Origin of the sequence: Paracoccus aeridis (assembly GCF_004923205.2) — a bacterium.
GTDB classification, from domain to species: domain Bacteria; phylum Pseudomonadota; class Alphaproteobacteria; order Rhodobacterales; family Rhodobacteraceae; genus Paracoccus; species Paracoccus aeridis.
In genome coordinates this window covers 386,981-471,027 of the sequence record NZ_SELD02000018.1, presented here as the reverse complement: position 1 = coordinate 471,027, position 84,047 = coordinate 386,981, and the positions used below count along the sequence as shown (strand labels likewise).

Here is an 84,047-nt window from a genome sequence, read left to right as displayed (position 1 = left end):
CGGGGGCCGAAGCGGGGCCGGGGGCCGAAGCGGGGCCGGGGGCCGAAGCGGGGTCGGGGGCCGAAGCGGGGCCGGGGGCCGAAGCAGGGTCAGGGGCCGGGGCTGGGCCGGAAGATGCGGCTGGGCCGGGGGCCGGGGCGGCGGGCCCGGCAGCTGTCACTCGGCCACCTCGATCGGGTTGCCGTCGGCGTCCATCGTCGCCTCGAACCCCAGCGTGCGGGGGTCGAAGTCGTAATGCGCGCCGCAGAACTGGCAGTCGGCGGTCACGCGGCCCTCGGCCGTGGTCATGTGGGCGATGTCCTTGGCCGAATAGATCGCAAGCGTCCCGCGCACCCGGTCGGCCGAGCACGAGCAGCCGAACTCGACCCGCTGCGGGTCGAACACGCGCGGCGTTTCCTCGTGGAACAGGCGCAGCAGCAGGTCCGTCGGCGCGACGGTCGGCCCGATCAGCTCGATCTCCTCGACCGTGGACAGCAGGTGGTTGGCGCGGTTCCAGTCCTCGGATTCGGCGCCCTGCAGGATGTCGGCGGCCTCGATCAGCCCGCCCTCGCCACTGCCGCCCGCCTCCCCCACGGCCACCGGCTGCGCCGGCAGGGTCTGCAGCATCACGCCCCCCGCGCGCCAGCGCGCCGCGCCGTCGCCCGGCAGCCGGTTCTCGCCATAGGCCAGCGCGAAGCTGGTCGGCAGCTGCTCGGACTGCGCGAAATACGTCCCCGCGCAGGCCGAGAGCGAGCCCGAGGCCAGCGGCGTGATCCCCTGGTAGGGCAGGCTGCCCGCGCCCTGGTCGATCAGGACGGCGAAATACCCCTCGCCGATCTGGTCGAAGGGGGGCCGGTCGTCCAGCCGGTCGGCGTCGAAGCTGGCCCAGGCGCGCACGCGCGCGGGCTCGCCCTCGGCCGCGGGGGCGAAGTAGTCGGCGGCGATGGTGCGGATCGCGCCCTTGCCGCGCACCTGCAGGCTGAGCTTCCAGCGCAGCTTCACGGTCGGCCCGATCAGGGCCGCGAGCAGCGCGACCTCGGCAACCAGGGCCGCGACGGGCGCGGGGTAGTCGTGGCGCGAGAGGATGTGTTCCAGCACCCCGTCCAGCCGCGCGACGCGGCCGCGCACGCCGGAGCGGTCGAGCTGGAACGGCAGGACGGTGTCGTCCCAGGCGATCTGGTTGATGTCGGTCATGGTGGCCCTTCGGAAAGCTTGCCGCCGCGCGGGCGGGCGTCGGGGGCAATATAGGGGCAGCGCGCCGCGTTCCCAAGACGAGCCGCGGCGCCCGTTCTCCGTGGCTGGCGGGGCGGGCGCAGGGTTCGCGGGCGGCCATGCGATGCCCGGCCCGGTTTGCTCGAAGGGGAGGGGGACGCGCCCGCCCGTGGGCCCGCGTTCTTGTGGAGTTCTGATGCGCTCGGCCGCGGAAGCATGCGCCCAGCCCGGTTTCCTGCGACAGGGCCGCAAGCCGCCGGCTTGTCGGTGGCCCGCGGCCCGCCGGCCCATCCGGCCCCTCAGCCCACCCAGCCCGTCAGGTTCTCGGCCACGAGGTCCGTCAGCATCGCGATATGCGCGTCGTCGTCGTTCAGGCAGGGAACATATGTGAACCGCTTGCCGCCCGCTTCCTCGAAGGCGTGGCGGATCTCGCCGTTGATCTCCTCCAGCGTCTCGATGCAGTCGGTGGCGAAGGCGGGGGAGATCACGGCGATGTCGGTGATGCCGTCGCGGGCCAGCGCCGCGACGTGCTCGACCGTGTAGGGCTTCAGCCATTCCTCGCGCCCGAACACCGACTGGAACGAGGTGTCGATGGCGTCCTCGGCCCAGCCCAGCCGGTCGCGCAGAAGCCGCGTCGTCTTCTGGCACTGGCAGTGGTAGGGATCGCCCTGCATCAGGTAGCGCCGGGGCATCCCGTGATAGCTGCACACCAGCTTCTGCGGCCGGTGCCCGTCCAGCGTCCGTTCCACCGACTGCGCCAGCGCGTCGATGTAGCCGGGGCGTTCGAAGTACTCCGCCACCGTGCGGACAGCGGGCTGGCGGAACTGCTTCATCAGGGCGCGGAAGAGCTGGTCGTTGGCGGTCGCCGTCGTGGCCCCCGCGTATTGCGGATACAGCGGCAGGAACACGATCCGGTCGCAGCCCGCCCTGACCATCCGCGTCAGCACGCTTTCGGTCGAGGGATTGCCGTAGCGCATGCAGAAATCGACCATCACCCGGTCGCCCCAGCGCGCCGCGCAGGCATCCGCCAGCTTGCCCACCTGCTTCTTCGTCAACGTCAGCAGCGGGCTTTCGTTCGCCTCGTTGTTCCAGATCGAGCGGTAGTTCGCGCCCGAGGTGAAGGGCCGCTTCGCCAGGATGACGGTCTGCAGCAGCGGCTGCCACTTCCAGTCGGGGATGTCGATGACGCGCTTGTCCGACAGGAATTCGTTGAGATAGCGCCGCATCGACCAGTAGTCGTGCCCGTCGGGCGTCCCGAGGTTCGCCACCAGCACGCCGACACGCCCGTGCGGCACCGCCGGGTGGCCGGGCGGCGCGTGGGGCGGGGTCGAGGGATCGGCGCTCAGGTCTTTCGGCATCGTCTGTCGTCCTCTGGCGGGCTCATGTCTGGCAGGCTCGTGTCTGGCAGGCTCGTGTCGGGCGGACTCGTGTCTGGCGGGCTCGTGTCTGGCAGGCTCGGAACTGGCGGCGTCGTGTCTGGCGGCGTCAGGGTTGGCGGGGTCATTGCTGGCGGGGCTTCAGCGCGTCCGCCAGCGACATCGCCGCGCTGCCGGGGCGAAGCGGCTTCTGCTGGTTCTCGGCCGGCGCCCACCCCGTCAGCGCCACCAGGTCGAAACCGACCCGCACCCGCCCCGGTTCCTGCGGATCGGCGGCGGTGCCGGCCAGGATCTCGGCCGCGCGCAGGAACACGTCGCGGCGCGCGAACCGGCGCGGGCGAAGCGCGAGCGCGTTCCCCTCGCCCATCGCGCGCAGGTCGGCGGCAAGGTGGAACAGGTCGCGATAGCTCACCGCCTGCGTCATCTGGTCCGCCACTGTGAGCGCCAGCCCGGCCCGGCCGAGCAGCGCGCCGAGGTCGCGGATCTCGCCGAACGGCAGGACGCGGGGAGAGGCGCCGCCGGTGATCTCCACCTCGGCCCGCGCCAGCGCGTCGCGCAGCGGGGCCAGGGTCTGGCCGCCGGGCAGGATGGCCAGAAACAGCCCGTCGGGGCGCAGGGCGCGGGCGGACTGCACGATCTGACCCACGGGATCGTCGGCCCAGTGCAGCGCCATGGCGTGGATCACGAGGTCCAGCGTGCCGGGGGCGAGGTCCAGCACGGGATCGTCGGGAACGACGCGGGCCCGCGGGAACGCCGCGCGCCACGGCGCGGGCATCCCGGTGACGACGGCCACGTCCGTAAACGTCCTGTTAATATCCAGGAGCCTATCCTGCACCTCGTCCAGCGCGATGCGGTGCAGCCAGTCCTCGGGCGTGCGGTCCCCGGTCGGACGGGCGGCGCGCGCGCGCTGGCGGACCAGCGCCGGGCGGTCCGTCAGGCGCGGGGCCGGCGGGGTTGCGGGCGGGGGTGCCTGCGCCGGGACAAGGGAAGGGGGGGTGTCCATGGGTCTGCAATCTAGGTCGCTTCTGGCGGCGATGAAAGCCGGGCTGCGGATCATCTATCCGTGCCAGTGCCTGTGCTGCGGCGAGACGGTGGATGCCGACGATGCGCTGTGCCCGGCATGCTGGCGGGCGGCCGACTTCGTCTCGGGCCCGGCCTGCGGGCGCTGCGGCGCGACGCTGCCGGGCGACGGCGAGGGGGCGGGCGAAAGCGTTGGGGGCCCCGCGGACCTCGCCTGCGACGACTGCCTGCGGATCCCGCGGCCGTGGGTCGCGGGACGCGCGGCGCTGACCTATGCGGGAACGGGGCGGACGCTCGCGCTGGCGCTGAAGCACGCGGACCGGCCCGACCTCGGCCCCGCGCTGGGCCGGTGGCTTGCCCGCGCGGCGGCGCCGCTGGTGGCGCCCGGCATGCTGGTCGTGCCGGTGCCGGTCCATTTCCGGCGGCTGCTCAAGCGGAAATACAACCAGGCCGAACTGCTGTCGACGCAGGTGGCGCGGGTCCATGGGCTGGACCATGCGCCCCGCGCGCTGCGCCGCGACCGGGCCACGCCCGCGCAGGACCACCGCACCGTCGCGGACCGCTTCGCGAACCTTGCGGGCGCGATGTCGGTGCCCGCGCGCCACGCGGGCGCGCTGGCGGGGCGGCCGGTGCTGCTCGTCGACGACGTGATGACGTCGGGCGCGACCCTCGCCGCCGCGGCCGAGGCGCTGCTGGCGGCGGGAAGCGGCCCGGTGTCGGTCGCGGTGCTGTGCCGCGCGGTGAAGGAGGTCTGATGGCGCAGCGATATCGTGACGGTCCTGCAGCGGGGCCCGCGCGAACGCGCGTCCGCGGAACGACTCCAGAACCATCGGGCCCAGAACCATCAGGCCCGCGCCCGCGTTCCGGGCTGCGTGCCCGTTTCATGGTCGCGCGGCCGATTCCGCCCGTGCCGCACTCGCCCGCCGCGCGTCCCTATTATTTATGTGTCCACGCCCTGCTTTCATTTTTTCCTTCAAGCGAACATCTTTCCCCCATGCTGCGCGTCTCCGACACCATCACGATCCAGGACTGGGAGCTTTCGGAAAGCTTCGTCCGCGCCCAGGGTCCGGGCGGGCAGAACGTGAACAAGGTGTCCTCCGCCGTGGAACTGCGGTTCGAGGCCGAGCGCTCGCCGAGCCTGCCCGACCCGGTCAAGCGGCGCCTGCGGACCCTCGCCGGGCGGCGCTGGACGTCGGAAGGGGCGATCGTCCTTCAGGTGCAGGACACCCGCAGCCAGGCGCGCAACCGGGAAATCGCGCGCGAACGGCTGGCCGATCTGGTGCGCGAGGCGCTGGTGGCGCCCCGCAAGCGCATCGCCACCCGGCCCACGCTGGGCAGCCAGCGCCGCAGGCTGGCTGCGAAGGCCACGCGCGGGGTCGTCAAGTCGCTGCGCGGCCGCGTCGAGGCAGAGGAATGAGCCCGCGCCGGATCATCAAGGCGGTCGCCGCCGCGCTGGGGGTGGCGCTGGGGTCGGCGCCGCCGCGGATGCAGGTGGGCGCGCTCTGCCGCGACAGGGCGACGGGGCGGGTGCTGCTGATCACCAGCCGCGGCACCGGGCGCTGGATCATCCCCAAGGGCTGGCCGATGCCCGGCCGCAGCCTGGCCGAGGCCGCGCTGCAGGAAGCGTGGGAGGAGGCCGGCGTCCGCGGCGTTCCCGGCGCGGGGGAAATCGGCCGCTTCGGCTACGACAAGGAACAGGACGCGGGCTTCGCGGTCCCGGTCGAGGTGCGGGTCTTCCCGGTCTGGGTCGCGGAACTGTCCGGCGACTTCCCCGAGGCCGCCGAGCGCACCCGCCGGTGGTTCGACCCGGCGCACGCCGCCACCCTGGTGTCCGAGCCGCGCCTGCGGCAGATCCTGCGCCGCCTCTCCGATGACGAGGGCGGCCCCGACGGCGGCCCCGAGGCGGCTGCCGTCCCGGAAGCGGACGGGGCAACCGGCACGGACCCCGACCGAGGCCCCGGCCCTGCTTCCGGCCCCGGCTCGGCCTTTGCCCCGGGCCCAGCCTCCCGCTCCGCCCTGGCTCCCGGTGCGAGCTTAGCTGCCACCGTTGACGCGGCCCCCACTGGCGGGCCCCCGGCTGGCCGGGAGCCCGCCGCCAGCCCAGACTTGGCTGCCAGCCCGGTCCCTGCCGCCGATCCAGCCTCCGCCGCCAGCCCGGCGTCCGCTGCTGGCCCTTATCCTGCGGCCGGCCTGGCTCGCGCCGCCAGCCCGGACCTCGCGTCTGGCGACGACGCCGCACCCGCGCGGGCCGCCCGCTGGCCCCGGGTCGCCACGGCGCCCGCCGGTGCGACCGGACAGCCGCCCGGATGCGGCGACCAGCGCAACCGCGCCCATGCGCCGGATTGCGCACGGCGCGACGGCGCCGAACGGGCCGGGTCTCTGGCCGGGTCGCTGGCCTCGTGCCTGACCGCGTCACTGGCCCCGCCGCTGGCCGATCCTCGGGCTGAACTGCACGCCCGGGCGCGGATCAGGGCGCAGACGGGTGTGCATACGAAAACGCAGGCGGCAGCGCAGTCGGCCGCGCAGACGGGGGCGCGGAGCGCCCTTTGACACCATGACCCGCATCCCCGGCGTGGCGCGATGACGCTTCGCATCCGCGAACTGCGGACCCTCGACAAGGACCTCGAACGGCTGTCGGCCGCCGAACGGGCGGGCGTGCAGAGCCTGCGCCCGCTGGTGCGGATCGGCGTCGCGGTGCTGTTCGTGGCGATCATGGTGGTGGCCGCGTCGGCGGTGGCGTCGGGCTTCGGGTCGGGGCTGGCCTCGGACCAGCGCGCGGCGGTCGCGACCATCGCCGCGGGCGTGGCGCTGGCGGCCTATCTCGCGCTCACGATCGGCGCCAACGACGTCAGCAACGCCCTGAGCCCCGCTGTGGGCTCGGGCGCGATCGGGCTGCGCGCGGGCCTCGCGCTGGTCGCGGTGGCCGAGATCGCGGGCGCGGTGCTGGCGGGCGACCGCGTCAGCACGACGCTGAGCGCGGGGATCGTCAATTCGGCGCAGCTCCTGGCCGACGGGCAGGCCGCGCCGGCGATGCTGGCCGCGCTGCTCGCGGCGGCCCTGTGGATCAACCTGGCCACCCTGGCCGGCGCGCCCGTGTCCACCACCCATTCGATCGTGGGCGGGTTCGCGGGGGCGGGCCTGGCGGTCTACGGGCTGTCGGCGGTCAATTGGCTCGGCCTCGCGGCGATCGCGTCGGGCTGGATCGTGTCCCCGCTGGCGGCGGGGCTGGTGTCGGCGGGGCTGCTCGCGGTGGTGCGGTCGCGGATCGACCGCGACCCCGACCCGCGCGCGGCGGCGCGGCGCTGGCTGCCGGCGATGGTCGCGGTCGTGACCGCGGTAGGCGCGGGCATGCTGGTCGGCGGCCCGCTTGGGCAGCCGCCGGTCGTCGCCGTGACCCTGATGGCGCTGATCGGCGCGGCGGTGCGGGCCGCGGCACTGCAGCATCTCGACCGCCGCCTCGCCGCAGCGGGGGGCGAGAGGCCGCAGCAGCGCGACCTGTTCGCCCTGCCGCTGGTGCTGGGCGCGGTGCTGATGGCCTTCGCCCACGGCGCCAACGACGCCAGCAACGTGACCGCCCCGCTGGGGCTGATCCTCGCCGCCGCGAACCAGCGGACCGGGCTTGCGGCCGGGGTCGCCGCGCCCGACCTGTCGCTGGTCGCCACGCTGGCGGCGGGCGGGGGCCTGGCGCTGGGCGCGCTTCTGTTCGGCTGGCGGCTGGTCGTCATGGTCGGCAGCCGCATCACCCGGCTGAACCCGGTGCGGGCGTTCTGCGTGTCGCTGGGCACCGCGGGCGTCGTGCTGGCCGCATCGTGGCTGGGGCTGCCCGTGTCCACCACCCACGTCGCGGTGGGCGGAGTCTTCGGCGTCGGCTTCTACCGGGAATGGGAGGATCGGCGCCGCAAGCGCGACCGCAAGGCCCTGCCGGTCGAGGAGACGCGCCGGCGCACCCTGGTGCGGCGCGCGCATGTGCGCCGGATCCTGCTCGCCTGGGCGATCACGCTGCCCGCGTCGGCGGCGCTGGCGGCGCTGTTCGGGACGATGATGCGCTGAGGCGCTTCCAGGCCGCGCCGGAGCGCCCGCCTTGACACGCCCGCCTTCAGAACGCCTTGAACGTCATCGTGGTCTGGGTGCGGCAGATGTCGGGAATGTCGAACAGCCGGTCGTTCAGGTAGCGGCCCACGTCCTGGTCCTCGGGGACGTAGACCTTGGCCAGCAGGTCGAAGTCGCCCGAGGTGGAGTAGAGCTCGCTCGCGACCTCGCGCTGGTAGATCTCGTCGGCGACCGCGTAGGTCTTGCCGGGGGTGCAGCGGATCTGGACGAAGACGGGACGCATCGGACACCTGTTCGCAGCAGCGGGGATCGTCGGAGCCTAGCGCGCGCCGCCCGGCGCGGCCAGAGCCTCGCGCCGCCGGGCGCGGCCTTGACCTCGCGCGCCCGGCGCGGCCTCGACCTCGCGCCCCCAAACGGACCCGCTGGCGCCGGTCGTGCCGCGCCGATGTTGCACCGCCCCGCCATCCGCCGTAAGCCGTCGGCATGACCGCACGGAACGCCCGCACCCGCAGCCTGCGACGCTGACCCGCAGATGGCCCTGACCGCGCCATTCCCGCCCGCGTGCCCGCCTTCCGCCGTTCGTCCTGCCCCATCCCCACCGCCCCTGTGGGCGACCAGACCGCAAAGGACCGACCCATGATCGACGCCGTCCTGCCGACCTACAACCGCGCGCCCCTTGCGTTCGAACGGGGCGAGGGGGCCTGGGCCATCACCGCGGACGGCACCCGATACCTGGACCTGGGCGCGGGGATCGCGGTCAACTCGCTCGGCCACGCGAACCCGGACCTCGTGCAGGCGCTGACGGAACAGGCGGGGCGGATCTGGCACACCTCGAACGTCTACCAGATCCCGCAGCAGCAGGCGTTGGCGGAACGGCTGGTCGCCGCGACCTTCGCCGACACGGTGTTCGTCACCAACTCGGGAACCGAGGCGGCGGAGCTGGCGATCAAGATGGTCCGCAAGTACTGGGACCACGCGGGCGAGCCCGACCGGATCGAGATCGTCACCTTCGCGGGCGCGTTCCACGGCCGTTCCACCGGCGCGATCGCGGCGGCGGGATCCGAGAAGATGACCAAGGGCTTCGGGCCGCTGATGCCGGGCTTCCACCAGGTCCCGTGGGACGACGCCGGGGCGCTGCGCGAGGCCGTGACCGACCGCACCGCCGCGATCATGGTCGAGCCCCTGCAGGGCGAGGGCGGCATCCGCCCGCTGTCGGATGCGACGCTGCGCCTGATGGGCGAGCTGCGCGACCGCACCGGCTGCCTGATCGTATTCGACGAGGTGCAGTCGGGCGTGGGCCGGACCGGCAAGCTGTTCGCGCATGAATGGGCGGGCGTCACGCCGGACATCATGATGGTCGCCAAGGGCATCGGCGGCGGCTTCCCCCTGGGCGCGGTGCTTGCGACGCAGAAGGCCGCCGCCGGCATGACCGTGGGCAGCCACGGGTCCACCTACGGCGGCAACCCGCTGGCCTGCGCGGTCGGCTGCAAGGTCATGGACATCATCGCCGACGACGCCTTCCTGGCCGAGGTCAACCGCAAGGGCGGGCTGATGCGCCAGAAGCTGGAAGGGCTGGTCGCGGGCCACCCCGACATCTTCGAGGCGGTGCGCGGGCAGGGGCTGATGCTGGGGCTGAAATGCAGGGTCGCGCCCGCGGACGTGGTCAACGCGGGCTACGACGAGCGCGTCCTCACCGTGGGCGCGGCCGACAACGTCGTCCGCCTGCTGCCGCCGCTGACCATCACCGACGACGAGATCGCCGAGGCGGTGGCCCGGCTCGACCGCGCCGCCGCCCGGCTGGAAGCCTGAGCGCAAGGGGGACGCGACATGACGACCCTGATCCTCGACACCGACGGCGGCGTGGACGACGCGCAGGCGCTGCTGATGCTGCTGGAAAACGGCCGCGTCCCCGACGCGATCACGACCGTGTTCGGGAACGTGCCGCTGGCGCAGGCGACCGACAACATCCTTGCCGTGCTGGCCGTGGCGGGGGCCGACGTGCCGGTCCACGCCGGGGCCGACCGGCCGCTGGTGCAGCCGCCGGTCCACGCCCAGTACATCCACGGCGACGACGGCCTGGGCGGCGCGCCGCGGCCCGCGGTCTCGGCGCAGCCCGCCGGGCACGACGCGGCCGGCTTCATCTGCGGCGCGGCGCGCGACGCGGCCGGGCAGGGGACGGCGGTCGATCTTCTGATGATCGGGCCGCTCACGAACCTCGCGCTGGCGCTGCACCGCGACCCGGGCATCGTCCGGGGCATCGGCCGGGTCACGATCATGGGCGGCACGCTGAACGGGCGCGGCAACACCACGCCCGCGGCCGAGTTCAACATCTACGCCGACCCCGAAGCGGCGGCGGTCGTGTTCCGCGCGGAGCTCGCGATCACGCTGGTCCCGTGGGAACCCTGCACCACCCACTTCATCGAGGGCGCAGCGCTGGACGAGCTGCTGGACCGGATCCCCGCGGGCAGCGTGCGCGACTTCGGCAAGGCGCTGGCCGACCATTCGCGCCGCACGCACCTTGCCTACGAAGGGCAGAGCGACGTGATGAAATACGTCGACACGCTCGCCGCGGCGGTCGTGATCGACCCGTCCATCGTGACCGGCAGGATCGCGGCCAGCGTCGACGTGGCGCTTTCGCCCGGGATCACGCGGGGGATGACGGTCGTCGATCCCTCGGGCCGGCTCGGCACGCCGAAGGCGGACGTGGTGGAACGCGCGGACGGCGCGGCGATCGACGCGATCTACCGCCGCTCGCTCGGCGGCTGAGGCGCGGCGCGGTGCCGTGCCTTTTTGCCGCAACGTCCGCGCGACAAACGAAAAAACACCGCGCCCGCCCCGGAACCGGGAGCGGGCGCCGGTGATTGGGGTCTGGTGCGGTCCGCCCAAGCGCGTCGCGCGGCAGGCCCGCCGGTCGATCCGGTCGGCCGCCCCGAAATCCCGGGCGGCCCGCGCCCAGCGTTTCCGATCTTCAAGCCGCCTCCATCTTCAAGCATCCCGTCCCACAATCCCGGTGCCAGCGTGATCCCACCTCTTCCGACCACCCGCGACGATACCGGCCAGCCGGCGCGGGAACCCGATCTCGTCAAGCTTGCCGCGACGCTGGTCATCGCGACGATCATCGTCGCGGCGCTGTACCTGGGGCAGGTCGTCCTGATCCCGCTGGCGGTCGCGTTCCTCATCAGCTTCGTGCTGGGGCCGCTGGTGAGCTGGCTCGCCCGACACCGGATCCCCCGCGTGGGCGGGGTGGCGCTGGCGATGCTGCTGGTGCTGGCGGTCCTCGGCGGGCTCGGCATGCTCGTCGCCATGCAGGTCACGACGCTGAGCCAGGAGCTGCCGACCTACCAGTCCACGATCCGGGCCAAGATCGAAAGCCTGGGCGCGCAGATGGAGGGGCCGGGGGTGTTCACCGGCGTCCTCGAGACGTTCGACACCGTCCAGCAGGAAGTGGCCGAGGTCGTGGGCGGCGGCGCCGACAGCGTGGACGCGCTGGAACGCGTGCGCGTGGTCCCCGAGCCGGTGTCGCCCTTCGCCACCGCGATCCAGTGGCTGACGCCGCTGCTGGCCCCGGTCGCGACCTTCGGCATCGTGCTGGTGTTCGTGGTGCTGATCCTCCTCGACACCGGCGACCTGCGCGACCGTCTTCTGCGGATGCTGGGGGGCAACCTGTTCCGGTCCACCGACGCGCTGGAGGAGGCGGGCAAGCGCATCTCCAAGTACCTGCTGATGCAGCTGACCGTGAACGTGACCTACGGCATCCCGATGGCGCTGGGGCTGTACCTGATCGGCGTGCCGGGCTGGATTCTGTGGGGGACGCTGGCCGCGGTCATGCGCTTCATCCCCTATGTCGGGCCGATCCTGTCGGCGGTGTTCCCGCTGAGCCTGGCCTTCGCGGTCGATCCCGGCTGGGAGATGGTGATCTACACCGCCGCGCTGATCCTGGTGCTGGAACTGGTGTCCAACAACATCGTCGAGCCGCTGCTCTACGGCACCAGCACCGGGCTGTCGGCGCTGTCGCTGATCGCCGCCGCAACCTTCTGGACCGCGATCTGGGGCCCGATGGGCCTGGTCCTGTCCACGCCCCTGACCGTGTGCCTGCTGGTCGTCGGGCGCTACATCCCGCAGCTGTCGGTGCTGGAAACGCTGCTCGGGTCCAGTCCCGCTCTCAGTCGGCAGACGCGGATCTACCAGCGCCTGATCGCGGCCGATCCCGACGACGCGCTCGACATCGCGGAAGAGGCGATCGAGGAAGGCTCGGTCACCGAGTTCTACAGCGACGAGGGCATGGACGTGCTGCGGCAGGCCAGCGCCGACTACATCAACAACGCCCGGGCCGAGCACCGGCTGCGGTTTTCCAGCGGCATGGACGAGCTGCTGGAAGAGCTGCGCGAGGAGTATCCGGACGAGATCCCGGCCGACGCCCCGCCGCGCGTCGCCTGCATCGCCGGCAAGTGGGAAATCGACCGGCAGGCCTGCGAGATGCTGTCCCACAGCCTGCGGCTGGCGGGGATCGCCGCGACCGAGCGGGGCGCCGGGACCATCACCTCGCGCCGGGTGGACGCGCTGGAGCTTGCGGGGGTTGAGGTCGTGCTTCTCAGCTTCTTCAGCAGCGAGCCGGACACCGCCGCCCGCAGCCTGACCCGGCGCATCCGCGCGCGCTGGCCGCAGGTGAAGATCGTGCTGGGACTATGGAACGTGCCGCTCGAGGAGCTGACGGCCGCGCGCCGCGAATCGCTGGGCGCGGACGCGATCACCGCCTCGATCGAGGAGGCGGTGCAGCGGGTGACGCTGATGGTGAGCCGCGAATCGGCCAAGGCGATCCAGGTCGTGCAGGACCCGCAGGCGGCCGCGACCCGGGACGAGGTGCTGCGCGGCGTGTCGCTGTCCGACCCGGACCTGCGCGAAGACCTCGACGACATCGCCAAGCGGGCCGCGGACGTGTTCGACATGGAAATGGCGGCCGTCCTCGCGATCGAGGCGCAGCACGAGCTGATCGTGGGCGCGAGCCGCGACCTGCCGGGCGCGCGGACGAGCGACGGGCGCGACCTGGTCCTGCTGCCGCACGGGGCGCCGATCGCGTCGCAGCTGCTGGACGACGGGACGCCGTGGATGGTGCCCGACATCGAGCGCGAGCCGACGCTGGCCGAGAACGCGGTCCTGCGGACATGGGCGGTGCGGTCGCTGGCCGCGGCCCCGCTGCGGCAGTCGGACGGGGTGATCCTCGGCGCGCTGTGCCTGATGCACGACGAGATCCGCGAGCTCGACGACGACGAGCTGCGGCTGCTGGAGACGCTGGCGGCAGAGGCGGCCGAGCGGCTGACGGGCGAGGTTCCCGCGCCGGTCAGCACCATCCCGCCCGAGCCGCCCTCGGCGCTGACCGGGCAGAAGGTGCCGAACTAGCCCGCGGCAGGCGGCCCGGCTTCGGCCGGCAGGTCGCGGGCCCAGGGCGGGTCGGCGCCCTGCCGGCCCACGGTCGCGGCGGCCACCTTGATCCCGTGTCGCACGGCCCGCGCGAGCGTTTCCGGCGCGGCATGGGCCGGGTCGTCCAGCGCGCCCGCGGCTTGCAGCGCCGCCAGCACGCCCGCGTTGAAGCTGTCGCCCGCGCCGATGGTGTCGACGACCTCGACCGGCAAGGCGGGCTCGTACAGGGGCGCGGCACCGGCGCGCAGCAGCGCGGCGCCGTCGCCGCCCTGCGTGTGCAGGACCAGCGCGCCCGTGCGATCGGCCAGCGCCCGGGCCGCGGCTTCGGGGCGCATGCCGGGCGACAGCCAGTCCAGATCGTCCGACGACAGCTTGACGATCGCCGCCACCGCGAGCAGCCGGTCCAGCCGCGCCCGCAGCGCCTCAGGGTCGTCGATCAGGCCGGGGCGCAGGTTCGGGTCGATCATCACGGTCAGCCCGGCGCGCGCGGCATCCGTCGCCAGCGTCTCGATGGCGGTCGCGGCGGGCTCGATCGCCAGGCTGATGCCGCCGATGAACAGCGCGCGGGCCGCGGCGGGAAGCGGCTGCGGCGTCAGCGCGGTGGCGGTCGTGCCGACGAGATGGAAGACGTAGGTGGCGTTGCCGTCCGACAGCGTGACTTCGGCCGACGCGGTCGGCAGGTCCGTCGCGGGGCAGGGGCCGGTGTCCACCCCGGCGCCGTCCAGAAGCGCGCGCAGCCGCCGCCCGTGGTCGTCGGTGGACAGCGGCCACAGATAGGCCACGTCGGCGCCCAGCCGCCCCAGCCCCAGCGCCGTGTTGAAGACCGCGCCGCCCGGCAGCGCCAGCCGCGACCCGTCGGCCTGCGGCACCACGTCCACCAGCGATTCCCCCGCGCACAGGATCATCCGACACTCCCACGATGTTCAGGGGCGGAGCTTTGCGCCCGTTCCTCTTCGGCCGCAAGACGGCGGATGTGGGCGGCGAAGTCGGGGTCCTCGCCCGGCAGCAGCGACGGCAGGCTTTCGCGGTAGTCGTCGCGGCGGACCCATTCGCGCATGAAATCCTCCCACGAGAGCCAGCGGCGCAGCTTCTTGCCTGTCAGGCCGTCCTCGTAGGTGAGCAGGTAGGCCCGTTCGAACAGCGAGGTCAGGATCTCGAACATCGCGCGCATCCGGTCCTGCTGTTCCTCGGTCAGGCCGCGCGTGCTGTCGGGCGAGCGCAGCCTGAGGTCCGGATTGTCGAGCGCGAGCTTGAGGAAGTCGGTGTAGGCGGCGGCGAGAAGCTCGTTCACCTCCTCCTCCTCGACCTCGCGCGCCTTGCGCCGGTCCGCGACGTAGACGAAAATCGCGAAGGGCAGGCCCAGCGTCGTGACGACGGCGCTGAGAAGTTCCCAGATCTCCTTCAGGTCCAAGCCCGCGGCTCCGGCGGGGCGCGGGGGGCGGTGGCCAGCGCCAGCGCGGCCGGGGTGTCCGTTTCCGCCGCGCCGATGCGGATGTAGCCCTGGTCCTCGGCCAGGAGCGTCGCCAGCCCGAACAGGATCAGCGCGGCGATGACGGCCAGCGCGATCTTCCAGACCGACCACGGCCGGTCGCCGTGGACCCGGCCGGACTGGCCGTTCACGACGAAGCGGTAGCTCTTGCCGTTGTACTTGTAGGCCGCGGACCAGATCGGCAGGAGAACGTGCTTGAACGTCTCGGCCGAGTGGCGCGTCTGCATCTGGCTGATCTGCTGCACGTCGCCGCCGATGTCGCGGCGCACGTCGCGGGCGATCACGGCCTCCATCTCCTGGTGGGCGATGGCGCGGCCCTGGGCGAGCGGGACGGTGTAGCCTTCGGCCGACAGCCCGGCGAGGTATTCGGGCCGGTAGGGCACGAGGTCGGACAGGTCCCACGGCGTCAGCGCGTCGGTGAAGCGGCGCGGCAGCGAGGTCGTGGCCAGCACCAGCACGTCGTTGAAGGATCGCGCGACCTGGCCCGCGGCCGGGAACCAGCGCGTGCGCTGGACCTGCTGCGCCACGCGCTGCATGCGGCCGTTGACCTGCTGCGTGACGTAGACCGTCTCGTAGTAGAACTCTCCCCGCTGGCCGGTATAGGCGGTGCGGGTGTCGGCGTCGAAGGTCCAGAACGGCGAATAGATCCCCGTCATCCGCCGCCCGCGCCGGGCATAGGCGGTCAGCCCGTTGGGCGCGAACCACAGGCTTTTCAGCCAGTCCTCCAGCGCGGCGCGGGCCTGCTGTTCGGACAGCGCGAAGGGCAGCACGCCCTGCGGCTTGATCTGCCGCGTGGTGCCGGTGTCGGTGACCACCGGGGTCGCGCAGAAGGGGCAGCGGCCGGAATGGGTGTCTGAGCCCACCTCGATCTTGGCGCCGCAGTTGGGGCAGCTGAGCGTGCGGATCGTTTCCGCAAGCTCGCTGCCCGCGTCGAGGATCAGGCCGCGTTCCAGCGGGATTTCCTGAAGCGCCGGGGCCTTGTGGCTCGCGTCCCATTGCAGCGCGCGGCCCGTGGCGGGATCGCGCAGCAGGGCGTCGTCGCCCCACGGCCCGCCCGACGCCTGCCGTCCCGGCGCGCGCGCCGCGCCGGGCGAGATCGACTGCCGGTGCCCGCAATAGGGGCAGACGAGCATGTTCTGCCCCGGCGCGAACTGCAGCGAGGCGCCGCAGTTCTCGCACGGATAGCGGAACTCTGAAGGGGGCGTCGGCATGGACCAGGGCTGCCGGGGTCAGGCCGCGGGAGGCTTCGGCGGCGTTTGCGGCAGGGGCGGGGGCAGCATGGTGAAAAGCTGCGCCAGCGCCGGCACCTCGTCGGCGGGAAGCCAGCCGTCCTGCCCCGGCGCCCAGACCAGCGTGTCGCGGGTGAAGCGGCCCTCGTTCATCATGCGGCCGAGGTCGCTGCGCCCGAACGGCCCCTGCGCCGCGCCATCGACCGCGATGTGCCAGACGGGGTCGGTGGTGGTGGACTGGGGCGCGATCATGCCGGGTGCAGGGGGCGGCTGCGTGTGCGGCGACGGCTGCGCGTGCGACACCGCCGGACCCCACGGCCCCTGCACGTAGCCCGCCTGCCGCGCGCCCATCGCCATGCCGAGCCCCGCGCCCAGACCCGCCCCCAGCCCCGCGCCCATGCCGCCGGGGTTGTTCGAGGCGTTCAGCATCGCCTCGGCCTGCGCGTACTGGCTGAAGCGGCCAAGGTCGCCCACGATTCCCATCGAGGTGCGCTTGTCGAGCATCTTTTCCACCTCTTGCGGCAGGCTGATGTTCTCGATGTAGAACTCGGGGATCGACAGGCCGTACTGCGAGATCGCGGGCGCGATCGCGTCGGCGATCAGCTTGCCGAGGTCCTGCGTGTTCGCGGCCATGTCGAGGACGGGGATGCTGGACGCGGCGAGGACGCGCGCGACCTCCTGCACCATGATGTTGCGGAGCTGATAGGAAATCTCGTCGCTGGTGAACTCTCCGTCCGTGCCGACGATTTCCGCGAGGAAACGGCCCGGGTCGGTCACGCGCATCGTGTACGTGCCGAAGGCGCGGATGCGGACGGGGCCGAATTCCGGGTCGCGCGCGATCACCGGGTTGCGGGTGCCCCATTTCTGGTCGGTGAAGCGGGTCGTGTTGACGAAGTAGATTTCCGACTTGAAGGGCGAACGGAACCCGTGGTGCCAGTGCTGGAGCCGGGTCAGCACCGGCATGTTGTTGGTTTCCAGCAGGTAAAGCCCCGGGCCGAACACGTCGGCAAGCTGGCCTTCGTGGACGAACACCGCCGCCTGTCCTTCGCGGACCGTCAGCTTGGCGCCGTACTTGATGGCGTTGCCCCGCGTCTCGAACCGCCACACCAGCGTGTCGCGGGTGTCGTCGGTCCATTCGATCACGTCGATGAATTCGCCGGTGAGAAAGTCCATGATGGCCATGATGTTCTCCGTCAGCTTGAGGATGGCAGCTTGAGGGTGGCAGCCTGAAGGTGGGTGCTGGAAGGGTCGGGCGTCAGCTGTTCCCGCCCAGAAGCTCGGTTGCGATGGTCTGGACGATCGGGCGCGCCTCGGCCTCGCGCATGCCGGGCGTCAGGCGCGGATCGTAGAGGATCCGCAGCAGCAGCTCGTCGTGGCGGGTGAGAAGCGCGTATTCCTCGTCGTCGTTGAAGATCGAGGGGCGGGCCGCGGGGCTGTCGTTGGCAAGGCCCATGCCCTGGGCCAGTTCCTCGTGCACGCAGGACTGGAACATGCGGTGCGGCAGCTCGGACCGGATCACGGCGACCGCGCGGCTGTAGACGGGCGAGCTGCCGGCGGAATAGGCGAAGACGGTGCAGAAGTTCTGCGGCCGCATGTCCACGACGGCCTGCACGTCGGTTGCGGGAATGCCGGGGACGAGCTGCGACAGGCGCGGGCCGACGGCGGCGCGGTCGTCCTCGGACACGACGAGGACGACGAAGTTCCCGCCCGACCCGGTCAGCGAGACGGGGTGCCCGGTAACGGCCGAGAGCCTTGCCGCGAAGGCCGCGATGTCGGCGCGGTGGCGCACGCGGCTGCCCGCGTCGACCGACGGGCCGAACTCGACCTGCATCCGCACCGGGGCGGCCCAGCGCCGCAGGGGCGCGTCGTGGACGCCGCGGACCAGCGCCGCGCCGTTGCGTTCGTATTCGTCCCGCAGCGCGATGGCCACGAAATCGTCGGTGAGCGCGGCGACGGTGATCGGCCCCGCGGATGACCCGTCATCGCGCTTCATCCGGCCTTTCGCGATCAGCGCGTCCTGCGTCCCGGCGAGATAGTCGCGCATGGTGGCGCTGGCAGGGCTGGGCTCGCGCGCGGCGCGTTCCTGCGCAAGCCGCGCCTCTTCCGCGCGCTCGCGGCGCAGCGCGGCCTGGCGCACGGATTCAGGCGCGCCGGACGGGCGCGGGACCACGGCTTCCTGCGGTGCGTCGGCAGGGGCGGGCCGGGGGTCGCCGGCGGGCGCGCAGGCGGCGAGGGCTGCCACCAGTCCCAGTGCCGCGACCCGCAGGCCCGCACGCCCGAACGGGCCCGCGAATGAGCCGCCCGCGAACGCGCCGCGCCCGAGCGGGCCCCGCGCGCAGGTGCTGCGGCAGAAGCGGGGTCCGGGCGGGGGAAGCTGCGCGGTCACGGTCGGGCGGGCCGGTTCAGCGGGCGCCGGCCGGGGCCGCGCCCATCGTCTGCGGCGCCTGCTGGCGGGCGCGGGACGCGGCGAGGGTATCGCGCAGCTCGATTTCCATCTTCTGGAGATCCTGCTCGGCGGCGGCGCGGCGGGCCTTGCCCTCGTCCGCGATCCGCAGGCTGTCCTCGATCGTCGCCACCAGCTCGGCGTTCGCAGTGCGGACGGATTCGATGTCGAAGACGCCGCGTTCCATTTCCGTGCGGATGCGGACGTTCGCCTCGCGCAGGTTCTTCGCGTTCGCGGTCAGCAGGTCGTTGGTCAGGTCGGTCGCCTGCCGCACCGCACCCGCCGCCTGCGCGCCGCGCTGGATCGTGACCGCCTGCGCGAGCTGCGTTTCCCACAGCGGCACGGTGTTCACGAGGGTCGAGCTGATCTTCGTGACCAGCGACTTGTCGTTTTCCTGCACCAGCCGGATCGAGGGCAGCGACTGCATCGTCACCTGCCGCGTCAGCCGCAGGTCGTGGACGCGCCGCTCGAGGTCGTCGCGCATGGCGCGGAGGTCGCGCAGTTCCTGCGCCTCCATCACGTCGCCGTCGGCCTTGCTGGCCGCGACCTCGGCTTCCTTGGCGGGGATGTCCTTCTCGTCCAGCTCGCGCAGCTTCGCCTCGCCCGCGGCGATGTAGAGCGCGAGTTCGTCGTAGAAGTCGAGCGTGCGTTCATACAGCACGTCGAGCGACTTGATGTCCTTGAGCAGCTGGTGCTGGTGCGCGTCGAGATCGACGGTGATGCGGTCGATCTGGCCCTGCACCTCTTCGTAGTTCGCCACGAACTTGGCGAACGGCGCGGCGCGGCCGGTCAGCTTTTCCCACCACGACCGTTCCCGGCGCACATCGAGTTCGTTGACCGAGAAGCCGCGGATCGTGGTCACGATGTCGCGCAGGCTTTCGCCCGCCGGGCCCACGTCCTTGTTCTTGACGTCGGCCAGCATCTGCTGGCTGATTTCCTGCAGCCCCGCCTGCGCCCGCGACCCGAAATGCACGACCGAGGTGGTGTCGGTCAGGTCGATCTCGTCCATGCGGCGGCGGATCTCGTCGGCGACCGGGGCGTCGGCCTGCGCGAGCGCCACCACCTCGCCCTGCGGTTCGGGCAGCACAAGCGAGGTGACGTTGCGAAGCTCGTCCAGGGTCGCTTCGGCCCGGCGCTGGGTTTCGTTGGTCATCGGCGCTTTCCCCATCTGTTCGGGCTGACAGGCCCCTGCGGGCCGGATCATCCGGCCTATCGTCCGCGCAATCAACCGGACGCGGCCACTTAAGTTCCGGTTCTTCCGGGCTTTCGTCGCCGCGGCCGCGTGCCTGTCTGCAGGTGTCCGGGAGCGGCCGCGAACCGGCTTGCCCGCCGGGCGGGCGGCGTTGCACCCTGAAAGGGGCGCGTGTATGGATCGCGCCGGTCAAAGACGGGAAGGAGCCGCGATGCGCAGGGTCGTCGTCACGGGACTGGGAATGGTCACTCCGCTTGCCAGCGGGGTCGAGGAAACCTGGAAGCGGCTTCTGGACGGGCAGTCGGGCGCAGGCCCCATCACTCGCTTCGATCCGGCCGAGGTGGTCACGAAATACGCCTGCGAGATCCCCTTCGGGGACGGCAGCGACGGCAGCTTCAACCCAGACGACTGGATGGAGCCGAAGGACCGCCGCAAGGTGGACGACTTCATCCTGTACGGGATGGCCGCAGCCGTGCAGGCGGTGCGGGACGCGGGCTGGGAAGACCCCTCCGAGGAGGAGAAGCTGCGGACCGGCGTCATGATCGGGTCGGGGATCGGCGGGCTCACCTCGATCGCGGAAACGGCGGTGCTGATCAAGGAACGCGGGCCGAAGCGGGTGTCGCCGTTCTTCATTCCCGGCTCGCTCATCAACCTCGTCAGCGGGCAGGTGTCGATCCGGTTCGGCTTCAAGGGTCCGAACCACGCGGTCGTCACGGCCTGTTCCACCGGCGCCCACGCCATCGGCGACGCGGCCCGGCTGATCGCCTTCGGCGACGCCGACGTGATGGTCGCGGGCGGGGCCGAGGCGCCGATCTCGGAAATCGGGATCGCCGGGTTCAACGCCTGCAAGGCGCTGTCCACCAAGCGCGACAACGATCCGAAATCCGCGAGCCGCCCGTGGGATGCCGACCGCGACGGCTTCGTGATGGGCGAGGGCGCCGGGGTGGTCGTCCTCGAGGAATACGAGCACGCGAAGGCGCGGGGCGCGAAGATCCATGCCGAGGTGCTGGGCTATGCGCTGTCGGGCGACGCCTATCACATCACCGCCCCCAGCGAGGACGGCGACGGCGGTTTCCGCTCGATGAGCGCCGCGCTGGAGCGCGCGAAGCTCGCGCCGGCGGACATCGACTACATCAACGCGCACGGCACCTCGACCATGGCCGACACGATCGAGCTTGGCGCGGTCGAGCGGCTGCTGGGCGATGCGGCGTCCGGCGTCACCATGTCGTCCACCAAGTCGTCGATCGGGCACCTGCTGGGCGCGGCCGGCGCGGTCGAGGCGATCTTCTGCATCCTCGCGATCCGCGACCAGATCGCGCCGCCGACGATCAACCTGGACAATCCCGCCCGCGAGACGCCGGTGGACCTGGCCGCCAACGCCGCCGTCCGGCGGCAGATCGACGTGGCGCTGTCCAACAGCTTCGGGTTCGGCGGCACCAACGCGAGCCTGATCGTGGGACGCGTCGCCGGATGATCTGGCGCGGCATCGCCTCGACCTTCCTGACGCTGCTGGTCGTCATCCTGATCGGCATGGCGATCATGGTCGCGTGGGGGCGCGCGCAATACACGAACCCCGGCCCCAGCGCCGCGGCGCAGTGCGTGACCGTGGCCCAGGGGGCGAGCCTGAACGCCGTGTCCCAGCAGCTTCTGGAACAGGGCGTGGTGTCCAGCGCCTATATCCTGCGGACGGGCGCGGACTACGAAGGCAAGGCGAACCAGCTGAAGTTCGGCAGCTACCTGGTGCCGCCGAACGCCAGCATGCAGCAGGTCGTGAGGACCCTGACCGAGGGCGGGCCGTCCACCTGCGGGGCCGAGGTCGTGTTCCGCGTGGGCGTGCGCGGCAACAGCGTCGTGCTGCGCGACCTGGACCCGGCGAGCGGCCGCTACGAGGACCGCGCGAGCTACGACCCGGCGACGGGGCAGGAGCCCGTGCAGATCGCGCAGGCGACCGCCCAGCCCGGCGCGCGGCTGCGGGTGGCGGTGGCCGAGGGCGTGACGAGCTGGCAGATCATCGAGGGGCTGAAGGCCGCTCCGTTCATGGCCGGCGAGGCGGGCGCGGTGCCGCCCGAGGGATCGCTCGCCCCGGACACCTACGAGGTCGAGAAGGGCGCCGACCGCGGCGCGCTCGTCGCGCGGATGCGCGCGTCCCAAGCCGAGCGGCTGGCGCGCGCATGGGAGGCGCGGCCCTTCGGACTGCCCTACGAGACCCCCGAGGAGGCGCTGATCATGGCGTCGATCGTGGAAAAGGAAACCGGCATCCCGTCCGAGCGGCGCGTGGTGGCCAGCGTCTTCGTCAACCGCCTGCGCGACGGGATGCGGCTGCAGACGGATCCCACCGTGATCTACGGCGTGACCGAGGGGCGCGGCATCCTTGACCGCGGCCTGCGCCGGTCGGAACTGCAGCGGCGGACGCCCTACAACACCTACGTGATCGAGGGGCTGCCGCCGACGCCGATCGCGAACCCCGGCCTTGCCGCGATCGAGGCCGCGCTGAACCCCGAGGAGACGGACTACCTGTTCTTCGTGGCCGACGGATCGGGCGGCCACGCCTTTGCCCGGACCCTGCAGGAGCACGAGGCCAACGTCGCCCGCTGGCGCGAGATTGAGGCGCAGCAGGGGGCGGCGGCGGAGTCCGCCGTGCAGACGGCGGACTAAGCGGGGATCGAGCGGGGGCTGGCGCGAGGCGTCTGTCACCGTCGGCGACTCAGCATCAGGGTGAGGCGGTCGCGCGAGACAATGCTTCCGGGTCCGCTGAAGTCGCACCGTGACGCGCCTGCCCGCCCTTCGGCTGGCGCGGCCGTCCGGAGCGGTGGCTCCGTGGCACGGTCCGGGACCGGGTTTGAAGGCCGTTCCGGTGGCAGGCCCGACCTGAGTCAACGAGCTGCACGGCGTGTGTGTGTGCCGTGTCCGTTCCTTGCGGTCGAGCGGATGCCGGTCACCTTTGGTGCTTCGATTTCCTGCAGGTCCGCGCACCTCAACCAATCCCGTTCGAGTGCCAACGTCGGAGAACCGCGTGCCCGCTTTCCCAAGGAGGGACTGGTCGGAGCCACGTTGCCCGTCGGTAGGGGCTGATCTTCCGTCGGGCCTTCGATGTTCCCGCCGGTCCGCCCAAAGCGCACCGGGACGCGCCCGCCCGCCTCCTGGCGGGCGCGTTCGCGCCCACCCGGGCGGACGCGTCTCTCCGGAGTGCTGGCGTTGACGCACCGCTCGGAAACGGGCTTGTGGCCCGTTGCCTTCAGCAGAACCGCCCTGACAGATCGTTTGCCGATTGTTTCGCATGGCTTCTTCCTGGTCCTTCGATGCACCCGCCGGTCCGCCCGAAGCGTCCCTCCGGGCTGCTGGCTTTGGCGCACCGGTTGGAATCGGGCTTGTGGACCGTTCCTTCAGCAGCGCCGGTGCAAGGGACGTGCGGAGGGGCTGGAATCGTGTGGTGTTGCGGCTGGTGCGGCGGGTGTTGCGCCTTGTAACCGGTTGACCAATATTAGTAATTCGTATTTCTCACCGGCCCCCGTCCGCGTTGCGGATTGACTTTGCGAACGGTCGGATGTAGAACAAACACATGCTGGGAGAGGTGGGCAAGCGGCCGGGGCGACAAGCCTGACGGGCCGCTTTTTCGTTTCTCTGCTCGTGCGGACAGGCACACGAGGGGCAGGGCAGACATACATGGATATGACGTTCGATCCGGGGCCGGTGGCGCCGGAAGGTCCGTTCCCGGCCGGTACCGCGAGCGGTGCCGCGGCCGAGGCGCGGAGGTCCGTGCTCGACCTGTGGGAGGGGCTTTTCCACAGCTATGCCGACGACCTGGAAAAGGCGCGGCAGAAGGTCGAGGCGGGCGAGTTCGATCAGGTGAAGGACAGCCGGCAGCTGGCGCGCGACCTGCGCGCGGCGGCGCATCTGGTGCTGGAGGAAAGGGGAAAGCTTGACAAGCTTCGCAGAGAGATATCCCGCGACATCGGCGGGGATGCCGGGGGCGGAACGCTCGACCTTGCCGCCGCACGAGATGAGATCGGGCGCCGCCTGGCTTGCCTGCGCCGGGCCGGAGGAGGTTGACGCGTTCCTCGCCGGCCTGACCGAGAACGCGCTGGCCAGCCTGCCGTGGCTGTTCGAGTTCTGGGCCCTGCCGCACCAGTTGCCGCCCGGCGGCGACTGGAAGTCGTGGGTGATCATGGGCGGGCGCGGCGCGGGCAAGACCCGCGCCGGGTCCGAGTGGGTGCGGGCGCAGGTCGAGGGGGCGACTCCGCTCGGCCCGGGCCGCGCCCGCCGCGTGGCGCTGGTGGCCGAGACGTTCGACCAGGGGCGCGACGTGATGGTGATGGGGGATTCGGGGATCCTCGCCTGCTCGCCCCCCGACCGCCGCCCGGTGTGGGAGGCAGGGCGGCGCAGGCTCGTCTGGCCGAACGGCGCGACGGCGACGGTGTTTTCGGCGCACGAGCCGGAGGCGCTGCGGGGGCCGCAGTTCGACGCGGCATGGGCGGACGAGCTCGCCAAGTGGAAGAAGGCGGAGGAGACCTGGGACATGCTGCAGTTCGCGCTGCGGCTGGGCCGCCACCCGCAGCAGGTCGTCACGACGACGCCGCGCAACGTCGGCGTCCTGAAGGCGATCCTGCGGAACGCGTCGACGGTCGTGACGCATGCCCCCACCGATGCGAACCGGGCCTATCTGGCAGAGAGCTTTCTCGCCGAGGTCGAGGCGCGCTATGCGGGCACGCGGCTCGGCCGGCAGGAGCTGGAGGGGGTGCTGCTGGACGACGTGGAAGGGGCGCTGTGGGCGACCGCCGCGATCGAGGCGGGGCGCGTCGATGCGGCGCCGAAGCTGGACCGGATCGTGGTCGCGGTGGACCCGTCGGTGACGGGGGGTGCCGCCAGCGACGAGTGCGGGATCATCGTCGCGGGCGTTGTCTGCGACGGGCCGCCGCAGGAGTGGCGGGCCTACGTGCTCGAGGATGTGTCGGTCCGGGGCGGGCCGCTTGACTGGGCGCGCGCCGCCATCGCCGCGATGGAGCGGCACGGGGCCGAGCGGCTGGTCGCCGAGGTGAACCAGGGCGGCGACCTGGTGGAAAGCGTGATCCGGCAGGTGGACCCGCTGGTGCCGTTCCGCAGCCTGCGGGCCGGGCGCGGCAAGGGGCTGCGGGCGGAACCCGTCGCCGCCCTGTACGAGCAGGGCCGGGTGCGGCACCTGCGGGGCCTCGGCACGCTCGAGGACCAGATGTGCCGGATGACGGTCAGGGGGTTCGAGGGGCGGGGGTCGCCGGACCGGCTGGATGCGCTGGTCTGGGCGATCCACGAGCTGATGATCGAGCCGGCGGGGCAGTACCGGCGGCCGCAGGTGCGGAGGCTGTAGCCGCCGCAAGCCGGGGCGCTGCCCCGGACCCCGGGATACTTGCAGACAGAAGATGCGCTCGTCCGGCCCAACGGTCGCGGGTGCGGGACGGGAAGGGGCGGCCTCGCGGGGCGGCCCCTTTTTCATGGCAGACGAGGAGAGGCGCATGGCAGGGCGGTGGTTCGGACGCGGGAACGGGCAGGCGGATGCCGCCGCCCCCGCGCAGGTCGAGACGAAGGCGAGCGCGACCGGGCGGGTGGTGGCGCTCGCCTCGGGCGCGGGGCGGGTGGTGTGGTCGCCCCGCGACGTGGGGAGCCTGACGCGGGCGGGGTTCACCGGCAACCCGGTCGGGTTCCGCGCGGTGAAGCTGGTGGCGGAAGCCGCCGCCGCGGTGCCGCTGGTGTGCCAGGATGCGAAGCGCCGCTATGACGTGCACCCGGTCCTGGACCTGCTGCGGCGGCCCAACCCGGGGCAGGGCCGGGCGGAGCTGTTCGAGTCGCTGTTCGGGCAGCTGCTTCTGTCGGGGAACGGGTATCTGGAGGCGGTGTCGGCCGAGGGGGCGGAGCTTCCGGTCGAACTGCACGTGCTGCGGTCGGACCGGGTCAGCATCGTGCCGGGCGCGGATGGCTGGCCGGTGGCCTACGACTATGCGCTGGGCGGGCGGAAGCACCGGTTCGACATGACCGGGTCGCCCGATCCGATCTGCCACGTCCGCAGCTTCCATCCGCTCGACGATCACTACGGGCTGTCGCCGATGCAGGCGGCGGCGGTCGCGATCGACGTGCACAACAGTGCGAGCGCGTGGTCCAAGGCGCTTCTGGACAACGCCGCGCGGCCTTCGGGGGCGATCGTCTACAAGGGGGCGGACGGGCAGGGGCTGTTGAGCCCCGACCAGTACGACCGGCTCGTCTGCGAGATGGAGATGCATCACCAGGGCGCGCGCAACGCGGGCCGCCCGATGCTGCTGGAGGGCGGGCTCGACTGGAAGCCGATGGGATTCTCGCCCTCGGACATGGAGTTCCAGGAGACCAAGACGGCCGCCGCGCGCGAGATCGCGCAGGCGTTCGGGGTGCCGCCGATGCTGATCGGGATCCCCGGGGACGCGACCTACGCCAACTATGCCGAGGCGCATCGGGCGTTCTATCGCCTGACCGTCCTGCCGCTGGTCAGCCGGGTCGCGGCCGGGGTCGCGTGGTGGCTGTCGGAGCATCTGGGGGCCGAGGTGGACCTGAAGCCCGACCTCGACCAGATCCCGGCGCTGGCGGCGGAGCGCGACCAGCACTGGGCGCGGGTGGGGGCCGCCGACTTCCTCACGCAGGGCGAGAAGCGGGCGGCGCTGGGGCTGCCGCCGCTGTCCGGCGACGCCGCTGCGGGCGGCTGAGATGGAGGGGTCGAGGTTCGGGAAGGAGCCGTTCGACTGGCACGACCAGCGCTTCGCCACGCAGGAGCGGATCATGGCGCTGCAGTTCGGGCAGGTGGACCGGCGGCTGGAGCGGATCGAGTCGCTGATCGAGGGGCTGGAGAAGCGGCTGTGGATGACCGTCTACGGCGTGGTGGCCGTGATCCTGACGCAGGCGGTCCAGTCGATCCTGCAATTTGGGCCGAAAGGGGGCTGAAGGCGCATGAGAATGGACGAGTTGGGGCTTGAGGTGAAGTTCGCGGGCGGCGCGCCGGTGCTGACCACGACCGACGCCGGGACCGTGATCGAGGGCTATGCGAGCCTGTTCGGGCTGGCGGACCAGGGCGGCGACAAGGTGATGCCGGGCGCCTATGCGGCGAGCCTGTCGAAGCTTGCCGGGCGCGGCGACAAGGTGCGGATGCTGTGGCAGCACGATCCGATGCGCCCGATCGGGGTCTGGGACGAGATCCGCGAGGATGCGCGCGGGCTGTGGGTCCGGGGGCGGCTGCTGTCCGAGGTCGCGCAGGCGCGCGAGGCCGCGGCGCTGGTCCAGGCGGGCGCGATCGACGGGCTGTCGATCGGCTATCGCACCGTCAGGGCCGAGCGCAGCCCGGAAGGGCACCGGCTGCTGACCGAGGTCGAGCTGTGGGAGGTGTCGCTGGTGACGTTCCCCATGCTGCCCGAGGCGAAGGTCGGGCGGAAGTCCGGGGACCGCGACGAGGCGGCCGCGGCGGAAGAAGCCGCCGACGGGGCGGCAGAGTTTTCGGCCGCCTTGCGCGACGCTGCCCGCGCGCTCAGGGGCGCGTGATCTGACCGACATCCGGCCCTGACCGCGACGCGGGGCGGGCCGCAAGGGGATCCGGCGAGGGGAGGACCTTCGCCGGCTGCGGGCGGCTGCGCCGGAGAGCGCGGGCCGCCGACACCGAGGAAGGAGAGGACCGGGATGACCGACGGAAACGCTGCGGAGGGGACGGTGCCCACGGGGACCGGCGCGCCCGCCGGGGTGAAGGGCGCGATGGCCGAGTTCGTGGGCGAACTGACCCGCTTTCGCGAGACGATCGAGACGAAACTGCAAGCACAGGAAAACCGCATGACCATGCTGGACCGCAAGACCGCCATCCGGGGCCGCGCGCCCCTGTCCTCGGCCGCCGAGACCGAGGCGCCGCACCAGAAGGCGTTCGCCGCCTATCTGCGCCAGGGCGACGATTCCGCGCTGCGCGGCCTTGTCCTGGAGGAAAAGGGCATCACCGTCGCCACCGACGGCGGCTTCCTCGCCGCGCCGCAGATCTCGGCCGACGTGCAGGACGCGCTGCGCAACGGCGGCTCGCTTCGCGCGCTCGCCACGGTGGTCCAGGTCGATTCGCCGTCCTACGAGGTGCTGGTCGACAAGGCCGACATGGGCAGCGGCTGGTCGGGCGAGGGCGCCGTGGTCGAGACCGACGCGCCGCGCGTGGACCGGGTGTCGATCCCGCTGCACGAGCTGTCGGCGATGCCGAAGGTCAGCCAGCGCCTGCTGGACGACGCGGCCTTCGACCTGGAAGGCTGGCTCGCTGCCCGCATCGCGGAACGCTTCGCGCGCGCCGAGGCCTCGGCTTTCCTGAACGGCGATGGCGTGGACAAGCCCAAGGGTCTGCTCACCTACCCGACCGTCCATTACAAGACCGCGACCGAGATGCAGATCGGGCGCGTCAACACCGGCAACGCGCTTACGCTCGGCTCCGACCCGGCGGGGCTGCTGATCGAGATGACATACGCGCTGGGCGCGCCCTATCGGGCCAACGCCGCGTTCGTCATGAACTCGCGCATCGCGATGGAGATCCGCAAGCTGCGCGACACGGAAGGCCGCTTCATCTGGGCGGATTCGCTCGCTGCCGGGCAGCCCGCGCGCCTGCTCGGCTATCCGGTCGTGATCTGCGAGGACATGCACGACTTCGGGTCCGCGAAGGTCGGCGTCGCCTTCGGTGACTTCGCCGCCGCCTATACGATCGCCGAGCGTCCCGAGCTGCGCGTCCTGCGCGACCCGTTCTCGGCCAAGCCGCACGTCCTGTTCTACGCGACCAAGCGCGTGGGCGGCGGCCTGACCGATCCGCGCGCGGTCAAGTTCCTCGTCTTCGGCTGATCCACGGCCGGAGCGGGGGGCGCGCATGGGTGCTTGCCGTGGCGGCACAGCACTGTCCGCACGCGCTGTGGCAGGCGCGCAGGCGCGCCCCCCGTCTTTGATGCCGCCGATCGGATGAAACGCAAGGAACGGGAGGTTTCAGGATGATGCTTGTCGAGGAAGCGGCGCCCGACGCGGGCGCGCTGCCCGTGGCCGCGCTGCGCGGTTACCTGCGGCTGGCGACGGGGTTCGAGATGGCGACCGACGCCGCCGAGGACGCCGCGCTGGCGGGGTTCCTGCGCGCCGCCATCGCCACGATCGAGGCCCGCACCGGCAAGGTGCTGCTGCGCCGCGCGTTCCGCCTGCGGCTGGAGGAATGGCGCGACCCCGCCCGCCAGCCGCTGCCGCTGGCGCCGGTCGCGTCGGTCGAGGCGGTGGAGGTCACGGACGCGGCCGGGCGGGTCACCGCGACCGGGCCGGATGCCTGGCGGCTGGTTCCCGACGCGCAGCGGCCGGCGCTGGTGCCTTCGGGCGGGTGGCTGCCCTCGATCCCGGTCAACGGGTTCGTCACGGTCCGCTTCACCGCGGGCTTCGGCGAGACCTGGGCCGGGGTGCCCGCGGACCTGGCGCAGGCCGCGATCATGCTGGCCGCCCGCTACCACGAGGATCGGGGCGATCCGCAGCAAAGCGCGGCGGTGCCGTTCGCGGTCGGCGCGCTGCTCGACCGCTGGCGGCAGGTCCGCACGCTGGCGGGTCGCGGGGGGCGGGCATGAGCGTGCCCTTGCTCCTGGAAGCCCCGCGGCGGGTCGGCGACGGGCTGGGCGGCTACGTCGTCCGCTGGGCGGTGCTGGGGCGGATCTTCGCCACCATGCAGGGCGGGTCCGGCCGTATCGGACAGGGCGAGGTCGGGCCCGAAAGCGTGGTCGGCTGGAAGATCACCGTGCGCGGCGCGCCCGAGGGCGATCCGCGCCGCCCCGCGCCGGGGCAGCGCTTCCGCATGGGCGCGCGGCTGTTCCCCATCGACGCCGTGGCCGAGGCGGACCCGTCGGGGCGCTGGCTGGTCTGCACCGCAAGAGAGGAGAGGCAGGCATGAGCTATCAAGCATCCGCCGCGCTGCAGGGCGCGGTCTACCAGGCGCTGCGGGAGGACGAGGCGCTGGGCGAGCTGGTCGGCGACGCGATCTACGACGCGATGCCGGTCAGCGCACCCAGTGGCGTCTACGTGGCGCTCGGCCCCGAGGACGTGAGCGACGCGGGCGACATGACCGCGCCCGCCGCCCGGCATGACTTCGTAATCTCGGTCCTGTCGGGGGCCGACGAGGGCGGCGGCGGCTTCGCGGGCGTGAAGGCCGCCGCGGCTGCCGTGACGGCGGCGCTGGAACAGGCGGCGCTGGAACTGGACCGGGGGCATGTCGCGGGGCTGTGGTTCCTGCGCGGGCGCGCCCGGCGCGCGGATGGCGGGGCCGGGCGGCGGGTGGACATGACGTTCCGCGCCGCCGTCGACCTTGCCGCGAAACATTTGTGAGGAGACGGGAAGATGGCGGTGCAGAACGGGCGTGACCTGCTCATCAAGATGGACATGGCCGGCGACGGCACGTTCCAGACTATCGCGGGGCTGCGCGCCACGCGGCTGGGCTTCAACGCGCAGAGCGTGGACGTCACGAGCCTTGAAAGCCAGGGCGGCTGGCGCGAGCTGCTGGCGGGCGCGGGGGTGCGGTCGGCCTCGATCTCCGGTTCCGGGGTGTTCCGGGACGAGGGGACGGACGGGCGCGCCCGGCAGGTGTTCTTTGACGGCGAGGTGCCGCGGTTCCAGGTCGTGATCCCGCATTTCGGCGTCGTCGAGGGGCGATTCCAGATCACGGGGCTGGAATATTCGGGCAGCTACAACGGCGAGGCCACCTACGAGATGACGATGGCCAGCGCAGGCGCGCTGACCTTCGTCGCGCTGTGAGGGCGCGGGAGGTGGCGAACCCCCATGCGGGCGAAGTCGCCGTCTGGATCGACGGGCGGCGGCACGCGGCCAAGCTGACGCTGGGGGCGCTTGCCGCGCTGGAGGCCGAAATGAAGGCCGACAGCCTGGTGGCGCTGATCGGGCGCTTCGAGGGGGGCGCTTTCTCGGCATCCGACGTGATCGCGGTGCTGGTCGCGGGGCTGCGCGCCGGAGGCTGGCAGGGCGAGGCGGAGGATCTGATGACCGCCGACCTGCGCGGCGGCCCGATGGAGGGCGCGCGCGCCGCGGCGGAGCTGCTGGCGCGGGCGTTCGCGGGGCCGGCGTGAGCGAGGCTGCCGGGCAGGGTGCTGGTCAGGCCTCCGCGCAGGGGCTCGACTGGCCGGGGCTGATGCGCGCGGGGATGGTGTGGCTGCGGCTCACCCCGTCCCAGTTCTGGGCGCTGACCCCGGCCGAACTGGCGCTGATGTTGGGGATCGAGCCGGGCGGGGGCGCGCAGGCGATGACGCGCGGGCGGCTCGCCGATCTTGCGGCGAAGTTCCCGGATTGAGGGCGCACACGACAACGGGCCGGCGGCGACGCCGGCCCTTCGATTTCAGGAGGGCGGGATGGCCGACAAGGATGGGTTCGACCGGCTGGGCGACGAGTTCGACCAGGCCGGCCGCATGACGGCGACCTTCGAGCGCGAGCTGAGCCGCCTGCAGGCGACGATGGGCGACACCGGGCGCGAGATCGGGTCGCTGACCACGGGCTTCGGGTCGGGGCTGCGGCGGGCGTTCGACGGCGTCGTGTTCGACGGGATGCGGCTGCAGGACGCGCTGAAGGGGATCGCGCGCAACATGGCCGACGCGGTGTTCGCCGTCGCCATGCGGCCCGTGCAGGGCGCGGTCGCGGGGGCGATGGCGCAGGCGGTGGGCGGCGCGATCGGTTCGGCGCAGCCCTTCGCGCAGGGCGGCGCGTTCTCGCAGGGGCGCGTCACGGCCTTCGCGCGTGGCGGGGTCGTGACCGATCCGACCTACTTTCCGATGCGGGGCGCCACCGGCCTCATGGGCGAGGCGGGGCCGGAGGCGATCATGCCGCTGCGGCGCGGCGCGGACGGGCGGCTTGGTGTCGCAGCACCCGGCGGGGGCGGGCGGGCGGTCAACGTCACCGTCAACGTGACCACGCCCGACGTCGCGGGCTTCCAGCGCAGCCACAGCCAGATCGCCGCGCAGATGAGCCGCGCGCTGGCGCGGGGGGAAAGGAACAGCTGATGGCGTTTCACGAGACCAGATTTCCCGCCAACCTGTCCTTCGGATCGGTGGGCGGCCCCGAGCGGCGGACCGAGATCGTCGCGCTGACGAACGGGTATGAGGAACGGAACTCTCCGTGGGCGCATTCGCGCCGGCGCTATGACGCGGGGCTGGGGCTGCGGAGCCTAGACGACGTGGCGGCGCTGATCGCGTTCTACGAGGCGCGCGCGGGCCAGCTGCACGGGTTCCGCTGGAAGGACTGGGCCGACTTCAAGAGCTGCGCCCCGAGCGCGGCGCCGGCGCTGGATGACCAGCCGATCGGCGCGGGCGACGGGGTGACGCGCAGCTTTGCGCTGCGCAAGCTCTACCGATCCGGTCCCGCCGACTACTGGCGACCGATCGCGAAGCCGGTGGTGGGGACGGTGCTGGTGGGGATCGGCGGGGACGCGCAGGTGGAGGGGGTGCATTACGCCGTGAACCTTGCGACCGGGGTCGTGACGTTTGCGGATGCCCCCGGCCCGGGCGCGCCGATCACCGCCGGGTTCGAGTTCGACGTGCCGGTGCGGTTCGACACGGACCGGATTGCGGTGTCAGTCGCCTCGTTCCAAGCGGGCGACCTGCCGCAGGTGCCGGTGATCGAGGTGCGGCTGTGAGCGGCGCCGTCGAAGGGGGCGCCACGACGACGCTCGCGCGCGCATGGGCCGTCACGCGGGCCGACGGGGTGGTGCTGGGTTTCACCGACCACGACGCCGTGCTGCGGTTCGAGGGGATCGCGTTCCGCCCCGATGGCGGGCTGACGGCGCGGGCGGTCGTGCAGGGCCTCGGCCTGTCGGTGGACAACACCGAGGCGCAGGGGATCCTGTCGGACGACGCGATCACGGAGACGGACCTCCGCGCGGGCCGGTGGGACGCGGCCGACGTGCGGCTGTGGGAGGTGGACTGGCAGGACACCGCCAACCGGCGCCTGCTGTTCCGCGGCGCGCTGGGCGAGGTCACGCGCGCCGACGGCGCGTTCCGGGCCGAGCTGCGCGGGCTGTCCGAGGCGCTGAACGTGCCCCTCGGCCGGGTCTATCACCCGCGATGCGCGGCAAGGCTGGGCGACGGGCGCTGCAAGGCGGACCTGGCCCGTCCCGGCTACCGGGTCGAGACGGTGGTGGCGTCGGTCAGGGACGGCGTGCGCTTCACGCTGCCGGACGTGCAGGGCTACGACCAGGGCTGGTTCGAGGGCGGGACGCTGACGGTGCTGGACGGCGCGGCGCACGGGCTGGAAGGCGCGATCAAGCAGGACCGGCAGGAGGGGCCGATGCGGCTGATCGAGCTGTGGGCCGCGACGGGTCTGGTGCCCGCGCCGGGCGCCCGGGTGCGACTGACCGCCGGGTGCGACAAGCGGCCCGCGACCTGCCGGCTGAAGTTCCAGAACTTCCTGAACTTCCGGGGCTTCCCGCATCTGCCGCCCGAGGACTGGCTGATCTCGCCGCAGAACGGCGGTGCGCGGTGAGCGCGCGGGTCGTGGCTGCGGCCCGGGGCTGGATCGGGACGCCCTACGTCCACCAGGCGTCGGTGCGGGGGGCGGGGGCGGACTGTCTCGGCCTGGTCCGCGGGGTCTGGCGCGAGATCCTCGGGGAGGAGCCGGAGGTGCCGCCGCCCTACACCGCCGACTGGGGCGAGACGGGGCGGGAGGAGCTGCTGATGGCGGCGGGCCTGCGGCACATGGCGCAGGTGACGGGCGGGTGGGCGGAGGGGCAGGTGCTGCTGTTCCGCATGCGCGAGGGCGCTGTGGCCAAGCACCTGGGGATCCTGTCGCAGGCCGGCGAGGATGCGCGGTTCGTCCATGCCTACGACCGCCACGGCGTCGTCGAGAGCCCGCTTTCCGCGCCGTGGCGGGCGCGGGTGGCGGCGCGGTTCGCGATTCCGGGCGCGTGAGAACCGGGTCGCCCATGGGGGCGGCCGATGCAGTTTGACCTGAAGGGGGAAGGCGATGGCGACCATTCTGCTGGCGGCGGCGGGCGCCTCGATCGGGGCGGGGTTCGGGGGCACCGTCCTCGGCCTGTCGGGCGCCGTGATCGGCCGCGCCGTGGGCGCGACGCTGGGCCGCGTCATCGACGAGCGCCTGCTGGGCGCGGGCACCCGTCCCGTGGAGACCGGGCGGATCGACCGGCTGCGCCTGCAGACCGCGGGCGAGGGCACCGCGATCGCCCGGGTCTGGGGGCAGATGCGCGTGCCCGGCCACGTGATCTGGGCCGCGCCGGTGACGGAGGTGACGCGCAGCTCGGGCGGCGGCAAGGGCTCAGGACCGCGGGTGAACGAGGTGAGCTATCGCCTCAGCCTGGCGGTGGCGCTGTGCGAGGGGCCGATCCTCGGCGTGGGGCGGGTCTGGGCTGACGGCGAGGAGGTCGCGGCGGACGAGCTGAACATGCGCGTCTATCGCGGCGGCGAGGCGCAGCTGCCCGATCCCTTCATCGTCGCGCACGAAGGCGAGGACGCACCCGCCTATCGCGGCGTCGCCTATGTCGTGCTGGAGGAACTCGGCCTTGAACGCTGGGGCAACCGGGTCCCGCAGCTGAGCTTCGAGGTGACGCGGGCCGCCGAAGCGGAAAGCGGGCTTTCCCGCGACGTGCAGGCCGTGGCGATGATCCCGGGCACGGGCGAATATTCGCTGGCGACATCCCAGGTGAGCCACGACCTGGGCCTGGGCGAGACGAAGATCGTCAACCGCAACACCGCCGCGGGCGGCACCGACCTGCAGGTGTCGCTGGGGGCGCTGGGGCGCGAGCTGCCCAAGGTGGGCTCGGTCTCGCTGGTGGTGTCGTGGTTCGGGGACGACCTGCGCGCGGGGCATTGCACCGTGCGCCCGAAGGTCGAGCAGAAGGAGAGCGACGGGGCCGAGATGCCGTGGAGCGCGGGCGGGATCGACCGCGCGCGCGCAGGCGGGGTCGCGCGCGTGAACGGGCGGCCGATCTATGGCGGGACGCCGTCCGACGGCTCGGTCGTCGAGGCGCTGCGCGCGATCGCGGCAAGCGGGCGGAAGGCGGTGTTCTACCCGTTCATCCTGATGGAGCAGCTCAAGGGCAACGGCCGCCCCGACCCGCTGACCGGCAAGGGCGAGCAGGCGGTCATGCCATGGCGCGGCCGCATCACCTGCGAGGCGGGAAACGTCCTCACCGCGCGCGCCGAGGCCGAGGTCGCGGCGTTCTTCGGGACCGCGGCCCGGGGTGACTTCGCGATCCGCGACGGCAAGGTGGTCTATTCGGGGCCGGACGCGTGGTCCTATCGCCGCTTCATCCTGCACTACGCGCATCTGTGCGCGCTGGCGGGAGGGATCGACGCGTTCCTGATCGGGTCCGAGATGATCGGCCTGACGCAGATCCGCGGTGCGGGCGGCAGCTACCCGGCCGTCGCCGCGCTGAGGGCGCTGGCGGCCGACGTGCGCGCCATCCTGGGACCCGGCGTGAAGCTGGGCTACGCCGCCGACTGGAGCGAGTATTTCGGCCACCATCCGGGCAACGGCGAGGTGCGGTTCCACCTCGATCCGCTCTGGGCCGATCCGAACATCGACTTCGTGGGGATCGACAACTACCTGCCCCTTTCGGACTGGCGCGACGGCGAATCGCACCTCGACGCCCGGTTCGGGCGGATCGACGATCCCGCCTATCTGCGCGGCAACGTCTGCGGGGGCGAGTATTTCGACTGGTACTACGAAAGCGACCTGCACCGCGAGCACCAGCGCCGCACGCCGATCACGGACGGGCTGGGGGAGCCGTGGATCTGGCGCTGCAAGGACATCCGCGGCTGGTGGGGGAACCCGCATCACGAGCGGATCGGCGGCGTGCGGCAGGCGAAGCCGACCGCCTGGGTGCCGGGGTCGAAGCCGGTGTGGTTCACGGAATACGGCTGCGCGGCCCTGGACAAGGGCACGAACCAGCCCAACAAGTTCCTGGATGCGATGAGCTCGGAATCCATGCTGCCGTATTACTCGGACGGGCGGCGGGACGACGGGTTGCAGGCGGCCTATGTGCGGGCGGTCAACGACTACTGGTCGGATCCGGCGAACAACCCGGCGATGGCGGGCGGCGGCCGGATGGTGGACATGGCGCGCGCGCATGTCTGGGCCTGGGATGCGCGGCCCTATCCCGCCTATCCCGCGCGGGGCGACCTGTGGTCGGACGGGCCCGCGTGGGAGCGGGGCCACTGGCTCAACGGCCGGGCGGGCGCGATGCCGCTGGCGGCGCTGGTCGCCGCGATCTGCCGCGAGGCGGGGGTGCGGGCGTTCGACACCTCGGCGCTGTCGGGGATCGTGCGCGGCTACGCGCTTCAGGGCGGGCAGACGGGTCGGGCGGCGTTGCAGCCGCTGATGCTGGCCTACGGGTTCGACGCGGCCGAACGCGACGGCGTGCTGCGGTTTGCCATGCGGGGCGCGCGCGTGACCGCGACGATCGGCAGCGGCGACCTGGCCGAAGCCGACGGGCTCGGCGGGGTGGAGATCACACGCGCCCCTGCGCCTGAACTGGTGGGCCGGGTGCGGCTGAGCCATGTCGCGGCGGGCGGCGACCATGCCGCCGCGACGGCCGAGGCGACGCTGCCAGGGCAGCACCAGGCCACCGTGTCGGACAGCGAGGTGCCGCTGGTGCTGACGCGCGGCGAGGGGCTGGACGTGGCCGAGCGCTGGCTGGCCGAATCCGGCGTGGCGCGGGACCGGCTACGGCTGGCCTTGCCGCCGTCGAGGGCGCAGCTTGGCCCCGGCGACGTGATCGCGCTGGGCGACGGGCCGGGGATCGGGCAGCGCTGGCGGATCGACCGGGTCGAGCGCGCGGGCGCGCTGGTCATCGACGCGGTGCGGGTGGAGCCCGGGGTCTATCGCCCCGCCGTCCGCCCGCCCGAGGCCGAGACTGCGCGCCGGTTCCACCCGCCGGTGCCGGTCTGGCCCATGTTCCTCGACCTGCCGCTGCTGCGCGGGGACGAGGTGGCGCACGCGCCGTGGCTTGCCGCGACCGCGACGCCTTGGCCGGGGGCGGTTTCGGCCTGGGTCTCGACCGAGGAAGGCGGCGGCTACGCGCCGAACGTCAACCTTTCCGTGCCCGCGATCATGGGCGTGACGCTGTCGCCCCTGGCGGGGGCGCGGGCGGGCGAGTGGGATCGCGGCCCGGCGCTGCGGATCAGGCTGAAGGGCGGGGCGCTGAAGTCGATCCCGGATGCAACGCTCATGGCCGGGGGAAACCTGCTGGCGATCGGGAACGGGACGCCCGACGGATGGGAGCTGCTGCAGTTCGCGAACGCGGCGCCGATCTCGCCCGGCGTGTGGGAAATCTCGCGCCGCCTTCGCGGCCAGGCCGGGACGGACGCGGTGATGCCGGAGGTGTGGCCGGCGGGCAGCGTGGTCGTGGTGGTGGACGAGGCGCTGCGGCAGGTGGTGCTGCCGCCCACCGCGCGCGGGCAGATGCGGCACTGGCGGATCGGCCCGGCCACGCGCCCGCCCGAGGACCCGAGCTATCGCCACATCGGCCACGCCTTCGCGGGCGCGGGGCTCAGGCCGCTGTCGCCCTGCCACCTGCGGGTGGCGGGCACGCGGCTGTCGTGGATCCGGCGCACCCGGATCGGCGGCGATGGCTGGGACGGGGTGGACGTGCCGCTGGGCGAGGCGGCGGAACGCTACCTCGTCCGGCTCATGCGGAACGGGTCGGTGCTGTGGCAGGAGGTCGTGGGAACGCCCGCCTGCACGGTACCGGCCGCGGCCTGGGCGGCTGCGCTTCAGGGCGGAAGCTTCGCGGCGGAGGTCGCGCAGCTGTCGGACGAGTACGGGCCCGGCCCGTTTGCAAGGAGGACGATCAATGCCTGACCAGAACACCGCCCGGCTGGGGCTGCCGCTGCTGCAGCCCGCGCAGGCGCAGAAGCATGTCACCGTCAACGACGCGCTCGTCCGGCTGGACGGGCTCGTGAACCTCGCGCTGGAGAGCGTGTCGCGCACGACCCCCCCGGCCGCGGGGTTCGAGGGGCTGAGCTGGGGCGTTCCCGCCAATGCCGTCAACGAGTGGGCCGACCGCGCCGGCATGGTCGCGACCGGGGCCAACGGCGGCTGGGTGTTCACGGTGCCCCGGATGGGCCAGCAGGCGTTCGTGCGCGACCGCGGTGTCAACGCCGTCCACGACGGTGCGGCGTGGGTGCTTGGGGCGTTGTCGCTGGGGCTTGCGGGCAGCGCCCTGATCGCGGGGATGGCCGAGGGCGAGGTCGTGACCGCAAGCGGCGCGACGGTGGAGAGCACGCTCTACATCCCGGCGCGGGCCATGGTGATCGGCTGCACCGCGCGCGTGGTCGAGCCGATCACGGGGACGCTGCAATCCTGGAGCTTGGGGACCGACGGTGCGCTGGACCGCTTCGGGAAGGACCTGGGCAAGGCACAGGGCAGCTGGGCGCGCGGGATCCTGTCGCAGCCGATGACCTACTGGAGCGCGGCGCCCCTGAAGCTCACGGCGGCGGGCGGGGTGTTTTCCGGCGGGCGCGTGCGGCTTGCGGCGCACTGGCTGGACCTGAAGCTGCCCAACTGAGAATGGCCGGGTGCGGGTCTTTCGATCCGCGCCCGGAAACCTTAAGTAGGGGACCTGCGCAGGTGAGAGGTTCCCCATGGACGGATCGGTTGTCGAGGTCGTGACGCTGGACGACGACCGCGCGTCGAAGGACACGGCCCTGACCCGCGAGGCGCTGTGGTCCCGGATCCGGGCCGAGGCGGCGGGCGTGGTCCAGAACGAGCCGCTGCTTGGGTCGCTGATCCACGCAGGCCTGCTGCACCACGAGACGTTCCAGGCCGCGCTCGCCTATCGCTTCTCGCTCAAGCTCGCGTCCAACGAGATGAGCGAGCAGATCCTGCGCGAGATTGCGGACCACGCCCATGCGCGCGAGCCGGCGCTCGCGGCGGCAGGGCAGGCGGACCTGGTGGCGGTGTTCCAGCGCGACCCGGCGTGTCACCGGCTGATGCAGCCGATGCTGTTCTTCAAGGGGTTTCAGGCGCTTCAGGCCTACCGGATCGCGCACTGGCTGTGGGACAACGGCCGGCGTGACATGGCGTATTTCGTGCAGATGCGCTGCTCGGAGGTGTTCGGCGTGGACATCCATCCGGGCGCCCGGATCGGGACCGGGGTGATGATCGACCACGCCCATTCGATCGTGATCGGGGAGACCGCGGTGGTCGGCAACGACGTGTCGATGCTGCATTCCGTGACGCTGGGCGGCACCGGCAAGGAAGACGGCGACCGCCATCCCAAGATCGAGGACGGGGTGATGATCGGCGCGGGCGCGAAGGTCCTGGGCAACATCCGGGTGGGCCACCACAGCCGCATCGCAGCTGGGTCGGTCGTCCTGTCGGACGTGCCGTGCTGCAAGACCGTCGCGGGGGTGCCCGCGCGGGTCGTGGGCGACGCGGGCTGCGACATGCCGTCGACGTCGATGGACCAGCTGCTGAAGGACTGAGACTGACGGACTAGGCCGCCGGCATTGCGGCCCAGCGTTCGGCGTCGCGCCCGGCGAGGTCGGAGAGGTGGGCGAGGCCCGCATCCTCGGCCATCCGGTCCAGCTCGCGTGCGATGCGCGGCGCGAGCGACAGGCCCTGGTAGATCAGCGCCGAATAGATCTGCACGGCGGTCGCGCCTGCGGCGATCTTGTCCCACGCCTGCTGCGGGCTGCCGATGCCGCCGACGCCGATGATCGGCAGGCGGCCCCTGGTCAGCAGGTGGAGTCTGGCCAGCACCCGGGTCGAGCGGTCGAACAGCGGCGCGCCGGACAGGCCGCCGGTTTCCGTCGCGTGCGCGTCGGTCAGCCCGGCCCGCGACAGGGTGGTGTTGGTGGCGATCAGGCCATCGACGCCGCTGTCGAGCACGACGGCCGCCAGTTCCGTGAGCGCGGTGTCGTCCATGTCGGGGGCGATCTTGACGAACACGGGCGGCCGCGCGCCCGCACCTTCCCGCGCGGCGATCACGCCCGAGAGGAGCGCGGCGAGCGCCTGCGCGCCCTGCAGGTCGCGCAGCTTCTCGGTGTTGGGGGAGCTGACGTTGACGGTCAGGAAATCGGCGAACGGCGCGCAGGCGCGCGTCACCTCGGCGAAGTCGGCGGCGCGGTCGGCGCTGTCCTTGTTGGCGCCGATGTTGAGGCCCACGGGCACGTCGCCGCGCCTGCGGGCGGAAAGCCGGTCCCGGATCGCGCCGGCGCCTTCGTTGTTGAAGCCGAAGCGGTTGATGATGGCGCGGTCGGCGGACAGCCGGAACAGGCGCGGCTGCGGGTTGCCGGGCTGGGGGCGCGGGGTGGCGGCGCCCACCTCGACGAAGCCGAAGCCGGCGCGGGTCAGCGCGTCCACCGCGCGCGCGTTCTTGTCATAGCCCGCGGCGAGGCCCACGGGGTTGGGCAGGTCCAGCCCCGCGAGGGTCGTGCGAAGGCGCGGCGAGGTGACTGGCGCGCCGGGCAGCGGCACCAGCCCGCGTGCGAGGAGCGTCAGCGACAGGTCGTGCGCGCGCTCGGGCGGCAGGCGGTGGAGGGCAGCGACCCCCAGGCGTTCGACCGGGTTCATGCGAGCGGTCCGGTGTCGTGGGTGCCGTCGGCGTCAAGCGCCACGGGTCGGTCGAAGCGTACGTCGGACAGCCGCAGCACGCGGTAGAGATGGGGAAAGAGCGCGCCCCCGCGGGACGGCTCCCACCGGAGGGCGTCGCCCAACGCATCGGCATCGCACGCGATGAGGTGCAGGCCGGCTTCGCCCGCAAAGTGGCGGCGCAGCGTTTCGGGCAGTTGCGGCGCGGTGGAGAAGTGGACGAAGCCGTCGGCCACGTCCACCGGCGCGCCGGCGCTTTCGCCGTGCGCGCGCAGCTGGGCCCATTCCCCGGCCCGCAGGATCTTGTAGATCATCATGGCGCGGTTGTGCGGCGCATCGCCGGGGTGGTCAAGCGCGCGGCGGTCCCGACTGTCACAATGGGGATGCGGCGGCTATGGTAGGGGGTGTCCTTCCAGGCCAGTCCGACAGGAGCCATCATGTCCCGCACCATGTCCCCGATCGTCCGCATGTCCCTTCGCACGATGTCGTGCAGCGCCGCCGCGCTTGCGCTGTCGGCGGGGCTCGCCCATGCCGAGTTCAGGCTGCACGTCCTTCACACCAACGATTTCCACAGCCGCGTCGAGCCGGTCAACAAGTACGACAGCACCTGCGACGCGGAGACCCAGGCGAAGAACGAGTGCTTCGGCGGCTCGGCCCGGCTCGCGACCGCGATCGCCCGGGTCCGCGCGGAGGCGGAGGCGAAGGGCGAGCCGGTGATCCTGCTGGATGCGGGCGACCAGTATCAGGGATCGCTGTTCTATTCGACCTACAAGGGCAAGGATACGGTCGAGCTGATGGGCCGCCTCGGCTACGATGCGATGACGGTCGGCAACCACGAATTCGACGACGGCCCCGAGGGGCTGGCCGTGTTGCTGGACGGGGTCGACTTCCCGGTCGTGTCGACCAACATCGACGTGTCGCAGTCGAACGTGCTGAAGGGCAAGCTGCCGAAGACCGCGGTGCTGGACGCGGGCGGCGAGAAGATCGGGATCGTCGGCCTCACCACGACCGAGACGACGCAGATCGCCTCGCCCGGCCCTTCGGTCGTCTTCCAGGACGAGGCAGAAAGCCTGGCCGCCGCCGCGGCCGACCTGGCCGCGCAGGGGGTGAACAAGATCATCGCCCTGACGCACGTGGGTTATGACCGCGACCAGGAAATGGCCAGGGTCGCGGGTGTCGACGCGGTCGTCGGCGGGCACACGCATACCTATCTGAAGACCGGGGACGAGGATGCGGCGGGCGACTATCCGACGATGGTCGCGGGCGAGGGCGGGGCGCAGGTGCCGGTCGTGCAGGCGGGGACCGCCGGGCGCTATCTCGGCCATCTCGTGCTGACCTTCGACGACGCCGGCAACGTCACCGCAGCCGAGGGCGAGCCGATCCTGCTGGATGCGAGCATCCCCGAGGACGAGGGCGTGAAGGCGCGCGTGGCGGAGCTCGCGAAGCCGCTCGAGGAGCTGCGCCAGCGGCAGGTCGCGCAGCTTGCCGTGCCCATCGGCGCCGACCGCGACCAGTGCCGCGCGCGCGAGTGCGAGATGGGCAGCGTCGTCGCCGACGCCATGCTGGAACGGGTTCGCAACCAGGGCGTCACCATCGCGATCCAGAACGGCGGCGGGCTGCGCGCCGCGATCGATGCGGGTCCGGTGACCATGGGCGAGGTGATCAGCGTCCTGCCGTTCCAGAACACGCTCGCCACCTTCCGACTGCCCGGTGCGGACGTGGTCGCCGCGCTGGAAAACGGCGCGAGCCAGTACGAGGAAGGCGCGGGGCGCTTTGCCCAGGTCGCGGGGCTGAAGTACACCGTCGATCCGGCCGCCGCGGAGGGCAGCCGGATTTCCGACGTGATGGTGCGTGACGGCGACGGATGGGTGCCGATCGACCCCGCCGCGACCTACGGCGTCGTGTCGAACAACTACATGCGCAACGGTGGAGACGGCTACACCGCCTTCGCGACGAAGGCGACCGACGTCTACGACTTCGGTCCCGATCTCGCCGACGTGCTGGCCGAGTATCTCGCCGCCAAGGGCCCGGAGTTCGCGCCCGCGCTGGACGGGCGCATCACGGTGCGCTGACCGCCGGACAGGTCGCTGGTCGGGGGCTCAGCCCTCGATCAGCGCGACGTTCTTGCGGGCGTGATGGCGGCCGAGCTTGCGGCCGGTGCGCCCGCTCACGACGGGGCGGGCGGGCGGATCGCGCGGGACGCCGGTTTCGGCGAGTTCGGGGAACAGGCGCATGATCTCGCGCCGGGCGCCGCTGTCCAGCGACTTCATCGCCTCCGGCCCGGCATAGAGCGATTCCGTCCAGGCGCCGTTCGACTGGACCAGCTCGTGCCCATCGAACAGCATGTGCCAATAGGTGACGCTCGATCCGTCGCGCACCACCTTGATCCCCTCGATGTCGGTCAGGTGCTTGGCTGCGACCAGCACCTGCCATTCGCCGCTGAGCTTGCGGGTCAGGTCGGACTGGACCAGCACCCGGTGCTGCGGCGACACGGTCAGGTCGGTTTCCGGCAGCCCCTTCCCCAGCGCGCCGGCCCGGATGCGGATCGGGCGAAGCGCGGGGTTCAGGTCGAGCGCCGCCGCGTCCAGCGTCTTCGACCCGATCCAGCGGATCCGGCGCATCCCGTTGTCGCGGGTGCAGACGAGGTCGTCGCGCTCCAGCGTCTCGATCCGGCGATCGCCGCTGTCGCAGGCGATCAGCGTGCCGGTGGTGAAGCAGGGCACGTTGTCCTCGCCCAGGACGGCGGGGCTGTGGCTGTAGGGCCGAAAGGCTTCGCCGCCCATGACCCAGCCGTCCTTTCGCCAGGTGTATTCCGCGTTCGGGTCGAACACCGGCAAGGTGGTGTTGCCCTCGGCGTCGGTTTGCGGCACGGCAAAGACGAACACCGAGCTGAGATCGCCCAGCTGCACCGATGTCGGGTAGATGCCGTCGAACGTGATCCGGCAGGGCACCGTCAGCATGAACATGTTGCCCGTCTTCTGTCCCTCGGGACCCAGCTGTTCGAAGATGCCGCCGTCGAACAGGCTGATCCGCAGACCTGCCGGGTAAAGCGTACCGCCCAGCATCGTGTCCTGCGCGAGCGACTGCGTCGGATCGTCGGCGTAGGATTCGGGAAGCACCAGATGGTGGTCCAGTGTCTCGAAGTAGTCGTCCTCGTCCGCGATCGCGGTCTTGGTCACCGTCGCGTCGCTGGCCAGGAAACTGCTGCGGTAGAACGGCGTGAGCGACGGCGCGCCTATATCGCGGCCGACGGGCCCCGGCTCGGGGAAGGTCAGGGTGGTGATGTACTGTATGCCGCCGGCCATTGTGCCTGTCCCCTGCTCTGGCCATTCCGGCCGCTTTCCGCGGGAAACTGGGGCGGTCTGGTTAACAAGTCGTTAACGCGTCGAAGTGCGGCCAGATTTTTCCCGGCCTTGTGGCTGGGTTTCCGCGCTCCGGCCGCTGGCGAGCCGGGCCACGGCGGCGGCCACGGCCCGGTCGCGGTCCGTTTCCGGCCCGTTCGCACCCGGGCGATAGCGCAGGCGGAACGCGGCCAGCCGCGTCGCCGCATCGACCTGCGGGTAACCGATCCGGTCGAGACTGTCCCCAAGCGGCGGCGGCTCGGGCGCGTCGTCCGCTTCCACGGGCCACAGCGCCAGGCCGGCGCGGGCGAGCCGGCGCCAGTCGAAGCGCGGGCCGGGGTCGATCTTGCGGCCCGGCGCCATGTCGGAATGGCCGATCACCCCCTCGGGCCCGATGTTCCAGCGATCCATGATCCCCGGCAGCAGCCGCTCCAGCCCCGCCATCTGCGCGGCGGGAAACGGGCGGTCGCCGGGGTTCACGATCTCGATGCCGATGGAGTGGGAGTTCACGTCGCCCCGCCCGCGCCACGATCCGGCACCCGCGTGCCACGCGCGCCGATCCTCGGCCACCAGCGCCTCGGCGGTGCCGTCCTCCAGCAGAAGCCAGTGCGCCGAGACCTCGGCCGCCGGGTCGCACAGCCGCGCGCGGGCAGAGGCGGCGTCCGCCATGCCGGTATAATGCAGGACGATCAGGTCAGGCCGCTGTGTTCCCCGACGCTCTCCGTGGTTCGGGGAAGGCCACGTCAATTTGCGGCGGAGCGGTAGCGCGCCGGATCCCAGCCGCAGACGAAGCCGTCACCGTCGGGGTCGAGCCCCAGCGGATCGACTGCCGGGCCGCCCTGGGCGAGGAACGCGGCCTGCGCGGCGGCAGGGTCGGGGTATGCGGCGCAGGACTGCGGGCTGGCATCTACGGCGCCGTAGCCCACCGGGCGGGCGTAGACGCGGGTGCCGGGGGTCTGCGTGTTGGCGCGGGCATAGGCGTCCAGCGTGGGCGCGGACCGGACCACGGCGACGGGTGCCGCGGCCACCGGGGCCACCGCGACCGTGCCCGGACCCCTCATCACCGGCGTGACTGCCACGGGCGTCACCACCACGGCCTTGCCCGCCACGGCCTTCCCGTTCGCGACCGGCGCCGTCGCCAGGACCGGCTCGGTTGGGTAGGGGTCGATCGCGGGCGCGCCCGCCGGGCGGCGGACCTTCGCGAGCGTCGCCTCGGGCACCGGGCGCAGCGAGTGGCCCGCGATCTGCTCGGGCGTGGGCGCCTTCACCGGCAGCGTGACGGGGACGATCCGCGGCGGTTCCCCGCGCCGTCCCATCAGCGCGCTTTCCCGCGTCCGCAGATAGTCGCCATAGGGGGTCGCGTTGGCGCGGTAGTTCGGGTTCCAGCCGCTGTTCTCGCCGCAGGCGGCCAGCACGAGGACGGGGACCAGGGCCGGGATCAGGATCGTTCGACGCATCACTCTCTCCTCGCGCTCGGGGCGCAGCTCGGGGTTCAGCCTACCACCAGCGTTTCGGTTTCGCAGAGAACCCGGCCGCCTTTTCCAGCACCGCGCCGTGGTTCAGAAGGTTGCCCTCGTCCCACGGGCGGCCGATCAGCTGCAGGCCCAGCGGCAGGCCCTGGCTGTTCAGCCCGACCGGCACCGACAGGCCCGGCAGCCCGGCGAGGTTCACCGTCACGGTGAACACGTCGTTGAGATACATCTCGACCGGGTCCGCGTCCTGCATCGAGCCCAGCGGGAACGCGGCCGAGGGCGTCGTGGGCGTCAGGATCGTGTCGATGCCGCCCGCGAACGCCTCGTCGAAGTCGCGCTTGATCAGCGCGCGGACCTTGCGCGCGAGGTTGTAGTAGGCGTCATAGAAGCCCGCCGACAGCACGTAGGTGCCGATCATCACGCGGCGCTGCACCTCGGGGCCGAAGCCCTCGGCGCGGGTGCGTTCGTACATCTCGGTCACGCCGTCGCCCGCGTGCAGCGCGGCGCGGCGGCCGTAGCGCACCCCGTCGTAGCGGGCGAGGTTCGAGGACGCCTCGGCCGGGGCGATCACGTAATAGGCGGGCAGCGCGTATTTCGTGTGCGGCAAGCTGATGTCGACGATCTCGGCGCCCGCGTCGCGCAGCATCTCGGCGCCCTGCTTCCACAGCGCGTCGATTTCGGGCGACATGCCGTCCATCCGGTATTCGCGCGGGATGCCGATGCGCCTGCCCCGGATGTCGCCGGTCAGCGCCGCCTCGTAGTCGGGCACCGGCCGGTCGGCCGAGGTCGAATCCTTCGGATCGACGGACGCCATCGCGCCCAGCATGATCGCCGCGTCGCGGACCGTCCGCGTCATCGGCCCGGCCTGGTCGAGCGAGGATGCGAACGCGATCGTCCCCCAGCGCGACACCCGGCCGTAGGTCGGCTTCAGCCCGACGATGCCGGTGAAGGCGGCGGGCTGGCGGATCGAGCCGCCGGTGTCGGTGCCGGTCGCGGCAAGGCACAGGTCGGCGGCCACGGCGGCGGCAGACCCGCCCGACGATCCGCCGGGCGTGAGCGGCGCGTCGCCGGACTTCCACGGGTTCACGGCGTTCCCGTAGACGCTGGTCTCGTTCGACGAGCCCATCGCGAACTCGTCCATGTTAAGCTTGCCCAGCATCACCGCGCCGGCGTCGAACAGGTTCTGCGTCACGGTGGATTCGTATTCGGGCAGGAACCCTTCGAGGATCCGCGACGCCGCCTGCGAGGCCACGCCCCGCGTGCAGAACAGGTCCTTGATCCCGACCGGGATCCCGCACATGGACGGCGCGTCGCCCGCGCGCAGGCGCTGGTCCGCGGCCTCGGCCTGCGCCAGCGCGATGTCGGGGGTGTGGTGGACGAAGGCGTTCAGCGGCGACCCCGCGTCGATCGCCGACAGGCAGGCGTGGGTCAGGTCGGTCGCGGTCACGTCGCCCGCGCGCAGGCGGTCGCGCGCCTCGGCGATGGTCAGCTGCTGCAGGCTCATTCCACCACCTTCGGCACGGCAAAGAACCCCTCGCGCGCGTCCGGGGCGTTGCGCAGGATGCGGATCTGCATGTCGCCGTCGGTGACGACATCCTCGCGCCGCTTCAGGCGCATCGGCTCGACGCCCGTCATCGGCTCGACGCCCGTCACGTCGACCTCGTTCAGCTGCTCCATGAAATGCAGGATGCCGTTCAGCTCGGCGGCAAGCGCCGGCAGCGCCTCGTCCTGAACCGCGATCCGCGCCAGATGCGCGACCTTGCGGGCCTCGGAGGGGTCAATCGACATTCGGTTTTCCTTTCGCTTGGCCCGCGTTTACCGTCCGGTGCGACACCCTGCAAGCCGCTGGCCCGACTGGAAGCGGCGCGGCCCGGACCCGGAAGGAGCGAACGATGAAACTTGTCTGGCTCGGCCACGGAAGCTGGCGCATCGAGATCGAGCGCGCGGTGATCCTGATCGACCCGTGGCTGGACGGGAACCCGTCGATGCCCGAGGACCGCCACGACGAGGCCGTTGCGGGCGCGACCCACATCCTCGTCACCCACGGCCATTTCGACCACACCGGGGACGTGCCGCGGCTTTCGAAGAAGCTGGGCGTACCGGTGTTCGGGATCTTCGACCTGATGACGTGGTGGACGAACAGCGAAGGGATCGAAGCCACCGGCTTCAACCGGGGCGGGACGGTCGACCTGAACGGCGCGAAGGTGACGATGGTCGCCGCCAGCCACTCCTCCTCGTCCGAGGGGCGGCACGGCCAGCCGGTCTATACGGGCGCCGAGGCGGGCTACATGATCGCGGGCGAGGGGCACGTCATTTATTTCAGCGGCGACACCGACATCATGGCCGACATGGACTGGATGGGCGACCTGCACCGGCCCGACATCGGGATCCTGAGCGCGGGCGGCCACTTCACCATGGACATGGCCCGCGCGGCCTACGCGGCAAAACGCTATTTCGACTTCAGGACCGTGATCCCGAGCCATTACCGCAGCTTCCCGATGCTCGCGGCCGACGCGGGGCCCCTGCGCGACGGCCTCCCGGGTGTTGAGGTGATCGAGCCCGAGCTGCTGCGAGCGATCGAGATCGGGCCCCGGGCATGACCGGGGCGAGGCTGCTGCCGGGCGGTCCCGACCCCGACCTGGCCGAGGTCGACGCCGCCTGCCACTGCGGCGCGGTGCGGCTGCGGCTGCGGCTGTCGGACGGGCTGCGCACGGCGCGGCGCTGCGACTGTTCCTTCTGCCGGATGCGCGGCGCGGTCGCGGTCAGCGCGCCCCTGGACGGGATCACGATCGTCGCGGGTGCGGAGCAGCTGGCCGAATACCGCTTCAACACCCGGACGGCGGTGCATCACTTCTGCAGGGTCTGCGGCATCTACACCCACCACCAGCGCCGCTCGAACCCGGACGAATACGGCGTCAACGTGGCGATCCTGAAGGACGTGAGCCCGTTCGACTTTGCCGAGATCCCGGTCGGGAACGGCCGCTGCCACCCGTCGGACGGGGGCGGCGGGCAGGCGGGGACGCTGACCTACCGGCCGGCGCCGGCGTGACATCCGACGGCGCGGATGCTCTCGCGCCACGGCTCACGCGCGGGCGATCGCGTTTGCGCGCCCTGCCATGATGCGACAGCGTATGCGCGGGCGGAGTAGTGCAAGTCCGGCGTGCACGGGCCCGTATCTCGGCCGCTGTGCGGGCAGGATGCGGCGCCCGTCCGCGCGACCCTGACGGGCCGCTCAGCCGCGACCCTGATCCGCCGCGAAGATCGCCCCCAGCCGCGCGGCCTCCTCGGCCAGCCCGTAGGGCGGGTTGATGACGAACATCCCCGATCCCACCATCCCGTGCCCGGCCTTCGCCGGCGGGAACCGCACCTCGGACGACAGCGCCTGCGGGTGCGCCGCGGCCAGCGCGCGCACCATCGCCGCCTGCCGCTCGTCGGTCAGGATCGGGTACCACAGCGCGATCACGCCGACGTTCCACTTGCGCGCCAGCTTGCCGATGATGGCGGGAATGCGGTCGTAGTCGGCCTTCACCTCGTAGCTCGGGTCGATCAGCAGCATTCCGCGCCGCGGCGTGGGCGGCAGAAGGGCGTTCGCCATCTCGAACCCGTCCTGCCGGTGCAGGTGGGCAAAGCCCGCGACCCCGGCCAGCGCCGCGTGTTCCCGCGGGTGCAGTTCCGCGAGATGCGCGACGTCGCCCGGCCGCAGGAAATGCGCGGCGATCAGCGGCGATCCGGGATAGGCCGCCGCGCCATGCCGGGTCCGTACCGCGTCCAGCGCGCCCAGCAGGGGATGACCGTGCGGCAGCCAGCCGCGATCCAGCGCGCGGACGATTCCGGCCCCGGCCTCTCCCGTCCGCAGCGCCTCGGGGGCGTGCAGGTCGTAAAGGCCGCGGCCCGCGTGCGTCTCGACATAGGTGAGGGGCTTGTCCTTGGACGCCAGCCGCTCCAGCGCGACTGCCAGCAGCGCGTGCTTGTGCAGGTCCGCCGCGTTCCCGGCATGATAGCTGTGCTGGTAGGACAACATCCGCGACGCATAGCGCGCCGGGCAAGGCGAAGGGAAGCCGGGGAAAAGAAGCGGCGGCGCCAGGAGGGGGAGGAGGAGAGGCGCCGCCGCACAACGCTGGCCCAGGGAGGAGGAGGGGCCGCGTATGGGGTGCGATGACGGCCGGGGAGGAGATGGCCGGCATCGCTGACGATGACCCCGGGGAGGAGGAGGGGCCGTCGTATTCCGTTTCCCGCCGCGAAGGGCGGGAGGGAAGGCGGCGGCCCTGGGAGGAGGAGCGGGCCGCCGCCTGATCCGCGTCGATCCGGGGAGGAGGATCGGATCGTCGCGTATGGAGTTGGCGGCATCCCCGAGGAGGGAGGAGGGGATGCCGCCCGAGCCTGAACCCCCAGGGAGGAGGAAAGGGGCCAGGTAACCTGTCGGCCCTTCCGGGCCCCGCCCGCCCTTCCGTCTGCTGACATCCGGCGCGTTCGTCTTGGGCAATAGATGAGCCATTTGCTGCAGGTGCACAATGGCGGAAAACGCCTACGAGCCATGCGCTGTGTGCATGGAACAAGTTCCCGCATTACGTGTGATGACGCTTCATCAGGGGCTTGGTAACAGATCCGCGACTGGTCAAAGCAGCGTCTCGGCGGCCAGCCATGCTTTTGACGCAACGTCCAGACCCCGATCGCCCCGCTTTACGTGACGTTTCCCGCCTGCGATGCTGCGATGCAACTCCGTTCAACTCAGAGGCACCCGATGACCACCCAGGACAGGATCATGGAATCGCTCGCGACGGTTCCGGTGCCCGGCGGCGGAAATCTCGTTTCGGCCGACCTGGTCCGGGCCCTGCAGGTATCCGGCGACGGCGTCGTCCGATTCGTGATCGAGGCGTCCGACCCCCAGCTCGCCCGCGCGCTGGAGCCCGCCCGCGCGCAGGCCGAGGCGCTGCTGAAGGCGCTGCCCGGCGTCACCTCGGTCCAGATCGTCACCACCGCGCCCGCCGGCCGCACCGCGGCGGTCGCCGCGCAAAGCGGCGGGGCGGGTTCCGGCGCAGTTCCCGGGGCGGGTTCCGGGGCGCCCGCGCCCAACCTCAGGATCGGTCGACATCCGACGCCGCAGGCGGGGCCGCTCGCGATCCCCGGCGTCGACCGGATCATCGCGATCGGGTCCGGCAAGGGCGGGGTCGGCAAGTCCACCCTCACCACGAATCTCGCCGTGGCGCTCGCCCGCGCGGGGCGGCGCGTGGGCGTCCTTGACGCCGACATCTACGGCCCCAGCCAGCCCCGCATGCTGGGCGTGACCGCGCGCCCGACGAGCGCAGGCGACCGGATCCAGCCGGTGCGCGCGCACGGGCTGGCCATGATGTCGCTGGGCCTGATGATGAAGGAAGGCGAGGCGGTGGTCTGGCGCGGGCCGATGCTGATGGGCGCGCTGCAGCAGATGCTGAACCAGGTGGACTGGGGCGACCTGGACGTGCTGCTGGTCGACCTGCCGCCCGGCACCGGCGACGTGCAGCTGAGCCTGTGCCAGAAGGCGCAGGTGACGGGCGCGATCATCGTTTCCACCCCGCAGGACGTGGCGCTGATCGATGCCCGGCGCGCGATCGACATGTTCGACAAGCTGCGGACCCCGGTGCTGGGACTGGTCGAAAACATGTCCGTCTATGTCTGCCGCAACTGCGGGCACGAGGAACACCTGTTCGGCCACGGCGGCGTCGCGGCCGAGGCGCAGGCGCGCGGCCTGCCGTTCCTGGGCGAGATCCCGCTGGATCTTTCGGTGCGGACGGGCGGGGACGAGGGCCGCCCCGTCGCCGCGACCGGCGGGCCGGTGGCCGACGCCTATGCCCGCCTGGCCGAGCGGCTGGTCGCCGGCGGGATGGGCTGAGCGACCGATCCCGCGACGGAAAGGGACGCCTGCCTGGACCTGCGCTGCGGCTGGGAAAAGGTGGGAACGGGGCAGGGAATCCGAATCAAGGCGGCGTGATGACCCGTGAGGAGCGTTCGCGCCAGCCGGGCCGTTCCGTGATCCTCATGCTCCAACCTTCCCACCATCGGCACCTTTCCGCGCTTTCGGGAAAAGGTGGGACTATTCTGCCACATATTTCCGCTCCACAATATCTAGTGGGCAGCTTCCGCGCTGAGCCTACAACTTCCGCTGGCATCACCGGGGCGTGATGATGTTCTTGCGACGTTCTCGCGCGCGCTCTTGCCGACGTCCGCTGACGCCCCGAACAAACCCGTTGCTTCCCATGAAATCCCATGCCATCCCTTTCCTCACGGAAGGCGGATCAAGGGGCGCCCAAGACCCCACGCCAAGGCAGGCTTCATACAGGCAGCCGTTCTTCCGAAAAACGACCCGGTCGCGTGCGAGCAGCATCTTCCCCAGATGGCGCGACGAACCGGGCGATCCCCGAAACTTCGGGGCCCAGAGATGGGAACGAGGGCGGCGGATCGGGCAGTGGCAGCGGCCCGATCCGCCCTTTCCCGTTTCGGGCGACCGGAACGGGCGGACAGTGGAAGGACGCGGGCTTGGCGCGCAGGTTCAGAGGCTCGGAAGAGGTCAAGGTCGACGCCAAGGGGCGCGTCTCGATCCCGGCCAAGTTCCGCCGCGTCTTCGAAAGCTGCGACCCGGACTGGGAAACCGGCAAGCGCCCGCAGCTCGTGATCGTCTACGGCCGGGCGGACTGGCGCCATCTCGAACTCTACACCCTGGAAGCGATCGAGGAGATCGACGCCCAGATCGACCAGATGCAGCGCGGCAGCCCCGAGCGCCGGCTGCTCGAATCCATCATGCACGGCGCGGCCGAGGAAGCCGAGATCGACCCCGACGGGCGTCTCGTCCTGCCGCAGAAGCTGCGCGAGAAGGTCGGCCTGGACGACCGCGCCTTCTTCGTGGCCGCCGGCGACTACCTCAAGGTCTGGCGCCCCGAAACCTACGACGAGGCCGAGGGCGACGCGGTCGAGGCGCTGGTCGCGGAACTGGGCGAAGGCTTCGACCCGCGTTCCCTGCTGCCGCCGCTCGCCCCGGCCCGCCGTCCCGAATCGAGGGCCGACGACTGATGCCCGGCGCGGCACCCCATGTGCCGGTGCTGCTCGGTCCGTTGCTCGCGGCCGTGGCGCCCGTGCGCGGCACCTGGGTCGACGGCACCTTCGGCGCGGGCGGCTATGCGCGCGGCCTGCTGGACGCGGGCGCGGACCGCGTGATCGGCATCGACCGCGATCCTTCGGTCTTCGCCATGGCACGGGCCTGGGCGGGCGATCACGGCGACCGGCTGCGCCTGGTCGAGGGCACGTTTTCCGATCTCGACACCCTTGCGGGCGGTCCGGTGGACGGCGTGGTGCTGGACCTCGGCGTCAGCTCGATGCAGCTCGACCAGCCCGAGCGCGGCTTTTCCTTCCTGCGCGACGGGCCGCTCGACATGCGGATGGGCGGCGGCGGGCCGTCGGCGGCGGATCTTCTGAACACCGCCGACGAGGGCCGCATCGCCGACGTGCTGTACCACTACGGCGAGGAACGCGCGGCCCGGCGTATCGCCCGCGCCATCGTCAGGGCGCGCCCGCTGACCCGCACCGCGCAGCTGGCCGACGTGGTCCAGTCCTGCCTGCCGCGCCCGAAACCGGGGCAGAGCCACCCGGCGACCCGCGCCTTCCAGGCGATCCGGATCTGGGTCAACGACGAGTTCGGCCAGCTTGTCGCGGGCCTTGCCGCCGCCGAACGGGCGCTGGTGCCGGGCGGCAGGCTCGCGGTCGTCAGCTTCCATTCGCTCGAGGACCGGATCGTCAAGCGCTTCATGCAGGGCCGCGCCAACGCGGCGGGCGGCGGCAGCCGCCACGCGCCCGAGACGCCGCAGGACGCACCCGCCTTCACGCTGCCCTTCCGCCGCGCCATCGGCGCGGACGAGGCCGAGCTTGCCGCGAACCCCCGCGCCCGCTCGGCCTACCTGCGCGTCGCCGTCCGCACCGACGCAGCCCCGGGCCAGGCCGACGACCGCACGCTGGGCCTGCCACAACTGCCGGGGGGCGGCTGATGCGCGCGCTGCTGTACGTGATGACCGTGGTCGCGGTGATGGGCCTCGCCTTCTGGGCCTATCGCGAGAACTACCGCACCCAGGCCGCCATCGACGAGATGAACGGGATCCAGAACGAGATCGCGGGCCTGCGCGAGCAGCTGGGTGTCCTGCGCGCGGAATGGGCCTATCTGAACCGGCCCGAGCGGCTGCGCGACCTCGTGGACCTGAACTTCGAACGGCTGCAACTGGTCCCGGTGCAGTCGGGCCAGTTCGTGGACGTGGCGCACGTCGACTACCCGAAGCTGCGCGAATTCCAGGGCCCCCCGGCGCCCGACGCCTTCACCGACCCGCAGCCCGGGTTGCAGCCCGGCGCTGCCGCATCCGCGCCGGGGACAGCCGCCGGCACCGCCATCGCCCGCCCCGCATCCCGCCCCGCCGAAAGGGAGACTCAGCCGTGATCCGCACCCCACTGCGCCCGCTGGCCCGCATCCTCCGCGCCCGCGAGGCGGGCGAGAACCCCGACGACATCGAGGCCGAGAACCGCGCCCGCCGCCATGCCGAGATCCAGGACAGGACCCGCAAGCGCGCGTCCTTCCGGCTGTGGCTGATGACCTTTGCCTTCACCGCCGCCTTTGGCGCCGTGGGGATGCGGATGGGCGCGCTCGCGTCCTCGGACCCCAGCGAGCCGCGCGCGCAGACGACGGGCGCGCGCATCATCTCGCAGCGCGCCGACATCGTGGACCGGCGCGGGCGGGTGCTGGCGACGAACCTGTCCACCCACGCGCTTTATGCCCACCCCCACCAGATGGTGGACCCGCGCCGGGCCGCGACCGAGCTGGCCGAGATCTTTCCCGACCTCGACGAGAAGCAGCTGACCAGGGACTTCACCGGCAAGCGCACCTTCGTCTGGATCAAGAAGAAGCTGTCGCCCGAACAGATGCAGGCCGTCCATGACATCGGCGAGCCGGGCCTGCTGTTCGGCCCGCGCGAGATGCGGCTTTACCCGAACGGCCAGCTGGCGAGCCACATCCTCGGCGGCTCGACCTTCGGGGCCGAGGGCGTGAGCAGCGCCGAGGTGCTGGGCATGGCGGGCGTCGAAAAGGCGTTCGACAACTGGCTGCGCGATCCCGCCAACGCGGGCGCGCCGCTCACCCTGTCCATCGACCTGACCGCGCAGGCGGCGATGGAGGAGGTGCTGTCGAACGGCATGCGCGTCATGAACGCCAAGGGCGCGGCCGGCGTGCTGATGGAGGTCGCGACCGGCGAGGTCCTCGCCATGGCGAGCCTGCCCGACTTCGACCCCAACGACCGCCCCCGCCCCGCGCTGAAGGGCGATCCGTCCGACAGCCCGCTGTTCAACCGCGCGGTGCAGGGCCAGTACGAGCTCGGGTCCACCTTCAAGCTGTTCCCGGTCGCGCAGGCGATCGACGAGAAGCTCATCAACCCCAACACGATGATCAACGCGAACTCGCCGATGAAGATCGGCAAGTACCTGATCCACGATTTCCACAACTATGGCGGCAGCCTGTCGGTGGCGGACATCCTGGCCAAGTCCTCGAACGTGGGCACGGTGCGGATCGCGCAGATGCTGGGACCGGAGCGGCAGCAGAAGTTCCTGAAGGACCTCGGCTTCTTCGAGGCGACGCAGATCGAGATGACCGAGGCGCCGACCGGCAAGCCGCTGGTGCCGCAGCGCTGGCCCGCGGTGACGGCGGCGACCGTCGCCTTCGGCCACGGCCTTGCGGCGAGCCCGCTGCACCTGGCCGCCGCCTACGCCACGATCGCGAATGACGGCCACCGCGTCCGCCCGACGCTGGTCCACCGCCGCGACCATCCGCAGGGCGAACGGGTGCTGTCGGAACCCGCCGCCCGGACCGCGCGCGGCCTGCTGCGCGGCGTCGTCACCCGCGGCACCGCGCGGGCGGCCGAGGTCGAAGGCTACGACGTGGCCGGCAAGACGGGGACCGCCGACAAGCCGCGCCCGGGTGGCGGCTACTACGACAGCAAGGTCATCTCGAACTTCGCGAGCATGTTCCCGGTGGATAACCCGAAATACGTTCTGGTCGTGACGCTGGACGAACCCTCGGTCACGAACGCGGGCGGGGCCACGGCGCGCACGGCGGGGCAGACGGCGGCCCCGGTCGCGGCCGAGATGGTGCGCCGCCTCGCCCCCATCGTGGGCCTGCGGCCTCATGCCGACGCGGACCTGCCGGTGATTGAAAACCGGACCCCGGCTGATCTAAAGGTCGCGACCAACTGAAGAGGTGACGGTCCGGCGAACGGACGGGCGTGCGGACCGAAGGGACGAGGTGACGGGTGACGGTGACGGGTGACGGCAAGCTTCTGTCCGCGCTGGGTTTGCGGGCAAGGGACGGGCGCGACCCGACCATCACCGGCCTTTCGGTCGACAGCCGCACCGTGCGGGACGGCCACCTGTTCGCCGCGCTGCCCGGATCGGCCACCCACGGGGGCGAGTTCATCCGGTATGCCCTGCGCCAAGGCGCCGGAGCGATCCTGACCGACCGCCGCGGCGCGCAGATCGCCGCCGCCGAGCTTGCCGCGTCCGGCGCCGCCGTGGTGGTGGCCGAGGACCCGCGCGCCGCGCTCGCCGGGGCCGCCGCGCTGTGGTTCGCGGCCCAGCCCGAAACGGTCGTCGCCGTCACCGGCACGTCCGGCAAGACCTCGGTCGCGACCTTCACCCGCCAGATCTGGCAGGCGCTCGGGCACAAGGCGATCAGTCTCGGCACGATGGGGGTCGAGGGCGACCATACCGCCAAGCTCGCCCACACCACGCCCGAGCCGGTGACGCTGCACCGCGTGCTGGCCGAAGCGGCGGCGGCGGGCGTCACCCACGCCGCGATGGAGGCGTCGTCCCACGGCTTGGACCAGCGCCGGCTGGACGGGGTGCGGGTGCGCGCGGGGGCCTTCACGAACTTCAGCCAGGACCATCTCGACTATCACGAGGGCTTCGACGAATACTTCGCGGCCAAGGCGCTGCTGTTCGACCGCATCCTCCAGCCGGGCGACACCGCCGTCATCAACATCGACAGCGACCGCGGCCAGCAGATGGCCGAGATCGCGGTGGACGGCGACCTGCGCCTGACGGCCGTGGGCCACGACGAGGCCTGCGACCTGCGCATCCTCGGCCAGCGCTACGACGCGACGGGCCAGGACCTGCGCTTTTCCATGGACGGGCGCACGCATCTGGTGCGCCTGAACCTGATCGGCGGCTTCCAGGCGGAAAACGTGCTGGCGGCGGCGGGGCTCTGCATCGCCTCGGGCGACGCGCCGGACCGGGTGCTAGCGGCGCTGCCGGGCCTGACCACCGTGCGCGGCCGGATGGAGCTTGCGGCGGTGCGCGAGAACGGCGCGGCGGTGTTCGTGGACTACGCGCACAAGCCCGGCGCGGTGGTCGCGGCGCTGCAGTCGCTGCGCCCGCACGTCATGGGGCGGATCATCGTCGTGCTGGGCGCGGGAGGCGACCGCGACCGCGGCAAGCGCCCGCTCATGGGGGAAGCCGCGCGTCAGTTCGCGGACGTGGTCTACATCACCGACGACAACCCCCGGACCGAGGATCCGGCCGCGATCCGGGCCGAGGTCATGGCCGGTGCGGGCCCCGACGCGACCGAGGTCGCCGACCGGGCCGAGGCGATCCTGCGCGCCGTCGACGCGCTGCAGCCCGGCGACGCGCTGCTGATCGCGGGCAAGGGCCACGAGACCGGGCAGATCGTCGGCAGCGACGTGTTCCCCTTCGACGACGCCGAACAGGCGTCGGTTGCCGTGGCGGCGCTGGACGGCCGGATATGACGCTCTGGACCTCTGCCGACGCGGCCGGCGCGACCGGCGGACGGGCGACGACCGGCTGGGCCGCGACCGGCATTTCGATCGACACCCGCACGATCCGGCCGGGCGACCTGTTCGTCGCCCTGAAGGACGCCCGCGACGGCCACGACTTCGTGGCGCAGGCGCTCGACAAGGGTGCCGCCGCCGCGCTCGTCAGCCGGGTGCCCGAGGGCGTGTCGGGCGACGCGCCTCTGCTGATCGTCCCCGACGTGCTGCCCGCGCTCGAGGCGCTGGGCCGTGCGGGCCGGGCGCGCACGGGCGCGCGGGTGCTGGCGATCACCGGCAGCGTCGGCAAGACATCGACCAAGGACATGGCGGCCGCCGCGCTGTCGGGGCAGGGCCGGGTCCACGCCGCGGAAGCCAGCCTCAACAACCACTGGGGCGTCCCCCTGACGCTGGCGCGGATGCCGCGGGACACCGACTTCGCTATCCTCGAACTCGGCATGAACCATCCCGGCGAGATCGCGCCGCTTTCCCGCATGGCCCGCCCCCACGTCGCCATGATCACGACCGTCGCCCCCGCCCACATGGAGGCGTTCGGCAGCCTCGAAGGCATCGCGCGCGAGAAGGGGGCGATCGTGGAAGGTCTCGCCCCCGCCGGCCACGCGATCCTTCCCGAGGATCTGACCGTCACCCCGATCCTGCGCGACGCGGCGGACGCCGCGGCGGCGATCGTCGTCGGCTTCGGCCGGGACGGCGCGGCCAGGCCGCTGAGATCCGACGTTACCGCCGACGGCACCACGCAGGTCCGTGCCCGCATCCTGGGCGAGACGGTCGACTTCACGCTGGCGAGCGCGGGCGCGCATTTCGTGATGAACGCCGTGGGCGTGCTGGCGGCGCTCTCGGCGCTGGGCGCCGACGTCAGGCAGGCCGCCGCCGACCTGTCCCGCTGGCAGCCCTACAAGGGCCGCGGCGGGGTGGAACGGGTGGGCGGCATCACCATCCTGGACGACAGCTACAACGCGAACCCCGCCAGCCTCGCCGCGGGGCTGGACACGCTGGCCCGGCTCCACGGCCGCAAGGTCGCGATCCTGGGCGACATGCTGGAACTCGGCGCCGACGAGAACCGCCTGCACGCCGATATCGCCGGCCATCCCGCGCTGCAGGGCGTTGCGCTGGTCCACGCCTGCGGTCCGCGGATGCGCCACCTGATGGACGCGCTGCCCGAGACGAAGCGCGGCATCTGGACAGAGACGGCGGCCGAGTTGTGCGCCCGCGCGGACGCGCTGGCGCGGGACGGCGACGTCGTGTTCGTGAAGGGCTCCAAGGGCTCGCAGGTCGCGCGCGTGGTTGACGCGATCCGCGAAAGCCGTCAGACGCGCGCGCCTGGACAAGACACGGGCAACCCGGACGACCCGCGACCGCCCGCTCCGAAAGGTTGAACCCGCATGCTCTACTGGCTCACGAACCTGTCGCCGGAAGGTGCCGGCGGCATCTTCAACCTGTTCCGCTACATCACCTTCCGCGCGGGTGCGGCGTTCTTCACGGCGCTGGTGTTCGGCTTCATCTTCGGGCGCCCGCTCATCAACTGGCTGCGCGTCAAGCAGAAGAAGGGCCAGCCCCTGCGCGAGATCGGCCCCGACCACGTCCACAAGGGCGGCACCCCCACGATGGGCGGGATCCTGATCCTGTCGTCGCTGGCGATCTCGACCCTGCTGTGGGCGCGGCTCGACAACGTCTATGTCTGGATCGTGCTGCTGGTGACGGCGGCCTTCGCCGCGATCGGGTTCGCGGACGACTATGCCAAGGTGAAGAAATACACCCATGCGGGCGTGTCGGGCCGGGTCCGCATGGCGCTGGGGCTGGCGGTCGGCATCGCGGCCGCGATCGCGGTCGCGCAGGCGAACCCGCCGGCGCTGTCGGGGCAGCTGGCGCTGCCCTTCGTCAAGAACGCGCTGATCGACCTGGGGCTGTTCTTCATCCCCTTCGCGATGCTGGTGATCGTGGGGGCGGCGAACGCGGTGAACCTGACCGACGGGCTGGACGGGCTGGCGATCGGCCCGGTGATGATCGCGGCCGGCACCTTCGGCGTGATCGCCTATCTCGTCGGCAACAAGGTCTTCGCGGACTATCTCGGCGTCCACTTCGTTCCCGGAACTGGCGAGCTTCTGGTCTTCGTGTCGGCGCTGATCGGCGGGGGCCTGGGGTTCCTGTGGTACAACGCCCCGCCCGCGGCGGTGTTCATGGGCGACACCGGCTCGCTCGCGCTGGGCGGCGCGCTGGGGGCAATCGCGATCTGCGTCAAGCACGAGGTGGTGCTGGCGATCGTCGGCGGCCTTTTCGTGGTCGAGGCGCTGAGCGTCATCATCCAGGTCGCCTATTTCAAGCGGACCGGCAAGCGCGTGTTCCTGATGGCCCCGATCCACCACCACTTCGAGAAGAAGGGCTGGGCCGAGCCGCAGATCGTGATCCGCTTCTGGATCATAGCGCTGGTGCTGGCGCTGATCGGGTTGTCGACGCTGAAGCTGAGGTGAGGGCGTGAAGATCCACAGCACGCCGAACCTTCCCAGCCGGGACTTCGACGTGACGGAAGCGTTCTACGCGCGGCTGGGCTTCGCGACAGGGTGGCGCGACGAGGGATGGATGATCCTCAGGCGCGGGGACGCGGTCATCGAGTTCTTCCCGCATCCCCATCTGCGACCTGAGGAAAGCTGGTTCAGCGCCTGCCTGCGGACCGATGATCTGGACGCGCTGCATGCGGAGTTCGCGGAACTGCGCCTGCCCGGCGCCGGCATCCCGCGCCTTCAATCCGGCATTCAGCTGGTGACTGACGAGCTTCGCATGTTCGCCGTCATCGACCCGGACGGCAGCCTGATCCGTTGCCTGGGTGCCTGATCGGCGGCGCGCCGGCCGAGGCGTTCCTGCGCGACCCTCACCCCCTTTCCCCGATGTGGTAATCGCCCCGGCCGTTTTGCTACACCACGCCGACTCGGCCACGCGCCGCACAGACAGGAGCCGCCCATGATCCCCGTCCAAGGCGTCACCGGCCAGACCATCGCCGTCCTCGGGCTCGGCCGCTCGGGCCGGGCCACCGCCGCCGCGCTGGTTGCAGGCGGCGCGGACGTCGTCGCCTGGGACGACAGCGCCGACACCCGCGCCGCCGCCGAGGCCGAGGGGCTGGCGCTCGTCGACCTGACCCGCGACCGGGGGTGGGAGCAGCGGATCGACGCGCTCGTCACCTCGCCGGGGATCCCGCATCTCTACCCCGCGCCGCACCCGGCCATCGCGCAGGCCTGCGCGCGGGGCGTGCCGGTGGACAACGACATCGGCCTGTTCTTCCGCAGCTTCGCGACCTCGGGGTGGGAGGAGTTCGACACGCCGCCGCGCGTGATCTGCGTCACCGGGTCGAACGGGAAGTCCACCACCACCGCGCTGATCCACCACATCCTCACCGAGGCCGGGCGGCGCTCGCAGATGGGCGGGAACATCGGCACCGGCGTCCTGTCGCTGGACCCGCCGCAGGACGGCGAGGTCGTCGTGCTGGAACTGTCGTCCTACCAGACCGACCTCGCCCGCGCGCTCACGCCCGACGTGGCGGTGTTCACGAACCTTTCCCCCGACCACCTCGACCGGCACGGCGGCATGGGCGGGTATTTCGCGGCCAAGCGGCGGCTGTTTTCGGAAGGGGGGCCGGACCGCTGCGTGATCGGCGTGGACGAGGCCGAGGGGCGGTATCTTGCCGGGCAGATGGCGCAGTCGCCGCAGGACGACCGGGTGATCCGCATTTCGGTGGACGAGAAGCTGGAACGCTTCGGCTGGTCGGTGTTCGCGCGGAAGGGCTTTCTTTCCGAATACCGCAAGGGGCGGCAGGTCGCGTCCATCGACCTGCGCGGCGTCCGGGGGCTGCCGGGCGCGCACAACCATCAGAACGCCTGCGCGGCCTATGCCGCGACCCGCGCGGTGGGCGTCGCCCCGCGCGAGATCGAGGCGGCGTTCGCCAGCTTCGCGGGCCTGCCGCACCGCAGCCAGACGGTGGCCGAGATCGGCGGCGTGGCGTTCGTCAACGACAGCAAGGCCACCAACGCCGACGCCGCCGAAAAGGCGCTGCTGGCCTTCGACAACATCCGCTGGATCGCGGGCGGCATGGGGAAGGAAGGCGGGATCGCCGCGCTGGCGCCGCTGTTTTCCCGCGTGAAGAAGGCCTACCTGATCGGCCATTCGGCCCGCGATTTCGCCTTGCAACTGTCGGGGACCCCGCACGAGGTCGTGGACACGATGGACGCCGCCGTGGCCCGCGCAGCCGCCGAGGCCGAGCCGGGCGACACGGTCCTGCTGACCCCGGCGGCGGCCAGCTTCGACCAGTATCCGAACTTCGAGAAACGCGGCGAACACTTCGCGGCGCTGGTGGCGGCGCTGAAGTAGCGCGGCCGGCCGACGCGCGGCGGGGACGGGGTCGCCCCGTCGCCTCCGGCGGGGATGTTCCGGACAGGAGATCGTGTTCGAGGCAGGCACCCGCCGCGGCGTCATCACGCAATCTATGATAGCCTCGCGGGGCCAACCGCGCTATCTTCGCCGCAGACCCGGAAAACGGGCGCAAGGCAGAGGCAGTGACGGCGGTGCTCCCATGACCGAGATGGTCTTCGGCTCGACGCGTGTGCGTTCGGGCGATCCGATTCTTCCACGCTGGTGGCGCACGCTCGACAAGTGGACGCTGGCCTGCGTGGTCGGGCTGTTCGCGATCGGGATCCTGCTGGGGCTCGCCGCGTCCGTGCCGCTGGCCGAGAAGAACGGGCTGCCGCGCTTCTACTATGTCAACCGGCAGGGAATCTTCGGCGGCGTCGCGCTGGTCGTGATGCTGGTGATCTCGATGATGTCGCCGCGGCAGGTGCGAAGGCTCGGGGTGGTGATCTTCGCCGTCGCGTTCCTGACCGTGGTGGCGCTGCCGGTGATCGGCACCGACTTCGGCAAGGGCGCGACGCGGTGGCTGAGCCTCGGGTTCACCTCGATCCAGCCGTCCGAGTTCCTCAAGCCCGGCTTCGTGGCGCTGGTCGCGTGGTTCATGGCCGCGAGCCAGGAGGTGGGCGGACCCCCCGGCAAGTCGCTTGCGGCGGCGACCACCTTCGCCGTGGTCCTGATGCTCGCGCTGCAACCCGACTTCGGGCAGGCCTCGCTGGTGCTGTTTTCCTGGGGCGTGATGTATTTCGTCGCCGGCGCGCCGCTGGTGTATCTTCTGGCCGCCGCGGGCGTGGCCGGGGCAGGGGGCATGTTCGCCTATGCCAATTCCGAGCACTTCGCGCGCCGGATCAACGGCTTCCTGTCGCCCGAGATCGATCCGCGCACGCAGATCGGCTACGCCACCAACGCCATCCAGGAGGGCGGCTTCTTCGGCGTCGGCGTGGGCGAGGGGTCGGTCAAGTGGTCGCTTCCCGACGCGCATACCGACTTCATCATCGCGGTCGCGGCCGAGGAATACGGCTTCATCATGGTGCTGGCGATCATCCTTCTTTACGCGACCGTCGTCGCCCGGTCGCTGGTGCGGCTGACGGGCGAGCGCGATCCCTTCGCGCGGATCGCGGGCACGGGCCTTGCCTGCGCCTTCGGGGTGCAGGCGCTGATCAACATGGGCGTCGCGGTCCGACTGCTGCCCGCCAAGGGAATGACGCTGCCGTTCGTGAGCTATGGCGGCTCGTCCATCGTCGCCTCGGCCATCGCCATGGGGATGCTGCTGGCGCTGACCCGGACCCGGCCGCAGGGCAACATCGCCGACGTGCTGGGGCGCGCGGGACGGTGAACGAGGACGAGGTGAACGAGGACGAGGTGAACGGGGGCCAGGTGAACGGGGGCGGAGCCAGCGGGGGCCGGGTGAACGGGGGCGGAAAGCTCGCGCTGATCGCCGCGGGCGGCACGGGCGGGCACATGTTCCCCGCGCAGGCGCTGGCGGAACGGCTGCTGGCCGGCGGATGGCGGGTGAAGCTGTCCACCGACGACCGGGGCGCGCGCTACGCCGGCGGCTTTCCGGCCGAGGTCGCGCGCGAGATCGTGCCGTCGGCCACGACCGCGCGGGGCGGCATCGCGGGCAGGTTCGCCGCGCCGTTCCGGATCGGCGCGGGCGTGACGCGCGCGCTCGCCGACCTGCGGAAGGACCGTCCCGCGATCGTCGTGGGCTTCGGCGGCTATCCCACGATCCCCGCGATGGGGGCGGCGCTCACCCTGCGGATCCCGCGCATGATCCATGAACAGAACGGCGTCATGGGCCGGGTGAACCGCCTGTTCGCCGCACGGGTCGACAAGGTCGCCTGCGGCACGTGGCCCACCGTCCTGCCGGACGGCGTCGACGCGGTCCATGTCGGAAACCCCGTGCGGCAGGCCATCCTCGACCGCGCCGCCGCGCCCTACGCGGCCCCCGACGACGGACCGCTGCGGCTGCTGGTGATCGGCGGCAGCCAGGGCGCGCGCGTGCTGTCCCGGACCGTCCCCGCGGCCGTCGCCGAACTGCCCCCCGACATCCGCGCCCGCCTGCAGGTAAGCCACCAGGCGCGGGCCGAGGACGTGGCCGACGTCTCGGCCGCCTACGCCGCCGCAGGGGCCGCGGCCGAGGTGCAGCCGTTCTTTTCCGACGTGCCCGAGCGCATGGCCGGCTGCCAGGTCGTCGTCAGCCGCGCCGGCGCGTCGTCGCTGGCCGAGATCACCGTCATCGGCCGCCCCGCGATCCTGATCCCCTTCGCGGCCGCGACCGGGGACCACCAGTCCGCGAACGCGCGCGCGCTGGCCGAATCGGACGCCGCGGTCGTGCTGCCCGAATCGGTGCTGGACATTTCCAGCCTGACGCGCGACCTCAACGCGATCCTCACCGACGCCGCCCGCGCAAGCCGCATGGCGTCCGCCGCCCTGTCGATGGGCCGCCCCGACGCGGCGGCCCGCCTTTACGACCTCGTCACGGAAATCAGCTCATGAACGCAGCCACCAAGCTTCCGGGGGAACTCGGCCCCATCCACTTCGTCGGGATCGGCGGCATCGGCATGTCGGGCATCGCCGAGGTGCTGATGACGCTGGGCTACGACGTGCAGGGGTCGGACGCGAAGCGGTCGAAGATCACCGACCGGCTGGAGAAGCTGGGCGCGCGCGTGTTCGAAGGCCAGCGGGCCGAGAACATCGGCGAGGCCGGCGTGGTCGTCATTTCCACCGCGATCAAGAAGGGCAACCCGGAACTGGAGGAGGCGCGGCTGCGCGGCCTGCCCGTGGTGCGCCGGGCCGAGATGCTGGCGGAACTGATGCGTCTCAAGTCCAACATCGCCATCGCCGGGACGCACGGAAAGACGACGACCACGACGATGGTGGCGACGCTTCTGGACGCGGGCGGGTTCGACCCGACCGTCATCAACGGCGGTGTCATCCACGCCTACGGGTCCAACGCGCGCGCCGGCGCGGGAGAGTGGATGGTGGTCGAGGCCGACGAATCGGACGGCAGCTTCAACCGCCTGCCCGCGACCATCGCCATCGTCACCAACATCGACCCCGAGCACATGGACCACTGGGGCAGCTTCGACCGGCTGCGGCAGGGATTCCTGGACTTCGCGTCGGGGATCCCCTTCTACGGCCTGGCCGTCTGCTGCACCGACGACCCCGAGGTGCAGGCGCTGGTCGGCAAGCTGACCGACCGCCGCGTCGTGACCTTCGGCTTCAACGCGCAGGCCGACGTGCGCGCGGTGAACCTGCGCTACGAGAACGGCACCTCGTGCTTCGACGTGGCCTTGCAGGCGGAACGCGGCGACGACGGGATCGTGCCGGTGATCGAGGGCTGCACCCTGCCGATGCCGGGCGACCACAATGTTTCCAACGCGCTGTCGGCCGTCGCCGTTGCCCGCCATCTCGGGATGAAGAAGGATGAGATCCGGGCGGCGCTTGCCAGGTTTGGCGGGGTCGGGCGGCGGTTCACCAAGGTGGCGGAAATCGACGGCGTGACCATCATCGACGATTACGGCCATCATCCGGTGGAAATCGCCGCCGTGCTGAAGGCGGCCCGGCAGGCCACCAGGGGCCGCGTCATCGCCGTTCACCAGCCGCACCGCTTCTCGCGGCTCGCGAACCTCTTCGACGACTTCTGCACCTGCTTCAACGAGGCCGACGTGGTCGCCATCGCCGATGTCTATTCCGCGGGCGAGGAACCGATCCCGGGCGCCAGCCGCGACGACCTGGTGCAGGGGCTGATCGCCCACGGGCACCGCCACGCCCGTGCGCTTCTGGACGAACCCGAACTGGCGCGGCTGGTGCGCGAGCAGGCGCGGCCGGGCGACATGGTCGTCTGCCTCGGCGCGGGCACGATCTCGTCCTGGGCCAACGCGCTGCCCGAGCGGCTGCAGGTCAGGGCGGCATGAGCGACGTCCACCCCCAGCTCTGCGTCGGCGCCGCGCTGCTGTGGGTGGTGGCGGCGCTTGTGACCGTGCGGATGCGGTCCGACCGGCGGGGCGCCGCGCTGTGGTGCCTGACCTTCGCCGGGGTGCCGCTTCTGGGCTGGCTCACGCTCTGCTGGGGCCCGACCGCGGGTCTCGCGGTGTTCCTGCTGGGCGGGGCGATCCTCGCCGGCCCCCTGCGGCGGCTCGACGACACCTGATCCCCGCGCCTTGCCGCGGCCGGATGCCCGTCCGCCCCGTCCTTGACCCTTTCCCGTCTGCGCGGTTGCAAGCATCCGCGCGCTCCACTACGGGCTTCCGCCCGAAGGAGACCTGCCATGACCGACCTTCCCGCCGTGCGCGGCACGCTGACTTCGGGGCGCCCTCTGGCCGATCTGACCTGGCTCAGGGTGGGCGGCCCGGCGGACTGGCTGTTCCAGCCCGCCGACCTCGACGACCTGTCATCCTTCCTGCGCGACCTCGATCCGCGGATCGAGGTGTTTCCGATGGGCGTGGGGTCGAACCTGATCGTGCGCGACGGCGGCATCCGCGGGGTGGTGGTGCGGCTGGGCCGCGGCTTCAACGAGATTTCGGTCGACGGCGACCGGGTCACGGCGGGGGCGGGGGCGCTCGGCGCCCACGTCGCCCGCCGCGCGGCCGAGGCGGGGGTGGACCTGACCTTCCTGCGGACCATTCCCGGCAGCGTCGGCGGCGCGGTGCGGATGAACGCCGGCTGCTACGGCACCTACGTCGCGGACGCGCTGTGCGAGGTTCAGGCCGTGGCCCGCGACGGCGCCGTGCTGACGCTGACGCCGGGCGATCTGGACTTCGCCTATCGCTCGACCTCGCTGCCCGAGGGCTGGGTGCTGACCCGCGCGACCTTCAGCGGCCCCGCGGGCGACCCGGCCGGGCTTGCGGCGCGGATGGACGACCAGCTCGCCCGCCGCGACGCGACCCAGCCCACGAAGGACCGCACCGCCGGATCGACCTTCCGCAACCCGGCGGGTTACAGCTCGACCGGGCGCGACGACGACACGCACGACCTGAAGGCGTGGAAGCTGATCGAGGACGCGGGCCTGCGCGGCCATCGCCTCGGCGGCGCGCAGATGAGCGAGAAGCACCCGAACTTCCTCATCAACACCGGCACGGCAACGGCGGCAGACCTGGAAAGCCTGGGCGAGCTGGTCCGCGCGCGCGTGCGCGAGACGACGGGGCGCCAGCTGACCTGGGAGGTGATCCGGGTGGGCGAGGGGTAGGGGTGTCGGCGTCGTCGCAACCGCTCGCAAGTTAGCGAGTTGTTCAGTCGTGCCGTGTATGCGAGAGTCGTTATCCGGCGAGGGGACATCCGCATGCGTCTTTCAATCGTGGTTGACGTCCAGTACGATCCGGACGCCGAGGTGTGGGTGGGGACCAGCAACGACGTTCGCGGCCTGGTGGTCGAGGGCGAAGACCTCGACGCACTGGCGAAGAACGTGCTGTCTGCCGTTCCGGCATTGATCGAATTGAACGGGCTGCCGAAGCGGCGGTTCGCCTGGCTGGCGTCTTTGCTGGGTCGCAGGTTCGACAGTTCGAGGGTCGAGCTCGATATCCGACAGCACGCTGTGCTGAGTGCGCACGGCTCCCTCTGCTGAATGGCCGGCTTCTATCGTGAACTGATCTCGATGCTTGAGAGGGCAGGTTGCAAGTTCGTCCGCGAAGGCAGTGGCGATCACGAGATCTGGTACAGCCCCAGAACCAGAATCCACTTCACGGTGGATAAAGGAACCAAGTCGAGGCACACGGCCAACGGTATCCTGAAGCAGGCCGGCCTGAAGAAAGCTTTCTGACCCCCCGCCCGCGCCGACCCGCGCAAACCCGTAAAACCGGGCCGGTCGCGCACAAAGCCCCTTCCCGCATCCCGGCTTTCCCCCTATCATCCCCTTCATAACGCGCCGCAAACGGCGCAGCGGGGTCTTCAAGGCTCATACACAGGCATCCGGGCCAACCGGGGCTGAACGAGGCGAAAACGTGGCGGGCGAGTCGAGCAGGACGGCCCACACCGTGGCAGTCCTGATGGGCGGACCCTCGGCCGAGCGCGAGGTTTCGCTGTCGTCGGGGCGCGAGTGCGCGCAGGCGCTGCGGGTGGCGGGCTACCAGGTTGTCGAGATCATTCTCGATGCGGATCAGGGCGCGACCCTGCCCGCGCGGCTGGCCGACGCGCGCGCCGACGTCGTCTTCAACGCATTGCACGGGAAGATGGGCGAGGACGGGCGCGTCCAGGGGCTGATGGACTGGCTGGGCGTGCGCTACACGCATTCCGGCGTGCTGGCCTCGGCGCTCGCGATGGACAAGACCCGCGCCAAGCAGGTGTTCCGCGACGCAGGGCTTCCGGTCGTGGAAAGCCGCATCGCCTGCGCCGCCGAGGTCCGCGCGCGCCACGTCATGCCTGCCCCCTACGTGGTCAAGCCAAACGACGAGGGGTCGTCCGTCGGCGTCTACATCGTGCGCGAGGACAACAACGGCCCGCCGCAGCTGTCCGACGACATGCCCGGCCACGTGATGGTGGAAGCCTACGCGCCGGGCCGCGAGCTCACGACCGCCGTGCTGGGCGACCGCGCGCTCGGCGTGACCGAGATCATCACCGAGGGCTGGTACGACTACGACGCGAAGTATCGCGCCGGCGGGTCGCGCCATGTCGTCCCGGCCGCGATCCCGGACGAGATCGCGGCGGCCTGCCTCGATTACGCCGTCCGCGCCCACCGGGCCTTGGGGTGCCGCGGCCTCAGCCGGACCGACTTCCGCTGGGACGATGCGCGCGGGCTGGCGGGGCTGGTCCTGCTGGAAACCAACACCCAGCCCGGCATGACGCCGACCTCGCTGGCGCCCGAACAGGCGGCGCAGGCGGGCATGGATTTCCCGGCGCTCTGCCGCTGGATCGTGGAGGACGCGCTGTGCAGCACCTGACCCGCGACAGCCAGCGCCAGGCCATGCTGGGCCGGCCCGCGCCCGCCCGCGCCCCCGGCGGCCGCCCGCAGCCGCAGGCCCGGCCCGCGCGCCGCGACCCGGCGCCGTCACGGCTGGCCTACCGGCTGAACCGGATCTGGCTCACCCCGCTCTATCGCCGCGTGCTGCGGCTGGGCGTCCCCGCCTTCGCGCTGGCGATGGTCGTCGGGCTCTACCTGTCGGACGAAACCCGCCGGGCCGAGATCAGCGGCAGCGTCACCGCGATGGTCGAGAAGGTGCAGACCCGCGACGAGTTCATGGTGCACGCGATGAAGATCGAGGGCGCCTCGCCGGTGGTCGACAAGGGCCTGCGGGCGATGCTGCCGGTGACGCTGCCCGCATCGAGCTTCGACATCGACCTCGAGGCGCTCAGGGCGTCGGTCATGAACCTCGACGCGGTCGAGAAGGTCGAGCTGCGGATCGAGCCCGGCGGTGTCCTGTCGGCGGTCGTGACCGAGCGCACGCCCGCGATCCTGTGGCGCCACGCGCGGGGGATCGAGCTTCTGGACGCGACCGGCCACCGCGTCGCATCCGCCACCTCGCGCGACGTGCGCCCGGACCTGCCGATGATCACGGGCGAGGGCGCGAACGCCAACACGGCCGAGGCGCTGGCCCTGATCGAGGCGGCCGGGCCGATCCTTCCGCGCGTGCGCGGGCTCGAGCGCATGGGCGCGCGGCGCTGGGACCTGGTGCTCGACCGCGGCCAGCGGATCATGCTTCCCGAGGACCGGGCCGTGCAGGCGCTGGAACACGCGATCGCGCTGGACCGCACGCAGACGCTGCTGTCGCGGGACGTGGCGGTCGTGGACCTGCGCAACGGCGACCGGCCGATCGTGCGGATCGGGATGACCGCGCAGAACACGCTGCGGCGCGCGCGGGGCGAGCCCGAGATCGGGCCGGACGGAAAGATCATCGAACCGGACGACGGCAAGACCGCCGCGAAGCCGGGCAAGACGACCGCGGCGGCCAAGTCCTCGAAGAAGGGCTGAGCGGCGGAAGGCAGACGGCAGGCGACGGAAGACAGGCAACGGACAGGCAGGGGGCGCGAGCAGGGCGATGGGCGATCTTTACCAGGTGCAGCGGGCGATGCGGCAGATGCGCCGGGCGGCGCTGGCGCGCGGCGTCATGGCGGTGCTGGACATCGGCACCTCCAAGATGTCGTGCATCGTCCTGCAGTTCGACGGACCCGGCCAGTTCCGCGAGGAGGACGGCGTGGGCCCGATGGCGGGGCAGTCGAACTTCCGCGTGATCGGCGCGGCGACGACCCAGTCGCGCGGCATGCGCTACGGCGAGATCGAGACGATGGCCGAGACCGAGCGCGCGGTCCGCACGGTCGTGTCGTCGGCCCAGAAGCGGGCGGGGGTGCGCGTGGATCACGTCATCGCCTGCCTGTCCGGCGCGCGCCCCTCGTCCTACGGGCTGGCGGGCGAGGTGTCGCTCGACAGCGGCAAGTGCACCGAACATGACATCGGCGCGGTGCTGGCGGCGTGCGACGTCCCCGATTTCGGGCGCGGGCGCGAGGTGCTGCACGCGCAGCCGGTGAACTTCGCGGTCGACGGGCGCTCGGGGCTGTCGGACCCGCGCGACCACGTCGGCAACCGGCTGGCGGTCGACGTCCACGCGCTGACGATCGACGGGGATGCCGCCGGCAACCTCGTCCACTGCATCCGGCGCTGCGACCTGGAACTGGCCGGGGTCGCGTCGGCCGCCTATGTCGCGGGGCGCGCGGCGCTGGTCGAGGACGAACAGGAACTCGGCAGCGCCTGCATCGACATGGGCGGCGGCATCACCGGCGTCTCGATCTTCGTGCGCAAGCACATGATCTTCGCCGACGCGGTGCGGATGGGGGGCGAGCTCGTCACCCAGGACATCGCCCGCGGCCTGCGCGTGTCCACGCAGATGGCCGAGTGGCTCAAGACCCGCCACGGCGGGATCGAGGCGACGGGGCGCGACGACCGCGAGATGATCCAGGTGGACGGCGGCACCGGCGCCGACGCGGGCGACTGGGACCACGACCGCCGCGCCGTCAGCCGCGCCGACCTGATCGGCATCATGCGCCCCCGGGTCGAGGAGATCCTGGACGAGGTGCGCGCCGTCCTCGACGCCGCCGGCTTCGACTGCATGCCCAGCCGCCAGATCGTCCTGACCGGCGGCGGCAGCCAGATCCCGGGGCTGGAGACGCTGGCCGCCCGGATCCTGGGCCAGAACGTACGGATCGGGCGGCCGCTGAGGATCCAGGGGCTGGCGCAGAACATGACCACGCCGGGACACGCGGCGACGGTGGGGCTCGCGCTGTTCGCGGCGCACCCGCAGGACGAATGGTGGGACTTCGACATGCCCGTCAGCAGCCACGGCGCGCGCAGCGTCCGGCGCGTGGCGCGCTGGTTCCGCAACCACTGGTGACTTCTCGTGGGGGCCGCCGAGGCCGTTTCCACCAGATGATGGGGCGTGGGCAACATACCGCCGACGGTCGCGGGCGCACACGCCATATTTTGTGGATAAACCCCGTTTCAAGGTGACGCTGGGCGAGAATCGGACTACGATTAACCTTGAGAGCGGAATTCGACCGGGCGCCCAGACCCGGCGGCAGCGGAAAGGGCAGCGGGGATGTCACTGAACCTGATGATGAACGACGATGACGAGCTGAGGCCGCGGATCACCGTCTTCGGCGTCGGCGGCGCGGGCGGCAATGCGGTCAACAACATGATCGAGAAGCAGCTCGACGGCGTCACCTTCGTGGTCGCCAACACCGACGCGCAGGCGCTGGCGCAAAGCCGGTCCGAATCGCGCGTGCAGCTGGGGCCCAAGGTCACCGAGGGCCTGGGCGCGGGCGCGAAGCCGTCGATCGGTGCGAAGGCCGCCGAGGAGACGATCGAGGACATCGTCGACCACCTGATGGGCGCGCACATGTGCTTCATCACCGCGGGCATGGGCGGCGGCACCGGCACCGGCGCCGCCCCGATCATCGCCCAGGCCGCGCGCGAGATGGGCATCCTGACCGTCGGCGTCGTGACAAAGCCGTTCCAGTTCGAAGGCTCGAAGCGGATGCGGCAGGCCGACGAGGGCGTCGAGGCGCTGCAGAAGGTCGTGGACACGCTCATCATCATCCCGAACCAGAACCTGTTCCGGCTCGCGAACGAGAAGACGACCTTCACCGAAGCCTTCGCGATGGCCGATGACGTGCTCTACCAGGGCGTGAAGGGCGTGACCGACCTGATGGTCCGCCCGGGCCTCATCAACCTCGACTTCGCCGACGTGCGCGCGGTGATGGACGAGATGGGCAAGGCGATGATGGGCACGGGCGAGGGCACCGGCGACAACCGCGCCGTCGAGGCCGCCGAGAAGGCGATCGCGAACCCGCTGCTGGACGAGATCAGCCTCAACGGCGCCAAGGGCGTGCTGATCAACATCACCGGCGGCTACGACCTCACCCTGTTCGAGATGGACGAGGCGGCCGAAAAGATCCGCGAGAAGGTCGATCCGGACGCCAACATCATCGTGGGCTCCACGCTGGATCCGTCGATGGAAGGCGCAGTCCGCGTGTCGGTCGTCGCGACCGGGATCGACATGGCCAAGGCCGAGGCGGCAAACCCGCGCCGCGGCCTGCGCGAGCCGCTGACCCAGACGCCGCCAATCGCCCACAAGGTCGCGATCGACGACGAGCCCGTCCCCGCGCGCCGCAGCCCGATCGTGTCCGAGCAGGCCCCGGTCCGCCGCGAGCCGGCAGCCGACGCCGACCACGACATGCCCGCGCCGGCCTACAGCCCGCGCGAGGCCGAGGCCCGGACCGAAAGCCGGTCTGAGCCCCGCGCCGATCACCGTCCCGATCTGCGGCCCGATCTGCGGCCCGAGCCGCGCCTGGCGGACCGCCTGAACGAACCGGCCGGTGGCTTCACCGCGCCGACCCGCGCGGCGGGCGGCCAGCGCCCGGAAGCGCAGGACCGGCTGGCCGGCATCCTCGCCCGCGCCGAAAAGGCCCGCGCCGAGAAAGGCGCCGCGACCCAGCGTCCCGCCGGCCAGCGCCCCGCGGCCGAGCCGCAGCCCGAACCCGCGCGCGGCCCGTCCCGGATCGCCGGCCTGGGCCGGATGCTCGAGCGGATGACGAACCACGCCGACACGACGCCCGCGGCGCGCGCAAGCTCGGGTTCGATCGCCGAGCGCGTGAGCGACCGGATGAACCGCGCCCGTCCCGCGGATGCCGACTTCGACGACCTCGCCTCGCCCGACTCGGCCGAGGACAACGTCGAGATCCCGGCCTTCCTGCGCCGCCAGGCAAACTGAACGCCCGCTCACGGACGCTGGCGCCGGATCACCGATCCGGCACCGCCCAGCCCTTCGCAAGGCCGCCTTCGGGCGGCCTTTCACTTGTCCTGCAGGCCATTGACCTTGCAAGGGTCCTTGGTTGCTCGTCCCCGGCCCGCGTATGTTTCACCCCGTTACAATTCGTTAATTGTTGCAAGGCCTTTGCTGTCCTACTTCAGGTCCCAGACCGGCACGCAGATCGGTCGTGACAGACTTGGGAATGACTGAAATGCAGACGACACTTGCCAGAGCGGTGGAATTCAAGGGCGTGGGGCTTCACTCCGGCGCGCCCGCGCGCATGGCGCTGCGTCCCGCCCCGGCAGGCCACGGCATCGTGTTCGTCCGCACCGACCTTCCCGCCTCGCAGCCCATCCCGGCGCTGTGGAACGCGGTCGTGCCGTCGCAGCTCTGCACGCTGCTGAAGGGTGCGGACGGCGCCACCGTCTCGACCATCGAGCACATCATGGCGGCGCTTGCCGGCACCGGCGTCCACAACGCCCGGATCGAGCTTGACGGCCCCGAGGTCCCGATCCTCGACGGCTCGTCTGCGGCGTTCGTGTCGGGCATCCTGGGCGCGGGCTTGGCCGAACAGGCCGCCCCCCTCCGTGCCATCCGCGTCCTCAAGCCCGTCGAGGTGCGCGAGGGCGAGGCCTATGCCCGCCTCGTTCCCGCCGACCACCTCGAGATGGAATTCGCGATCGACTTCACCGACGCGGCGATCGGCGCGCAGAAGAAGCGCCTCGACCTCGCCAACGGCGCCTTCGTGCGCGAGCTGATGGACAGCCGCACCTTCTGCCGCCGCGCCGACGTCGAGACGATGCAGTCGAACGGCCTCGCGCTCGGCGGGACCTACTTCAACGCGGTCGTCTTCGACGGCGACCGGGTTCTGTCGCCGGGCGGCCTGCGCCACGTGGACGAGCCGGTGCGCCACAAGATGCTGGACGCGGTGGGCGACCTCGCGCTGGCGGGCGCGCCGCTGCTCGCGCGCTACGTCGGCAACCGCGCGGGCCACGGCATGACGAACCGCCTGCTGCGGGCGCTGTTCGCGGACCCCGATGCGTGGCAATGGACCGACTGCACCCCCGATCTTCAGGGGCGACTTCCGGGGGCCGGCGTGACCGCGCACGCGGCCCCCGCCCAGGCCCGGGCCGCAGTCGCCTGACACGCCCCATCGTGCCGGCGGCGACCACACGGCAGCAGCGGCCCCGTCCCGCGCCGCAGCGGCGGGGCCGTCATGCGTCTGTGCGGATTGCCAAAAAGGTGACCCGTTTGCGCTTTTGCGCCCCCTTGGTATGTGTGCTAGGGACAGCCGAGCCGCGCGATGGGTCGGCGGCGGCGGACGCTCAGTGACAGGCAGGATCGGTATGGCAGGCTTGAAATCGGCAGCCCGGCGCGGTGCCCTGATCCTGACGGTGGCAACGCTGGTCGCCTGCGGCAACGGCTCCCGCCCGGCCACCGGCGCGCGCCCCCCGGTCGAGAACTTCACCGCCGAGCAGATCTACAAGCGCGGCGAATACGAGCTGGAAAACACCCGCAACCCGGAAAGCGCGATCTACTACTTCAGCGAGATCGAGCGGCTGTATCCCTATTCAGAATGGGCCAAGCGCGCGCTCATCATGCAGGCCTTCAGCCATCACCGCGCCCGGCAATACGAAGAGGCGCGCGGCGCCGCCCAGCGGTTCATCGACACTTACCCTGGCGACCAGGACGAGGCCTATGCCAAGTACCTGCTGGCGCTCAGCTACTACGACCAGATCGACGAGGTCGGCCGCGACCAGGGTCTGACCTTCCAGGCGCTGCAGGGCCTGCGCGACGTGATCGAGACCTATCCCGACAGCGAATACGCCCGCTCGTCGATCCTCAAGTTCGACCTCGCCTTCGACCATCTCGCGGCGAAGGAAATGGAGATCGGGCGCTACTATCTCAAGCGCGGGAACCACACCGCGGCCGTCAACCGCTTCCGCGTCGTGGTCGAGGACTACCAGACCACCACCCACACGCCCGAGGCGCTGATGCGGCTGGTGGAAGCGTATCTCGCGCTCGGCCTCACCGACGAGGCGCAGACCGCCGGTGCGATCCTGGGCCACAACTTCCAGTCCTCGCCCTTCTACCAGGATGCCTATGCGCAGCTGCGGGGTCGCGGCCTGACCGCCACGCCGGAAGGGAACAACTGGCTCACGGCGGTCTATCGGCAGGTCGTGCAGGGCAGGTGGCTCTAGGCCGCGGCATCGCCCGCGCGCCTGACGTGATCGGGGGCATCTGACATGCTGCGCGCGATGGACATCCGCGACATGCTGCTGATCGACCGGCTGTCGCTGGAATTCGCGCCGGGGCTGAACGTGCTGACCGGCGAGACCGGGGCGGGCAAGTCGATCCTGCTGGACTGCCTCGGGTTCGTCCTGGGCTGGCGCGGCCGGGCCGAACTGGTCCGCGCGGGCGCCGTGCAGGGCGAGGTCACGGCGGTGTTCGACCTGCCCCCCGGACACCCCGCGCGCGGGGTGCTGGCCGATGCCGGGATCGAGGCCGGGGACGAGCTGATCCTGCGCCGCGTCAACGCCGCCGACGGCCGCAAGACCGGCTGGGTCAACGACCGCCGCGTGTCGGGCGAGGTGCTGCGGGCGCTGTCGGACAGCCTGGTGGAACTTCACGGCCAGCACGACGACCGCGGCCTGCTGAACCCGCGCGGCCACCGCGCGCTGCTGGACGCCTTTGCCGGGCTGGACCTTGCGCCGGTGCGCGAGGCGTGGACCGCCCGCCGCCGCGCCGCCGCCGCCCTGGCCGAGGCGGAAGCCGCGCTCGAGGCTGCGCGCAAGGAAGAAGATTTCCTGCGCCACGCCGTGGCCGAACTGGAAAAGCTTGCACCCGAGGCCGGCGAGGACGTGAAGCTGGATACCGAGCGCCGGCAGATGCAGGCGGCGGAGCGGATCCGCTCGGACGTGCAGCGGGCGCTGCAGATCCTGTCGGGCGAGGGCGCCGAGGGCGCGATGGTCGAGGCGGTGCGCTGGCTCGAGGGCGCGGCCGGGACGGCCGAGGGGCGGCTGGACGAGCCGCTCGAGGCGCTGGGGCGCGCGATCGTCGAACTGGCCGAGGCGACCGGCGGGATCGAGGATGCGCTGTCGGCGATGTCCTACGACCCCGCCACGCTGGAGGCGACCGAGGAGCGGCTGTTCGCGCTGCGCGCGCTCGCCCGCAAGCACGACGTGCTGCCCGACGACCTGGCGACGCTGGCGGACGACCTGTCGGGGCGGCTCGCCGCGCTCGACGCGGGCGAGGCGCGGATGGACGGACTGGCCCGCGCGGTCCGCGACGCCGATGCCGCCTATGACGCCGCCGCCAGCGCCGTGACGGCGGCGCGGGTCGAAGCGGCGGGGCGGCTGGACCAGTCCATGGCCGCGGAGCTTGCGCCCCTGAAGATGGAGCGGGCCGTGTTCGAGACCCGCGTGAGCGCCGGCGAGCCCGGCCCCGAGGGGCGCGACGCCGTGGCCTTCACCGTCGCCACCAACCCCGGCGCGCCCGCGGGGCCGCTGGACCGGATCGCGTCGGGGGGCGAGCTGTCGCGGTTCCTGCTGGCGCTCAAGGTCAGCCTGGCGCGCGGCAGCGACACGCTGGTGATGATCTTCGACGAGATCGACCGCGGCGTCGGCGGCGCGACCGCGGACGCTGTGGGGCGGCGGCTGGCGCGGCTGGCGGAAGGCGCGCAGGTGCTTGTCGTCACCCACTCGCCGCAGGTCGCGGCGCTGGGAAGCCGGCATTTCCGGGTGGCGAAGTCTGTAGTGGACGGGATGACGACCTCGCGCGTCGAGGAACTGCCGCAGGGCGAGCGGGTCGAGGAACTGGCGCGGATGCTGGCGGGCGAACAGGTGACGCCCGCCGCCCGCGACGCCGCGCGGTCGCTGCTGGGGCAGGGGTAGGCGGCAGGGACAGCGGCGGGCCGAAACCCGCCCGCGCGCCTTTTTAAGTCCGCGCCGCGCCTGCGCTCTCTTTGAGCCCGCGTTGCGCCGACGTGCGCTCTCAGCCCGAGCCGCGCCCGCGCCCGTCAGCCCACGCCGCGCCCGCGTGCCCTTTCAGCCCGCGTTGCGCCCGCGCGCGGCAAGGCGCGGCAGCATCGCCGAGAAATCGCGCCCGCGCCCGTCCTCGGTTTCCACGAAGCGGGCGTAAAGCTCGGTCGCGAGCCGGCCCATCGGCGTGTCGGCATCCGCCGACTCGGCCGCCTGCTGCGACAGCCGCAGGTCCTTCAGCATCAGCTCGGCCGCGAAGCCCGGGCGATAGTCGTTGTCGGCGGGCGACTTCGGCCCCACCCCCGGCACCGGGCAGTAGGCGTTGGTGGACCACGACGAGCCCGACGAGGTCGACACCACGTCGAACAGCTTCTGCGCATCAAGATCCAGCTTCTGCGCCAGCGCGAAAGCCTCGCAGGTGGCGACCATGGTCGCGCCCAGGATCATGTTGTTGCAGATCTTCGCTGCCTGACCCGCCCCCGCCTCGCCGCAATGGACCGCCTTCTGGCCCATGATCTCGAACAGCGGCCGCACCGTCGCGAACGCGTCGTCGCTGCCCCCCGCCATGAAGGTCAGCGTCCCCGCCGCAGCGCCGCCGATCCCGCCCGACACGGGCGCATCCAGCGACCCCAGCCCCGCCGCCGCGGCCTGCGCCGCCACGTCGCGCGCGCTGTCCACGTCGACGGTCGAACAGTCGCACAGCACCGCGCCCGGCTTCATCGCCGGGATGACCTGCGCCGCGACCGACTTCAATATCTGTCCGTTCGGCAGCATGGTGATCACCACGTCCGCGCCCGCCGCCGCCTCGGCCGCGCCGGTCGCGGGGGCCACGCCTTCCACGTCCGCCGCCGCCGGGTCGAAGCCCAGCACCTCGTGCCCCGCCGCCGCGAGGTTGCGCGCCATCGGCGCCCCCATGTTCCCCAGCCCGATGAAGCCGATCTTCATGCCCGATCCTCCCATTCCAGTTCGTCGTCGCCCAGGGGCGCCAGCATCGCCTCGACCGCCGCCGGTCCCGCGTCGGCCGCCCAGACCGGCGTCCGGTCCTTGTCGATGATCTGCGCCCGCACTCCTTCTAGGAAATCCGACTGCGCCGTCGCGCGCCGGGTGAAGCGGTACTCGCGGCTCAGCGCGTCCTGCATCCGCTGGTCGCCCCGCGCCGCCCGCACCATGGCGAGCGTCGCCGCCATCGACAGGGGGGAGTTCCGGCGCAGCGGCTTCAGCGCGCCCTCGTCGCCCTGCTGTTCGAGGCTTGCCACGATCTCCTCGACGCTGCGCCCGCCGAAGGCGGACAGGTCGCGGTCGGCCAGCGTCGACGCGGGCGCGGGGCGGCCCTTCAGTTGCGCCACGTCGCCGGTGTCGGCCAGCATTTCCCTGGCGGCGTCCCATTCGGCCTCGGGCAGGTAGATGTCGGCGAATCCGGCGTGGATCGCGTCGCCCGCGTCCATCCGCGCGCCGGTCAGGCCCAGGTATTCCCCGATCCGCCCGGGCGCGCGGGACAGGAGCCACGTCCCGCCCACGTCGGGGATCAGCCCGATCCCCGATTCGGGCATCGCCACCTGCGTCGTGTCGCCCACCACCCGGTGCCCGGCGTGGCCGCCCACGCCCACGCCGCCGCCCATGACGAAGCCCTGCATGAAGGCGACGATCGGCTTTTCGTAATCCGCGACGGCCGCGTTCATGCGGTATTCGTCGGCGAAGAAATCCTGCCCCACGGCATGATCGCCCGCGCGCCCGGCGTGATAGACCGCCGCGATGTCGCCCCCGGCGCAGAAGGCGCGGTCGCCCTCGGCGTCGATGATGACCAGCGCGACGTCGGGATCGCCCCGCCAGTCGTCGAGCGCGCGGTGGATTGCCACCGCCATCTCGTGCGTCAGCGCGTTCAGCGCCTGCGGGCGTGTTAAGGTGATCCGGCCCGCGCGCCGGTCCTTGCGGATGGACAGGTCGTTCATGCCTGCCCCCGCTCGGACAGAAGCGCGCGGCTGACGATCAGGCGCATGATCTCGTTGGTGCCTTCCAGGATCTGGTGCACGCGCAGGTCGCGCACGATCTTCTCGACCCCGAAATCGGCGAGGTAGCCGTAGCCGCCGTGCAGCTGCAGGCAGTCGTTCGCCACCTCGAAGCTGCGGTCGGTGACGTAGAGCTTGGCCATCGCGCAGAACTTGGTGGCGTCCGGCGCCTTCCGGTCCAGCTTCCACGCCGCCTGGCGCAGGAAGACGCGCGCCGATTGCAGCGCGGTTTCCAGTTCCGCGAGCTTGAACTGCAGCGCCTGGAACTGGTCGAGAGTCTTCCCGAAGGCGCGCCGCTCGCCCATGTAGGCCACGGTCCGGTCCAGCGCCGCCTGCGCGCCGCCGAGCGCGCTTGCCGCGATGTTCAGCCGCCCGCCGTCGAGCCCGGCCATGGCGTAGCTGAAGCCGCGCCCTTCCTCGCCGATCAGGTTCTCGGCCGGCACGTCGCAGTCGTCGAACTGGACCTCGCTCGTCGGCTGCGCCCGCCATCCCATCTTGTCCTCGAGCGCGCCGAACGACAGCCCCCTAGCCCCGTTCTCGACCACCACGGTGGAAATGCCCTTCGGCCCGTCCTCGCCCGTCCGGACCATGCAGACATAGGCGTCGGAATAGCTGCCGCCCGAGATGAAGGCCTTGGTCCCGTTCAGGCGCCAGCCCTCGTTCGTGCGGGCGGCGCGGGTCCGCAGGGCGGCGGCGTCCGACCCGCTGCCGGGTTCGGTCAGGCAGTAGGAGAACACCTTTTCCATGCTGCACAGGTCGGGCAGCCAGCGGGCCTTGTCCTCGGGCTTGCCGAACTTGTCGATCATCCCGCCGCACATGTTGTGGATCGACAGGAACGCGCCGACCGCCGGGTCGGCCATCGCCAGCGCCTCGAACACCAACGTCGCGTCAAGGCGCGTGAGGCCCGACCCGCCATAGTCCTCGGACACGTAAAGGCCGCCGAAGCCCAGCTGCGCGATCCGCGGCCACAGCTCCTTTGGGATCGTGCCCGCGCGTTCCCAGTCGCGCGAATGGGGGACGATATGCTCGGCCCCGAAATCGCGGGCCATGTCGAAGATGGCCTGCTGTTCCTCGGTCAGTGCGAAATCCATGTCCCCTCCACGATGCGTCCCGCCCGGGCTTACCGGCTAGCGGGACAGTGTTGCACAACTATTGCAATCTGCGGCTGCCGTGCCAGCAATGCCGCGACCGGGCCGCGAGCGGGCCGCCCGGGCGCGTCTGATGAAAACCGACAACGAAACAAGAACAGGAACCTGACCATGCGTATCGAGGGCGCCTCTCCGGCGCTGTACAACGAAGATCTCGCACCAGCCGAGGACAGGCGCTGGGGCGCCTTTTCCATCTTCAACGTCTGGACCTCGGACGTGCATTCGCTGTGGGGCTATTACCTGGCCGCCAGCCTGTTCCTGCTGTGCGGGAACTTCGTGAACTTCGTTCTGGCGATCGGGCCGGGTCGCTGGTCATCTACTGGCTGATGACGCTGGTGGGCGTGGCGGGGGTCAGGACAGGCGTGCCGTTCCCGGTGCTGGCGCGGTCGTCCTTCGGCACGTTCGGCGCGAACATCCCGGCGCTGGTGCGGGGCCTCGTGGCCTGCTTCTGGTACGGCGCCCAGACGGCGGCAGCCTCGGGGGCGCTGGTGGCGCTGATGATCCGCTGGCCCGGGATGCTCGAGTTCCACAAGTCGAGCCACATGCTCGGCCACTCGACGCTCGAGGTGATCTGCTATGTCCTCGTCTGGTCGGCGCAGCTGCTGATCATCCAGCGCGGAATGGAAACGGTGCGCAGGTTCCAGGACTGGGCCGGCCCGGCGGTCTGGCTGATGATGCTGATCCTGGCGATCTATCTGGTCGTGAAATCGTTGCGCTTCAGCTTCGGCTCGGAGATCCCGCAGGACGTGCTGATCGCGGCGACCCGCGATGCGGGGATCACCACGCCGCCCGGCAGCCTGCCGACGCTGATGGCGGTGGCGGCGACCTGGATCACGTATTTCGCCGCGCTGTACCTGAATTTCTGCGACTTCTCGCGCTACGCCACGTCCGAACGGGCGCTGCGGGTGGGCAACATCTGGGGCCTGCCGGTCAACCTGCTGGCCTTCTGCCTGGTCGCGGGCGTCACCACCACGGCGGCGTTCCACGTCTATGGCGAGGTGCTGCTGCACCCCGACCAGATCAGCGCCAAGTTCGACAGCTGGTTCCTGGCGCTGCTGGCGGCGCTGACCTTCGTAGTGGCGACGCTGGGGATCAACGTGGTGGCGAACTTCGTTTCGGCGGCGTTCGACTTTTCCAACGCGGCGCCGCGCCGCATCGACTTCAAGCGCGGCGGGCTGATCGCCGCGGCCATCGCGCTGGTCCTGTATCCGTGGGCGCCGTGGGACACCGGGGCGGCGCGGTTCGTCAACTTCATCGGCTCGACCATGGGTCCGATCTTCGGGATCATGATGGTGGACTACTACCTGATCCGCCGCACCCGGCTGAACGTGGCCGACCTCTACCGCGAGAACGGCGAGTTTCGGTTCGGCAGCGGCTTTCACGGCAAGGCCTTCCTGGCGCTGTTCGTGGGCATGGTGTTCTCGTCCATCCTGCCGACCTTCACCAGCGTCCTGCCGGCGTGGTGGGGCACCTATGGCTGGTTCTTCGGCGTGCTGATCGGCGGCGCCAGCTACTGGATGATGCGGCGCGGGGACGCGGTGTGACGCGGGCGGGGGCGGGGGCGGCGCGGACCGCCCCCGTCTTCCTTTCCCTGGGCTGTCCCGGGGTCCGGGGCCCGAAGCCCAGGGACCGGCAGGTCGGTCAGTCCATCGCCTTGAAGTTGAAGGCCGCCCCTTCCTTGATCCCCGAAGGCCACCGGCTCGTCACCGTCTTGGTGCGGGTGTAGAAGCGGAAGGCGTCGGGGCCGTGCTGGTTCAGGTCGCCGAAGCCCGACTTCTTCCAGCCGCCGAAGGTGAAATACGCCAGCGGCACCGGGATCGGCACGTTGATCCCGATCATGCCCACGTTCACGCGGCTGGCGAAGTCGCGGGCGGTGTCGCCGTCGCGGGTGAACATCGCGATGCCGTTGCCGTATTCGTGGTCCATCGCCAGCTTCAGCGCCTCTTCGTAGGACGCGGCGCGGACGGTGGACAGGACCGGGCCGAAGATTTCCGTGCGGTAGATGTCCATGTCGGGCGTGACGCGGTCGAACAGGTGGGGGCCGACGAAGAACCCGTCCTCGTAGCCCTGCAGGCTGAAGTCGCGGCCGTCGACGACCAGCTCCGCCCCCTGCGCGACGCCGGTTTCCACCAGCCGCAGGATGTTTTCCTTCGCGGCCTTGGTCACCACCGGGCCGTAATCCACGTCGTTGCCCGCGGTCCAGGGGCCGACCTTCAGCTTCTCGATCCGCGGCACCAGCTTCTCGATCAGGCGGTCGGCGGTCTCCTCGCCCACGGGAACGGCGACCGACACGGCCATGCAGCGTTCGCCCGCGGCGCCGTAGCCTGCGCCCACCAGCGCGTCGGCGGCCTGGTCGAGGTCGGCGTCCGGCATGATGATCATGTGGTTCTTGGCGCCGCCGAAGCACTGGGCGCGCTTGCCGGTCTGGGCCGCGCGTTCATAGATGTACTGCGCGATCGGGGTCGATCCGACGAAGCCGACGGCCTGGATCACGTCGCTGTCCAAGAGCGCGTCGACCGCTTCCTTGTCGCCGTGGATGACCTGCAGGACGCCGTCGGGCAGGCCCGCTTCCTTGAACAGCTCGGCGATCATGTTCGGCACGGTCGGGTCGCGCTCGGACGGCTTCAGGATCACCGCGTTTCCGGACGCGAGCGCGGGTCCGAGCTTCCACAGCGGGATCATCGCGGGAAAGTTGAAGGGCGTGATGGCGGCCACGACGCCCAGCGGCTGGCGCATGGAATACATGTCGATGCCGGGGCCGGCGCCGTCGATGAACTCGCCCTTCAGCTGGTGCGGCGCGCCGATGGCGAACTCGATCACCTCCAGCCCGCGCTGGATGTCGCCCTTGGCGTCGGGGAAGGTCTTGCCGTGTTCGGACGACAGCATCTCGGCCATCCGGTCCATGTCGCGGTTCAGAAGGTCGACCATCTTCATCATCACGCGCGCGCGGCGCTGCGGGTTGGTGGCGCCCCACTTCACCTGCGCCTCGGCCGCGCTTGCGATCGCGGCGTCGATTTCGGCGCGGGTGGCGAGATCGACCTTGGCCTGCACCTCGCCGGTGGCCGGGTTGTAGACGTCGGCGGTGCGGCCCGACGTGCCGGGCGTGAGCTTGCCGTCGATCCAGTGGTGAATGGCGCGCATGGCGACCCCCTTCCTGTCTGCGGTTTCGCGCGCATCATGGCCTTGCGGAACTGCCGGGGTAAAGCGACGATCCGGCAAAAGCGTTTTGCACGATTGCAGGGGGCCGAGAGGCGAAGCATGGACTGGGACGACCTGCGCGTGTTCCTTGCCGTGGCGCGGACGGAAAGCCTGTCGCGGGCCGGCGCGCGTCTCGGCATGAACGCATCCACCGTCGGTCGGCGGATCGCGCGGCTCGAAGGCGGGCTGGGCCGGGTCCTGTTCGCCAAGACGCCGCAGGGCTATGCGCTGACGCCCGAGGGGCAGCGCCTCGTGCCCCCGGCCGAGGCGGCCGAGCGCGCGGCGCAGGAGGCGGGCGAGGCGCTGGCGCAGCCCGGCGCGCTGACCGGGCAACTCAGGATCGGCGCGCCCGACGGCTGCGCGAACTACCTGCTGCCGCAGGTCGCGGCGGGGCTGTGCCGCGACCATCCGGGGCTCGAGGTGCAGATCGTCGCGCTGCCCCGCGTCTTCAACCTGACCCGGCGCGAGGCGGACATGGCGATCGCCGTCAGCCCGCCGCAGACGGGGCGCGCGGTGGTGCAGAAGATCACCGACTACCGCCTGCACCTTGCCGCGCACCGCGACTATCTCGCCCGGCACCCGCCGATCGCGCGGCGCGCGGACCTGCGCGGGCACCGGATGATCGGCTACATCGCCGACATGATCTTCGACCGCGAGCTCGACTACCTCGCCGAGACGGGGGCCGAGGGGGCGGCGCTGACCTCGAACTCGGTCAGCGTGCAGATGCAGGCGATCCGCGCGGGCGGGGGGATCGGGATCGTCCACGATTTCGCGATCCGCTTCGCGCCCGGTGTCCGGCGGGTCCTGGCGGGCGAGGTGTCGCTCAGCCGCGCGTTCTGGCTGATCCGCCACGCCGACGACAAGCGGTCCGGCCGCCTGACCCGCCTGACCGAGGAGGTCACGACCGCCGTCCGCCGCGAGGTCGCGCGGCTGGAGGGCGAGGTCGCCCGGTCCGAAGGCGTGGAAGGCCGGGCGCAGGGGACTTGACGCAGGGAAAACTCGCGTCAAGCTGAAAGGCAGCCGCCTTTCCGGCTGCGACAAGGGAAGACCGCCATGATCGTCAAGCAGATTCTCGCGATGAAGTCCGGCCCGGATCACGTCGAGACGGTATCGCCGGGCGATCCCGTCTCGCGCGCGGTCGAGGTGATGGCGCAGCGCAGGATCGGGGCGGTGGTCGTGACGACCGACGGGGTCACGCCCGAAGGGATCCTGTCGGAACGCGACATCGTGCGCGAACTTGCCCGCGGCGGCGACCCGATGGCGCGCCCGGTCGGCGAGTTGATGACGCGCAAGGTCGCGACCTGCGTCTGCGCCGACGACGCGCTGGCGGTGCTGGAACGCATGACCGAGGGACGCTTCCGCCACCTGCCGGTGGTCGATGCGGACGGCCGCATGGTCGGCGTCGTGTCGATCGGCGACGCGGTCTCGGCCCGGCTGAAGGAACTCGCGTCGGAAAAGGAAGC

At 71.6% G+C, this 84,047-nt stretch carries 81 protein-coding genes (1 of these 81 cut by a window edge); 59 read left to right on the top strand and 22 right to left on the bottom strand.

Features of this window, described 5'->3' with window-relative positions; translation table 11 throughout:
* Positions 1-156 precede the first annotated feature (156 nt).
* From hslO to ELI80_RS09000, 3 genes are all read right to left on the bottom strand, one after another.
* Positions 157-1,173, bottom strand: a complete 1,017-nt coding sequence (gene hslO / locus ELI80_RS09010) for an Hsp33 family molecular chaperone HslO (protein WP_136650745.1) — start codon at positions 1,171-1,173, stop codon at positions 157-159.
* 317 nt (positions 1,174-1,490) lie between these two features.
* On the bottom strand, positions 1,491-2,549 hold the full coding sequence (hemH, locus tag ELI80_RS09005) for a ferrochelatase (protein WP_136650744.1): 1,059 nt from the start codon (positions 2,547-2,549) through the stop codon (positions 1,491-1,493).
* Between the two features lie 142 nt (positions 2,550-2,691).
* Positions 2,692-3,570 (bottom strand): class I SAM-dependent methyltransferase, encoded by an 879-nt coding sequence (locus ELI80_RS09000; RefSeq protein ID WP_136650743.1) that lies wholly within the window; start codon positions 3,568-3,570, stop codon positions 2,692-2,694.
* Between ELI80_RS09000 and ELI80_RS08995 the strand changes: the two genes are divergently transcribed.
* From ELI80_RS08995 to ELI80_RS08980, 4 genes are all read left to right on the top strand, one after another.
* A complete protein-coding gene (locus ELI80_RS08995) occupies positions 3,569-4,342 on the top strand; it encodes a double zinc ribbon domain-containing protein (protein WP_236641396.1) in 774 nt (257 codons plus the stop codon). The two genes, ELI80_RS09000 and ELI80_RS08995, sit on opposite strands and share 2 nt — an antisense overlap.
* Before the next feature lie 239 nt (positions 4,343-4,581).
* Complete coding sequence (gene arfB, locus ELI80_RS08990) at positions 4,582-5,004, top strand: alternative ribosome rescue aminoacyl-tRNA hydrolase ArfB (RefSeq protein WP_136650742.1); 423 nt, start codon at positions 4,582-4,584, stop codon at positions 5,002-5,004.
* A complete protein-coding gene (locus tag ELI80_RS16565) occupies positions 5,001-6,137 on the top strand; it encodes an NUDIX domain-containing protein (RefSeq protein WP_328592243.1) in 1,137 nt (378 codons plus the stop codon). Before arfB ends, ELI80_RS16565 begins: the two co-directional genes overlap by 4 nt.
* A gap of 30 nt (positions 6,138-6,167) precedes the next feature.
* Positions 6,168-7,637, top strand: coding sequence for an inorganic phosphate transporter (locus ELI80_RS08980; protein ID WP_136650741.1), 1,470 nt, complete (start codon positions 6,168-6,170; stop codon positions 7,635-7,637).
* Between the two features lie 46 nt (positions 7,638-7,683).
* Here ELI80_RS08980 and ELI80_RS08975 read toward each other — a convergent pair whose 3' ends face one another.
* Entirely contained in the window at positions 7,684-7,920 is a 237-nt protein-coding gene (locus ELI80_RS08975) for an Lrp/AsnC ligand binding domain-containing protein (protein WP_136650740.1), read from the bottom strand.
* A 353-nt stretch (positions 7,921-8,273) separates the two neighbouring features.
* Between ELI80_RS08975 and ELI80_RS08970 the strand changes: the two genes are divergently transcribed.
* The 3 genes from ELI80_RS08970 (at position 8,274) to ELI80_RS08960 (ending at position 13,034) form a co-directional block, all read left to right on the top strand.
* Positions 8,274-9,446, top strand: coding sequence for an aspartate aminotransferase family protein (locus ELI80_RS08970; protein ID WP_136650739.1), 1,173 nt, complete (start codon positions 8,274-8,276; stop codon positions 9,444-9,446).
* Positions 9,447-9,464: 18 nt separating this feature from the next.
* Positions 9,465-10,403, top strand: coding sequence for a nucleoside hydrolase (locus tag ELI80_RS08965; protein WP_136650738.1), 939 nt, complete (start codon positions 9,465-9,467; stop codon positions 10,401-10,403).
* A 252-nt stretch (positions 10,404-10,655) separates the two neighbouring features.
* Positions 10,656-13,034, top strand: a complete 2,379-nt coding sequence (locus ELI80_RS08960) for an AI-2E family transporter (RefSeq protein WP_161596444.1) — start codon at positions 10,656-10,658, stop codon at positions 13,032-13,034.
* Here ELI80_RS08960 and ELI80_RS08955 read toward each other — a convergent pair.
* From ELI80_RS08955 to ELI80_RS08930, 6 genes are all read right to left on the bottom strand, one after another.
* Positions 13,031-13,960 (bottom strand): carbohydrate kinase family protein, encoded by a 930-nt coding sequence (locus ELI80_RS08955; protein ID WP_136650736.1) that lies wholly within the window; start codon positions 13,958-13,960, stop codon positions 13,031-13,033. The genes ELI80_RS08960 and ELI80_RS08955 overlap by 4 nt on opposite strands.
* Positions 13,957-14,466 carry a hypothetical protein gene (locus ELI80_RS08950; protein ID WP_136650735.1) on the bottom strand — a complete coding sequence of 170 codons (510 nt, stop codon included), beginning with the start codon at positions 14,464-14,466 and terminating at the stop codon, positions 13,957-13,959. Before ELI80_RS08950 ends, ELI80_RS08955 begins: the two co-directional genes overlap by 4 nt.
* The gene (locus ELI80_RS08945; RefSeq protein WP_136650734.1) at positions 14,457-15,755 is read right to left on the bottom strand and encodes a TFIIB-type zinc ribbon-containing protein; all 1,299 of its coding nucleotides are present in this window, start codon (positions 15,753-15,755) and stop codon (positions 14,457-14,459) included. Before ELI80_RS08945 ends, ELI80_RS08950 begins: the two co-directional genes overlap by 10 nt.
* Positions 15,756-15,773: 18 nt before the next feature.
* On the bottom strand, positions 15,774-16,955 hold the full coding sequence (locus ELI80_RS08940; RefSeq protein ID WP_136650733.1) for an SPFH domain-containing protein: 1,182 nt from the start codon (positions 16,953-16,955) through the stop codon (positions 15,774-15,776).
* A 73-nt stretch (positions 16,956-17,028) separates the two neighbouring features.
* Positions 17,029-18,015, bottom strand: coding sequence for a DUF2927 domain-containing protein (locus ELI80_RS08935; RefSeq protein ID WP_236641395.1), 987 nt, complete (start codon positions 18,013-18,015; stop codon positions 17,029-17,031).
* A 160-nt stretch (positions 18,016-18,175) separates the two neighbouring features.
* Positions 18,176-19,369 carry a toxic anion resistance protein gene (locus ELI80_RS08930; protein ID WP_136650732.1) on the bottom strand — a complete coding sequence of 398 codons (1,194 nt, stop codon included), beginning with the start codon at positions 19,367-19,369 and terminating at the stop codon, positions 18,176-18,178.
* Positions 19,370-19,619: 250 nt separating this feature from the next.
* Here ELI80_RS08930 and fabF point away from each other — a divergent pair, with 250 nt between their 5' ends.
* The 21 genes from fabF to cysE all read left to right on the top strand — a co-directional run bounded on the left by fabF (position 19,620) and on the right by cysE (position 38,862).
* Positions 19,620-20,882 carry a beta-ketoacyl-ACP synthase II gene (gene fabF, locus ELI80_RS08925; protein WP_136650731.1) on the top strand — a complete coding sequence of 421 codons (1,263 nt, stop codon included), beginning with the start codon at positions 19,620-19,622 and terminating at the stop codon, positions 20,880-20,882.
* A complete protein-coding gene (mltG, locus tag ELI80_RS08920) occupies positions 20,882-22,063 on the top strand; it encodes an endolytic transglycosylase MltG (RefSeq protein ID WP_201740593.1) in 1,182 nt (393 codons plus the stop codon). The genes fabF and mltG overlap by 1 nt, the downstream gene beginning before the upstream one ends.
* A gap of 1,008 nt (positions 22,064-23,071) precedes the next feature.
* Positions 23,072-23,458 carry a permease gene (locus ELI80_RS08915; RefSeq protein ID WP_136650729.1) on the top strand — a complete coding sequence of 129 codons (387 nt, stop codon included), beginning with the start codon at positions 23,072-23,074 and terminating at the stop codon, positions 23,456-23,458.
* Entirely contained in the window at positions 23,409-24,749 is a 1,341-nt protein-coding gene (locus ELI80_RS08910) for a DNA-packaging protein (protein WP_136650728.1), read from the top strand. Before ELI80_RS08915 ends, ELI80_RS08910 begins: the two co-directional genes overlap by 50 nt.
* Before the next feature lie 145 nt (positions 24,750-24,894).
* On the top strand, positions 24,895-26,109 hold the full coding sequence (locus ELI80_RS08905; protein WP_136650727.1) for a phage portal protein: 1,215 nt from the start codon (positions 24,895-24,897) through the stop codon (positions 26,107-26,109).
* Between the two features lies 1 nt (position 26,110).
* The gene (locus tag ELI80_RS08900) at positions 26,111-26,344 is read left to right on the top strand and encodes a GTA head formation protein, RCAP_rcc01685 family (RefSeq protein WP_131673916.1); all 234 of its coding nucleotides are present in this window, start codon (positions 26,111-26,113) and stop codon (positions 26,342-26,344) included.
* A 6-nt stretch (positions 26,345-26,350) separates the two neighbouring features.
* Positions 26,351-26,935, top strand: coding sequence for an HK97 family phage prohead protease (locus ELI80_RS08895; protein WP_136650726.1), 585 nt, complete (start codon positions 26,351-26,353; stop codon positions 26,933-26,935).
* 135 nt (positions 26,936-27,070) lie between these two features.
* On the top strand, positions 27,071-28,246 hold the full coding sequence (locus ELI80_RS08890; protein WP_201740589.1) for a phage major capsid protein: 1,176 nt from the start codon (positions 27,071-27,073) through the stop codon (positions 28,244-28,246).
* A 143-nt stretch (positions 28,247-28,389) separates the two neighbouring features.
* A complete protein-coding gene (locus ELI80_RS08885; protein WP_136650725.1) occupies positions 28,390-28,998 on the top strand; it encodes a head-tail connector protein in 609 nt (202 codons plus the stop codon).
* Positions 28,995-29,318: a head-tail adaptor protein gene (locus ELI80_RS08880; protein ID WP_136650724.1), complete on the top strand. Its 324-nt coding sequence runs from the start codon at positions 28,995-28,997 to the stop codon at positions 29,316-29,318. Before ELI80_RS08885 ends, ELI80_RS08880 begins: the two co-directional genes overlap by 4 nt.
* Positions 29,315-29,749 carry a DUF3168 domain-containing protein gene (locus ELI80_RS08875; protein ID WP_136650723.1) on the top strand — a complete coding sequence of 145 codons (435 nt, stop codon included), beginning with the start codon at positions 29,315-29,317 and terminating at the stop codon, positions 29,747-29,749. Before ELI80_RS08880 ends, ELI80_RS08875 begins: the two co-directional genes overlap by 4 nt.
* A gap of 12 nt (positions 29,750-29,761) precedes the next feature.
* Entirely contained in the window at positions 29,762-30,175 is a 414-nt protein-coding gene (locus tag ELI80_RS08870) for a phage major tail protein, TP901-1 family (protein WP_131673910.1), read from the top strand.
* Between the two features lie 11 nt (positions 30,176-30,186).
* Positions 30,187-30,501 carry a gene transfer agent family protein gene (locus ELI80_RS08865; RefSeq protein WP_136650722.1) on the top strand — a complete coding sequence of 105 codons (315 nt, stop codon included), beginning with the start codon at positions 30,187-30,189 and terminating at the stop codon, positions 30,499-30,501.
* Complete coding sequence (locus tag ELI80_RS08860; RefSeq protein ID WP_268939860.1) at positions 30,498-30,722, top strand: rcc01693 family protein; 225 nt, start codon at positions 30,498-30,500, stop codon at positions 30,720-30,722. The genes ELI80_RS08865 and ELI80_RS08860 overlap by 4 nt, the downstream gene beginning before the upstream one ends.
* A gap of 58 nt (positions 30,723-30,780) precedes the next feature.
* Complete coding sequence (locus ELI80_RS08855; protein WP_136650721.1) at positions 30,781-31,425, top strand: RcGTA-type gene transfer agent tail tape measure protein; 645 nt, start codon at positions 30,781-30,783, stop codon at positions 31,423-31,425.
* On the top strand, positions 31,425-32,057 hold the full coding sequence (locus tag ELI80_RS08850; protein ID WP_136650720.1) for a DUF2460 domain-containing protein: 633 nt from the start codon (positions 31,425-31,427) through the stop codon (positions 32,055-32,057). Before ELI80_RS08855 ends, ELI80_RS08850 begins: the two co-directional genes overlap by 1 nt.
* Positions 32,054-32,902 (top strand): phage/gene transfer agent baseplate hub protein, encoded by an 849-nt coding sequence (locus ELI80_RS08845; protein WP_136650719.1) that lies wholly within the window; start codon positions 32,054-32,056, stop codon positions 32,900-32,902. The genes ELI80_RS08850 and ELI80_RS08845 overlap by 4 nt, the downstream gene beginning before the upstream one ends.
* Positions 32,899-33,327, top strand: coding sequence for a C40 family peptidase (locus ELI80_RS08840; protein ID WP_136650718.1), 429 nt, complete (start codon positions 32,899-32,901; stop codon positions 33,325-33,327). The genes ELI80_RS08845 and ELI80_RS08840 overlap by 4 nt, the downstream gene beginning before the upstream one ends.
* 55 nt (positions 33,328-33,382) lie before the next feature.
* Entirely contained in the window at positions 33,383-37,237 is a 3,855-nt protein-coding gene (locus ELI80_RS08835; protein WP_136650717.1) for a baseplate multidomain protein megatron, read from the top strand.
* Positions 37,230-37,943: a DUF2793 domain-containing protein gene (locus tag ELI80_RS08830; RefSeq protein ID WP_136650716.1), complete on the top strand. Its 714-nt coding sequence runs from the start codon at positions 37,230-37,232 to the stop codon at positions 37,941-37,943. Before ELI80_RS08835 ends, ELI80_RS08830 begins: the two co-directional genes overlap by 8 nt.
* Positions 37,944-38,019: 76 nt before the next feature.
* The gene (gene cysE, locus ELI80_RS08825; RefSeq protein ID WP_136650715.1) at positions 38,020-38,862 is read left to right on the top strand and encodes a serine O-acetyltransferase; all 843 of its coding nucleotides are present in this window, start codon (positions 38,020-38,022) and stop codon (positions 38,860-38,862) included.
* A gap of 10 nt (positions 38,863-38,872) precedes the next feature.
* Here cysE and ELI80_RS08820 read toward each other — a convergent pair whose 3' ends face one another.
* The gene (locus tag ELI80_RS08820; protein WP_136650714.1) at positions 38,873-39,952 is read right to left on the bottom strand and encodes a quinone-dependent dihydroorotate dehydrogenase; all 1,080 of its coding nucleotides are present in this window, start codon (positions 39,950-39,952) and stop codon (positions 38,873-38,875) included.
* The gene (locus tag ELI80_RS08815) at positions 39,949-40,287 is read right to left on the bottom strand and encodes a DUF952 domain-containing protein (RefSeq protein WP_136650713.1); all 339 of its coding nucleotides are present in this window, start codon (positions 40,285-40,287) and stop codon (positions 39,949-39,951) included. The genes ELI80_RS08820 and ELI80_RS08815 overlap by 4 nt, the downstream gene beginning before the upstream one ends.
* A gap of 150 nt (positions 40,288-40,437) precedes the next feature.
* Here ELI80_RS08815 and ELI80_RS08810 point away from each other — a divergent pair, with 150 nt between their 5' ends.
* Complete coding sequence (locus tag ELI80_RS08810) at positions 40,438-42,042, top strand: bifunctional metallophosphatase/5'-nucleotidase (protein WP_136650790.1); 1,605 nt, start codon at positions 40,438-40,440, stop codon at positions 42,040-42,042.
* A gap of 27 nt (positions 42,043-42,069) precedes the next feature.
* Here the strand turns inward: ELI80_RS08810 and ELI80_RS16415 are convergent, their stop codons facing one another.
* From ELI80_RS16415 to gatC, 5 genes are all read right to left on the bottom strand, one after another.
* On the bottom strand, positions 42,070-43,275 hold the full coding sequence (locus tag ELI80_RS16415) for a Hint domain-containing protein (RefSeq protein ID WP_236641394.1): 1,206 nt from the start codon (positions 43,273-43,275) through the stop codon (positions 42,070-42,072).
* Positions 43,276-43,347: 72 nt separating this feature from the next.
* Positions 43,348-43,980 carry an N-acetylmuramoyl-L-alanine amidase gene (locus tag ELI80_RS08800; RefSeq protein WP_136650712.1) on the bottom strand — a complete coding sequence of 211 codons (633 nt, stop codon included), beginning with the start codon at positions 43,978-43,980 and terminating at the stop codon, positions 43,348-43,350.
* A 74-nt stretch (positions 43,981-44,054) separates the two neighbouring features.
* Positions 44,055-44,768, bottom strand: coding sequence for a hypothetical protein (locus tag ELI80_RS08795; RefSeq protein ID WP_136650711.1), 714 nt, complete (start codon positions 44,766-44,768; stop codon positions 44,055-44,057).
* 40 nt (positions 44,769-44,808) lie between these two features.
* On the bottom strand, positions 44,809-46,287 hold the full coding sequence (gene gatA, locus ELI80_RS08790) for an Asp-tRNA(Asn)/Glu-tRNA(Gln) amidotransferase subunit GatA (RefSeq protein ID WP_136650710.1): 1,479 nt from the start codon (positions 46,285-46,287) through the stop codon (positions 44,809-44,811).
* The gene (gene gatC, locus ELI80_RS08785; RefSeq protein ID WP_136650709.1) at positions 46,284-46,571 is read right to left on the bottom strand and encodes an Asp-tRNA(Asn)/Glu-tRNA(Gln) amidotransferase subunit GatC; all 288 of its coding nucleotides are present in this window, start codon (positions 46,569-46,571) and stop codon (positions 46,284-46,286) included. The genes gatA and gatC overlap by 4 nt, the downstream gene beginning before the upstream one ends.
* 104 nt (positions 46,572-46,675) lie before the next feature.
* Between gatC and ELI80_RS08780 the strand changes: the two genes are divergently transcribed.
* Together ELI80_RS08780 and ELI80_RS08775 are read left to right on the top strand one after the other, a co-directional pair.
* The gene (locus ELI80_RS08780; RefSeq protein ID WP_136650708.1) at positions 46,676-47,383 is read left to right on the top strand and encodes a metal-dependent hydrolase; all 708 of its coding nucleotides are present in this window, start codon (positions 46,676-46,678) and stop codon (positions 47,381-47,383) included.
* Positions 47,380-47,832, top strand: coding sequence for a GFA family protein (locus ELI80_RS08775; RefSeq protein WP_201740588.1), 453 nt, complete (start codon positions 47,380-47,382; stop codon positions 47,830-47,832). Before ELI80_RS08780 ends, ELI80_RS08775 begins: the two co-directional genes overlap by 4 nt.
* A gap of 183 nt (positions 47,833-48,015) precedes the next feature.
* Here the strand turns inward: ELI80_RS08775 and rlmJ are convergent, their stop codons facing one another.
* On the bottom strand, positions 48,016-48,804 hold the full coding sequence (gene rlmJ, locus ELI80_RS08770) for a 23S rRNA (adenine(2030)-N(6))-methyltransferase RlmJ (protein ID WP_136650707.1): 789 nt from the start codon (positions 48,802-48,804) through the stop codon (positions 48,016-48,018).
* Between the two features lie 720 nt (positions 48,805-49,524).
* Here rlmJ and ELI80_RS08765 point away from each other — a divergent pair.
* The 24 genes from ELI80_RS08765 to recN all read left to right on the top strand — a co-directional run bounded on the left by ELI80_RS08765 (position 49,525) and on the right by recN (position 76,145).
* Positions 49,525-50,652, top strand: coding sequence for an Mrp/NBP35 family ATP-binding protein (locus ELI80_RS08765; RefSeq protein ID WP_136650706.1), 1,128 nt, complete (start codon positions 49,525-49,527; stop codon positions 50,650-50,652).
* Positions 50,653-51,296: 644 nt separating this feature from the next.
* Positions 51,297-51,827, top strand: a complete 531-nt coding sequence (gene mraZ, locus ELI80_RS08760; RefSeq protein ID WP_201740587.1) for a division/cell wall cluster transcriptional repressor MraZ — start codon at positions 51,297-51,299, stop codon at positions 51,825-51,827.
* Entirely contained in the window at positions 51,827-52,795 is a 969-nt protein-coding gene (rsmH, locus tag ELI80_RS08755; RefSeq protein WP_136650704.1) for a 16S rRNA (cytosine(1402)-N(4))-methyltransferase RsmH, read from the top strand. The genes mraZ and rsmH overlap by 1 nt, the downstream gene beginning before the upstream one ends.
* Entirely contained in the window at positions 52,795-53,235 is a 441-nt protein-coding gene (gene ftsL, locus ELI80_RS16410) for a cell division protein FtsL (protein ID WP_236641393.1), read from the top strand. The genes rsmH and ftsL overlap by 1 nt, the downstream gene beginning before the upstream one ends.
* The gene (locus ELI80_RS08745; RefSeq protein WP_136650703.1) at positions 53,232-55,037 is read left to right on the top strand and encodes a peptidoglycan D,D-transpeptidase FtsI family protein; all 1,806 of its coding nucleotides are present in this window, start codon (positions 53,232-53,234) and stop codon (positions 55,035-55,037) included. The genes ftsL and ELI80_RS08745 overlap by 4 nt, the downstream gene beginning before the upstream one ends.
* 62 nt (positions 55,038-55,099) lie before the next feature.
* On the top strand, positions 55,100-56,584 hold the full coding sequence (locus ELI80_RS08740) for a UDP-N-acetylmuramoyl-L-alanyl-D-glutamate--2,6-diaminopimelate ligase (RefSeq protein ID WP_201740592.1): 1,485 nt from the start codon (positions 55,100-55,102) through the stop codon (positions 56,582-56,584).
* Positions 56,581-58,002 (top strand): UDP-N-acetylmuramoyl-tripeptide--D-alanyl-D-alanine ligase, encoded by a 1,422-nt coding sequence (locus tag ELI80_RS08735; RefSeq protein ID WP_136650702.1) that lies wholly within the window; start codon positions 56,581-56,583, stop codon positions 58,000-58,002. The genes ELI80_RS08740 and ELI80_RS08735 overlap by 4 nt, the downstream gene beginning before the upstream one ends.
* Before the next feature lie 6 nt (positions 58,003-58,008).
* Positions 58,009-59,094, top strand: a complete 1,086-nt coding sequence (gene mraY / locus ELI80_RS08730) for a phospho-N-acetylmuramoyl-pentapeptide-transferase (protein ID WP_136650701.1) — start codon at positions 58,009-58,011, stop codon at positions 59,092-59,094.
* Positions 59,095-59,098: 4 nt separating this feature from the next.
* Entirely contained in the window at positions 59,099-59,455 is a 357-nt protein-coding gene (locus ELI80_RS08725; protein ID WP_136650700.1) for a bleomycin resistance protein, read from the top strand.
* Positions 59,456-59,581: 126 nt separating this feature from the next.
* Positions 59,582-60,982, top strand: coding sequence for a UDP-N-acetylmuramoyl-L-alanine--D-glutamate ligase (gene murD, locus ELI80_RS08720; RefSeq protein WP_136650699.1), 1,401 nt, complete (start codon positions 59,582-59,584; stop codon positions 60,980-60,982).
* Between the two features lie 202 nt (positions 60,983-61,184).
* Positions 61,185-62,351, top strand: a complete 1,167-nt coding sequence (gene ftsW / locus ELI80_RS08715) for a putative lipid II flippase FtsW (RefSeq protein ID WP_136650698.1) — start codon at positions 61,185-61,187, stop codon at positions 62,349-62,351.
* Positions 62,352-62,422: 71 nt separating this feature from the next.
* Complete coding sequence (locus tag ELI80_RS08710; RefSeq protein WP_268939862.1) at positions 62,423-63,514, top strand: UDP-N-acetylglucosamine--N-acetylmuramyl-(pentapeptide) pyrophosphoryl-undecaprenol N-acetylglucosamine transferase; 1,092 nt, start codon at positions 62,423-62,425, stop codon at positions 63,512-63,514.
* Positions 63,511-64,935, top strand: a complete 1,425-nt coding sequence (gene murC / locus ELI80_RS08705; protein WP_136650697.1) for a UDP-N-acetylmuramate--L-alanine ligase — start codon at positions 63,511-63,513, stop codon at positions 64,933-64,935. Before ELI80_RS08710 ends, murC begins: the two co-directional genes overlap by 4 nt.
* Positions 64,932-65,171: a DUF2484 family protein gene (locus ELI80_RS08700; RefSeq protein WP_136650696.1), complete on the top strand. Its 240-nt coding sequence runs from the start codon at positions 64,932-64,934 to the stop codon at positions 65,169-65,171. Before murC ends, ELI80_RS08700 begins: the two co-directional genes overlap by 4 nt.
* A 117-nt stretch (positions 65,172-65,288) precedes the next feature.
* The gene (gene murB, locus ELI80_RS08695; RefSeq protein WP_136650695.1) at positions 65,289-66,206 is read left to right on the top strand and encodes a UDP-N-acetylmuramate dehydrogenase; all 918 of its coding nucleotides are present in this window, start codon (positions 65,289-65,291) and stop codon (positions 66,204-66,206) included.
* A gap of 93 nt (positions 66,207-66,299) precedes the next feature.
* A complete protein-coding gene (locus ELI80_RS08690) occupies positions 66,300-66,581 on the top strand; it encodes a DUF1902 domain-containing protein (RefSeq protein ID WP_136650694.1) in 282 nt (93 codons plus the stop codon).
* On the top strand, positions 66,582-66,776 hold the full coding sequence (locus ELI80_RS08685) for a type II toxin-antitoxin system HicA family toxin (RefSeq protein ID WP_136650693.1): 195 nt from the start codon (positions 66,582-66,584) through the stop codon (positions 66,774-66,776).
* 226 nt (positions 66,777-67,002) lie between these two features.
* A complete protein-coding gene (locus ELI80_RS08680) occupies positions 67,003-67,893 on the top strand; it encodes a D-alanine--D-alanine ligase (RefSeq protein ID WP_236641405.1) in 891 nt (296 codons plus the stop codon).
* A gap of 23 nt (positions 67,894-67,916) precedes the next feature.
* On the top strand, positions 67,917-68,921 hold the full coding sequence (locus ELI80_RS08675; protein ID WP_136650785.1) for a cell division protein FtsQ/DivIB: 1,005 nt from the start codon (positions 67,917-67,919) through the stop codon (positions 68,919-68,921).
* Between the two features lie 67 nt (positions 68,922-68,988).
* Positions 68,989-70,335 (top strand): cell division protein FtsA, encoded by a 1,347-nt coding sequence (gene ftsA / locus ELI80_RS08670; protein ID WP_136650691.1) that lies wholly within the window; start codon positions 68,989-68,991, stop codon positions 70,333-70,335.
* A gap of 204 nt (positions 70,336-70,539) precedes the next feature.
* A complete protein-coding gene (ftsZ, locus tag ELI80_RS08665; RefSeq protein WP_136650690.1) occupies positions 70,540-72,213 on the top strand; it encodes a cell division protein FtsZ in 1,674 nt (557 codons plus the stop codon).
* A 250-nt stretch (positions 72,214-72,463) separates the two neighbouring features.
* Positions 72,464-73,396 (top strand): UDP-3-O-acyl-N-acetylglucosamine deacetylase, encoded by a 933-nt coding sequence (gene lpxC / locus ELI80_RS08660; protein WP_136650689.1) that lies wholly within the window; start codon positions 72,464-72,466, stop codon positions 73,394-73,396.
* A 202-nt stretch (positions 73,397-73,598) separates the two neighbouring features.
* Positions 73,599-74,453, top strand: coding sequence for an outer membrane protein assembly factor BamD (locus ELI80_RS08655; protein ID WP_136650688.1), 855 nt, complete (start codon positions 73,599-73,601; stop codon positions 74,451-74,453).
* 45 nt (positions 74,454-74,498) lie between these two features.
* Entirely contained in the window at positions 74,499-76,145 is a 1,647-nt protein-coding gene (recN, locus tag ELI80_RS08650; protein ID WP_136650687.1) for a DNA repair protein RecN, read from the top strand.
* A gap of 153 nt (positions 76,146-76,298) precedes the next feature.
* On the opposite strand, the gene mmsB is transcribed toward recN, so the two are convergent.
* The 3 genes from mmsB to ELI80_RS08635 are packed head-to-tail and all read right to left on the bottom strand — an operon-like array spanning position 76,299 to position 79,329.
* Positions 76,299-77,177 carry a 3-hydroxyisobutyrate dehydrogenase gene (mmsB, locus tag ELI80_RS08645; RefSeq protein WP_236641391.1) on the bottom strand — a complete coding sequence of 293 codons (879 nt, stop codon included), beginning with the start codon at positions 77,175-77,177 and terminating at the stop codon, positions 76,299-76,301.
* Positions 77,174-78,181, bottom strand: coding sequence for an enoyl-CoA hydratase/isomerase family protein (locus ELI80_RS08640; protein WP_136650685.1), 1,008 nt, complete (start codon positions 78,179-78,181; stop codon positions 77,174-77,176). Before ELI80_RS08640 ends, mmsB begins: the two co-directional genes overlap by 4 nt.
* On the bottom strand, positions 78,178-79,329 hold the full coding sequence (locus tag ELI80_RS08635; RefSeq protein WP_136650684.1) for an acyl-CoA dehydrogenase family protein: 1,152 nt from the start codon (positions 79,327-79,329) through the stop codon (positions 78,178-78,180). The genes ELI80_RS08640 and ELI80_RS08635 overlap by 4 nt, the downstream gene beginning before the upstream one ends.
* A gap of 168 nt (positions 79,330-79,497) precedes the next feature.
* Between ELI80_RS08635 and ELI80_RS16205 the strand changes: the two genes are divergently transcribed.
* Together ELI80_RS16205 and ELI80_RS08630 are read left to right on the top strand one after the other, a co-directional pair.
* The gene (locus tag ELI80_RS16205; RefSeq protein ID WP_201740586.1) at positions 79,498-79,713 is read left to right on the top strand and encodes a hypothetical protein; all 216 of its coding nucleotides are present in this window, start codon (positions 79,498-79,500) and stop codon (positions 79,711-79,713) included.
* Positions 79,650-80,930, top strand: coding sequence for an NCS1 family nucleobase:cation symporter-1 (locus ELI80_RS08630; protein WP_201740585.1), 1,281 nt, complete (start codon positions 79,650-79,652; stop codon positions 80,928-80,930). The genes ELI80_RS16205 and ELI80_RS08630 overlap by 64 nt, the downstream gene beginning before the upstream one ends.
* 97 nt (positions 80,931-81,027) lie before the next feature.
* Here ELI80_RS08630 and ELI80_RS08625 read toward each other — a convergent pair whose 3' ends face one another.
* Positions 81,028-82,527, bottom strand: a complete 1,500-nt coding sequence (locus ELI80_RS08625) for a CoA-acylating methylmalonate-semialdehyde dehydrogenase (RefSeq protein WP_136650683.1) — start codon at positions 82,525-82,527, stop codon at positions 81,028-81,030.
* Between the two features lie 117 nt (positions 82,528-82,644).
* Between ELI80_RS08625 and ELI80_RS08620 the strand changes: the two genes are divergently transcribed.
* The gene (locus ELI80_RS08620; protein WP_136650682.1) at positions 82,645-83,571 is read left to right on the top strand and encodes a LysR family transcriptional regulator; all 927 of its coding nucleotides are present in this window, start codon (positions 82,645-82,647) and stop codon (positions 83,569-83,571) included.
* 66 nt (positions 83,572-83,637) lie between these two features.
* Positions 83,638-84,047, top strand: partial view of a CBS domain-containing protein gene (locus tag ELI80_RS08615; protein WP_136650681.1) — the 5' portion only. Its footprint extends 28 nt past the window's final position; only the first 410 of its 438 coding nucleotides appear in the window; its start codon is at positions 83,638-83,640; its stop codon lies beyond the right edge, outside the window.

What these genes read in the sequence shown, in the direction of transcription:
- hslO (WP_136650745.1), bottom strand. Translation starts at nt 1,173, where the DNA reads ATGACCGACATCAACCAGATCGCCTGGGACGACACCGTCCTGCCGTTC.
- hemH (WP_136650744.1), bottom strand. Translation starts at nt 2,549, where the DNA reads ATGCCGAAAGACCTGAGCGCCGATCCCTCGACCCCGCCCCACGCGCCG.
- ELI80_RS08995 (WP_236641396.1), top strand. Translation starts at nt 3,569, where the DNA reads ATGGGTCTGCAATCTAGGTCGCTTCTGGCGGCGATGAAAGCCGGGCTG.
- ELI80_RS09000 (WP_136650743.1), bottom strand. Translation starts at nt 3,570, where the DNA reads ATGGACACCCCCCCTTCCCTTGTCCCGGCGCAGGCACCCCCGCCCGCA.
- arfB (WP_136650742.1), top strand. Translation starts at nt 4,582, where the DNA reads ATGCTGCGCGTCTCCGACACCATCACGATCCAGGACTGGGAGCTTTCG.
- ELI80_RS16565 (WP_328592243.1), top strand. Translation starts at nt 5,001, where the DNA reads ATGAGCCCGCGCCGGATCATCAAGGCGGTCGCCGCCGCGCTGGGGGTG.
- ELI80_RS08980 (WP_136650741.1), top strand. Translation starts at nt 6,168, where the DNA reads ATGACGCTTCGCATCCGCGAACTGCGGACCCTCGACAAGGACCTCGAA.
- ELI80_RS08975 (WP_136650740.1), bottom strand. Translation starts at nt 7,920, where the DNA reads ATGCGTCCCGTCTTCGTCCAGATCCGCTGCACCCCCGGCAAGACCTAC.
- ELI80_RS08970 (WP_136650739.1), top strand. Translation starts at nt 8,274, where the DNA reads ATGATCGACGCCGTCCTGCCGACCTACAACCGCGCGCCCCTTGCGTTC.
- ELI80_RS08965 (WP_136650738.1), top strand. Translation starts at nt 9,465, where the DNA reads ATGACGACCCTGATCCTCGACACCGACGGCGGCGTGGACGACGCGCAG.
- ELI80_RS08955 (WP_136650736.1), bottom strand. Translation starts at nt 13,960, where the DNA reads ATGATCCTGTGCGCGGGGGAATCGCTGGTGGACGTGGTGCCGCAGGCC.
- ELI80_RS08945 (WP_136650734.1), bottom strand. Translation starts at nt 15,755, where the DNA reads ATGCCGACGCCCCCTTCAGAGTTCCGCTATCCGTGCGAGAACTGCGGC.
- ELI80_RS08940 (WP_136650733.1), bottom strand. Translation starts at nt 16,955, where the DNA reads ATGGCCATCATGGACTTTCTCACCGGCGAATTCATCGACGTGATCGAA.
- ELI80_RS08930 (WP_136650732.1), bottom strand. Translation starts at nt 19,369, where the DNA reads ATGACCAACGAAACCCAGCGCCGGGCCGAAGCGACCCTGGACGAGCTT.
- fabF (WP_136650731.1), top strand. Translation starts at nt 19,620, where the DNA reads ATGCGCAGGGTCGTCGTCACGGGACTGGGAATGGTCACTCCGCTTGCC.
- ELI80_RS08915 (WP_136650729.1), top strand. Translation starts at nt 23,072, where the DNA reads ATGGATATGACGTTCGATCCGGGGCCGGTGGCGCCGGAAGGTCCGTTC.
- ELI80_RS08910 (WP_136650728.1), top strand. Translation starts at nt 23,409, where the DNA reads ATGAGATCGGGCGCCGCCTGGCTTGCCTGCGCCGGGCCGGAGGAGGTT.
- ELI80_RS08905 (WP_136650727.1), top strand. Translation starts at nt 24,895, where the DNA reads ATGGCAGGGCGGTGGTTCGGACGCGGGAACGGGCAGGCGGATGCCGCC.
- ELI80_RS08900 (WP_131673916.1), top strand. Translation starts at nt 26,111, where the DNA reads ATGGAGGGGTCGAGGTTCGGGAAGGAGCCGTTCGACTGGCACGACCAG.
- ELI80_RS08895 (WP_136650726.1), top strand. Translation starts at nt 26,351, where the DNA reads ATGAGAATGGACGAGTTGGGGCTTGAGGTGAAGTTCGCGGGCGGCGCG.
- ELI80_RS08890 (WP_201740589.1), top strand. Translation starts at nt 27,071, where the DNA reads ATGACCGACGGAAACGCTGCGGAGGGGACGGTGCCCACGGGGACCGGC.
- ELI80_RS08885 (WP_136650725.1), top strand. Translation starts at nt 28,390, where the DNA reads ATGATGCTTGTCGAGGAAGCGGCGCCCGACGCGGGCGCGCTGCCCGTG.
- ELI80_RS08880 (WP_136650724.1), top strand. Translation starts at nt 28,995, where the DNA reads ATGAGCGTGCCCTTGCTCCTGGAAGCCCCGCGGCGGGTCGGCGACGGG.
- ELI80_RS08875 (WP_136650723.1), top strand. Translation starts at nt 29,315, where the DNA reads ATGAGCTATCAAGCATCCGCCGCGCTGCAGGGCGCGGTCTACCAGGCG.
- ELI80_RS08870 (WP_131673910.1), top strand. Translation starts at nt 29,762, where the DNA reads ATGGCGGTGCAGAACGGGCGTGACCTGCTCATCAAGATGGACATGGCC.
- ELI80_RS08855 (WP_136650721.1), top strand. Translation starts at nt 30,781, where the DNA reads ATGGCCGACAAGGATGGGTTCGACCGGCTGGGCGACGAGTTCGACCAG.
- ELI80_RS08850 (WP_136650720.1), top strand. Translation starts at nt 31,425, where the DNA reads ATGGCGTTTCACGAGACCAGATTTCCCGCCAACCTGTCCTTCGGATCG.
- ELI80_RS08835 (WP_136650717.1), top strand. Translation starts at nt 33,383, where the DNA reads ATGGCGACCATTCTGCTGGCGGCGGCGGGCGCCTCGATCGGGGCGGGG.
- ELI80_RS08830 (WP_136650716.1), top strand. Translation starts at nt 37,230, where the DNA reads ATGCCTGACCAGAACACCGCCCGGCTGGGGCTGCCGCTGCTGCAGCCC.
- cysE (WP_136650715.1), top strand. Translation starts at nt 38,020, where the DNA reads ATGGACGGATCGGTTGTCGAGGTCGTGACGCTGGACGACGACCGCGCG.
- ELI80_RS08820 (WP_136650714.1), bottom strand. Translation starts at nt 39,952, where the DNA reads ATGAACCCGGTCGAACGCCTGGGGGTCGCTGCCCTCCACCGCCTGCCG.
- ELI80_RS08815 (WP_136650713.1), bottom strand. Translation starts at nt 40,287, where the DNA reads ATGATGATCTACAAGATCCTGCGGGCCGGGGAATGGGCCCAGCTGCGC.
- ELI80_RS08810 (WP_136650790.1), top strand. Translation starts at nt 40,438, where the DNA reads ATGTCCCTTCGCACGATGTCGTGCAGCGCCGCCGCGCTTGCGCTGTCG.
- ELI80_RS16415 (WP_236641394.1), bottom strand. Translation starts at nt 43,275, where the DNA reads ATGGCCGGCGGCATACAGTACATCACCACCCTGACCTTCCCCGAGCCG.
- ELI80_RS08800 (WP_136650712.1), bottom strand. Translation starts at nt 43,980, where the DNA reads ATGGCGGACGCCGCCTCTGCCCGCGCGCGGCTGTGCGACCCGGCGGCC.
- ELI80_RS08795 (WP_136650711.1), bottom strand. Translation starts at nt 44,768, where the DNA reads ATGCGTCGAACGATCCTGATCCCGGCCCTGGTCCCCGTCCTCGTGCTG.
- gatA (WP_136650710.1), bottom strand. Translation starts at nt 46,287, where the DNA reads ATGAGCCTGCAGCAGCTGACCATCGCCGAGGCGCGCGACCGCCTGCGC.
- gatC (WP_136650709.1), bottom strand. Translation starts at nt 46,571, where the DNA reads ATGTCGATTGACCCCTCCGAGGCCCGCAAGGTCGCGCATCTGGCGCGG.
- ELI80_RS08780 (WP_136650708.1), top strand. Translation starts at nt 46,676, where the DNA reads ATGAAACTTGTCTGGCTCGGCCACGGAAGCTGGCGCATCGAGATCGAG.
- ELI80_RS08775 (WP_201740588.1), top strand. Translation starts at nt 47,380, where the DNA reads ATGACCGGGGCGAGGCTGCTGCCGGGCGGTCCCGACCCCGACCTGGCC.
- rlmJ (WP_136650707.1), bottom strand. Translation starts at nt 48,804, where the DNA reads ATGTTGTCCTACCAGCACAGCTATCATGCCGGGAACGCGGCGGACCTG.
- ELI80_RS08765 (WP_136650706.1), top strand. Translation starts at nt 49,525, where the DNA reads ATGACCACCCAGGACAGGATCATGGAATCGCTCGCGACGGTTCCGGTG.
- rsmH (WP_136650704.1), top strand. Translation starts at nt 51,827, where the DNA reads ATGCCCGGCGCGGCACCCCATGTGCCGGTGCTGCTCGGTCCGTTGCTC.
- ftsL (WP_236641393.1), top strand. Translation starts at nt 52,795, where the DNA reads ATGCGCGCGCTGCTGTACGTGATGACCGTGGTCGCGGTGATGGGCCTC.
- ELI80_RS08735 (WP_136650702.1), top strand. Translation starts at nt 56,581, where the DNA reads ATGACGCTCTGGACCTCTGCCGACGCGGCCGGCGCGACCGGCGGACGG.
- mraY (WP_136650701.1), top strand. Translation starts at nt 58,009, where the DNA reads ATGCTCTACTGGCTCACGAACCTGTCGCCGGAAGGTGCCGGCGGCATC.
- murD (WP_136650699.1), top strand. Translation starts at nt 59,582, where the DNA reads ATGATCCCCGTCCAAGGCGTCACCGGCCAGACCATCGCCGTCCTCGGG.
- ftsW (WP_136650698.1), top strand. Translation starts at nt 61,185, where the DNA reads ATGACCGAGATGGTCTTCGGCTCGACGCGTGTGCGTTCGGGCGATCCG.
- murC (WP_136650697.1), top strand. Translation starts at nt 63,511, where the DNA reads ATGAACGCAGCCACCAAGCTTCCGGGGGAACTCGGCCCCATCCACTTC.
- ELI80_RS08700 (WP_136650696.1), top strand. Translation starts at nt 64,932, where the DNA reads ATGAGCGACGTCCACCCCCAGCTCTGCGTCGGCGCCGCGCTGCTGTGG.
- murB (WP_136650695.1), top strand. Translation starts at nt 65,289, where the DNA reads ATGACCGACCTTCCCGCCGTGCGCGGCACGCTGACTTCGGGGCGCCCT.
- ELI80_RS08690 (WP_136650694.1), top strand. Translation starts at nt 66,300, where the DNA reads ATGCGTCTTTCAATCGTGGTTGACGTCCAGTACGATCCGGACGCCGAG.
- ELI80_RS08685 (WP_136650693.1), top strand. Translation starts at nt 66,582, where the DNA reads ATGGCCGGCTTCTATCGTGAACTGATCTCGATGCTTGAGAGGGCAGGT.
- ELI80_RS08680 (WP_236641405.1), top strand. Translation starts at nt 67,003, where the DNA reads ATGGGCGGACCCTCGGCCGAGCGCGAGGTTTCGCTGTCGTCGGGGCGC.
- ELI80_RS08675 (WP_136650785.1), top strand. Translation starts at nt 67,917, where the DNA reads ATGCTGGGCCGGCCCGCGCCCGCCCGCGCCCCCGGCGGCCGCCCGCAG.
- ftsA (WP_136650691.1), top strand. Translation starts at nt 68,989, where the DNA reads ATGGGCGATCTTTACCAGGTGCAGCGGGCGATGCGGCAGATGCGCCGG.
- ftsZ (WP_136650690.1), top strand. Translation starts at nt 70,540, where the DNA reads ATGTCACTGAACCTGATGATGAACGACGATGACGAGCTGAGGCCGCGG.
- lpxC (WP_136650689.1), top strand. Translation starts at nt 72,464, where the DNA reads ATGCAGACGACACTTGCCAGAGCGGTGGAATTCAAGGGCGTGGGGCTT.
- ELI80_RS08655 (WP_136650688.1), top strand. Translation starts at nt 73,599, where the DNA reads ATGGCAGGCTTGAAATCGGCAGCCCGGCGCGGTGCCCTGATCCTGACG.
- recN (WP_136650687.1), top strand. Translation starts at nt 74,499, where the DNA reads ATGCTGCGCGCGATGGACATCCGCGACATGCTGCTGATCGACCGGCTG.
- mmsB (WP_236641391.1), bottom strand. Translation starts at nt 77,177, where the DNA reads ATGAAGATCGGCTTCATCGGGCTGGGGAACATGGGGGCGCCGATGGCG.
- ELI80_RS08640 (WP_136650685.1), bottom strand. Translation starts at nt 78,181, where the DNA reads ATGAACGACCTGTCCATCCGCAAGGACCGGCGCGCGGGCCGGATCACC.
- ELI80_RS08635 (WP_136650684.1), bottom strand. Translation starts at nt 79,329, where the DNA reads ATGGATTTCGCACTGACCGAGGAACAGCAGGCCATCTTCGACATGGCC.
- ELI80_RS16205 (WP_201740586.1), top strand. Translation starts at nt 79,498, where the DNA reads ATGCGTATCGAGGGCGCCTCTCCGGCGCTGTACAACGAAGATCTCGCA.
- ELI80_RS08625 (WP_136650683.1), bottom strand. Translation starts at nt 82,527, where the DNA reads ATGCGCGCCATTCACCACTGGATCGACGGCAAGCTCACGCCCGGCACG.
- ELI80_RS08620 (WP_136650682.1), top strand. Translation starts at nt 82,645, where the DNA reads ATGGACTGGGACGACCTGCGCGTGTTCCTTGCCGTGGCGCGGACGGAA.